The organism is Nitrosospira multiformis (genome assembly GCF_900110185.1).
Lineage (GTDB): Bacteria > Pseudomonadota > Gammaproteobacteria > Burkholderiales > Nitrosomonadaceae > Nitrosospira > Nitrosospira multiformis_A.
In genome coordinates, this window is record NZ_FOCT01000004.1 from 1 (window position 1) to 115343 (window position 115343).

The 115343-nt window shown below is 54.1% G+C and carries 97 protein-coding genes and 3 pseudogenes; 30 read left to right on the forward strand and 70 right to left on the reverse strand.

Translation table 11 applies throughout. The features are described 5' to 3' along the window. Positions 1 to 337: 337 nt before the first annotated feature. Positions 338 to 1087: a Nif3-like dinuclear metal center hexameric protein gene (locus tag BMY01_RS05635; RefSeq protein WP_074745167.1), complete on the reverse strand. Its 750-nt coding sequence runs from the start codon at positions 1085 to 1087 to the stop codon at positions 338 to 340. 79 nt (positions 1088 to 1166) lie between these two features. On the opposite strand from BMY01_RS05635, the gene BMY01_RS05640 reads away from it, so the two are divergent. Beyond that, positions 1167 to 2363 carry a S1C family serine protease gene (locus tag BMY01_RS05640; protein WP_074745169.1) on the forward strand — a complete coding sequence of 399 codons (1197 nt, stop codon included), beginning with the start codon at positions 1167 to 1169 and terminating at the stop codon, positions 2361 to 2363. Positions 2364 to 2450: 87 nt separating this feature from the next. Here the strand turns inward: BMY01_RS05640 and tatC are convergent, their stop codons facing one another. The 13 genes from tatC to hisG all read right to left on the reverse strand — a co-directional run bounded on the left by tatC (position 2451) and on the right by hisG (position 11899). After that, positions 2451 to 3251: a twin-arginine translocase subunit TatC gene (gene tatC / locus BMY01_RS05645; RefSeq protein WP_074745171.1), complete on the reverse strand. Its 801-nt coding sequence runs from the start codon at positions 3249 to 3251 to the stop codon at positions 2451 to 2453. Between the two features lie 153 nt (positions 3252 to 3404). Continuing rightward, positions 3405 to 3827 carry a Sec-independent protein translocase protein TatB gene (gene tatB / locus BMY01_RS05650; protein WP_074745173.1) on the reverse strand — a complete coding sequence of 141 codons (423 nt, stop codon included), beginning with the start codon at positions 3825 to 3827 and terminating at the stop codon, positions 3405 to 3407. Between the two features lie 103 nt (positions 3828 to 3930). Continuing rightward, positions 3931 to 4155, reverse strand: a complete 225-nt coding sequence (tatA, locus tag BMY01_RS05655; protein WP_011380165.1) for a Sec-independent protein translocase subunit TatA — start codon at positions 4153 to 4155, stop codon at positions 3931 to 3933. A gap of 38 nt (positions 4156 to 4193) precedes the next feature. Then, positions 4194 to 4547, reverse strand: a complete 354-nt coding sequence (locus BMY01_RS05660) for a histidine triad nucleotide-binding protein (RefSeq protein WP_074745175.1) — start codon at positions 4545 to 4547, stop codon at positions 4194 to 4196. Next, complete coding sequence (locus BMY01_RS05665) at positions 4548 to 4913, reverse strand: phosphoribosyl-ATP diphosphatase (RefSeq protein WP_074745177.1); 366 nt, start codon at positions 4911 to 4913, stop codon at positions 4548 to 4550. After that, entirely contained in the window at positions 4910 to 5302 is a 393-nt protein-coding gene (gene hisI, locus BMY01_RS05670; RefSeq protein WP_074745179.1) for a phosphoribosyl-AMP cyclohydrolase, read from the reverse strand. Before hisI ends, BMY01_RS05665 begins: the two co-directional genes overlap by 4 nt. A gap of 30 nt (positions 5303 to 5332) precedes the next feature. Continuing rightward, positions 5333 to 6091: an imidazole glycerol phosphate synthase subunit HisF gene (gene hisF, locus BMY01_RS05675; protein WP_074745181.1), complete on the reverse strand. Its 759-nt coding sequence runs from the start codon at positions 6089 to 6091 to the stop codon at positions 5333 to 5335. A gap of 233 nt (positions 6092 to 6324) precedes the next feature. After that, a complete protein-coding gene (gene hisA, locus BMY01_RS05680) occupies positions 6325 to 7098 on the reverse strand; it encodes a 1-(5-phosphoribosyl)-5-[(5-phosphoribosylamino)methylideneamino]imidazole-4-carboxamide isomerase (RefSeq protein ID WP_074745183.1) in 774 nt (257 codons plus the stop codon). A 66-nt stretch (positions 7099 to 7164) separates the two neighbouring features. Next, on the reverse strand, positions 7165 to 7803 hold the full coding sequence (gene hisH / locus BMY01_RS05685; RefSeq protein WP_074745185.1) for an imidazole glycerol phosphate synthase subunit HisH: 639 nt from the start codon (positions 7801 to 7803) through the stop codon (positions 7165 to 7167). 23 nt (positions 7804 to 7826) lie between these two features. Continuing rightward, positions 7827 to 8414, reverse strand: coding sequence for an imidazoleglycerol-phosphate dehydratase HisB (hisB, locus tag BMY01_RS05690; RefSeq protein ID WP_074745187.1), 588 nt, complete (start codon positions 8412 to 8414; stop codon positions 7827 to 7829). A gap of 59 nt (positions 8415 to 8473) precedes the next feature. Beyond that, the gene (hisC, locus tag BMY01_RS05695) at positions 8474 to 9580 is read right to left on the reverse strand and encodes a histidinol-phosphate transaminase (protein WP_081353760.1); all 1107 of its coding nucleotides are present in this window, start codon (positions 9578 to 9580) and stop codon (positions 8474 to 8476) included. A gap of 270 nt (positions 9581 to 9850) precedes the next feature. After that, positions 9851 to 11155 (reverse strand): histidinol dehydrogenase, encoded by a 1305-nt coding sequence (gene hisD, locus BMY01_RS05700; protein WP_175463222.1) that lies wholly within the window; start codon positions 11153 to 11155, stop codon positions 9851 to 9853. Between the two features lie 60 nt (positions 11156 to 11215). Beyond that, the gene (gene hisG, locus BMY01_RS05705) at positions 11216 to 11899 is read right to left on the reverse strand and encodes an ATP phosphoribosyltransferase (RefSeq protein WP_074745191.1); all 684 of its coding nucleotides are present in this window, start codon (positions 11897 to 11899) and stop codon (positions 11216 to 11218) included. A gap of 504 nt (positions 11900 to 12403) precedes the next feature. Here hisG and BMY01_RS05715 point away from each other — a divergent pair. Beyond that, positions 12404 to 13429: a DUF6733 family protein gene (locus tag BMY01_RS05715; RefSeq protein ID WP_254772623.1), complete on the forward strand. Its 1026-nt coding sequence runs from the start codon at positions 12404 to 12406 to the stop codon at positions 13427 to 13429. Positions 13430 to 13472: 43 nt separating this feature from the next. Then, positions 13473 to 14126 carry a hypothetical protein gene (locus BMY01_RS05720; RefSeq protein WP_074745197.1) on the forward strand — a complete coding sequence of 218 codons (654 nt, stop codon included), beginning with the start codon at positions 13473 to 13475 and terminating at the stop codon, positions 14124 to 14126. Between the two features lie 262 nt (positions 14127 to 14388). On the opposite strand, the gene lpdA is transcribed toward BMY01_RS05720, so the two are convergent. The 9 genes from lpdA to sdhC all read right to left on the reverse strand — a co-directional run bounded on the left by lpdA (position 14389) and on the right by sdhC (position 25017). Beyond that, positions 14389 to 15840 (reverse strand): dihydrolipoyl dehydrogenase, encoded by a 1452-nt coding sequence (gene lpdA, locus BMY01_RS05725; protein WP_074745200.1) that lies wholly within the window; start codon positions 15838 to 15840, stop codon positions 14389 to 14391. Positions 15841 to 15924: 84 nt separating this feature from the next. Then, positions 15925 to 17310 (reverse strand): 2-oxoglutarate dehydrogenase complex dihydrolipoyllysine-residue succinyltransferase, encoded by a 1386-nt coding sequence (gene odhB, locus BMY01_RS05730; RefSeq protein WP_074745202.1) that lies wholly within the window; start codon positions 17308 to 17310, stop codon positions 15925 to 15927. Between the two features lie 23 nt (positions 17311 to 17333). Beyond that, positions 17334 to 20141, reverse strand: coding sequence for a 2-oxoglutarate dehydrogenase E1 component (locus BMY01_RS05735; RefSeq protein WP_074745204.1), 2808 nt, complete (start codon positions 20139 to 20141; stop codon positions 17334 to 17336). Between the two features lie 30 nt (positions 20142 to 20171). Beyond that, positions 20172 to 21473, reverse strand: a complete 1302-nt coding sequence (gene gltA / locus BMY01_RS05740) for a citrate synthase (RefSeq protein ID WP_074745206.1) — start codon at positions 21471 to 21473, stop codon at positions 20172 to 20174. A 50-nt stretch (positions 21474 to 21523) separates the two neighbouring features. Next, positions 21524 to 21760: a succinate dehydrogenase assembly factor 2 gene (locus BMY01_RS05745; protein WP_074745208.1), complete on the reverse strand. Its 237-nt coding sequence runs from the start codon at positions 21758 to 21760 to the stop codon at positions 21524 to 21526. An 8-nt stretch (positions 21761 to 21768) separates the two neighbouring features. After that, positions 21769 to 22464, reverse strand: a complete 696-nt coding sequence (locus BMY01_RS05750; protein WP_074745210.1) for a succinate dehydrogenase iron-sulfur subunit — start codon at positions 22462 to 22464, stop codon at positions 21769 to 21771. A 54-nt stretch (positions 22465 to 22518) separates the two neighbouring features. Next, positions 22519 to 24282: a succinate dehydrogenase flavoprotein subunit gene (gene sdhA / locus BMY01_RS05755; RefSeq protein WP_074745212.1), complete on the reverse strand. Its 1764-nt coding sequence runs from the start codon at positions 24280 to 24282 to the stop codon at positions 22519 to 22521. A gap of 1 nt (position 24283) precedes the next feature. After that, positions 24284 to 24646, reverse strand: coding sequence for a succinate dehydrogenase, hydrophobic membrane anchor protein (gene sdhD, locus BMY01_RS05760; protein ID WP_074745214.1), 363 nt, complete (start codon positions 24644 to 24646; stop codon positions 24284 to 24286). Continuing rightward, positions 24640 to 25017 (reverse strand): succinate dehydrogenase, cytochrome b556 subunit, encoded by a 378-nt coding sequence (sdhC, locus tag BMY01_RS05765; RefSeq protein ID WP_074745216.1) that lies wholly within the window; start codon positions 25015 to 25017, stop codon positions 24640 to 24642. The genes sdhD and sdhC overlap by 7 nt, the downstream gene beginning before the upstream one ends. A 417-nt stretch (positions 25018 to 25434) precedes the next feature. On the opposite strand from sdhC, the gene BMY01_RS05770 reads away from it, so the two are divergent. From BMY01_RS05770 to BMY01_RS05785, 4 genes are all read left to right on the forward strand, one after another. Continuing rightward, positions 25435 to 26418: a malate dehydrogenase gene (locus BMY01_RS05770; RefSeq protein ID WP_074745218.1), complete on the forward strand. Its 984-nt coding sequence runs from the start codon at positions 25435 to 25437 to the stop codon at positions 26416 to 26418. 29 nt (positions 26419 to 26447) lie between these two features. Then, entirely contained in the window at positions 26448 to 27347 is a 900-nt protein-coding gene (prpB, locus tag BMY01_RS05775) for a methylisocitrate lyase (protein WP_074745220.1), read from the forward strand. 40 nt (positions 27348 to 27387) lie between these two features. Beyond that, the gene (gene prpC / locus BMY01_RS05780; RefSeq protein ID WP_074745222.1) at positions 27388 to 28554 is read left to right on the forward strand and encodes a bifunctional 2-methylcitrate synthase/citrate synthase; all 1167 of its coding nucleotides are present in this window, start codon (positions 27388 to 27390) and stop codon (positions 28552 to 28554) included. 474 nt (positions 28555 to 29028) lie between these two features. Continuing rightward, entirely contained in the window at positions 29029 to 30384 is a 1356-nt protein-coding gene (locus BMY01_RS05785) for an SIR2 family NAD-dependent protein deacylase (RefSeq protein ID WP_074745224.1), read from the forward strand. Between the two features lie 107 nt (positions 30385 to 30491). On the opposite strand, the gene BMY01_RS05790 is transcribed toward BMY01_RS05785, so the two are convergent. Together BMY01_RS05790 and BMY01_RS05795 are read right to left on the reverse strand one after the other, a co-directional pair. After that, positions 30492 to 31157 (reverse strand): glycine zipper family protein, encoded by a 666-nt coding sequence (locus tag BMY01_RS05790; protein ID WP_074745567.1) that lies wholly within the window; start codon positions 31155 to 31157, stop codon positions 30492 to 30494. Positions 31158 to 31168: 11 nt separating this feature from the next. Beyond that, complete coding sequence (locus BMY01_RS05795) at positions 31169 to 31684, reverse strand: hypothetical protein (protein WP_074745226.1); 516 nt, start codon at positions 31682 to 31684, stop codon at positions 31169 to 31171. Positions 31685 to 32166: 482 nt separating this feature from the next. Between BMY01_RS05795 and BMY01_RS05800 the strand changes: the two genes are divergently transcribed. Then, a complete protein-coding gene (locus BMY01_RS05800) occupies positions 32167 to 33618 on the forward strand; it encodes a bifunctional 2-methylcitrate dehydratase/aconitate hydratase (RefSeq protein ID WP_074745228.1) in 1452 nt (483 codons plus the stop codon). Here BMY01_RS05800 and BMY01_RS05805 read toward each other — a convergent pair. Together BMY01_RS05805 and BMY01_RS05810 are read right to left on the reverse strand one after the other, a co-directional pair. Beyond that, the gene (locus BMY01_RS05805; protein ID WP_074745230.1) at positions 33615 to 35123 is read right to left on the reverse strand and encodes a hypothetical protein; all 1509 of its coding nucleotides are present in this window, start codon (positions 35121 to 35123) and stop codon (positions 33615 to 33617) included. The genes BMY01_RS05800 and BMY01_RS05805 overlap by 4 nt on opposite strands. Before the next feature lie 10 nt (positions 35124 to 35133). Continuing rightward, on the reverse strand, positions 35134 to 35862 hold the full coding sequence (locus BMY01_RS05810) for an esterase/lipase family protein (protein WP_074745232.1): 729 nt from the start codon (positions 35860 to 35862) through the stop codon (positions 35134 to 35136). A gap of 446 nt (positions 35863 to 36308) precedes the next feature. Here BMY01_RS05810 and BMY01_RS05815 point away from each other — a divergent pair, with 446 nt between their 5' ends. Continuing rightward, positions 36309 to 37073 carry an SDR family oxidoreductase gene (locus BMY01_RS05815; RefSeq protein WP_175463214.1) on the forward strand — a complete coding sequence of 255 codons (765 nt, stop codon included), beginning with the start codon at positions 36309 to 36311 and terminating at the stop codon, positions 37071 to 37073. A 98-nt stretch (positions 37074 to 37171) separates the two neighbouring features. After that, positions 37172 to 40012 carry an aconitate hydratase gene (locus BMY01_RS05820; RefSeq protein WP_074745234.1) on the forward strand — a complete coding sequence of 947 codons (2841 nt, stop codon included), beginning with the start codon at positions 37172 to 37174 and terminating at the stop codon, positions 40010 to 40012. 92 nt (positions 40013 to 40104) lie between these two features. Here the strand turns inward: BMY01_RS05820 and BMY01_RS05825 are convergent, their stop codons facing one another. Continuing rightward, a complete protein-coding gene (locus BMY01_RS05825) occupies positions 40105 to 40881 on the reverse strand; it encodes a Crp/Fnr family transcriptional regulator (protein WP_074745236.1) in 777 nt (258 codons plus the stop codon). Positions 40882 to 41390: 509 nt separating this feature from the next. On the opposite strand from BMY01_RS05825, the gene BMY01_RS05830 reads away from it, so the two are divergent. Beyond that, a complete protein-coding gene (locus BMY01_RS05830; RefSeq protein ID WP_074745238.1) occupies positions 41391 to 42002 on the forward strand; it encodes a hypothetical protein in 612 nt (203 codons plus the stop codon). 107 nt (positions 42003 to 42109) lie between these two features. Here BMY01_RS05830 and panC read toward each other — a convergent pair whose 3' ends face one another. The 8 genes from panC to BMY01_RS05870 all read right to left on the reverse strand — a co-directional run bounded on the left by panC (position 42110) and on the right by BMY01_RS05870 (position 49912). Beyond that, the gene (gene panC / locus BMY01_RS05835; protein ID WP_074745240.1) at positions 42110 to 42949 is read right to left on the reverse strand and encodes a pantoate--beta-alanine ligase; all 840 of its coding nucleotides are present in this window, start codon (positions 42947 to 42949) and stop codon (positions 42110 to 42112) included. A 13-nt stretch (positions 42950 to 42962) separates the two neighbouring features. After that, positions 42963 to 43754 (reverse strand): 3-methyl-2-oxobutanoate hydroxymethyltransferase, encoded by a 792-nt coding sequence (panB, locus tag BMY01_RS05840; protein WP_074745242.1) that lies wholly within the window; start codon positions 43752 to 43754, stop codon positions 42963 to 42965. A 71-nt stretch (positions 43755 to 43825) separates the two neighbouring features. Further along, positions 43826 to 44467, reverse strand: coding sequence for a deoxynucleoside kinase (locus tag BMY01_RS05845; RefSeq protein WP_074745244.1), 642 nt, complete (start codon positions 44465 to 44467; stop codon positions 43826 to 43828). Further along, positions 44457 to 44975, reverse strand: a complete 519-nt coding sequence (gene folK, locus BMY01_RS05850; protein ID WP_074745246.1) for a 2-amino-4-hydroxy-6-hydroxymethyldihydropteridine diphosphokinase — start codon at positions 44973 to 44975, stop codon at positions 44457 to 44459. Before folK ends, BMY01_RS05845 begins: the two co-directional genes overlap by 11 nt. Further along, a complete protein-coding gene (pcnB, locus tag BMY01_RS05855; protein WP_074745248.1) occupies positions 44972 to 46387 on the reverse strand; it encodes a polynucleotide adenylyltransferase PcnB in 1416 nt (471 codons plus the stop codon). Before pcnB ends, folK begins: the two co-directional genes overlap by 4 nt. 164 nt (positions 46388 to 46551) lie before the next feature. Beyond that, positions 46552 to 47337, reverse strand: a complete 786-nt coding sequence (locus BMY01_RS05860) for an ABC transporter ATP-binding protein (protein ID WP_074745250.1) — start codon at positions 47335 to 47337, stop codon at positions 46552 to 46554. Positions 47338 to 47384: 47 nt separating this feature from the next. Continuing rightward, positions 47385 to 49463, reverse strand: a complete 2079-nt coding sequence (recG, locus tag BMY01_RS05865; protein ID WP_074745252.1) for an ATP-dependent DNA helicase RecG — start codon at positions 49461 to 49463, stop codon at positions 47385 to 47387. 59 nt (positions 49464 to 49522) lie between these two features. Next, positions 49523 to 49912: a RidA family protein gene (locus BMY01_RS05870; RefSeq protein ID WP_074707524.1), complete on the reverse strand. Its 390-nt coding sequence runs from the start codon at positions 49910 to 49912 to the stop codon at positions 49523 to 49525. A gap of 104 nt (positions 49913 to 50016) precedes the next feature. Between BMY01_RS05870 and murA the strand changes: the two genes are divergently transcribed. Next, entirely contained in the window at positions 50017 to 51267 is a 1251-nt protein-coding gene (murA, locus tag BMY01_RS05875) for a UDP-N-acetylglucosamine 1-carboxyvinyltransferase (RefSeq protein ID WP_074745254.1), read from the forward strand. A 143-nt stretch (positions 51268 to 51410) separates the two neighbouring features. On the opposite strand, the gene BMY01_RS05880 is transcribed toward murA, so the two are convergent. Beyond that, on the reverse strand, positions 51411 to 52124 hold the full coding sequence (locus BMY01_RS05880) for a formylglycine-generating enzyme family protein (protein WP_074745256.1): 714 nt from the start codon (positions 52122 to 52124) through the stop codon (positions 51411 to 51413). Between the two features lie 200 nt (positions 52125 to 52324). Between BMY01_RS05880 and BMY01_RS05885 the strand changes: the two genes are divergently transcribed. Next, positions 52325 to 52642, forward strand: a complete 318-nt coding sequence (locus BMY01_RS05885) for a hypothetical protein (protein WP_074745258.1) — start codon at positions 52325 to 52327, stop codon at positions 52640 to 52642. A 221-nt stretch (positions 52643 to 52863) separates the two neighbouring features. Here BMY01_RS05885 and ettA read toward each other — a convergent pair whose 3' ends face one another. Continuing rightward, the gene (gene ettA, locus BMY01_RS05890) at positions 52864 to 54528 is read right to left on the reverse strand and encodes an energy-dependent translational throttle protein EttA (RefSeq protein WP_074745260.1); all 1665 of its coding nucleotides are present in this window, start codon (positions 54526 to 54528) and stop codon (positions 52864 to 52866) included. A gap of 265 nt (positions 54529 to 54793) precedes the next feature. Here ettA and BMY01_RS05895 point away from each other — a divergent pair, with 265 nt between their 5' ends. Then, positions 54794 to 55123 carry a hypothetical protein gene (locus BMY01_RS05895; protein ID WP_074745262.1) on the forward strand — a complete coding sequence of 110 codons (330 nt, stop codon included), beginning with the start codon at positions 54794 to 54796 and terminating at the stop codon, positions 55121 to 55123. Between the two features lie 84 nt (positions 55124 to 55207). On the opposite strand, the gene BMY01_RS05900 is transcribed toward BMY01_RS05895, so the two are convergent. Then, positions 55208 to 55939 (reverse strand): glutathione S-transferase family protein, encoded by a 732-nt coding sequence (locus BMY01_RS05900; RefSeq protein WP_074745264.1) that lies wholly within the window; start codon positions 55937 to 55939, stop codon positions 55208 to 55210. Positions 55940 to 56231: 292 nt separating this feature from the next. Between BMY01_RS05900 and djlA the strand changes: the two genes are divergently transcribed. After that, positions 56232 to 57005, forward strand: coding sequence for a co-chaperone DjlA (djlA, locus tag BMY01_RS05905; RefSeq protein WP_074745266.1), 774 nt, complete (start codon positions 56232 to 56234; stop codon positions 57003 to 57005). 48 nt (positions 57006 to 57053) lie between these two features. Here djlA and BMY01_RS05910 read toward each other — a convergent pair whose 3' ends face one another. From BMY01_RS05910 to BMY01_RS05935, 6 genes are all read right to left on the reverse strand, one after another. Continuing rightward, entirely contained in the window at positions 57054 to 58214 is a 1161-nt protein-coding gene (locus BMY01_RS05910; protein WP_074745268.1) for a lipocalin-like domain-containing protein, read from the reverse strand. Beyond that, entirely contained in the window at positions 58214 to 60781 is a 2568-nt protein-coding gene (locus BMY01_RS05915) for an FtsX-like permease family protein (RefSeq protein ID WP_074745270.1), read from the reverse strand. Before BMY01_RS05915 ends, BMY01_RS05910 begins: the two co-directional genes overlap by 1 nt. Further along, on the reverse strand, positions 60778 to 61473 hold the full coding sequence (locus tag BMY01_RS05920) for an ABC transporter ATP-binding protein (RefSeq protein ID WP_074745571.1): 696 nt from the start codon (positions 61471 to 61473) through the stop codon (positions 60778 to 60780). Before BMY01_RS05920 ends, BMY01_RS05915 begins: the two co-directional genes overlap by 4 nt. 385 nt (positions 61474 to 61858) lie before the next feature. Further along, positions 61859 to 62359: a hypothetical protein gene (locus tag BMY01_RS05925; protein WP_074745272.1), complete on the reverse strand. Its 501-nt coding sequence runs from the start codon at positions 62357 to 62359 to the stop codon at positions 61859 to 61861. 375 nt (positions 62360 to 62734) lie between these two features. Next, positions 62735 to 63730 carry a PstS family phosphate ABC transporter substrate-binding protein gene (locus BMY01_RS05930; RefSeq protein WP_074745274.1) on the reverse strand — a complete coding sequence of 332 codons (996 nt, stop codon included), beginning with the start codon at positions 63728 to 63730 and terminating at the stop codon, positions 62735 to 62737. A 223-nt stretch (positions 63731 to 63953) separates the two neighbouring features. Continuing rightward, complete coding sequence (locus BMY01_RS05935) at positions 63954 to 65435, reverse strand: OprO/OprP family phosphate-selective porin (RefSeq protein ID WP_254772640.1); 1482 nt, start codon at positions 65433 to 65435, stop codon at positions 63954 to 63956. 716 nt (positions 65436 to 66151) lie between these two features. On the opposite strand from BMY01_RS05935, the gene BMY01_RS05940 reads away from it, so the two are divergent. Then, entirely contained in the window at positions 66152 to 67393 is a 1242-nt protein-coding gene (locus BMY01_RS05940) for an MFS transporter (protein WP_254772624.1), read from the forward strand. Positions 67394 to 67647: 254 nt separating this feature from the next. Here BMY01_RS05940 and BMY01_RS05945 read toward each other — a convergent pair whose 3' ends face one another. Together BMY01_RS05945 and polX are read right to left on the reverse strand one after the other, a co-directional pair. Further along, positions 67648 to 68274: a phosphoribosyltransferase gene (locus tag BMY01_RS05945; RefSeq protein ID WP_074745280.1), complete on the reverse strand. Its 627-nt coding sequence runs from the start codon at positions 68272 to 68274 to the stop codon at positions 67648 to 67650. Positions 68275 to 68318: 44 nt separating this feature from the next. Further along, positions 68319 to 70115: a DNA polymerase/3'-5' exonuclease PolX gene (gene polX / locus BMY01_RS05950; protein WP_074745573.1), complete on the reverse strand. Its 1797-nt coding sequence runs from the start codon at positions 70113 to 70115 to the stop codon at positions 68319 to 68321. A gap of 327 nt (positions 70116 to 70442) precedes the next feature. On the opposite strand from polX, the gene BMY01_RS05955 reads away from it, so the two are divergent. From BMY01_RS05955 to BMY01_RS05980, 6 genes are all read left to right on the forward strand, one after another. Further along, on the forward strand, positions 70443 to 70865 hold the full coding sequence (locus BMY01_RS05955; RefSeq protein WP_254772625.1) for an archease: 423 nt from the start codon (positions 70443 to 70445) through the stop codon (positions 70863 to 70865). Between the two features lie 56 nt (positions 70866 to 70921). After that, positions 70922 to 72349: an RtcB family protein gene (locus BMY01_RS05960; RefSeq protein ID WP_074745284.1), complete on the forward strand. Its 1428-nt coding sequence runs from the start codon at positions 70922 to 70924 to the stop codon at positions 72347 to 72349. An 84-nt stretch (positions 72350 to 72433) separates the two neighbouring features. After that, positions 72434 to 72907 (forward strand): universal stress protein, encoded by a 474-nt coding sequence (locus BMY01_RS05965; protein WP_074745286.1) that lies wholly within the window; start codon positions 72434 to 72436, stop codon positions 72905 to 72907. A 97-nt stretch (positions 72908 to 73004) separates the two neighbouring features. Then, on the forward strand, positions 73005 to 73592 hold the full coding sequence (gene hpf, locus BMY01_RS05970; RefSeq protein ID WP_074745288.1) for a ribosome hibernation-promoting factor, HPF/YfiA family: 588 nt from the start codon (positions 73005 to 73007) through the stop codon (positions 73590 to 73592). 73 nt (positions 73593 to 73665) lie between these two features. Beyond that, a complete protein-coding gene (locus tag BMY01_RS05975) occupies positions 73666 to 74247 on the forward strand; it encodes a nicotinamidase (protein WP_074745290.1) in 582 nt (193 codons plus the stop codon). Next, positions 74244 to 75617, forward strand: coding sequence for a nicotinate phosphoribosyltransferase (locus tag BMY01_RS05980; RefSeq protein WP_074745292.1), 1374 nt, complete (start codon positions 74244 to 74246; stop codon positions 75615 to 75617). The genes BMY01_RS05975 and BMY01_RS05980 overlap by 4 nt, the downstream gene beginning before the upstream one ends. Before the next feature lie 68 nt (positions 75618 to 75685). On the opposite strand, the gene BMY01_RS05985 is transcribed toward BMY01_RS05980, so the two are convergent. The 5 genes from BMY01_RS05985 to BMY01_RS06005 all read right to left on the reverse strand — a co-directional run bounded on the left by BMY01_RS05985 (position 75686) and on the right by BMY01_RS06005 (position 81399). Then, positions 75686 to 76384 (reverse strand): N-formylglutamate amidohydrolase, encoded by a 699-nt coding sequence (locus BMY01_RS05985; protein ID WP_254772626.1) that lies wholly within the window; start codon positions 76382 to 76384, stop codon positions 75686 to 75688. Positions 76385 to 76420: 36 nt separating this feature from the next. After that, the gene (locus BMY01_RS05990; protein ID WP_074745296.1) at positions 76421 to 77659 is read right to left on the reverse strand and encodes a carboxylate-amine ligase; all 1239 of its coding nucleotides are present in this window, start codon (positions 77657 to 77659) and stop codon (positions 76421 to 76423) included. Next, positions 77656 to 78372, reverse strand: a complete 717-nt coding sequence (locus BMY01_RS05995) for a C39 family peptidase (protein WP_074745298.1) — start codon at positions 78370 to 78372, stop codon at positions 77656 to 77658. The genes BMY01_RS05990 and BMY01_RS05995 overlap by 4 nt, the downstream gene beginning before the upstream one ends. 383 nt (positions 78373 to 78755) lie before the next feature. After that, on the reverse strand, positions 78756 to 80384 hold the full coding sequence (locus BMY01_RS06000; protein WP_074745300.1) for a bifunctional aminoglycoside phosphotransferase/ATP-binding protein: 1629 nt from the start codon (positions 80382 to 80384) through the stop codon (positions 78756 to 78758). A 61-nt stretch (positions 80385 to 80445) separates the two neighbouring features. Then, a complete protein-coding gene (locus BMY01_RS06005; RefSeq protein ID WP_074745302.1) occupies positions 80446 to 81399 on the reverse strand; it encodes an acetyltransferase in 954 nt (317 codons plus the stop codon). A gap of 171 nt (positions 81400 to 81570) precedes the next feature. Here BMY01_RS06005 and BMY01_RS06010 point away from each other — a divergent pair, with 171 nt between their 5' ends. Beyond that, entirely contained in the window at positions 81571 to 82362 is a 792-nt protein-coding gene (locus BMY01_RS06010) for a dienelactone hydrolase family protein (protein ID WP_074745304.1), read from the forward strand. Between the two features lie 296 nt (positions 82363 to 82658). On the opposite strand, the gene BMY01_RS06015 is transcribed toward BMY01_RS06010, so the two are convergent. After that, complete coding sequence (locus tag BMY01_RS06015; RefSeq protein ID WP_074707588.1) at positions 82659 to 82961, reverse strand: putative quinol monooxygenase; 303 nt, start codon at positions 82959 to 82961, stop codon at positions 82659 to 82661. A 101-nt stretch (positions 82962 to 83062) separates the two neighbouring features. Here BMY01_RS06015 and BMY01_RS06020 point away from each other — a divergent pair, with 101 nt between their 5' ends. The 3 genes from BMY01_RS06020 (at position 83063) to BMY01_RS06030 (ending at position 85202) form a co-directional block, all read left to right on the forward strand. Further along, the gene (locus tag BMY01_RS06020; protein ID WP_074745306.1) at positions 83063 to 84070 is read left to right on the forward strand and encodes a GlxA family transcriptional regulator; all 1008 of its coding nucleotides are present in this window, start codon (positions 83063 to 83065) and stop codon (positions 84068 to 84070) included. A 197-nt stretch (positions 84071 to 84267) separates the two neighbouring features. Continuing rightward, positions 84268 to 84726: a type II RES/Xre toxin-antitoxin system antitoxin gene (gene parS / locus BMY01_RS06025; protein ID WP_074745575.1), complete on the forward strand. Its 459-nt coding sequence runs from the start codon at positions 84268 to 84270 to the stop codon at positions 84724 to 84726. After that, entirely contained in the window at positions 84723 to 85202 is a 480-nt protein-coding gene (locus BMY01_RS06030) for an RES family NAD+ phosphorylase (protein WP_254772627.1), read from the forward strand. The genes parS and BMY01_RS06030 overlap by 4 nt, the downstream gene beginning before the upstream one ends. Before the next feature lie 45 nt (positions 85203 to 85247). On the opposite strand, the gene BMY01_RS06035 is transcribed toward BMY01_RS06030, so the two are convergent. From BMY01_RS06035 to BMY01_RS06045, 4 genes and pseudogenes are all read right to left on the reverse strand, one after another. After that, the gene (locus BMY01_RS06035; protein ID WP_074745309.1) at positions 85248 to 85691 is read right to left on the reverse strand and encodes a hypothetical protein; all 444 of its coding nucleotides are present in this window, start codon (positions 85689 to 85691) and stop codon (positions 85248 to 85250) included. After that, positions 85688 to 86689: a tyrosinase family protein gene (locus tag BMY01_RS06040; protein ID WP_254772641.1), complete on the reverse strand. Its 1002-nt coding sequence runs from the start codon at positions 86687 to 86689 to the stop codon at positions 85688 to 85690. Before BMY01_RS06040 ends, BMY01_RS06035 begins: the two co-directional genes overlap by 4 nt. Before the next feature lie 206 nt (positions 86690 to 86895). Beyond that, positions 86896 to 86970 (reverse strand): annotated as a pseudogene (locus tag BMY01_RS18745) (twin-arginine translocation signal domain-containing protein); the annotation flags it as partial. A gap of 644 nt (positions 86971 to 87614) precedes the next feature. Then, on the reverse strand, positions 87615 to 88886 hold the full coding sequence (locus BMY01_RS06045) for a DUF5677 domain-containing protein (protein ID WP_074745310.1): 1272 nt from the start codon (positions 88884 to 88886) through the stop codon (positions 87615 to 87617). A 464-nt stretch (positions 88887 to 89350) separates the two neighbouring features. Here BMY01_RS06045 and BMY01_RS06050 point away from each other — a divergent pair, with 464 nt between their 5' ends. Then, positions 89351 to 90544 carry a tyrosine-type recombinase/integrase gene (locus tag BMY01_RS06050; RefSeq protein ID WP_074745579.1) on the forward strand — a complete coding sequence of 398 codons (1194 nt, stop codon included), beginning with the start codon at positions 89351 to 89353 and terminating at the stop codon, positions 90542 to 90544. Between the two features lie 254 nt (positions 90545 to 90798). Here the strand turns inward: BMY01_RS06050 and BMY01_RS06055 are convergent. Beyond that, a pseudogene (locus BMY01_RS06055) lies at positions 90799 to 91250 on the reverse strand (integrase core domain-containing protein); the annotation flags it as partial. Here BMY01_RS06055 and BMY01_RS06060 point away from each other — a divergent pair. Next, a pseudogene (locus BMY01_RS06060) lies at positions 91251 to 91615 on the forward strand (integrase core domain-containing protein); the annotation flags it as partial. It lies immediately after the preceding pseudogene. Positions 91616 to 91675: 60 nt separating this feature from the next. On the opposite strand, the gene BMY01_RS06065 reads toward BMY01_RS06060, so the two are convergent. The 8 genes from BMY01_RS06065 to BMY01_RS06100 form a co-directional block, all read right to left on the reverse strand. After that, a complete protein-coding gene (locus tag BMY01_RS06065; RefSeq protein ID WP_074745581.1) occupies positions 91676 to 92854 on the reverse strand; it encodes a patatin-like phospholipase family protein in 1179 nt (392 codons plus the stop codon). A gap of 59 nt (positions 92855 to 92913) precedes the next feature. Beyond that, positions 92914 to 98007, reverse strand: coding sequence for a KGGVGR-motif variant AAA ATPase (locus tag BMY01_RS06070; RefSeq protein WP_074745311.1), 5094 nt, complete (start codon positions 98005 to 98007; stop codon positions 92914 to 92916). A gap of 21 nt (positions 98008 to 98028) precedes the next feature. Beyond that, a complete protein-coding gene (locus BMY01_RS06075; RefSeq protein ID WP_074745314.1) occupies positions 98029 to 99753 on the reverse strand; it encodes a DUF4062 domain-containing protein in 1725 nt (574 codons plus the stop codon). Positions 99754 to 99985: 232 nt separating this feature from the next. Further along, positions 99986 to 101521, reverse strand: a complete 1536-nt coding sequence (locus BMY01_RS06080; RefSeq protein WP_074745316.1) for a S1 family peptidase — start codon at positions 101519 to 101521, stop codon at positions 99986 to 99988. 76 nt (positions 101522 to 101597) lie between these two features. Next, positions 101598 to 102371 carry a hypothetical protein gene (locus BMY01_RS06085; protein WP_074745318.1) on the reverse strand — a complete coding sequence of 258 codons (774 nt, stop codon included), beginning with the start codon at positions 102369 to 102371 and terminating at the stop codon, positions 101598 to 101600. Positions 102372 to 102476: 105 nt separating this feature from the next. After that, complete coding sequence (locus BMY01_RS06090; RefSeq protein ID WP_081353770.1) at positions 102477 to 103286, reverse strand: WD40 repeat domain-containing protein; 810 nt, start codon at positions 103284 to 103286, stop codon at positions 102477 to 102479. After that, positions 103273 to 103533, reverse strand: coding sequence for a toll/interleukin-1 receptor domain-containing protein (locus tag BMY01_RS06095; protein ID WP_074745322.1), 261 nt, complete (start codon positions 103531 to 103533; stop codon positions 103273 to 103275). Before BMY01_RS06095 ends, BMY01_RS06090 begins: the two co-directional genes overlap by 14 nt. A 4-nt stretch (positions 103534 to 103537) precedes the next feature. Next, positions 103538 to 105520 carry a tetratricopeptide repeat-containing protein gene (locus BMY01_RS06100; protein WP_074745324.1) on the reverse strand — a complete coding sequence of 661 codons (1983 nt, stop codon included), beginning with the start codon at positions 105518 to 105520 and terminating at the stop codon, positions 103538 to 103540. A gap of 343 nt (positions 105521 to 105863) precedes the next feature. On the opposite strand from BMY01_RS06100, the gene BMY01_RS06105 reads away from it, so the two are divergent. Both BMY01_RS06105 and BMY01_RS06110 read left to right on the forward strand, forming a co-directional pair. Continuing rightward, positions 105864 to 106889, forward strand: a complete 1026-nt coding sequence (locus BMY01_RS06105; protein WP_074745326.1) for a toll/interleukin-1 receptor domain-containing protein — start codon at positions 105864 to 105866, stop codon at positions 106887 to 106889. Continuing rightward, the gene (locus BMY01_RS06110) at positions 106886 to 109228 is read left to right on the forward strand and encodes a hypothetical protein (protein WP_074745328.1); all 2343 of its coding nucleotides are present in this window, start codon (positions 106886 to 106888) and stop codon (positions 109226 to 109228) included. Before BMY01_RS06105 ends, BMY01_RS06110 begins: the two co-directional genes overlap by 4 nt. A gap of 313 nt (positions 109229 to 109541) precedes the next feature. Here BMY01_RS06110 and BMY01_RS18590 read toward each other — a convergent pair whose 3' ends face one another. The 4 genes from BMY01_RS18590 to BMY01_RS06130 form a co-directional block, all read right to left on the reverse strand. Further along, positions 109542 to 109676 (reverse strand): hypothetical protein, encoded by a 135-nt coding sequence (locus BMY01_RS18590; RefSeq protein WP_302848420.1) that lies wholly within the window; start codon positions 109674 to 109676, stop codon positions 109542 to 109544. Positions 109677 to 110728: 1052 nt separating this feature from the next. After that, a complete protein-coding gene (locus tag BMY01_RS06115) occupies positions 110729 to 113107 on the reverse strand; it encodes a toprim domain-containing protein (protein WP_074745330.1) in 2379 nt (792 codons plus the stop codon). Between the two features lie 434 nt (positions 113108 to 113541). After that, entirely contained in the window at positions 113542 to 113904 is a 363-nt protein-coding gene (locus BMY01_RS18750; protein ID WP_368086230.1) for a helix-turn-helix transcriptional regulator, read from the reverse strand. A 523-nt stretch (positions 113905 to 114427) separates the two neighbouring features. Further along, positions 114428 to 115237: a hypothetical protein gene (locus BMY01_RS06130; RefSeq protein ID WP_074745334.1), complete on the reverse strand. Its 810-nt coding sequence runs from the start codon at positions 115235 to 115237 to the stop codon at positions 114428 to 114430. Positions 115238 to 115343 lie beyond the last annotated feature (106 nt).

The following is a 115343-nucleotide window of genomic DNA, read 5'->3' on the forward strand; positions in this document are numbered from 1 at the left end:
CCCGCAAACAGCACCCCACACGCAAGCGTAACCAGCCTCAGCCAAGGCTTCATTAACATCTGCTTCTCTCCTTTACTCCGTAATGATGTTGTTGTGTCTGGACCTGCAATTCCTGCCTGCTGCTGTTCGGAAATACGTCAAACCCATTGAAACAGACGAATTTCCGGCTGGAATACCCCTAGCGATTTTAAAATTATTGTGGCGATACTGTATCGCTGGTTTATATAAACCGGTAGCACCAGTACGGGGACTCTTTCTGGTGCCACTGAGAACTCTTTTGAGGGGAATATTCAGTCACAAAGCCTCGACACCTTCGCCGATTTGTTTTTCACACACTTCATACAGGATTGTCGATGTCGATATACTGGTGGCTGACGCCGAATTTTTCAGAAATGTGCTCTCCCAGGGCTTGCACGCCATATCGCTCGGTGGCGTGATGCCCGGCTGAAATAAAAGCAACGCCGGACTCCCGCGCAAGATGTACGGTTCGTTCGGAAATTTCCCCGGTGATAAACACGTCTGCGCCGAGATCGATGGCGTCACCGAAATAATCCTGGGCGCCGCCGGTACACCACGCCACCCGATTTACCGGCCGTGCGTCGTCGCCGATCACCAGCGGTGTACGGGAGAGCGCTTGTTCTACACTTACCCGTAATTCTTTCAGGTTCGATACGTTCGATGGCAGGGTTCCAAACATGCCGATACCTTGATCCCCGAAACGACCGGTTTCCCGAAGCCCCAGTTTATGGGACAACCGCTTGTTGTTGCCCAGTTCGGGATGAGCATCCAACGGTAGATGATAGGAGAGCAGGCTGATGTCGTGCGCCAGCAGCAGCGCAATGCGCCGCCGCTTCATTCCGGTCAGGCAGGGATTCATACCGCGCCAGAAATATCCGTGATGCACCAGGACCGCATCGGCCCCAGCCGCGATAGCAGCTTCGATAAAATCGAACGACGCTGTTACGCCGCTTACCAGTTGCCGCACTTCGCGTCGCCCTTCCACTTGCAGCCCGTTTGGGCAATAATCATGAAATTTTGCAGTATCGAGTAATCGGTTCAAATAGGCTTCGAGGTCATTCACTTGCATCGCTGCTCACCCAGTCGCATTCGTCTATGATTTAAAATCAATGCTGCTATTTTATCCCTGATTCCACATCTCTCAATCTATGCACAAGCTCTGGCTAGTTTTCGCGCAAGCTACCACGATAGTTCTGGCAGCCCTGTTTGTCGTTTCGACTTTACGCCCAGGTCTATTACCCTGGCAATCCGGCGACGGCGCTGTCGTAACCATAAAGGAAGCTCCGGCTGACAAGTCACGCAAGGCAGAGGTCGAGCCTGCCCCTGGGAGCTTCAGTAGCGCGGCGAAAAAGGCTATGCCCTCGGTGGTGAATGTATTCACCACCAAGGAAATCAAGTCTGCACCCCATCCCTTCATGGAGGATCCTTTCTTCCGACGTTTCTTCGGAGATCGTTTCGAGTCCCCCCAAAGCCGGCGCGCTGCCAGCCTGGGGTCCGGAGTAATCGTGAGTTCGCAGGGATATATCCTTACGAACCATCATGTCATTGAAGCGGCGGATGAAATCGAGATTGCGCTGGCGGACGGCAGAAAAACGAAAGCGCGGGTCATCGGCTCCGATCCCGAAACCGATCTTGCAGTGGTAAGAGTAGATATGGAAGGACTTCCGGCCATAACTTTCGGATACTCCGACAATGCGCTGGTCGGCGATATTGTCCTTGCGATCGGTAATCCTTTCGGTGTGGGCCAGACGGTAACGATGGGTATTATCAGCGCACTCGGACGAACTCACCTGGGTATCAACACCTTTGAAAATTTCATTCAGACCGATGCCGCCATCAATCCGGGGAATTCTGGCGGTGCACTGGTGGATGCATCGGGTAACCTGATCGGCATCAACACTGCGATAGTCTCCCGAACGGGAGGATCACTTGGGATAGGCTTTGCCATTACAGCAGGTGTGGCCAAGCAGATCATGGAGCAGATCATCCGGACAGGGGGCGTGACCCGTGGCTGGATCGGCGTGGAAGTACAGGATATGACGCCGGAACTTGCGGAGTCGTTCAAGCGGCCGACTACCAGCGGAGCGTTGATTGCCGGCGTGCTCAAGGGAGGACCCGCAGACCGTGCCGGAGTGAAGCCGGGGGACATTATTGTAGGAGTGGGAGGAAAAGAGGTCACTGATTCATCAGGCATGCTCAATCTGGTAGCGGCATTACCTCCCGGAAACATGGCGACCATTACAGTCATGCGTAACCAGAACAAGAAGGCAATCGAGATCAAGGTTGGAAAACGTCCCAAGCCTCAGCCTCAGGAGCAGTTTCAGGAGCCCGAGGAGTTGGAATAAAAGCGGTTGTAGAGGATGCCGCAGTGACTATGGCGTGAAATTGGAAATTATCTGAGCGAAAACGTGCTGTTTCCCCTGAGCAATAACTCAGCTCCTTTTTCTTTCCTCTGTTTCGGTCTGGTCGGAAGGGGAATTCGTATCAGGACCGCCCGCGCCCTGATAAACGGCCAAAGTTTCCGAACGCCCGATGATTCCTGCGGCTAATATCCCAACTTCATACAGCAGGTAGAGCGGCACCGCCAGCATGAATTGGGAAACAACATCCGGCGGCGTAAATATCGCGCCAACGACAAAAGCGCCGACAAGAACATAGCGGCGCATCGCCTTCAGCTTTTCAATGGTAACAAGGCCTATTCGAACCAGTATCACAACGAATATGGGTACCTCGAATGTGATGCCGAACGCGATGAACATGGTCAGCACAAAATCCAGGTATTTGCTGATGTCTGTCATCACTGCCACGCCTTCCGGCGCGAAATGGGTAATGAATTCGAACACCAGGGGAAGGACGGCAAAATAGGCAAAAGCCATGCCGCACCCGAACAGAATGCTGCTCACCAGCACCAGTGGCAGTACCAGGCGCCTTTCGTGGGAATACAATCCGGGGGCGACGAATGCCCATATCTGGTAGAGGGTATGGGGCAGGGTAATGATAAAAGCAGCCATCATGGCCACTTTCATGGGTACAAAGAATGGCGTAACCACTTCCGTCGCGATCATCTGCCCCCCTTGGGGAAGTTTCTCGAGCAAAGGCTGCGCTAATAACGAATAAAGCTCACGGGCATAGTAGGCGCAGGGCAAAAAGCCGAGCAGAATACCTCCACATGCCCGCAGCAGTCTGGCCCGCAGTTCGACCAGGTGCGAGATGAATGTTTCGTCGGCACTCATGTGATGGAAAGTGGGCGGGAAAGATTAGACCGATCACTTATACCGACTGTCGACGGTGAAGTACAGCGCGGATGAGGTACAAGCATGCGTTCAATCGATTCCTGAGCAAGTCTTCCGGGAGGCGGGATTATTCAGCAGTTCTGCGCTCGCGATTTACACCTGGTCCGGTGCGTTGGAATTCTTCGTAGATTGCACCGGCGGCGGAGCAGGTTCGGCCGAAGTCGGAGAGGAATTTTGTGGGGGTGTGGAAGATTCTGCCGCAGAAGGGGCCGTAGTAGGGGGAGGCATAGCGGAAGCTTCAGCACCTGCCTCTACCGTTTCTCGAAACTTATCCAGCCCGGTATGTACCGAATTTTCGATTGAACGACCCGTTTCCTCCACTGAAGCTTTCCATTTTTTCAGCTCGTCCAGTTCAATTTCACGCTGAATATCGCTTTTGACATCGTTGACATAGCGCTGTGCCCGCCCGAACAGATGTCCTAGCGTACGCGCCACTTTGGGGAGTCGTTCCGGACCGATCACGATCAGTGCGACTGCCGCGATGACCAGAATTTCCGAGAAACTGATATCGAACATTTTGGCAAGAATAACGGCTGGATCAAGCGATCAATAGCGACAGCCTCACTTCTTGCTCGCCGAGCCGCCGGGCTGTCACCGTCTTGTCGGCGCTATCCGTCACTCAGGATTTCGACTGAGCCTTATCTTTGATATCGGCATCGATAATCCGGGCCTCGGTGTGATTATGCGCAGATATCTCCTCTTCATCCGCGCTTTTTACACCTTCGCGGAAGCCCTTCACCGCGCCGCCAAGATCGCTTCCCAGATTACGGAGTTTTTTGGTACCGAATACCAGAACAACGATCAGCAGAACGATCAGCCAATGCCAGATGCTGAATGATCCCATTATTCCTCCTTTATCCCTTATCCTTTGCTCATTACCCTTTACTTCCCGCGAGCAATCATTCCCGGCAGGCGTTCCATGCCACCAATGATGTGGATGTGCAGGTGATGTACTTCCTGGCCGCCTACTCGGCCAGTATTGATTATCGTACGAAAACCATCCGTACAACCTTGTTCCCTTGCCAGCCTGGGCACCAGTACCATCATCTCCCCGAGCAAAGCGCTATGAGCATCTTCCACATCGGCAAGCGAGTTGATGTGCAGTTTGGGTATCAGCATGAAATGTACCGGTGCCGCCGGGTGGATATCATGGAATGCATAAACGCGGGCATCCTCATACACTTTCTCGCTCGGAATTTCTCCCCGCACGATCTTGCAAAAAATACAACTGTCCATTTACTTATCCTGATTCATCCTGCCTGTTCCGTTATCTGCCTGTCCTGCTTTGCGGGCAGCTTTTTCATCAATTCCTGAAACCCCTTCCCGCCGGCGTAACTCATCCAGCACATCCCCCAGCTTCAGATTATGATGAGCCAGTAACACCAGACAATGAAACCAAAGATCCGCCGTCTCGCGCACCACGTGCCCGCTGTCCCCATCTTTCGATGCCAGCAGAATCTCCGCTGATTCTTCCGCAATCTTTTTCAGAATCTTGTCCCGCCCGTCATGCAGCAGCTTCGCCACATAAGAAGCATGGGGATCAGACTGTTTACGTGCCTCTATGGTCTCGGTGAGGCGAAAAAGAATATTGGGATCGGTCATCGCTGCCCGTAGATCTCTTCGGGATTCTTGATGACGGGTTCGGTCACCAGCCACTGACCCTGTTCCAGTTTTTTGAAAAAGCAATGATATCTGCCAGTATGACAAGCAACCCCTCCGACTTGTTCCACTACCAGCAGCAGGACGTCCTCATCACAATCCAGCCGGATTTCTTTTACTTTCTGCACATGCCCGGATTCTTCACCCTTATGCCAGAGTTTTTTGCGCGAACGTGACCAGTAATGGGCCTCTCCCGTTTGCACGGTAAGTCTCAATGCCTCGGGGTTCATCCAAGCCACCATCAATACTTTATTGCTGGTTACATCCTGTGTCACGACCGGCACTAATCCGTCCGCACACCAGTTCACCTTGTTGAGCCATGTATCAGACATGAATATGCCGGAGTTTGATCGATCCTGTTACTATAGTCGTACTTCAATACCATGTTGTGACATATATTCCTTGGCCTGGCGAACAGTATATTCGCCATAGTGGAAAACGCTTGCAGCCAGCACGGCATCGGCATGACCTTCCACGATTCCATCAACCAGATGCTGCAGATTGCCTACACCGCCGCTTGCAATCACCGGTACATCGACCGCGTCTGACACCGCGCGGGTCAGCGCCAGATCGAACCCATCCCGGGTCCCGTCTCTGTCCATACTGGTCAACAATATTTCTCCAGCTCCCAGAGATTGCATTTTCTTAGCCCATTCAATTGCATCGAGTCCGGTAGGCTTGCGCCCCCCGTGCGTGAACACTTCCCATCCTTGTCCCGCACGCTTGGCGTCTATCGCCACGACAATACATTGAGAGCCATAACGCCCCGCCGCATCAGCCACCAGTTGGGGGTTTTGTATGGCCGAAGTGTTGATGCTTACCTTATCAGCTCCCGCATTCAGGAGACGGCGTACATCTTCCACCTTGCGAACGCCGCCGCCCACTGTCAATGGGATGAATACCTGGGCTGCCACTTCTTCGATGATATGAAGAATCAGATCACGGTCATCGGAACTCGCGGTAATATCGAGAAAGGTCAGCTCATCCGCTCCCTGATCATCATAGCGGCGTGCTATTTCGATGGGATCTCCCGCATCTCGAAGTGAGACAAATTTGACTCCCTTGACAACACGTCCGTTTGTAACATCAAGACAGGGAATGATACGCTTGGCAAGACCCATAGACACCTCTGGATACCGCTAAAAACCGCAAAGTTTGTAGGCTTCCGCTATGCGGATTATCTGGTTTTGTCCCTCCTTGCGCTCCGGGGTCGCAAGGAGGTCGAAGAGGTCGAATTTGTAGAGGTATCCGCAAGAGCCGCGCTTTCCGTAAGGGAGTTGTGGTTGTAGAAAAAAGAATGATCCGAAACAGGAATTGCTCCAGTCTGTATGACTGGATGAGATAGGGTGTTTCATCAAAAGAGAATTGTTGTATCCCTGGGGCTTGATTTGGTGCTTAGCTCGTCCGCTAGCTCTTGGGCCACCTTGAAGTCGAGTGCCCCTTCGTAAATGGCGCGTCCCGTTATTGCACCTGCAATACCCTCCGGTTCGATCTCGCACAGCGCCTTGACGTCATCAAGACTGCTCACGCCCCCACTGGCAATGACGGGAATCGTCAACGCCCTGGCCAGCTCCATGGTCGCCTTCACATTGACACCACTCAGCATGCCATCGCGCCCGATATCGGTATAGATGATTGCCTCTACACCGTAGTCTTCGAATTTTTTCGCAAGATCCACCACGTCATGCCCCGTCACCTTGGACCAGCCATTGACCGCCACCTTGCCATCCTTTGCATCCAGCCCGACCATGATATGGCCGGGGAAAGCATTGCAGGCGTCGTGGAGAAACCCCGGTGTCTTCACTGCCGCCGTGCCGATGATGATGTAGGTAATACCGTCATCGAGGTAACGTTCGATGGTTTCCAGGTCGCGTATGCCGCCGCCGAGTTGAGTCGGAATCTCGTCCCCAATGGCGTCTACAATGTCACGGATTGCCGGCTCGTTCTTCGGTTTGCCCGCAAACGCGCCATTCAGGTCTACCAGATGCAGTCTTCGAGCGCCCTGATCCAGCCAATGCCTGGCCATGGCAGCAGGATCTTCAGAAAATACAGTAGCGTTTTCCATCACACCCTGTTTCAGTCGTACACAGTGACCGTCTTTCAAATCTATAGCGGGAATGATAAGCATGTTGAATCAGGATAAAAAATGAATTGAGTTTCAAAATTCGTAGCGGCGCGAACCTTCTAACGTTTCTCAAGCGGGCTTCCATCGGACAAAGTTATTGAGGAGCGTCAGGCCGGCCGTATGGCTTTTTTCGGGGTGGAACTGAACGGCAAAAATGTTATCTTTCGCCACCGCACAAGTAAAATGAAAGGGATAGGCACTGTGGCCCGCCGAATTGGCGTCAGCGGTTTCGACATAGTAGCTGTGTACGAAATAAAAGCGCGAATCATTGGCAATGTTTTTCCAGAGGGAATGCTCGACTGTCTGATGGACCTGGTTCCAACCCATGTGCGGCACCTTGAGCTTCTGCCCTTTTTCATCTTTCATTGCGCTTGCGGGAAAACGCTTCACTCTTCCCGGCACGATGCCTAGGCCGGATACATTGCCCTCCTCGCTGCTCTCGAACAGCATTTGCAGGCCGATGCAGATACCCAGGAATGGTTTGTTGGCGGCCGCATCCCGCACGGCTTCGCGCAACCCGACTCGATCCAGTTCACGCAGGCAGTCCGGCATGGCGCCCTGTCCGGGAACGACCACGCGCTCTGCTTTCCGCACTACTTCAGGGTTATTGGTGACGGCGATGACAGCCTCGGGAGCAACATGTTCCAGTGCTTTGGCTACGGAACGCAGATTTCCCATGCCGTAGTCAACAATTGCAATATCAGTCATACCGCATCTATGAATGTGGGAAATTACAGAGTGCCTTTGGTGGAGGGTATCGCACCCGCTGCCCGGGGATCGGCTTCCACCGCCATGCGCAGCGCGCGTCCGAACGCCTTGAATATGGTTTCCGCCTGGTGATGCGCATTTGCGCCGGATAAGTTATCGATATGCAGGGTAACCATGGCGTGGTTGACAAAACCCCGGAAAAATTCGCTGATGAGATCGACATCAAACTCGCCGATACGCGCGCGCACAAACTCGACATTGAACTCCATTCCGGGGCGGCCGGAGAGATCGATCACCACCCGGGAGAGGGCTTCGTCCAGCGGCACGTAGGAATGACCATAGCGGCGCAAGCCGCTCTTGGTCCCAACGGCTTGGGTGAATGCCTGCCCAAAAGTGATGCCGATATCTTCCACCGTGTGGTGAGCGTCGATATGCAAATCTCCCTCGGCTGAAACCTCGAGATCGATCATTCCGTGACGCGCCACCTGGTCCAGCATATGATCGAGAAACGGCACCCCTGTAGCCAGCACCGCCTTTCCGCTTCCATCCAGATTGACTTTGAGGTTGATGCGGGTTTCCAGCGTATTACGGTTGACCTGAGCGTGACGCATGCGAGGAATCAGGTGAAATAAATCGAATAAAACTGCAATAAGAAAATCGGGATAGGGCGTCAGGCTTTCGCTTCAACCTTCACAAGCAAAGTTTGCAGGACCGCCAGAAACTGCGCGTTTTCATCGGGCATGCCCACGGTCACCCGCAAGCAGTTTTTGAGCAATGGGTGAGCGCCGTCCAGATTCTTGACCAATATGCCACGTTGTTTGAGCTCCTGAAATACCTGGCCTGCTTTATGATCCTGGTTCAGGCGAAACAGGATGAAATTCGCATCCGTCGGAAAAACCTCGATACCTTCCAATTCCGCCAGCCGCCTGCTCATCGATGAACGTTCAACCTTGATGGCCGCCGCCTGTTGCAGCAGGACATCACGGTGCTGCAGTAATTTCTCTGCAATTCGTTGAGTAACGATTCCTACATTATACGGCAACCGCAATTTTTCCAGCTGCCTTAGCCATTCGGGTTTTCCCGCCAGCAAACCCAGCCTCAAGCCAGCCAGTCCCAGCTTCGAAAGTGTGCGCATCAGCAACAGATTGGGATGATGCGCGAGCTTGTCCATGAAACTCGCATCGGCGAAGGCATGGTAAGCCTCATCGATGACCACCACGCCGGGAGCAGCGTCAATAATACGTGAGATTTCAATGGCGTCAAACAGGTTACCAGTAGGGTTATTGGGATAGGCGATAAAGATGACCGCGGGCTGGTAGCGGGCAATTGCGGCGAGCATTGCCTCCGCGTCGAGTGAAAAATCGGGATGTAATGGGACCCCCACATAATTCATCGAAGCAAAAGTGGCAATCATGCGAAACATGACGAATGCAGGCTCCACACTCAACAATACCGCGCTTGGCTTCCCGCATGCTAAAGCAATAATCTGGATGATCTCATCCGAACCATTGCCGAGCATGATATCCATCCCGTCCGGGATGCTCAATGCCTCGCGTAACGCCGCTTTGAGCGCTGCTGCATCGGGGTCGGGGTAGCGGTTGACCGGCGTCTCACCTGCAAGCTTCGCAATTTCATCGCGCAATTCCGCGGGAAGCGGGTAAGGGTTTTCCATCGCATCCAGCTTTATCATTCCGCGTGCGGGGGGCACGTGGTAAGCGGAAAGCGCGAGAATTTCGGGGCGAATGATCTGATCGGGGGAAAAAGGCATAACAGCCAATTCTACCTCATGGTCGAGTTAATTACCGCAGGTTTATTCGTCACCCCTGCGAGCCCGATGTCGATAGTTCCTTGAGTCTGAACCGATGAGACCATAGGGCGTTCACTACCTGATATCTCCTGCATCCGCTGAACGCAGCGTGGCTCGAGCAGTGCGGTAAATTCCTGAGTGTATTTGCTGGAGGGTGGATTGAACGCTCTGGCCGGCTTCCGGGTTTCCCGGCGGGGAAGAGAAATGAATCCAGAAGAGATTCTCAATTTTTCTCAAGGGCTATTTTTTTGTGTAACGATATTCTGCTGACATTGCGTGTGCCTGCAGTCCTTCGCCATGGGCTAGGATGGAGGCAATTGCGCCCAATTTCGCTGATCCCTGCTCCGATACCTGAATAATGCTGCTGCGTTTCTGAAAATCGTATACTCCGAGGGGCGATGAAAAGCGTGCGGTGCGGGAAGTAGGCAGGACGTGATTGGGGCCTGCGCAGTAATCTCCCAGCGCTTCCGATGTATGGCCACCCAGAAAAACCGCGCCCGCATGTCTTATTTTTTCCACCCACTTTTCCGGCTGTTCTACTGATAGCTCCAAGTGTTCGGGCGCGATACGGTTGGCGATTTCACAGGCTTCTTCCAGATCACGCACCTGAATCAAGGCGCCCCGGTTTTCGAGCGAAGTCCGGATTATCTCCTTGCGCGGCATCGCTTCCAGTTGCCGGACGATACTCGCCGCGACTGTTTCGATAAAATGAAGATCGGGTGACAGCAGGATCGCCTGGGCCAACTCGTCATGCTCTGCCTGGGAAAACATGTCCATGGCAATCCAGTCCGGATTTGTTTTACCATCGCAGATGACCAGAATTTCGGAAGGTCCCGCGAGCATATCGATCCCTACCACACCGAAAACATGCCGCTTGGCTGTTGCCACATAAGCGTTTCCCGGGCCGACGATCTTGTCCACGCGAGGTACGGTATGGGTGCCATATGCCAGTGCGGCCACGGCTTGAGCGCCCCCTATGGTGAAAACCCGATCAACCTCGCAAATGGCCGCAGCAGCGAGCACCAGCTCATTTGCTTCGCCCTGTGGAGTGGGTGTCACCATGACAAGTTCGCCCACTCCTGCTACCTTGGCGGGAATTGCGTTCATCAGTACTGATGAAGGATAGGATGCCTTGCCGCCGGGAACATATAGACCGGCACGATCGAGAGGGGTGATTTTCTGCCCAAGTTGCGTTCCGTCAGGCTCCACGTAGCTCCAGGATTGCGTCAACTGTTTCTCATGATAGAGGCGGACCCGTTCCGCGGCCTGCTCCAGCGCGTTACGTTGCTCCGTAGGCAGGTTATGAAGAGCTTGCTGCAGGCGCTTTCGTGGCAATTCCAGATCCGCCGACGATTTTGCATCTAGATGATCGAAACGGAGCGTGTATTCCAGCAAGGCTTTATCTCCCTGCGTCCTGATCTTCGCGAGAATATCTGCGACAGCAGCCTCCAGTTTTGCATCCTGGGCGTTTTCAAACGCCAGCAGTTCCGACAGCGCCTTATCGAACTCGGTATCGGCAGAAGACAGTCTCTTTATCGAAATCATGAGTGGTAAAGAAAGGGATAAGGGATAAACGAGTGGTTGCAGTTGCAGTTCCGGCACCGCTCAGGTCGCTGCTCCAAGGGGATAAGGAGATAGAGGTGTAAGGGGGGTAATTGCAGCCGAGAAGGCTTCCAGCATCGGTTGTATTGCCCGGCGTTTCAATTTCAACGCTGCCTGATTGATGATCAGTCGCGATGAGATCGGCATTATTTCTTCGACGGGCTTGAGATTGTTCGCTTTAAGCGTATTACCGCTTGAAACCAGATCCACGATTGCGTCCGCCAATCCTACCAGGGGAGCAAGCTCCATTGATCCATAAAGCTTGATGAGATCGACATGCATCCCTTTTTCCGCAAAGTGTTCACGCGCCGTCTGTAGATACTTGGTAGCCACTCGCACTCGCGCGCCGCGCCGGACTGCGGATTCATAGTCAAAATCGCTGCGTACAGCCACCATCATGCGGCACCGGGCGATATTCAAATCGAGAGGCTGATAGAGCCCCGCGCCGCCATGCTCCAGCAGTACATCCTTTCCCGCAATGCCTATGTCCGCCGCGCCATATTGCACGTAGGTCGGTACATCCGAAGCACGCACGATGATTAGCCGCACATCGTCGCGATTGGTGGCGAGGATCAGCTTGCGTGATGTTTCGGGGTCATCCAGCGGAATAATTCCCGCGGCTTTCAGCAGGGGTGCGGTATCGTCAAAAATCCGCCCCTTGGAAAGGGCGATGGTGATGCTCGTCATGAAGAATGCGCAAAGGCTGTATTTTACCGCAAAAGTCGTTGAGCCGGTTTGCCCGACAATTCAAGGACGAATGACAATCCCGGGATTCCAGCAGCAGGCTCCTGAAAATGACTTCGGGAAGCAGAAAAATGACGTCAGCAAGTCAGGATTTCCGGAATTGCCGGAAGATGAGATTCGGATGAGATGGGGATGAAGTACAGCACAGTTGCCAAGACTCGGCTCACGATAACTCGTTCACAATTTCTTCACAAAACCACAACATTTGGTTCACATATTCATAACGTATACTTCACATCAAACTAACAAGTGCATCACATATTGTTCACAATATGTTCACGCCCTCGTGGGGTCCGTTACAAACAAGTACAAAATTCAACGTCAATACAACGAGAAAGCGAACTGTAAATGTCAGTACTACCGGAAGCAAGTAGCAGAGTCAACACAATTATATCAAGGGGAATAAAGAAGTATCTGCGCCTTTGTTTGTTTCTCGGCGCCGCCTTTATGTCATCCAACGCACTGGCACTGGCGCAAACAGAAGATGAGCTCAGGAGGAAACTGGAACTGCTGGAGGCGAGAATCGCTGAGCTGGAAGGACGACTGGAGAATCAGGAGGCTCAGGACGTGCGTGGCAAAGGGCATCATGGGGGCGTGAATCTGAAGAGGTCTCCGTCCTCTGGCGTTGCGCATCCAGCCTTTGCGCAAACCGAGGGCGAGCCCAGGAAACCCGAAGCCAAGGAGATCAAAGAAGCCAACGTGGCGCATATGAAGGGGCATGCAGAAGGCGGATGGCAGGCTGCTCATGACAAAGATCATGGCTTCGACAAGGAGAAATTTCACGGTGGCGTGACCTTGAAGCAGGATGCGTTCTTTGGTTTCCAGACCATACTCGATGCTGGTTATGAAGTTGCCGACAACATCGACTTCACCTTCTACAGCTGGCTTTGGACAAGTCCCAACTTCGGCCGCAGCCGGGTAATCGCCGGACCTAACGGCATGCAGGTGGACGCAGGTGGTAACGGGTTATGGACCGAAGTCGGAATGGGTTTGAATTTTCGCCTTTTCAATGACACATTGAGCATCAATCCGCAGTTCGGTATTCTCAACGGCGCGTTGCTTTCCAGCCGGATTGTCGGCAGAGGCATTCGCGCTGGCGAAGGCATAGTGCCGAGCATCACCTTCAACTATGACAACGGATTTTTTACCGGGCAGGCGTATCTTGCTTACTACGCCGCTATTCGTGACGAGCGCGCCAGGGACTTCATCCATAACTGGATCAACGTCGGTGTCAAGCCGGCGCTGTTCAATTTCAAAAATGTCCCGATCAATTCTATCGGGATTCACTGGGAGCACCTGCGGTTTCACGTAGACCGGATTGAAGGCAATCCCGGTACGCTCTACAACTGGATCGGCCCGTACGTCGAGTTTGCACTACCCATGCATCTCGCCTTGCGCTTCGCCGCTGGCGCCGATCTCAAGGGTGAAGTATCCAACGAGTTCTATCAGGCCAGCATCAAGATGCATTTTTAAGGTCGAAGGCGCTATTGGTCCAATGGTAACTTCAGGAAAAAAAATGAAGCAGAAGCTGGAGCATCTCACAAGCTCGGAATTGAGAGCCTTGATAGCGGAACTGCGGCCGTTAGAGGTGTGCGATCTGGTGGAGCGTGAACATCAGGTACTGGCTGCGCGGCAGATGCTCGAATCCTTGTCGGAACAACTGCGGCACGCCAAAACGGAAGCAAAGGCGGCTCACCGGCAGTTATGCAACTGGCGCCTGTCTCACCCGTTTCGCACACGACTGCATTATCTGGGATGGATGCCTTCCCGATTTCTTGCAGAGCGCGAGTCGAGCAAATCTGCATCGGAGACGGAAGTGCTGCAATTGACCGAACGTGTTTATCTTGCTGCCGAGCATGTCAAAAAAATGGAGTGTGAGGCGGAGGCGCGGATTCAGTCGGAACAGGCGCCGGTAAGGGGGCGCATTGCCGAGTTGGAATACCTGTGGCAGAAGAGGGTTGCCCAGGAACAGGCGGAGCGGAAGCAGACGCAGGAGCCAGCCAGCAACCTGGCGCCATTCAGGGTGCACAAGCTCAAGCGGGAGATGAAGGCACAGGACCTTCATCCTGCGGAGGCTGGCCGCCCTTCCGCCAACTCATCCCACAACACCGGTACAGTGGCTAAACCGAGAGAGTTCCGGAAGGTGGTCAGCAGGGTAGGCAAAGGATAGACCTGTCATTCGCTTGAGCTTATTGAAAGACTTCGAAGCAGCCGTTGTCCCAATCCTGACTCCTGACTCCTGACTCCTGACTCCTGACTCCTGACTCCTGACTCCTGATTTGAGCTTGTAGAAGAGTACAAGAGCCAAAAGGTTAAAGGACTCAAAATCTGCCCCCGGTGGAATGGGGTACTTGAAGGCACGGGCCACGGTTGAACACCTTCCGTGACCTTGAAGTACTTCCCGATCTTTCTTTGGGACCTCGCTCCACTCCTTAAATATGTATCGCCCGCTTATCCACCGCCAATGCGGCCTCATGCACGACTTCTGATAGAGAAGGATGGGCGTGGACGATGCGCGCGATATCTTCACTGCTTGCTGCGAATTCCATTGCCACCACAGCCTCGGCAATCAATTCGGAGACGTAGGGGCCAATCATGTGAATACCCAGAATACGATCAGTACCTGCGTCCGCAAGCACTTTGACGAATCCAGCGGTTTCTCCCAGTGCACGTGCGCGTCCGTTTGCCATGAAGGGGAATTGTCCGGCTTTATATTCCACACCGACCGCTTTCAACTCCTGTTCGGTCTTGCCCACCCAGGCGATTTCGGGTGAGGTATAGATAACCCAGGGGATTGCGTCAAGATTTACATGACCAGCTTGTCCCGCAATCATTTCTGCAACCGCCACACCTTCTTCGGAAGCTTTATGCGCCAGCATGGGACCGCGCACCACGTCTCCCACTGCATATATATTAGGCAGATTGGTGCGGCACTGGGCATCCACCTCGATACGTTCGCGCTCGTCCAACTTTAATCCCACATTTTCTGCACCCAGTCCGGTAGTATTAGGCACACGCCCGACGGCAACAATCAGTTTATCCACCTCGAGTTTTTGCGAGTTTCCGTCCACATCGGAATACTCCACGGTGATGTTATCCTGTCCCGCGGTAATGCCGTTTATTTTGACGCCGGTATTTATAACCAGGCCCAGTTCCCGGGTGAAGATTTTTCGCGCTTCCTTCGACACCTGTTCGTCCGCGCTCATGAGAAACTCGGGCAGGGCTTCTAGAATAGTCACCTCCGCACCCAGCCTGCGCCATACACTCCCCATTTCCAGACCGATGACGCCCCCGCCGATCACTCCCAGCCGTTTCGGCGTTTCGGCCAGCGCCAGCGCCCCTGCGTTGTCCAGTATCCGTTCATTGTCCACGGGCGCGGCGTCTAATTGACGAGGCACTGAACCCGTGGCGATGATGACGTGCTCGGCCCCGACAGTCTCCACCTTGTCCCCATTCCTGATTTCAATCTGCCAGAGTTCACGAGCGGCTTCGTTATCCCTGTCGCGCTTGCGCAGCGTCGCCCGCCCGTGCAGGGGTGCGACTTTGTTCTTCTTCAGCAGCATGGCAACGCCGCCGGTGAAGTTTGCAACGATCTTGTCCTTGCGACCTATCATCGCCGGAATGTCTATGGACAGACCCTCCACTTTGATACCATGGGCAGAGAACTTACGGGCGGCACGCTCGTAATTTTCCGAGGATTCCAGCAATGCCTTCGAGGGGATGCAGCCGACATTCAGACAGGTTCCGCCGAGGCTGGGTTTGTCCTGCTGGTTTTTCCATTCATCGATACAAACGGTTTTAAGGCCCAGTTGCGCACAACGAATTGCCGCCACATAACCGCCTGGACCGGCACCGATTACAGCCACGTCAAAAGATTGAGACATATTTTCTCTTTATTGTTTACCAAGGAATACAAAAGGAATGCAAGACGCAAAGACACGACTGCGGAGACATGTGCCCGCACAGTATTAACTCTCAAGCAGGGGGCTCATGGGATATTCGAGGGCTTCCTTCATCGCTACCAGGGAAAGCACGGCTTCTCGCCCGTCTATGATGCGGTGGTCATAGGATAGCGCCAAATAGCACATCGGACGAATCACGATTTGGCCGTTTTCGACCACCGGGCGCTCCTTGGTTGCGTGAATGCCAAGAATGGCGCTCTGCGGGGGATTGATGATGGGGGTGGAAAGCATCGAACCAAAGACGCCGCCGTTGGTGATCGAAAAAGTGCCGCCGGTCAATTCCTCGATGGTCAGTTTGCCATCCTGTGCGCGGCGGCCAAAATCAGCGACCTGCCTTTCAATTTCCGCCTGCGACAAGGAATCCGCATTGCGAATGATGGGCACGACTAGCCCGCGCGCACTGCTCACCGCCATACCGATATCATAGTATTCGTGATAGACGATATCGTTGCCATCCACTGAAGCATTGACGATGGGAAATTTTTTGAGCGCCGCCACCGCCGCTTTGACAAAGAATGACATGAGACCTAGTTTGACGCCGTGCTCTTTTTCGAATTTGTCCTTGTAGCGGGCGCGCAAATCCATGATCGCCTGCATGTTGACTTCGTTGAAGGTGGTAAGAATGGCAGCGGTGGATTGCGACTGCACCAGACGCTCTGCAATGCGGGCGCGCAGGCGCGACATGGCCACTCTTTTTTCGCTGCGTTTCCCCTCAGCCTTGCCTTCGGCCATCCGAGGGGCGGGCTCAGGGGCGCGTGAAACGGGTGGGGCAGGCGGAGTGGGTGAAGTTGCCGGAGCTTGCGGAACCGCAGGAGAAGGCGAGGGGGCGATATTGGCTTCTGAGCGTTTTTGTTCTACATAAGCCGCCACGTCTTCCTTGGTGACGCGACCATCACGCCCGCTGCCTTTAATGGCGTTAATTTCTTCCAGCGTCAGATTTTCCTGTGCAGCCAGTTTTTGCGCGGCAGGCATCATTCCCGGAGTTTCCGCAGCAGTTGTGGAAGCCGGGGCAGTTGCGGAAGGCGGAGCAGCTTCTGCCCCTTTTTTGGCCGGCCTGGCTTCGGCGGCAGAAGGCGCTGCTCCGGATTCGGTTGCTTTGGACCTGGTTGGGGCTGCGGCTGAAGCTGCCTGCGTGTTACCCTCTACCGCACCTGCTTCGGTATCTATCATGGCGATGACTTCGCCGCCAGTCACCGTTGCTCCGTCTCCCTTGATGATTTTCGCCAGTGTTCCCGTAGCGGGAGCTGGCAACTCCATCACGACTTTATCGGTCTCGACGTCGATCAGATTTTCGTCACGCTCAACGTGCTCACCTTCCTTTTTATGCCAGGAAAGGAGCGTTGCCTCGGCCACTGATTCGGATAACGCGGGAACTTTGATATCGACGCGCATATTCTTCCTCTGCCTCCAGGTATTCAGATTCTTTCGCGAAACGCAGATACGATCAACTCGTTCTGCTGTTCGTTGTGTTTCATCAGATAACCCGCCGCCGGAGAGGCCGACGAGGGGCGCAGTGCATCCCCGAGGACCTGATCCGGGCGCTTGTGACGCAGCAGGTAGTGCTGGATACGGTGCCACGCACCCTGATTGCGGGGTTCTTCCTGGCACCAGAGTATATCCCTGGCCCGCGGATAGCGCTCGACCTCGGCCTGGAAATCATCATGGGGAAACGGATACAGTTGTTCGATGCGGATAATGGCGACATCCTCGACCTTGTTCTTGCGCCGATATGCCGCGAGATCAAAGTAAACCTTTCCATTGCAGGCGATCAGCCGCCGTACCTTCTTCGGATCGAGTTTCTCCACATCGGAAATGATGTTCCGGAAGCCGCCATCAACCAGATCTTCCAGGCTGGATACAGACTCCTTATGGCGTAAAAGGCTTTTCGGACTCATGATGACGAGAGGCTTTCGTAGCGGCCGCACCATCTGGCGGCGCAACAGGTGAAACATTTGAGCAGGCGTGGTTGGAACACATACCTGGATGTTGTATTGCGCACACAGTTGCAGATATCGTTCCAGCCGGGCGGAGGAATGTTCAGGTCCCTGGCCTTCATAGCCATGCGGGAGCATCATCACCAGACCGCACAAGCGACCCCATTTGGCTTGGCCCGATGCGATGAACTGGTCGATCACAACCTGGGCGCCATTCGCGAAATCGCCAAACTGCGCTTCCCACATCACCAACTCATCGGGCGTAGCGGTGGCATAGCCGTATTCGAAAGCCAGAACCGCTTCTTCGGATAATACAGAGTCGATTATCACGAAATCCGGCTGATCCGGTTTGATGTGGCGCAATGGAATATACGTCCCCTCACTCCACCTTTCACGGTTCTGGTCGTGCAGAACCGCATGACGATGAAAGAACGTTCCGCGCCCCGAGTCCTGTCCGGAAATGCGGATTGGATATCCATCATTTAACAGAGCGGCATAAGCAAGGGTTTCAGCCATGCCCCAATCCAGCGGCAGTTTTCCTTCCCCCATCAGCCGGCGATCGGAGACGATTTTTTCCACGCGTGGATGCAACTTGAATTTCGACGGGATATCGGTGAGTCGCTCTGCCAGCTTGCGAAGTTCAGCCAGGGGCAATCCGGTAGGTACTTTTGCATCCCAGGCGGTCTCTTTCAGAAACGGCGTCCAGTCCACCGCGTTGGGGGATTTATAACCGTAGACGATGGTCTTGTTGGGATTGCGCCCCGCATCCATGTCATCCCGATACGCCTTTATCAGCCGATCGGCCGTGCCGCTATCGATCACGCCTTCGGCCTCCAGCTTGTCTGCATAAAGCTTGCGCGTACCGGGATGCTGGCCGATGATCTTGTACATAAGCGGCTGGGTCACCATCGGCTCATCCTGCTCGTTGTGGCCCAGCGTGCGGTAGCAGACCATATCCACGACCACATCCTTGTGAAACTGCATGCGGAAATCGAGCGCGATTTCGGTCACCATGACGACCGCTTCCGGATCATCCCCGTTCACGTGGAAAATCGGGGCTTCGATCATCTTCGATACATCGGTGCAATAAAGCGTCGAGCGGGCATCACGGGGATCGGAGGTCGTGAAACCGATCTGATTGTTGATAATGATGTGCATCGTGCCGCCAGTGCCATAGCCCCGCGTCTGCGACAGGTTCAATGTTTCCATTACCACACCTTGGGCGGAATAGGCGGCATCGCCGTGCAACAACACAGGTAGCACCAGATCGCCATCCCTATCCTGCAAGCGGTGTTGGCGCGCACGCACCGAACCCTGGACGACCGGATCCACGATTTCGAGGTGAGAGGGGTTGAAGGCCAGGGAGAGGCCCATGATGCCGCCGGGCGTGGAAACCGCGGAGGAAAAGCCCTGGTGGTATTTGACGTCGCCTTCGGTCAGATCCTGCGCATGCTTGCCTTCAAATTCCTGGAACAGGTCGGCCGGCAGCTTGCCGAGTGTGTTGACCAATACATTGAGGCGGCCGCGGTGCGCCATGCCGATCACCAGTTGCTGCACGCCCATTTGACCTGCGCGCTGGAGCAGATTGTCCAGCAGCGGAATCATGCTCTCGCCTCCTTCGCCGGAAAATCGCTTCTGCCCCACATACCGTGTATGCAGGTACTTTTCCAGACCTTCCGCCGCGGTGAGCCGTTCCAGAATATGGCGTTTATATTCTGGTTCGAAATCGGGTTGCGCGCGCGGACCCTCGATGCGGTTCTGTATCCAGCGTTTTTGCTCGGTATCGGTGATATACATATACTCGACACCGATTTTGCCGCAGTAAGTTTGCCGCAGCGTCTGCAAAATTTCCCTGAGCGAAGCGCGAGGCGGACCAAACAACGAACCCGTGCCGAATACCATATTCATGTCAGCTTCGGCCAAGCCGTAATAGCCCGGATCGAGTTCGGGAACGTGCGGTTTATCGTAGTGCTGGAGAGGGTCGAGATCGGCATGGCGCACACCGAGGAAGCGATACGCATTTATCATTTGCAGCACGGCTATCTGCTTGCGCTCGGTGGTCAGCAGGCGTTCTTCCCGCATCGTTTCGACGCCCTGGGCAACGGTAGCAGGTCGAGCAGCGCGTTTACCCGACTCGGCCGGGACTTCCCCCCTTTGAAGCGCGTCAAAGTATTCACGCCATTCTGCTGAAACCGATAAGGGTTCCTGCAGATACGCTGCATAAAGCCCCTCCACGAAGGATGCATTGGATCCGAACAGTGGGGAATTGTCGTGTAACTGTTTCAGCATGGCCTGAAACCTCGTCGTTTGACGGTCCGCTTACAACCGGGATGCGATGGGAATGACATCGCGTGTGGCTGCACCGGTATAAAGCTGGCGTGGACGACCGATCTTGTATTCCGGATCTGCGATCATTTCGCTCCACTGGGCGACCCAGCCGACAGTGCGAGCCATAGTGAATATCGCGGTGAACATAGAAACGGGAATACCCAGCGCCCTCTGCACGATGCCGGAGTAAAAATCGACGTTGGGATAAAGTTTTTTGGAAATGAAATATTCATCTTCGAGCGCGATTTTCTCCAGCTTGAGCGCAAGCTTGAATAAACGGTCGTCGCGCAAACCCAGTTCATTCAGGACTTCGTGGCAGGTTTCACGCATCAGCGTCGCGCGCGGATCGAAGTTCCGGTATACCCGATGGCCGAATCCCATCAACCTGAAAGGATCATCCGGGTCTTTGGCGCGGGCAATGTATTCGCCAATGCGCGACTCATCGCCGATCTCTTCCAGCATGTTCAGGCAGGCTTCGTTCGCCCCGCCATGCGCCGGTCCCCACAGGCAGGCAATTCCGGCAGAAATACACGCAAACGGGTTGGCGCCGGTCGAACCGGCGAGGCGTACCGTGGAGGTGGAGGCATTCTGCTCATGGTCGGCATGCAGGATCAGGATACGGTCGAGCGCGCGTGCAAGTACCGGATTTGATCGATACTCCTCCGTGGGAGTGGCAAACATCATGTGCAGGAAGTTTTCCGCATAATTGAGGTTGTTGCGTGGATACATGAACGGCTGGCCAATATTGTACTTGTAGGCCATGGCAGTAATGGTTGGCAGCTTCGCGACCAAGCGGACGGCCGAGAGTTCACGATGAGCCGCGTCGGAAATGTCCATTGCGTCGTGATAAAAGGCGGACAATGCGCCCACCACCCCTACCATGACCGCCATGGGATGCGCGTCCCGCCTGAAACCGGTATAAAAGCGCGCCAGTTGTTCGTGCACCATCGTGTGGTCTTTGATGGTTTTGTCGAACAACGCCTTCTGGGCGATATTCGGCAGCTCTCCATTCATCAGCAGGTAGCATACTTCCATGAAATCGCACTGCTTCGCCAACTGCTCGATGGGGTAGCCGCGATAGAGCAGAATTCCCTTGTCGCCATCGATAAAAGTTATGCTGGAGCTGCTGCTGGCCGTGGACATGAAGCCTGGATCGTAGGTGAATACGCCGCCCCTCTTATAAAGGGTGCGAATGTCAACAACCTCAGGCCCCATGGTGCCTGCCAGGATCGGAAATTCAAGTGGCGGCTCACCATTACCCAGATCAAGGATTGCGTTACGTTTATGTTCCATGTCGTTTCCCACTGTTTTCCGTTATCTTGATTTACCCAGGAGATTCCTTGCTAAACTGATTGCAGCAGGCGCAATACCGGCTGCATATCTGCCTTTCCCTCGTCTTCGTCCTTCTGTACTATCATATGCCACAAGTCGGCATCCGGGAAATCCAGCAGCATTTCGAACTGCCGGATGCCTGCTTCGTCGAGCGCGGCATAGTGCTTGTCCATAAAGCGTTGCAGCACGATATCCAGTTCCAGCAATCCGCGCCGGCACCGCCAGCGTGCGCGCTCGCGTTCCTTCATTCCTTCGTTCAGATGGTTCTTTTGGTCATCATGGTCTTGATCTGGCTGATCGCTTCCATCGGATTCAAGCCTTTCGGACATACATCCGTGCAATTCATGATGGAGTGGCAGCGGAAAAGGCGGTACGGGTCTTCGAGATAATCCAGCCGCTCGGCGGTTGCCTGGTCACGGCTGTCTGCCAGAAAGCGGTACGCTTGCAGCAGGCCTGCCGGTCCCACGTATTTATCGGGATTCCACCAGAAAGAGGGGCACGCGGTAGAACAGCACGCACACAGAATGCATTCGTACAGTCCATCCAGTTCCGCCCTTTCCTCGGGAGACTGGAGCCTTTCGGTTTCCGGCGGCGGGTCGTCATTGATGAGGTAGGGTTTGATCGAGTGATACTGTTTGAAGAACTGGGTCATATCGACGATCAGGTCGCGTATCACCGGCAATCCCGGCAATGGGCGCAATTCCACCGGTTCTCTCAGGCCTTTCACTGGTGTGATGCACGCCAGCCCGTTCCGTCCGTTGATGTTCATCGCATCCGAACCGCATACGCCTTCCCGGCAGGAACGTCGCAGACTTAGACTGTCGTCCACGGTTTTTATCCGTATCAACGCATCCAGCAGCATCCTGTCCGCCGGTTCCAGCGTGATTTCGTAGTCCTGCATATAAGGCTTTTCGTCCTTGTCTGGATCGAAGCGGTAGATCGAGAATTTCATGATTTCATTCCGGTTTAGCCTGGAGCAATATGTGCTTCCAACAGGTTCGTGTTTCTAATAAGTTCGTGCCTTCGGTGGAAAGGATTCGACTGTCAAGGGCTTCAGTCGTACTGGCTTGTAATCGAGTCGCCGGTCTTCGCTGAAATACAATGTGTGTTTGAGCCACTTGTCGTCGTCACGATGGGGAAAGTCATCCCGCGCATGGGCGCCCCGGCTTTCCTTACGGGCTTGAGCCGAAACCATCGTTGCCACGGCGACTTCGGCCAGATTATCGAGTTCCAGCGCTTCTACCCGCGCGGTATTGAACACCCGGCTTTTATCCCTGATCTCGGTATTTTTGACACGCTCCGCCACTTCCGAGATTTTATCGACCCCTTGCTTGAGCAAATCTGCAAAACGGAATACGCCGCAATGCGCCTGCATGGTCTTGCGCAGCATATCCCCTACCTGCGCCACGTTCTCGCCGTCCTTCTGGGAATCCAGCCGCGCCAGTCGTGCGAGCGCCTTGTCCGCCGCATCTCCGGGTAAATGTTTATGATGGGTATTCCTTTTCAAGTCTTCGATGATCTGGTTGCCTGCAGCGCGACCGAATACCAGTATATCGAGCAGCGAATTGGTTCCCAGGCGATTGGCGCCATGCACGGATACGCACGCGCACTCACCCACGGCATAGAATCCCTGCACGACTTCCTCAGGCCCTGTTTTATAGGGCGCCACTACCTGACCATGAAAATTCGTCGGAATTCCTCCCATCATGTAATGTGCGGTGGGGACTACCGGGATGGGCTCGCGAACCGGGTCTGCGTGAGCAAACTTTATGGCAATTTCGCGTATGCCGGGCAGCCGTGCCTTGATGACGTCCTCTCCCAGATGATCCAGCTTTAGCAGCAGATGATCAGCGTCCCTGCCGCATGCGCGCCCTTCCTTGATTTCCGTCGTCATCGCGCGCGAGACGACATCGCGACTGGCAAGGTCTTTCGCATGCGGGGCATAGCGCTCCATGAAACGCTCCCCGTCCTTATTGAGCAGGTAGCCGCCTTCCCCGCGCACCGCCTCGCTGATAAGGATTCCTACACCATATACTCCCGTCGGGTGAAACTGCCAGAATTCCATGTCCTGTAACGGCACGCCCGCGCGCGCCGCCATCGCCAGACCGTCGCCAGTGTTGATGAAAGCATTGGTGCTGGCACTGAATATCCGTGCTCCCCCGCCGGTTGCAAACAATGTCGCTCTTGCCTGCAGGATCATGACCTCGCCGGTTTCGATGTCGAGCGCTGAGACGCCCAACACATCACCATGCTCATCACGAATAAGATCGAGCCCCATCCATTCGACAAAAAACTGGGTATTTGCCCGCACATTGCGCTGATAAAGCGTGTGCAGCATGGCATGACCAGTGCGGTCAGCAACGGCACATGAACGCGTTGCCTGTGCGCCGCCGAAATTCTGCGATTGCCCCCCGAAAGGACGTTGGTAAATTTTTCCGTTTTCCAGTCGGTCGAAGGGCATGCCGTAATGTTCGAGTTCATATACCACTTCGCTTGCCTGGCGGCACATGAATTCGATCGCATCCTGGTCGCCGAGATAATCGGAACCTTTTACCGTGTCGTACATGTGCCAGTGCCAGTTGTCTTCGGTAACGTTTCCGAGCGCCGCGGCAATGCCGCCCTGGGCGGCAACCGTATGGGAGCGGGTGGGGAAAACCTTGGACAGTACGGCCACCTTGAGGCCCGCTTCCGACAATTGCAGCGCTGCGCGCATCCCGCCGCCGCCCGCGCCAACGATGACCGCATCGAATTTTCGCCGTGCTACTGTCACGCTATCCTTCACCTATCCAGAGAATTTCCACGGACCAGATGGCATAAGACAGCAGTGACAGTATGACCAGTATTTCCAGAATAAGGCGAATACCAGCAGCATGAATGTAATCCATCAGTATGTTGCGCATTCCGATCCATGCATGCCAGAACAGGCTCAGAAGAAACAGGAAGGATGCTACCCGCATCCACTGGTTATCGAACAGCGTCTTGAAGGATGCGTAGTCCTGCGGAGGGGAAACCAGTAGCACTCCTGCCAGCATCAGGGTATAGATGGCCATTACCGCGGCGGTGACGCGTTGCGCCAGCCAGTCGCGAAGACCATAATGTGCGCCGGTTACCGCCCGTACTGGACGCTTTACCATATCACAGCGCCGGTCAACAGGGTGAGAACGATTCCCGCTCCCACAACCACTTTGCTGCTTAGCCGCGCCTGCTCAAGTTTTACGCCGTAATGCAGATCCAGCGCAAGATAACGGATTCCTGCGCAGAAATGATGTACGAAGACCCACAGCGCCAGTATCAGTCCGAACTTTGCCACTGGATTGTTCAGGAAGGATTGAAACTGGGCGTAGCCTTCCGGGGAACCCAGCGCCATATCGAGACCGCAAAGGACGAGAGGAATACCGGGAAAGAACAGCAGCGCCCCGCTGATGCGGTGCAGGATCGATATCACTGCGGGCAGGGGCTGCCGGATTTTCAGCAGATCAAGATATTTGGGACGCTTTTTTGGCAATTTCGATCCCGCTGTTGTCGCCGTTGTTATTGTTACAAGGTGATCAAGTTGAGGCTGCGATTAAGTTTAGACCGTTATTGCAGGGGATACAACCACGCGACCATCAAGGAGCATACTGCGCTTTCCGCTTTCCGGCGCGGGGGAAGATACTTCGAATGCTGAACCGAAATTGACAAACTGAAATTGACAACCTATGGAGAATGTTTTTATAGTCCCGGTTTCTTTGCTCCTGTTCAATGTGCTCAATGCACCTGGAGCAGATTGTAGGGGCAGTTCCCGAAGTATTGTCCGCCAAACTTATCCATCTGGGAGGTGCGATCATTTTTCCGCTCCTCTGTCTGGTCCGGCTCGTTACAGCCTGAAGGACGCAATGGAAAATTACTACTCGGTAGTATATCTACAGGAGCATAAGAAAAAATGAAGACTCCCATTCGTGTCGCCATAACCGGCGCTGCCGGCCAGATAGCTTACAGTCTCTTGTTTCGTATCGCGGCGGGCGACATGCTTGGCGAGGATCAGCCTGTCATTCTGCAATTGCTGGATATTCCTCAATCGTTGTCTTCCTTGAAAGGTGTTGTCATGGAACTGGACGACTGTGCCTTTCCATTACTGACGGGCATCACAGTTACCGACGACCCCAAAACAGCTTTTCGCGACACAAATATCGCCATGCTGGTTGGTGCCCGCCCGCGCACCAAGGGTATGGAACGCAAGGATCTGCTGGAAGCAAACGGTACGATATTCCGTGCGCAGGGGAAGGCGCTCGACGAGGTTGCCGGGCGCGATGTGAAAGTCCTGGTGGTGGGGAATCCTGCCAATACCAATGCCTATATCACGATGAAAAATGCGCCGAGCTTGAAGCCGAGCAACTTCTCGTCGATGATGCGGCTGGACCACAACCGCGCCGTGTTCCAGCTTGCCGCCAAGGTTGGCCACCCGGTTTCCAGTGTGAGAAAGATGATCGTATGGGGCAATCACTCCTCAGCCCAATATCCCGATTTGAGTCATGCCGAGGTGAACGGCCATAATGCCGCCGACCTCGTCAATGACACGGCATGGATAGAAACCGGTTTCATTCCTGTAATACAGAAGCGCGGCATGGAGGTGATCGAGGCGCGTGGTTCTTCGAGTGCGGCCAGCGCAGCAAACGCCGCAATATGCCACATGCGTGACTGGATTTCCGGCACTCCCGAAGGTGACTGGGTATCCATGGGTATTCCTTCGGATGGAAGCTACGGCATCCCGAAAGGGGTTATCTATGGTTATCCCGTGACCTGCCAGAGCGGCGAATACAAGATCGTGCCCGACCTGGAAATAAGCGAGTTCAGCAGGATGAAGATGCAGGCGAGCTACCGGGAATTAATGGGAGAGCGGGAGTCGATAAAGCATCTGCTTGGATAAGCCGCACTCCCGTCTTCGTTTCTCCTTTCATGCCTGCCTCTGCCGGTTCCCGTTTTCGCGCAGCGCTTGACGCGGAAATGCCCCTGCAGATCGCGGGTTGCATCAATGCATATGCCGCTCGCATGGCGGAGCATGTCGGCTTCAGGGCACTGTATCTCTCGGGTGGGGGGGTGGCTGCGGCATCTCTCGGAGTACCCGATCTTGCCATTTCCACCCTTGATGATGTGCTGGTCGACGTACGGCGCATTACCGATATCACGGACCTGCCGTTGTTGGTGGACGCGGATACCGGTTTTGGCGGTGTTCTCAATATCGGCCGTACTGTGAAGTCATTGATAAAAGCCGGGGCCGGCGCACTCCATATCGAAGATCAGGTGCAGATCAAGCGTTGCGGTCACCTTCCAGGTAAGGCCGTGGTCAGTGAAATGGAAATGGTGGAACGGATTGGCGCTGCGGTGGATGCAAGAATCGATCCCGCTTTCGTCATCATGGCGCGTACGGATGCACTCTCGGTGGAGGGACTGCAAGCCGCCATTGATCGGGCCTGTGCTTATGTGGAGGCGGGTGCGGACATGATCTTCCCCGAAGCCGTGGCTGACCTGCAAACCTACCGGCTGTTTGCGGCAGCGGTCAAGGTGCCCATTCTGGCCAACATCACGGAATTCGGCGCAACTCCCCTCTACACAGTCGAGGAGTTGGCCCAGGCAGATGTTTCCCTGGTGCTTTATCCGCTTTCCGCATTTCGCGCCATGAGTGCCGCTGCGTTGAATGTATATCGAATAATACGCGCGGAAGGCTCGCAAAAAAGCGCGCTCCCGAGCATGCAGACCCGTGCCGAGTTGTACGAATTTCTCGACTACCCTGCTTATGACGAGAAACTGAATCTTCTGTTCAAGCCCGAAAAACCGGAAGAACCTGAAAATGAATAAACCTGAAAATGAATAAACCTGAAAATGAATAAACCTGAAAATGAATAAACCTGATGGAAGCACTGTGAGAATTGCGCCGAAGGCGAAGAAGTCTGTCGTATTGTCCGGGGTACTGGCTGGCAATACGGCCATTTGCAGTGTCGGCCGAACAGGGAACGACCTGCATTATCGCGGCTATGACATTCTGGATATCGCGGAAAGCAGTGAATTTGAAGAAATTGCCTACCTGCTGGTGTACGAAAAGCTGCCGACGGTGGCCGAGCTCGCCGCCTACAAGGAGAAACTGGAAAAGCTGCGCGATCTGCCGGCCAGGGTGAAAACCCTGCTGGAGACGATACCCCGAAGCGCTCATCCCATGGATGTGTTGCGCACAGGGGTTTCCGCGCTGGGTACGGTGCTGCCGGAAGCAGAGATACACACAGTGGAGGGTGCGCGGGATATCGCGGACCGGCTGCTGGCCTCCATGGGCTCCATGCTGCTGTACTGGTACCACTATTCGCATCACGACCGCCGCATCGGACTGGAGTCAGATGACGATTCCATTGGCGGCCATTTTTTGCACCTCCTACACGGCAAGCCACCCCCCCCATCCTGGGTAAAGGCAATGCACGCCTCCCTGATCCTGTATGCCGAGCATGAGTTCAATGCATCCACCTTTACCGCTCGGGTGATTGCAGGGACGGAATCGGATTTCTACTCCGCCATAACCGGTGCTATCGGTGCGTTGCGTGGCCGCAAACACGGAGGTGCCAATGAGGTTGCATTTGACATCCAGACACGCTATGGCAGCCCGGATGAGGCCGAGGCAGACGTCCGCCGCCGAGTGGCGAACAAGGAGATCATCACTGGTTTCGGCCATCCGGTATATACCACCGGCGATCCGCGCAACCGGGTAATCCGTGAAGTGGCAAGGAAACTGTCTGCCGAGGCAGGAGATATGCAGATGTTCAACGTGGCCGAAAGACTGGAAACGGTGATGTGGAGTATCAAGAAAATGTTCCCCAACCTGGACTGGTACTCCGCCGTGGGTTATCACATGATGGGCATTCCCACTGCCATGTTTACCCCGCTGTTTGCAATTGCCCGCACCAGCGGCTGGGCAGCGCACATCATCGAGCAGCGGATAGACGGAAAGATTATTCGGCCTTCGGCGAATTACATCGGGCCGGAGGAGCGGAAGTTTGTGCCGATTGATGTGCGCAAATAGCTGCTAGGTAAAGCAGATCAGTGAAGATTTAACTTTATAGATATGGACGACTTCGAAATCCAAAATATTCTTAGCGTAAGTTGCGGTACTATCCAGAGTCGCCTTCAGCAACAGCGCTGTGTCAGGTACACCGGATAATCGGGATTATAGTGAATTCGCATCTCCAATACTCCTTAACCTACGGGTTTACAGTCACCAAAATTTCCCAGCTCAGCACGACGTAATCTGGCATCGATTCGTACTTTTGCCTGAATATCGTAAGCGGGCAAACCAGTCAACATAGATTTCCGTTTCAATAAGCTGGTTCACTCCCGTCGTCATGACAAGATAAATGGGGGGCATCAAAGCTCGATCAGGAAATGAACTATATTGATATTGGTAATGCTTTGCGTGTGGAAGATAGCGGTGTGACGTCTTCTTCTGCCATGGCTAAAAGCACCACTGTATGCTCACTGGTCCCCTCAGGAAGCAGAGATGCAACTGAACCCATCATTGATCCCTCATTCGTCAGAGCAGCACGCTGCCTGGGAGAAAGCGCTGCATGGTGCCGATGACGCGCTGCTGGCGCAGCTTGTAGCCGATGATGATCCTGCCGCTGCTCTCCTGGAACTTGAAAGCTACATCAATGGGATCTACGGCGGCAGCCAGTCCCTCTTATCCAGGCCGCTGCCGGATATCCGCTTCGAGGTGCGTCGGACGTTACCCTATGTGGATGAAATTCGGGATCGCCTAGGATGGCAGGTGCGGGATTTCGATCTTGGGCTGCTGCGCTTGATTCGTGGCTCGAGCGCGTTATCGCCCGTGCTGGGGGCAGGGGTCTCGATGGACGCAGGGGCGCCCTCCTGGCCCGAACTGGTGCGTTTGATGCTGGAGGAAACGCTCGACAAGGGTCTGGAGTTCTACGAGTCCGTTCCCGCCGCTGACAATCCGGCTCAGCCACCTATCGAGTTTCTTCCCGACGGCACGGTGCGCACGGGTGGAACCGGAACTTGGCGTTTCGAGCAACGCGTCAGCGAAGTGAAGCGCTATACGGCTGAGCAGGAACAAACCGCGAGGAACGTCCTTGCCGAGGTCAAGGCCAAAGGTTCTTCGACCGATGTCGAGACGCTCATGCACGGGGCGCAGGTCTGCTACGATCTTTGCGGCCAGCATCTTTTTCGTCTGCTCACGAAAATCATCTATACACGTGCGAAAGAGCCAAGCGAAGTCCATCGGGTTATTGCCGAACTGGCGCAGGCGCAAGAGGTACCCGTGCGCGGCCCTGGTTTGTTTCCCGGATGGGATTCAATTATCACCTACAATATCGATGCACTGATGTCGGAAGCGCTCGCGGAGCAGAAAATACCGCACGCCGCCTGGGCGATGAAGGGTGACAAGCTGCGGGGCAATCCGGATGAACTCGCTCAGAAGAGTTCATGGCATGAGCCTATCTTTCATCTTCACGGTTTTACGCCGCGGCGGCTGTTCATGATCACGAATGTGTGCTTTGTATTTTCCACTTCCCAGTACCTCACGACGTACAAAGGGCCGCGATCAAGGATATTGGAAGCGGTCTACGACGGATTTCTGGCGAATCCTGTGCACATTGCGCTTTATATAGGATGTTCTTTTGCCGATGAAGCGATGAACGGCCTCCTGCGTGAGGCCTTCGCGGAATACCCGGGGCGCTATCACTATGCATTGCTGAAATGGCCGCGAGACCGGAAAGGAAGAGAGCCGGACAGGAGCGAGATCGCAGCCGAGTCCGCAAAATATCTCGAGTTTGGGGTGCGGCCGGTTTGGTTCGATGATTTCGCCGAATTACCCGGGTTGATTCGGCAGCTGCAATGAGGTGCGCCGCGATTTGCGATAACTATGCTGGAATCATTGGTGTCCTTTCTATTAATAGGCGCCTCTGAATATCGACCAGTCCTCGGATTTTCCGGCTTTCTGAGAAATTAACGCCCGGAAGGTTGAACGCCTCTCAGTATCTTGCCTGGCGGTGGTGGGGGAGGAACGCCGGGCGGCGGCGGAGGTATGCTCACTGTTCCCTGCGGCGCGGGCGGCGGAGGTGGATAGGAAGAGGAAGAAGGCGGATAAGAAGGGGAGGTGTAACGACCTCCTGGATAGCTGTTCGTGACCTGGCCGTATACCGGTACCTGGTGTCCCTTGGCGTACATGCACTGCACGTAGGCGGCGTCATAACGCTCCTGGGAAATCGAACTCGAGGCTCCCGCGGTACCGATGCCAGCCAGGCTTCCTGCCAACGCGCCGGTACCGGCTCCAATAGCTGCGCCGTGTCCGCCGCCCAGGGCAGCGCCAGCCGCAGCCCCTACTCCAGCACCTACGGCGGCGCTTCCCACCCCGCTGGATATCGAAGCGCGGCTCGGCGTATTCCCTCCCACCTGATCATGGGCAAACTGCCGGCAGAGGTAGTCGTCGTAGCGGAACTCGTCGAAGCTTCTTCCTGTGCCCGGCAGTGCCATCATGCTGGGACCTGTTGGCATACTGACGCATGCAGTGAGCGAAGTCAGCGCGAGCAACGGGAGGAACAACTTCCGGGATAACTTCGCCCAGCGGACTTTATCTGAAACCAGGAATTTCTTGAATATGAATTGGATCATGACGGTTCCGTTCATTGACCAGGTTGGGGCGCTACCTGCAGCCAGCCTTCAGGACAATTTTTGACATAGGGATAATAGCCTTCGGGATTACGGCAATAATGCCAGTAACTGGTCGCCGGGGGCTGGGGTTGGGGTTGGATCACCGGTGGCTGCTGGATGTAAATAGGGGGCTGTGCCGGCGTTACAACCACTGGCGCTACAGGGGGATACGCATAACCGGGGGTGTAGCCATACCAGGGCGAAAACCCAGAAGCCGGATAGCCATAGGGCGCGTAACCGTACGCCGGCCCGTAGCGGTAGTAAGGAGGATAATAGGGTGATCTACCATAGTAACCCAGGCCATAGCCACCCAATACTCCCAATCCGAAAGCCAATCCGGGGCCGTGCCAATGGCCCCCGTGATGGTGACCTCCGTGGTGACCTCCGTGGTGACCTCCGTGGTGACCTCCCCCGCCTGCCCATGCCGCCGGTGCCGAAGATGATCCGAGTAAAATGAGGAAAGCGTACAAGAGTCCCATTTTTTTCATGCCCATCTCCACTTTGCGATTCCAGCCATTGAAATTACTCCTCCCTTTCCATGTATGATTTGGACCGTTCCGTGAGCAAAAAAAATTCTGGCTGGCTCGATGTTAATACGGATATAACGCATCACCGGCGCTTTGGTTGTCATACTTGAATAATCCCTGACAAGCTTGGGCCTCCTTCTTTCGAAGCAAGAACAGTAGAGCTTCGGGCCCATGGTGCGGGTAGTAACGGCGTGCTTCGCCGTTCAATCGAAATAGAGAGGGTTTCCCGCTTTCGCGGGCATGACGGCATCTCGATAGACCGATGCCGAGGAGCCCTTGGTTTTGGTCTTGACTGCTAATTTATTCCGGACAGTGCTAATTTATTCCGGACAGAAGGGCGGAAGGGCGTTTTTGCAGGTAAGACGATGTCAAGAAGGAAGAACAGCTTCTTCTTTCGCCGCACAGACTCTCCTTGTTGGAGTGCAGGCTCTATAATATGCCCCATGTCATCCGCATCCTCCAACGTCCGTCCCCAACCTGACCAGGTTCTGGTCGATATTGCAGATTACGTGGGGGGGCGGGATATTCAAAGCGATCTGGCTTACGTTACCGCGCGTCACTGCCTGATGGACTCTCTGGGATGCGCCATGGAAGCGCTTACATATCCGGCCTGCACCAAGCTGCTTGGGCCGCTCGTGTCCGGTGCTGCCGCATTTGAAGGCGGCGCGAGGATTCCGGGTACGCGGTTTCAGCTCGGTCCGGTGGAGGCGGCCTTCAATATCGGCACCATGATTCGCTGGCTCGATTTCAACGATACATGGCTGGCGGCGGAATGGGGTCATCCATCCGATAATCTTGGGGCGATACTGGCTGTGGCCGACTGGCTTGCGCGGAGTGCCCCGAGCGGGAGACGACGACCGCTCATGCGGGACGTATTGACCGCGATGATAAAAGCATACGAGATTCAGGGTTGCCTGGCTTTGGAAAACAGCTTCAATAAGGTGGGGCTGGATCATGTGGTGCTGGTTAAAGTCGCATCCACAGCCGTCATCACGCATCTGTTGGGGGGCAGCCGCGACCAGATCATCGATGCGCTTTCCCAGGCGTGGGTGGATGGGCAGGCGCTGCGCACGTATCGTCATGCCCCCAACACCGGCTCGCGCAAATCCTGGGCCGCGGGGGATGCTACCAGCCGAGCAGTATGGCTCGCGCTGATCACCCTCAAGGGGGAGACAGGCTACCCTTCAGCACTTACCGCGAAAACCTGGGGATTCTACGACGTGCTGTTCAAGGGAGAACCTTTCAAATTCCAGAGGCCTCCCGAGCGATGGCATTCCTATGTGATGGAAAATGTGCTGCTCAAGATTTCGTTCCCTGCCGAATTCCACTCCCAGACGGCGGCGGAGTGTGCGATGCAACTATACCCGCGGGTGAAGGATCGGATTGCAGATATCCGGAAAATAACGATCCGTACCCACGAAGCCGCGATTCGTATCATCGACAAGAAGGGTCCGCTCAACAGCCCGGCCGACCGAGACCATTGCATGCAGTATATCGTTGCAGTGCCGCTTATTTTCGGCAGGCTTACCTCTGCCGATTATGAGGATGTCGTGGCCGCTGATCCGCGCATCGATGAGTTGCGGAACAAGATAATCTGCGTCGAGGACCCGCAGTTCACAAAGGATTATTACGATCCTGAAAAACGCTCCATCGCAAACGGTCTTACCCTGGAATTCAAGGATGGCAGTAAACTGGAGGAAGTGGTGGTGGAGTATCCCATCGGCCACAGGCTGCGCCGAAGCGAAGGCATTCCGCTACTGGAAGAAAAGTTCAGAATCAATCTTGCGCGTCGCTTCCCGGTCCACCAGTGCGCGGCAATTATGAATGCCTGTCATGATCAAAGCAGGCTGGAAGCGATGCCGGTTCACGAGTTCATCGATCTGTTCGTGGTCTAGGCATTCCCGGTTTTGACGTCCGGAACATGCGCCGGGATAGGCTCGCTTTCGGCAGGATCATGACAGCTTTCCTGCTGGGAAGAGTTTGTATTCAGCAGTATCCGGAGAGTATTGAGCCTCAATTTCCACGAAGCGACGGTTGCCGCGTCTGCTGACAAGGCAGCCAGCAATTGTTCCACCCCGTCGCTATGTGAGGCGGCGCAGGTGGAGAAGAAACAGTGAAGCTCCTCACTGTTCGTGATGCCTGTCCGCTGCGCAAAACCGGGATAATCTTCACGCAGATGAGAAGCCAGCCAGGCCTGATCGATCCATTGCTTCAACTGGCCATAGCTGAAGCAGGTGCGTATCGCGAGATCCACAGGGTCAGCATTGCTGAGGTTTTCGATATTATCGAATCCTTCCCGCTCCAGTCTCAATTCGTGCGAGTAGCTCATTCCTGCCAGCATGGAAAGCGGCAGCGCACGGTAGCTCATGGCGGGAATCATTCCTCTGGTCAGTTTAATGACGATCCGCTCAATTCCGAGTGCGGTCCGTTTCGGATAGAAACCGAGAAAGAAAGCAACAAGAGGCAAGAGGCTCAATCTGGCAGGCAACGGGACTTCCTGCTTCGAAAGTGGTTTTTCGTCATTGCCTGATCTTTCAGGAGATGCGGTTTCTCTGGGTTCCTCGCCGGTAGAAGGCGTTGGGGGTGTGGAGGGCGCGGGTGTCGTGGCATTCACGTCGGAGGGTGCAGCGGTTGGGGGCGCAGCAGTTGAGGATGCATTCACCTCGAGTTCGTGTGGCAGGAGCAGATCGAACGCAAAGGAGAGCACCAACGCCAGCAGGCTTGCGACGATCATGCGGATAGCGCCATCGACGAACGTATTGGAAGTCAGATCCATCGTGAAGTAGGCACGGACGACAGAACCGATGAAATAGACGTAAGCGCCAAGGAATCCGAACTGGAAAGCCGTCAGGTTGCGGACGAGGTGGGAATAATAGGAACTGTTACCCGTTTCATACAGTTCCATGAAGGGACCCATCATCAACATGTTCGCCCCGAGACTGAAATCCACGCCAAGTTCCGCGGACGAGGAAACGGGTTTGAACAGCAACAGAATGGAACTACCGAGCAGCACGACGACCGTCGTCAGCCAGACGCTTCCCCTGTAAGTGCCAAAGGAAGCCCGTCTTCCCATTCGCTGACGGATTTCACTGCGCCGCTCAGGTGGAACGTCGCGATACAAACGGCGTTCCTTGCGATTGGCCATCTTCATCGTGTAGCTCAAGGCGAGCGATGGCACAACCAGAACTGCCACCAGGGTCATGATAAGGTTGTACTGGAAGAAGATCGGGTCAAACCAGTGCGCGACTGCACGGAAATCCCGATATGCAGCTGTACCGGGCCCCGGCGTTGTCCCAAATGCGGATTCCAGTCCCAGGCTCGCGATGAAGATCGTTGGTACCGCAAATACCAGCCAATCGTACCAGTGCATGTCCCGTTTTTTGCTCTCGTTCGGATCCATACACGTCTTTTCAACTTTCCTTGCCTTCTGCCGCAGCGATTGCTTGCCGCGCAGCCTCGATCCAGAATTGACGATGATTGAAAGGCCGTGCGGATTGCCTGTCCGGCAAAGCCAGACTCCAGCCCAGAAGCTCAATATGGTCAGCTCGCAGTGTTCCCCGAAATTTTCCCCATCCGGCAGAGACCACGGGAACCATGCCGTCGTTGTCTTCCCGCATTACTTTGCCATAGGGCCGAAGCCAGAAGGGGAGTTCCTCTAAAGGGCGGCAGCTTGCATAGGAGGAATAGGCTACATCCGGTCTATCCGGGATCTGCATCGCTTCGCACGAGACGGGAGTCAGTTCGGCGAGCGCCGGAGTGCCAATATGTCGAATCCAGGCAGGAACAGGTCCTTTGGCTTCGAGGAACCATTGTGCCAGGGGCGAACCGCGATGCGGAGTGGAAACAGTAAGCAGGCTTTTTACGCGCCGGTCCGGATCGAGGTGGCTGATGAGATACCGGGCATCGAGTCCACCCATACTATGGGCGACCAGGGCAAAAACCGGCGCGCGTCCGCGGAAAAGTTTATTTGCGAGTGTTTCCGCACGTTCCGCTATGGTTCCAGCGCCAGGGACTTCCGGTATAAGGGGCTTGATATCTTTGCGGGCTAATGCCTTTTCCACGCCGCGAAATTGTTCTATGGGCCCCCACCGCGAGAAGCCGAGAAAGCCGTGCAACAGCACCACCGTTGGGGTTGACATGTAACCTTGCTCGCAATAAATGAACTCATCCAATGATGCTCACAGTCGCGTTGCTGCCCGCGTCTGTCAACTTATCGCGCCACGATATTTGACAACGATATCCTGCTACCTGATTTCCTATTATAGGATATTCCGCATTCTGCGTCGGGCTGTATTTATGCAATCAACATGACGTGATCTCGCCGATCTCATCGACCCTGGATATTTTGTTGACATGCCTGCCCAGTTTGATCCGGAGACACGGTTTTACCGGTGCAAGTAAATCCACAATGACATGTTCAGTCACTTCCTAAGGGGAATATAATTTGATGAGGGAATTAAACTCCAATCGGAAGCCGGATCAGGACGAGGACTGTCCTGGATTGTACCTTGGAGTTCTGAACGTGATTTCGACCGCCGTGCTGTTTACCTGCTTTGAGCGGCCGTATTGAGCGAGGAGCCGTAAGATGAAAATGGCATACGATATCAGCGGAAAGACTGCTCTTGTGACAGGAGCAAATCGTGGAATAGGCAAGGCGATTGTCGAGGCACTGCTGCATCATGGTGCGATGAAAGTCTATGCAGCGGTGCGCAACCCCGATTCCGCCAATCCACTGGTAGAGCGCTTTGGCGATAGAGTGATTCCAGTTCATCTGGATTTGACCATGCCGGAAAGCATTGCAGCATTGGCTGACAGAGCCCCGGATGTTCAGGTGGTGGTCAACAATGCGGCGGTTTTCAAGACCTCCACCCCGCTGGATGCCGGTGCAATAGACGCGCTTGAGACGGCAATGAAGATCAATGTGTACGGACTCATTCGCATGGCTCAAACCTTCGCCCCCATTCTCGCAAAAAACGGAGGAGGCGCATTCATCCAGCTCAATTCAGTTGCATCCTTGAAGTGCGCTCCAAATTTTGCGACGCATTCGGCATCCAAGGCCGCTGCCTACTCCATTACCCAGGCATTGCGTGAGCTGCTGGCACGGCAGGGTACGGCGGTACTGAGTGTACATCCCGGCCTGATCGCAACAGACATGAGCAGCACTGCCGGATTGGCAGGTACCGCCGCGCCTCCCTCTGCCGTTGCAGAAGGTATAATCGCTGCGCTGCGATCAGGGGATTTTCACCTTTTTCCCGACCCTATGGCTCAACGTATCGGAAATGCGTACCGGAGTTTTTCTGAAAATGTCATTGAAGCGGACATTGAAGAATACAGGGCGGAAAAGCAATAAGTGCCGGCGGACGCAATCCGGGCAGGATCCGTCTGGCAAGATCGATATCCATGAGGGCGGCATCATGAAGATGCAGAAATTTTTCAAGGAGTGCATTTATGGCCCATAACCTGTTCAATACCCTGAAAGAGCTTTCGCTGCCTAGGGGCAAAAAGGCAAAGTATTATTCGCTGCCCGCTCTGGAGGCGGCGGGCCTCGGTCGAATCTCCCGGCTGCCTATCTCCATTCGCATCGTGCTGGAGGCCGTCCTGCGCAATTGTGACAACAGGAAGGTGACGGAGGCGCACGTAAAGAGATTGGCCGATTGGCAGCCGACCGCACCTAGACTGGATGAGATTCCATTTGTTGTATCCCGTATCGTGCTGCAGGACTTTACCGGGGTGCCCCTATTGGTCGATCTGGCTGCAATGCGCAGCACTGCAAAGAAAATGGGCAAGGATCCCGAGATGGTCGAACCCCTGGTGCCGGTTGATCTGGTGGTCGATCATTCCGTGCAAGTCGATTACTACGGCACCGATGACGCGCTCAAGCTCAACATGGAAATGGAGTTTCACCGTAATCGGGAGCGTTACCAGTTCATAAAATGGGGCATGCAGGCCTTCGATACTTTCAAGGTTGTTCCGCCGGGTATCGGCATCGTGCATCAGGTCAATCTCGAGTACCTCGCGCGGGGAGTGCATGAAAAAGAGGGCATTCTTTATCCCGACACCCTGGTAGGCACGGATTCACATACCACCATGATCAACGGAATAGGCGTGGTTGGTTGGGGTGTTGGCGGGATCGAGGCTGAGGCCGGCATGCTGGGGCAGCCGGTCTATTTTCTGACTCCTGATGTTGTCGGCGTGAACCTTACAGGAAAGCTTTCCACAGGCGTCACGGCAACGGATCTGGTGTTGACGGTTACTGAACTCCTGCGTAAATCCGGGGTGGTGGGCAAATTCGTGGAATTTTTCGGCGAGGGAACCGCGTCGCTTACGGTTCCCGATCGAGCCACCATCGGAAATATGGCACCTGAATATGGCGCCACTATGGGTTTTTTCCCGGTCGATGACGCTACTGTGGAATATTTCCGCGGAACCGGGCGAAGCGAAGAAGAAGTCGCGGCCTTCCAGTCTTATTTCAAGGCACAGGAGTTGTACGGGGTTCCTCGCAAGGGCGAGATCGACTACACGCGCGAGCTGGAGCTTGACCTTTCTACTGTCAAGCCTTCTCTCGCCGGACCGAGACGCCCTCAGGATCGTATCGAGCTTGACAATGTCAAGGCCCGTTTCACAGAACTCTTTTCACGGCCTGTCATGCAGGGAGGTTACGGCAGGGATGCTGCCGCACTGAAACTTCGCTACAAGGTACATAGCATCGAAGAGTCTGACACCGGCGCAGAGGTGGCCGACAGCGCCAGCGCAGAGCGGAACACGGCAGCCGTGAGACCGGGGACTGAAAGAAACATCACGGAAATGGTCAATAACAGGCCTATCCTGGCTCCGGCTGAAGCCCCTGTGTATGGCGCAAACGGCCTCTTCGACCTGGCGCACGCGGATATCCTGATTGCGGCCATTACATCCTGCACCAACACCTCCAACCCCAGCGTACTGCTTGCCGCTGGCCTGCTGGCAAAGAAAGCGGTGGAAAAAGGGTTGTCGGTAAAGTGTCACATCAAGACATCGCTTGCACCCGGGTCACGTGTCGTGACGGAATATCTCCGGGAAACAGGCCTCTTGCCCTATCTCGATAAGCTTGGCTTCAATCTTGCCGGTTATGGCTGTACCACATGCATTGGCAACTCGGGCCCGTTGTCCGTGCCGATTGAAGAAACGGTGGTATCCAATGATCTGGTTTGCGCCGCGGTCCTCTCCGGCAATCGCAATTTCGAGGCTAGAATTCACCCGAACATTCGTGCGAACTTCCTTGCTTCGCCACCTCTGGTGGTTGCTTATGCTCTCGCGGGGAACATGCTCAAGGATCTGACAGCCGAGCCGCTCGGATATGGCGAGAATGGTCAGCCGGTATGGCTGGCTGATATCTGGCCACGTGATGATGAAATCCAGAGCCTGATGAAGTTTGCAGCAAACGGGGAAACATTCCGCAGGCTCTACAGCAATCTTACACAGGATCATCCGTTATGGAACGATATATCGTCTGTTTCAGGGGAAGTCTATGACTGGCCGAAATCGACCTATATAGCAGAACCTCCATTTTTCCAGGATTTCTCGCTGCAGCCCCGCCCGCATAATGAGATCCGGAGTGCGCGGGCCCTCGCCATCTTCGGGGATTCGGTGACCACCGATCACATCAGTCCTGCCGGCAGTATCAAGGATACCTCTCCTGCGGGAAAATACCTGCTTTCAAGTGGTGTATCCAAGCCTGATTTCAATAGCTACGGCGCGCGTCGCGGCAATCACGAGGTCATGATGCGCGGGACATTCGCCAACGTGCGCATCAAAAACCTGATGATTCCCGGCAGCGAAGGAGGTATAACGCTGCATCAGCCGGACGGCGAGCAGATGAGCATCTACGATGCCGCCATGCGCTACGTCGCAGACGACATCCCCACTGTGGTATTCGGGGGAGAAGAATATGGCAGTGGATCGAGCCGCGACTGGGCGGCAAAGGGAACACAGCTACTGGGGGTCAAGGCAGTAATTGCGAAAAGCTTCGAACGCATCCATCGCAGCAACCTGATCGGCATGGGCGTGCTGCCGCTACAGTTCAAAGGCGACGACAGCGTGGAATCGCTCGGTATTCAGGGAAATGAAGCGTTCGACATCGAGGGACTGAGCAGCATCCGCCCCCAGCAGGATGTAACGCTTGTTATACGTGACAATACCGGCTCACGCCGGGAAATCGACCTGCTGTGCAGGATAGATACCGGTATAGAGATCGATTACTACCAGCATGGGGGTATATTGCCTTATGTTCTTCGCGAGCTCATGAAGGCGTGAATGCAAGAAATGCGGCGGCAAGGCCGGGTGACTCGGCTCGAACTCGGGTCGGGGAGGAAAACCTGTTCTTGCCGAGCAACCCGGGGCTCTCCTCAGCTTACTGGCCACAACTCCTCGCTTGTATCCTTCTTTGTGGAAGTTTGAGCGGGCTCGGCCATGGAGGGGTTCCATAGCAGCCGGTCATACTCGTCATTTACCACGGAATAGCATTCACATACGGAATCTTCCAGCTCTTCACGATCCATTACGGCTATATGCCCGCGGCTATACTGTATTGCACCGATCGTTTGCAGCTTGAGCGCGGCCTGCGTCACGCTCTCCCGCCGCACTCCCAGCATGACGGCAATCTGCTCGTGTGTCATTTGCAGTTCATGGCCTGGCAACCGGTCGAGGTTCATCAAAAGGAAGCGGCACAACTGATGCTCTATGTTATGGTGCCGGTTGCAAACCGCATTCTGCGCCGTCTGAGTCATCAATGCCTGGGTGAAGCGCAGTATCAGATGTTGTAATTTTCCCTGCCGCTCGAATTCTTTTTTCAGCACGTTGGTTTTCATGCGATAGCCACTGCCCGCACTTTGTACCACGACGCCGGCAGGCGTACTGGCGCCTCCCAGCAATGACGAGATACCTGTCAGGCCCTCGTTGCCAATGATTGAAAGACGTACGGAGGCGCCGCTTTCCACGCTGTAAAGGGGTGCGACGATGCTCGTGGTGGGAAAATATGAATGAGTAATAATCGCTCCCGGTTCATGAATTGTTTGTCCCACTGGCATGGGCATGAATTCAAGATAAGGGAGCAGTCTCGCGTAGTCCCCGGGTGGCAGGGCGGCAAGAAGTCGGTTTTGCTTCGGGCTGTGTGGTGAAAGCATAACAATATTCCTCCTCGTGTCAGGCTGTATCGCCAGAATATGGCTCACTCATGTCTCTGTTGAGACAGTGTCCGGCGCGGGCGAACCGTTATCGGTATTCTTTGTGGATTTCTCTTTTCGAGCTGGATCGGTAATAGCCCCTGCCTCATTTTCAGCAGGCGCAAACCGATGTACGGTATCACCGTGAATACAAGCAGTTATCGTGCCAGTATAAGAAGAAGCGTTGAAACAAAGACTTATGTTGAAAGCTGAAGAATAAAACCCTGATTGCATTGTTGCTTGTCGGCAACAGGCCTCTATTGCATGAGAGTAACTCCCTGATTCTTCGGAATTACTTGATGTCTCCAAACAGAGACGTGAAAAAGATGTTTTGAATCAATTACTTTCTCACATCCCCCTCTCGGATAAATCAACGGCGCGCGAGAGTGTGAAGGAGTATAGTAAGAGTATGATATGGATGCTTACCTCCGATATTGACGAAGATCAGCAATGAAGTTTATGGAAGAAAAATGCGTACCCATCTGGTCAAGCGCGCAATAGTCCTGATCAGTCTGGTCGGTTTAGCTGGCTGCGCGGTTTTCTCTCCCCGCTATCAGATCACCCATCGGTATGAACCGCCAACCGATCCGGCAGGCATCGTTTGTCTTGAAAAATGCACGCAAAAGCTGGAGATGTGCCAGCAAAACTGTCAGTCGACATATCAGGCCTGCCTGAGACGCATCGAACCCCTGGCGGAAGAGAGATATAGAAAAGCGGTCGAGCGTTATGACGATGAGCTTGATACATATCGCCGGCGGATGCAGTTCGGATATCCTGGCTGGGAACGCACCACGCTGGGCTGGGGGTGGGGAGGATACCCATGGGGTTGGGGTGGCTATCCCGGGGGGTGGGGTTCTCCGTGGGGCTGGGGAGGAGGGCCTTATTATGGCTTGGGCTACTCGTCTCCTTTTTTCTACCAACCGCCCCCCCTCAGGCCGAATCGTATGCGGGAATTTGATCGGCTGCGCTACCAGCAGTGTGAAGTGGAATGCGGGTGTCAGTCGGTACAGGATGCCTGCTTTCTAGGCTGTGGGGGCAGGAAAATCATAGAAGAGAGATGTATAGCAAACTGTCCAAAGTGAAAAAGCTGCCCCGGTGGGGCAGAGCTTTCAAGGATTGGCAAAGCAGGGGTATAGCGGGAAGAATTGGAGGCTGCAGCGCCCAACCGCTGAGCCGGCTTTCATCGCCTCTATTCCTTTTTTGAGATGATTTCGAGGCTATCGATCAGCCGGATTTCACCCAGGCGGGCTGCTCCCAGCACCACCATATTCCCCTCCTTGGGTTGGGCTACTGCGAAGGTATCTCTCTCGCGTATCGAGACGTAATCGACGTTCCAGCCGTGGGAGGCAAGAATTTTCATCGCGTTTTCCTCCAGTTCGGCAAAATTGCGATTGCCGCCTTCTATCTCCCGCTTCACTTGCGATAGCACCTGATACAGCCGGATTGCCTCGGCGCGCTCCTCATCACGAAGGTAGCGGTTACGCGAGCTCAATGCCAGGTTGTCCGAGGCGCGAACTGTTTCCCCGGCAACGATCTCTATGGGTAAATTAAACTGCCGCACCAGTTCGCGTACGATATGCAATTGCTGATAATCCTTTTTTCCGAACACCGCGGTCTGCGGCTGCACGATATTGAAGAGCTTTAGCACGACAGTTGCCACGCCCCGAAAAAAGCCGGGACGGTACTTCCCTTCCAGCATGTTTGCGATAGGGGAGGGTTCCACCGTGAACTCTTGCGGCGTGGGATAAAGCGTTTTTTCTTCCGGCGCGAACACGACGTGAACGCCCTGCTCTTCGAGAAGCGCGCAGTCCTGCTCCAGGGTGCGGGGATATCGGTCAAAATCCTCGGTTGGGGCAAACTGCAGGCGATTTACAAAAATACTTGCGACTATACATTCCCGATGTCGCCAAGCGGCGCGAATCAGGGACAAGTGTCCCTCGTGCAATCCACCCATCGTCGGCACGAAGGCGATGGAGGATTCGCGCCCAAGGCGGGTTCGTAGCGGTGAAATATCCGTGATGATGTCCAACTCGGATCGGTAGTCAGAATGTATGCTCGGGGCCAGGAAACTCCCCGGTTTTGACCGCTCTGGTATAGTTTTGCACGGCCTCCTCGATGCTGCCCGCCCCCGTGAGGAAATTCTTCATGAACCTGGCCTTTTTGCCTGAATAAATGCCCAGCATGTCGTACAGCACCAATACCTGCGCCGAACAATCCTTCCCGGCGCCGATGCCGATGGTAGGAATGGAGAGCGTTCGGGTAACCTGGGCTGCAAGGGCGGCAGGCACGACTTCCATCAAAAGCATTCCTGCTCCGGCCTGTTCGAGCGCTACCGCGTCCTCCAGCAACTGCTCGGCTTCATAGTCGGTCTTTCCCTGCACCTTATAGCCCCCTAACTGGTTTACCGACTGGGGCGTGAGGCCGATGTGCGCGCAGACGGGGATGCCGCGCTGCGTCAGGAACTCCACGGTTTCGGCCATGACGGAACCGCCTTCGATCTTGACCATGTTGGCGCCTGCCGCCATGAGTTCGGCCGCATTGCGGAAGGTTTCTTCCGGACTCACCTGCGAGGTGCCGAAAGGCATATCCGTCATGATGAAAGCCGTGCTTGAGCCGCGTTTCACGCAAAGTGTATGGTAGATCATGTCATCCAGAGTAACCGGTAGGGTAGTCTCTTCACCCTGGATCACATTTCCCAGTGAATCACCCACCAGCAGGATATCGACGCCTGCTCTTTCCAGCAATGCCGCAAAACTTGCGTCATAGCAGGTGACGATGGCAATTTTCTCTCCATCATCCCGCATTTTTTGAAAGACATCTTGTGTGATACGCATGGTTCAGCTCCTGGTTGCGTGTATCAGATAGGTCATCCAACCCATTTTCGGCTTCTTGTTTTCCGGTTTGCTCATCTTCCGAAATTGAAATATTCCCTCGGGCCGCGCATTTGTTCGACCTGCCTCAGCAGTAATGCAAAATCTTCTTCGCTATCAACGAAATTGAGATGCTCGCTGTTGATGATCAGAAGTGGCGCGTCCTCATAGTGATGGAAGAAGCGCGCATAGCTGTCGGCCAATCGCCACAAATACGTTTCGGAAATGTTTTGTTCATAGGAACTGCCCCGGCGCTTCACCCGCTCCACCAGCGTGGCGGGCGACGCTTGCAGATAGATCACGAGGTCAGGAGTGAAAGCTTCGGGTTGCAGATGGCGATAGATTTTTCGGTACAGATCGTATTCTGCATTGTTGAGCGTCAGTCCCGCAAACAGCGGGTCCTTATCCAGCAGAAAGTCGCTTATGGTCGTTTTCGTAAACAGATCGATCTGCGTCAGATCCTGCAACTGGTTGGCGCGCTGAAACAGAAAAAACAGTTGGGTAGGGAGCGCATATCGGCGGATATCCTCGTAGAACTTGCCGAGAAACGGATTTTCCTCGGGTCTTTCCAGAAGGAGCTGTCCACCCGCATACTCCGCCATTCGTCGCGCCAGGCTGGTTTTTCCCACACCGATCGGGCCTTCCACCGCGATGTGGCGATATTCCTCAAGTTTCACGTGTCAGCTCGCGTTCCAGCCGCTGTTCCTTACAGGCAGCAAGCAATTCCCTTATGTTGTCGTGTCCCGGTATGCTGCTGATCGACGCAATTTCGAGCAGGGGCTGCAATACGAATGCCCGTTCGTGCATCCTCGGATGAGGCAGAATCAGGCTATCCTCATCCAGTTGCAGGTCATCATATAGCAGCAAGTCGAGATCAAGTGTACGCGGCGCATTGAGATACTCGCGCATCCGCCCATGCTTTTGCTCGATCCCGAGCAGGGCTCGCAGCAGATCCTGGGGTGGCAGGGTGGTTTCGATATGCGCGACTGCGTTGATGAAATCAGGCTGATCCAGGCGTCCAATCGGTGCACTGCGGTAGAGCGAAGAATGCGCCAGCAAGCGCGTAAAAGGAAGCTCCCCCAGTTCTTCAAACGCTTTTTGCACATGCGCTACAGGTTCATCCAGATTGCTGCCCAATCCGATATACGCATGCGAGGCGATGCGACCGTCGTTAGCCCCGTTCATGGGGCAAAACCATCCTGCTTCCCGGATACTACGTGGCCGTTCTCTCCCGCAGGGGGAGTGCCCGATTTTTTACGGCTACGGTTTCTCCTGCGTCTCTTCTGGCTCTCATCGCTGATCAGCATGGCTTCACGTTCGCGGGAACTTGCATGCTGGAATGCTTCCCACCATTTGCCCAGTTCCTCATCCACTTCGCCGCTTTCGCAACGCAATAGCATAAAGTCGTAGGCAGCGCGAAAGCGGGGATTTTCAAGGAGCCGGAACGGCCTGCTCCCTGAGCGGTGGGCAAAGCGCGGTTGCATCATCCAGATTTCCTTCATGATGGCATCGTACCTGCGCGGAATTGCCAGGTTCTTATCTTGTACCGCCAGCACGTCGTTCATTGCCAAGTGCAAGGCGGGAACTGGTCTTTCCCCTGTCGCCTGGTAAGCATTCCAGGATGCGAGCACTTCGTGCCATAATAGGGCGGCAAACAGGAATCCCGGCGATACAGGCTTTTCCTGCCGCACGCGCTCATCGGTATTTTTGAGCGCGAGCGTGATAAAGCGCTCGCCCAGCGGTTGTTCCCGTATCACATCCAGCATGGGAAGCAGGCCATGGTGCAATCCGCGTTTCTGCAAATCGGTCACGCAGGCCAGCGCATGACCGGATAGCAGTAATTTCAGCATTTCATCGAACAGCCGCGAGGGCGGCACATGTAGCAACAGGGGAGCCAGTTCGTTGATAGGCGCGGCTGTGGCGGCATCGATTTCCATGCCGAGCTTGGCGCTCAACCGTACCACTCGCAGCATTCGCACGGGATCTTCGCGGTATCTCCGCACCGGATCTCCAATGATGCGCAGGCGTCGTGCCTTCAGGTCCTCATAGCCGTTCAGATAGTCCCAGATTTCCTCGTGGACGGGATCGAAGAACAGCGCATTCACGGTGAAATCCCGCCGTCTCGCATCCTCCTCCTGACTGCCGAATACGTTATCGCGCAAGAGACGTCCATGTTCGTCCGCATGCTCGTCAGCACTCAGCCCGCCTGTCTCTCCGGATGGGCCGCCCCGGAAAGTCGAAACCTCCACGGTTTCCGCTCCCCACATGACATGCACCAGCCGGAAACGGCGGCCAATGATACGCGAGCGGCGGAAAACAGCGCGTACTTCCTCCGGTGTGGCATTCGTGGCAACGTCAAAATCCTTTGGCTCCAATCCCAGCACCAGGTCGCGCGCGGCCCCCCCTACAATGAAAGCGGAATATCCCGCTTCCTGCAGACCTGATGTAACTTTGAGCGCACCGGAGCTGATGTGATCGCGCCTGATGCCGTGCTGGTCGCGCGTAATGATATGCGGCTTCGTGGAGGAAGTGCGGGCGGAAGGGATGGAAGCGGATGTATTGCGGTTGAAGACGCGATCGATAAGTTTACGAATCATGGTGAATACAGATGAACAAGCTCCGGGATTCCGTCATCCCGCGCGGCGAACTCATCCAAAAGGGGAAGATCAAGTGAGGGCAAACAGCCACTGCGGTCCACGGCCCTTGCTGGAAAAAGCGCTGAAGAATTGCTGCTGAGAAAAAGTATGCCTGAAATTCCAGATTATACACTCGGCACCGTTTGCGGGAAGAAATGGTGCTGCCGGCCTGCGATGAACTCCCCCAGATTACAGTGATAAAGCGCTTCAAGATTATCACGCTTGAGCACCTCGTCTATACTGCCACTCATGGCAGGGCCGTCGTCGAACAGCAGCAATGCGTGGTCGCAGAATCTGACTGCCCAGCCGATATCGTGCAGCACCATTGCGACGGAACTGCCCCGCTTCACCAATTCGCTGAACAGGATCATGGTCTCGAGTTGATGGCGCAGATCGAGGTGTTGCAAAGGCTCATCCAGCAGATAGCATTTGGGCGACTGGGCAAGCAGCAAGGCGATACGCGCGCGCTGGCGCTCGCCGCCGGAAAGCGTAGCGAGTAGACGGTCGGCAAGGCCGGCCAGTTCCATTTGCTCGATAACACGAGATGTCATCTCGAGGTCGATCGCCTGCCAGCCGAGCATTCTGGTTGCATGAGGATGCCGTCCGAGCAGCACGTATTCATGCACCGTACCCCAGAACTCGCCGGGTTCATCCTGCAACAGAATGCCGAGATTGCGGGCAAGTTCCCGCCGGGACCACTGCCCAAGCGCCCTCCCCGCGATGGTTACGGATGAATCCTGTCCCGCCTTCACTTGGTTCAGTCCACCCAGGGCATGTATCAATGTCGTCTTGCCGCAGCCGTTCCGGCCGAGAATCGCCCAGCATTCCCCCGGGTTGATGGTGAGGTTCAGATTGCGGCACAGCAATTTGCCGGGATGCTGCAAGGTCAGGTTTCTGGTTTGTAGAATCATTCACGAGTTCGAAAAATCCGCGATGAAGAACCGCGAGATCGTTCTTTTTATGCCCTCAGGTATTCGCTTTTCCTTCCCAGCCAGCGGTGGAGATGGCGTTTTGCCGCTTCCGGATAATCACGCAGCAATTCCCCGGCAATCGTCCGTGCCGTATCGAGCAGGGCTTCATCCCGTTCCAGATCAGCGAAGCGCAGCATAGGGAGTCCGCTCTGGCGCGCACCCAGGAATTCGCCGGGCCCCCGCAGCCGCAGATCCTGACGCGCTATTTCAAAGCCATCCGTGTTTTCAAAAATAATCTTGAGTCGCTCACGCGCGTTTGTGGAGAGGGGTTGCTGATACATCAATATGCATACGCCACCGGTTGCACCTCGTCCGATCCGTCCGCGTAGTTGGTGCAATTGCGCAAGGCCCATGCGTTCTGCATGCTCGATCACCATCAGCGACGCATTGGGCACATCCACGCCTACTTCGATCACTGTTGTCGCTACGAGGAGATGGATTTCACCTCGCGCAAATGCTTCCATCACATCGGATTTCTCCTGAAATGAAAGCCTGCCATGCACCAAGCCGATTCTCAATTCCGGAAAAGTTTCGGTCAGCCCCTGGTGGGTTTCCAGCGCGGTCTTGAGCTGCAATGCCTCAGACTCCTGGATCAGCGGACATACCCAGTAGGCCTGCTTTCCCTCACGGCAGGCTTCCCGTACGCGCGCCGTTACCTCGTCGCGACGGGTGTCGGCGACAAGCTTGGTTACCACCGGTACGCGTCCGGGCGGCATTTCGTCTATTACGGACACATCCAGATCAGCGTAATAGCTCATCGAAAGGGTACGTGGAATGGGCGTTGCACTCATCATCAACTGGTGGGGCATGGCGTACGCTCCAGCCCCTTTTTCTCGCAATGCCAACCGCTGGTGAACACCAAAGCGATGTTGTTCGTCAATAACCACAAGTCCCAACCTGTCAAACTCCACCTGGTTCTGGAACAATGCATGTGTCCCGATGGCAAGCAGGGCGTTGCCGGCAGCAATATCGGCAAGCGTGGTTTCCCGTTCCTTCTTTTTCTGATTGCCGCCGAGCCACGCGATCCGCAGCCCGCCCGGCTCCAGCAGGGGGGCAAGCCATGTGGAGAGTTTCCGATAATGCTGCTCCGCAAGAATCTCGGTTGGCGCCATCAGTGCTGCCTGAAAATTATTTTCGATCGATTGCAGCACAGCCAGTGCGGCAACGATCGTTTTGCCGCTTCCCACGTCACCCTGCAACAAGCGTTGCATGGGATGGGGCTCCGTCAGATCGCGGCTGATTTCGGCGAAAGCCTTCTTCTGGGCTTGAGTGAGATCGAAAGGCAGCAACTTCAGCAGTGCTCTGGTCAAATCGTTTTTTGCTATCAGAACAGGGGCGCTGCCATTGCGCCGCTGCTGATAATGCACCCGCATCGACAATTGCTGCGCCAGCAATTCATCGAATTTGATCCGCTGCCAGGCGGGATGAGTGCGCTCCCGCAATAGAGCGGGCGGTGCATCCGGTGGGGGTTGGTGCAGGAATAGCACACTGTCCTTGAAACCCTGAAGCTGACAGCGTTCACGTACGGCATCGGGCAGCGTTTCGGAGAGAGTTCCCTCAGGGTTTCCGCCATCTCCTGTTTGCAGCACCCGGGAAATCAGTTTGCGCAGTGCTTCGGAAGGAAGTCCGGCTGTAGAGGGGTAAATCGGAGTGAGCGCGTCCGGCAGGGGCACATTCCCGCGTAAAATCCGGCACTTGGGGTGAACCATTTCAACACCGAAAAAGCCGGGGCGCGCCTCTCCCAGCAAGCGCACCCGCGTGCCCACCGAATATGCTTTTACCTGACTGCCGTAAAAATTCAGGAAGCGCACGAACAAAACACCTGTTCCATCCTCCACCTGGCATACCAGTTGCCGCCGTGGCCGGTACATAACTTCGCTTCGGGTGATCATGCCTTCGACCTGCACTGTTCGATCGGCAGGTACATCATTGATTGGGTAGAGGTGCGTCTCGTCCTCGTAGCGAAACGGTAAATGCAGTATCAGGCTTGAAGCATCGGTAATGCCGAGTTTGACGAGCTTGTCCCTGATTGTCCCGCTGATGGGAGAGATGGCGAGCGACTGCATTCGTCGTGGAGACGCATCCTTTAAGCTAGCGCGCGGTTTCCTGTATCACACCTCAGTCCTTATGCTGGCACCACCAATACCGCATCAATCTCCACCAGCGCGTTCCGCGGGAGCGCCGATACGCCGATGGCGGCGCGCGCAGGGTAGGGCGTGCTGAAATATTGCACCATGATTTCATTCACCTTCTGGAAATTGGAAAGGTCCGTGAGATAGACGTTCAATTTGACGATATCCCGGAGGCTGCCTCCACCAGCCGCTGCAACTGCCGTCAGGTTCTGGAATACCCGATGGATTTGATTCTCGATGCCTTCCACCATCTGCATGGTAGAGGGTTCGAGACCGATCTGACCGGAAATGTAGATGGTATCGCCTCCGCTGACGCGTATTCCCTGGGAATAAGTGCCGATAGCCTGCGGCGCATCCGTTGTATGTATCGTCTTTTTTTCCATCTTATCTCCTTTGGTTGATATTACTTTGGCATAATAAGCCGAAATTTGAAACTACGGGTACCGTGTTTGCGATATGATGACGGGAACCTCAGCACATTTCAACCATGCAAAAACTGATCATTCAGGGAGGCGTGCGGCTTTCCGGCGATGTAACCATTTCCGGAGCCAAGAACGCGGCGCTGCCTATCCTGTGCGCCTCCCTGCTTACCGGGAAAACCCTCGTCGTCGAAAACGTTCCGCATCTGAATGATATAACTACCATGCTGGACCTGCTCCAGCAGATGGGGGTTCGAATCAATGTCGACAGCAACCGTACGACTGAACTGACTGCGGCATATCTTTCCAATCTCGTTGCGCCGTACGAAATGGTGAAAACCATGCGGGCTGCAATTCTGGTGCTGGGCCCGATGCTTGCGCGGGCGGGTGCCGCAAAAGTGTCGCTGCCGGGTGGGTGCGCCATTGGTCTGCGTCCCGTTGATCAGCATATAAAAGGATTGCAGGCAATGGGTGCGGAGATCGAGATCGAGCACGGTTATATTCATGCAAAGGCGAAACGCCTTAACGGCGCGCATATCGTGATGGATATCGTCACTGTTACCGGCACTGAAAACCTGATGATGGCGGCCACGCTGGCGGAGGGGACGACTGTGCTGGAAAATGCGGCACGGGAACCGGAAGTGATGGATCTCGCGAACTGCCTTATCGCCATGGGGGCTAAAATTCAGGGAGTCGGAACGGACATCATCACCATTGAAGGCGTAGAAAGCCTGCATGGTACCAACTATCGCGTCATGCCCGATCGTATCGAAAGCGGCACATTCCTGGTAGCAGCCGCAGCCAGCGGTGGCGAAATATATCTCAGGCAGACGCGCACCGACACAATGGATGCGGTGCTCGACAAGCTGATGGAAGCGGGGGCTGCCATCGAGTCGGGTGAAGACTGGATACACCTGAAAATGAATAATCCCCCGAAATCGGTAAACCTGCGGACGGCACCTTATCCCGCATTTCCTACCGATATGCAGGCGCAATTTATGGTATTGAATACCATCGCTACCGGAACCGCAATCATTACCGAAACCATATTCGAGAATCGCTTCATGCACGTGCAGGAATTGGAGCGCATGAATGCCGATATCAAAGTCGAAGGCAATACCGCGGTGGTATGCGGTGTGGGCGGGCTCGATGGAGCGAATGTCATGGCGACCGATCTGCGTGCTTCGGCCTGTCTGGTCCTGGCCGGGCTGATTGCCCGGGGTGAAACGATCGTTGACCGTATTTATCATCTTGACCGTGGTTATGAACGGATCGAAGAGAAGCTGTCGGCATTGGGTGCACGAATCAGGCGCAGTTGAGGTATTGCAACCAAACGAATTATTTGAGCTATCCATCATGCTTAGCTCAGTCTGGCCGATGTCCTCACTCTCCTCTCCCACTTGTGGGAGAGGAGTCGGGAGAGAGGGAAAAAATTGCGAGGGGAAAAAAGAGCGAGTGGGCTTCAGGGTAACGTCATTGCAGGTCGAAAACCCAGATAGCGCATACGTTTGTTGGTATCGAACCAGTTGCACATACCTGCCCGCATATCCTGCGGCCGGTGATTCCAGGAGCCTCCGCACAGGAGGCGCTTTGCACAATTCCCTTTCCGGCAGGTATCCGTCCACTGCCAGACATTACCCATCATATCGTGCAGGCCAAAGGCATTGGGTTTGAAACTGCCGACGGGAGCGGTTCTCCTGTTATCCCACTCGCTCCCGCATCCATCGCAATTGGCGTTATTGCGCCCGACGTCGTTGCCCCAATAGTATTGGGTAGTCGCGCCCGCCAAGGCGGCGACTTCCCATTCCTCTTCCGTGGGCAGCCGATAAGTCTTGCCCGACTTATCCGACAGCCATCGCAGATAAGCCTGGGCGTCATCCCAGCTTACGTTTACAACCGGTCTTTTACCGCGCCCCCAGCCATTATCGGGGGGAACATATCCGCCGCAGCCGCCTCCTTCAACACACGCCTCCCAGTCGTCGAACGTCACGGCGTATTTACCCATGGCAAATTTCTTGCCTGCAATGGATACCATTTCAGGGCAGACAGGACACGCTTTTGCGGAGTTCAAGGTATTGTTTTCGCTCGCCGTCACCGGATTGCAAAAGAACGCGCCAATGCTTATGAATAGCGCGAAAACCGGGATGTACAGGCAGCGAAGATATACCAATTTCATGAGTTGTATCTGAACAAGTGAAAAGACTGATCAGCAAATTTGATAATTGTATAGAAAAGCCATTGATATCCAAAACTTCACGAAGTATCAGATTAATGCAGGCAATATGTATGTTAACGTACGGAATGACATTGGAATCAGGCGTACTGTGCGATTTCAGTCACCTTCAATCAATCGTTGAGCTGATAAGGAGAGTAATCATGAAACGTTCTTCTTTGATATCCGGGCCCGCACTGCTTCCAATTGTCGCGGCATTTGTTCTCGGTGTCAGTGCATCGGGTGGAGTCTATGCTGGTGAGTACGATATGCCGGACGAGATCGGGCCGGCTGATTCTCCAGCTGTTCGCGATACGAATGGTAAAGGCGATAAGAGCATCAAGCAAAGATTGCACATGAAGGAAGGCACTTCAATGAGAAAAGGTCAGGATAATTCCAGATACCAGACCGACGGCACTGAAAGGTATGAGGAGAAGAAGGATTCCAGCGGCACGGGGCCGAAGCGCGAAGGTCGCTATTGATAGACCAGGCCGCGGTCATTCTCCTCTGACGATCGCTTTCTCTTGGCATAGCCATAGCGGACTAGACGTTCACGTTTGGTCCTGAGACCTTGCGTTTTGCTGATTCCTTCCTCCACTGTAGGCTCCCTCTCCCCAGCGGGGAGAGGGTTGGGGAGAGGAGGGTTCCCGAGTTTATCGGGGATCGAACGGGATCGGGACAGGAAAGCCAGCCTGCTCAGCACTTACCGATTGATCGGCTTATACCTGATTCGCTTGGGTTTTGCGGCTTCCTCCCCGAGGCGTTTCCGCTTGTCGGCTTCATATTCCTGGTAATTGCCATCGAAGAATGCCACCTGCGAATTGCCTTCGAACGACAGGATATGGGTAGCGATACGGTCAAGGAACCAGCGGTCATGCGAGATGACCATCACGCATCCCGCAAACTCTAGCAACGCATCTTCCAGCGCTCGCAACGTTTCGACATCGAGGTCGTTGGAAGGCTCATCCAGCAATAGTACGTTGCCCCCGGCGATAAGCGTTTTAGCCAGGTGAAGTCTTCCACGTTCACCGCCGGACAAGTTGCCCACTATCTTCTGCTGGTCCGAGCCCTTGAAATTGAAGCGACCGAGATAGGCGCGTGCTGGCGTTTCATATCTGCCGACCGTCAGGATGTCATGCCCATCCGAGATCGCATCAAATACGGTTTTACCGTCTTCCAAAGCGGCCCGTGATTGATCCACGTGGGCAATTTTGACGGTTGCGCCGATTTCTATATTGCCCGAATCCGGCTGCTCCTTTCCTGTAATCATCCGGAAAAGAGTGGATTTTCCGGCTCCATTCGGACCGATGATGCCGACAATGGCACCGGGAGGCACCTTGAAACTCAGGTTATCGATCAGCAGGCGATCGCCATATGCTTTCGATACGTTCCTGAACTCGATGACTTCGTTACCCAGTCTTTCGGCTACGGGAATGAAGATCTCCTGCGTCTCGTTACGTTTCTGGTACTCCTGCGAATTGAGTTCATCAAAGCGCGCAATACGCGCCTTGGATTTCGCCTGGCGTCCCTTGGGGTTCTGTCGTACCCATTCCAGCTCTTTTTTCAGCGCTTTCTGGCGTGCCGACTCGGCTGATTCTTCCTGTTTCAGGCGGGTTTCTTTCTGCTCCAGCCAGGAACTGTAATTGCCCTTCCACGGGATGCCGTGCCCGCGGTCGAGCTCCAGGATCCATTCCGCCGCGTTATCGAGAAAATAGCGATCGTGCGTCACTGCCACCACGGTGCCCGGAAACCGCGTAAGGAATTGCTCCAGCCATTCCACTGACTCCGCATCCAAGTGGTTGGTAGGTTCGTCCAGCAATAGCATGTCCGGTTTGGACAGCAGCAATTTGCATAACGCGACGCGCCGTTTCTCGCCACCTGAGAGATTCTTCACGGTGGCATCCCATTCCGGCAAACGCAGCGCATCGGCTGCGATTTCCATCTGCTGACCGAGGTTTCCGCCGCTGGCGGCGATGATTGCTTCAAGCCGGCTTTGCTCCGACGCTAGGGCATCGAAGTCTGCATCCGGCTCGGCGTAGGCAGCGTAAACTTCCTCCAGTTTCTGCTGTGCGTTGAATACCTCGCCGAGTCCTTCCTGCACCGCTTCGCGTACCGTGTGCTCAGCATTGAGCTGCGGTTCCTGCGGAAGGTAGCCGATATTGAGGTTGGGCATGGCAGTGACTTCGCCCTCGATATCCTTGTCCACGCCCGCCATGATTTTCAGAACGGTGGATTTGCCCGAACCGTTGAGTCCCAGCAAACCTATCTTTGCGCCGGGAAAAAAACTGATGGAAATATCCTTGAGTATCGTGCGCCGGGGCGGGACCACTTTGCCCACCCGGTTCATGGTAAGTACGTATTGGGCCATAACTGAATGAAAAATTGAAAAAATTCGAGTTTAACGCATGAGAGCGCCAGCATGAAGCACTATTCGAACAGAATATTCTTCTGCTGTTTCATGTATCGAAAATCACGCAATAAATGCTGAGTTAGAGTTATTTCTTTATAATTCCTCCTGCCCTTGGCAGTAGAAAGATTTCTTTACCTGAACCATGGACTACTGATTTTTTGCGCGTGGCCGGATCCGCCCCGGCTTCGGTTATGCACGGTTGGCGGTTGATTGGAGGAAATAAATGCTGTTCTCTTTGAGAAGCGCGGCGCTTGTCACCATTGCCGCGGGTAGTTTATTGGTCGGTTGCGCGACCTCGGAAAAAGTACAAGTGGTGCAGCCCGGTGACCCGAACCTGTCCTGCAATGCAATCAAGGGGGAACTTGCGAGGCTTGACAAAGCACAAGCTGACATAGATTCAAAGAAAGGAGTTACTGGAACCAATGTTGCAGCGGCTCTTTTGTGGCTTCCGGGCTTGGCCTATACCTATTACGATGCCGGGGAGGCAACCCGGTTGGTCAGTGACAGGAGGAGTGCGCTTACGACTATCTATAACAACAAAAATTGCCAGTAGCCGTCGCCTGGTCTGTTTGAACTGCTTGCCCTGAAAGGGGCAAGCATCAGGGCCGCAAATTGTGCAGCCCCAGAAAAAATTTTCTCATGCCTTGTTCTTGCGCGATGTCGCCCGGGCAAGGCGCTCGGCATTATCCCTGGTGTCGTACATATTAATAACAGACTTGTTCTTTGCCGCCTTTTCCATTCGGGCCCGAATTTCGGCTGCCATTTCATTATTGCGCTGCACTGCGGGACGAGCCTCCATTGCAGTAAACCAGCGTATGAAGTTCGGGAAGGTCTCTCCATCGACGCCGCGCTCCGCATGCCCTTTACACCAGGGGTAGGTGGCGATATCGGCGATTGAATATTCATCGCACCCGAGCCACGCGGATTCACCCAGCCGGTTTTCCAGCACTCGATAGAGGCGCAGCGACTCATCGTTGTACCTGTCCCGCGCGTACTGGTTATCTCTGGCCTGCCGATTGAAATGGTTCGCCTGCCCGAACATGGGGCCGATATGCGCAACTTGGAAGAACAGCCATTGCAGCGTGTCATAGCGCTTACGGGCATCGACAGGCAGGAATCTGCCTGTTTTCTCCGCGAGATAAAGGAGGATCGCACATGATTCCATCATTGTGTATGAACCACCCCCTGGCCCCTCCGTATCCACGATCGCGGGAATCTTGTTATTGGGATTGAGTTTCAGATGTTCAGGCTGGAATTGCTCCCCTACATTGATATCGACGTCGATGTGTTTCCATTCGATTCCGATTTCCTCCAGCATGATCATCACTTTCTGGCCGTTCGGGGTTGGACTGGAATGCAGTTCGATCATGATTCCTCCTATGTCACTTTCAGGGCAGGTACTTTCCGTCATTCACTGGCGGATGGCAAAGCGCAGCCTAGCATCGTCTGGTTTGTCTTGCTGCCCCGTTGTTGTGCTCATTGTCGTCATTGTTTTGCCAAGGGGCGGCTGTAACGGAGTGGTACTGTTCGACAGGGAAAAAGGTTCAGCATGGCGCAGAGGCATTTACTGATATTATTTCATTCATCATTGCTCTTTCCTCAGAATAACGGCGCACCGAATCATTTTTTTGCCGTTTTCATGTCTGTCAAAGGAAGCTCGCTTGTTCAAAATAATTTTAACCCTGTTAGGGTTTTACTTCTTCGGCATTTTCGGCGCATTTCTCGGATACATTGCCGGCAGCTTCATCGATCGTTACCGTGCTTACGGCGCAGGTGCAATCAATCCGTTTACGAGTGCCCAGCGGCAGACGGTTTTTCTCGAAACCGTTTTCATACTCATGGGAAAACTTGCCAAGGCAGACGGGCATATTTCCCAGGAGGAGATTAACCATGTTGAAGACTTCATGCAGAAGCTGGGAATGTCGGCGGAGCATCGGCAGAGAGCCATCTCGCTTTTTAAACAGGGCACAGCGCCTGGTTTTGATCACGTGCCCAAGCTGAATGAGTTCATGATTGTTTGCGGGCACACCCATAACCTTGCGCAGATGCTTCTGGTTTATCTTATCGTCATGGCAGTGGCGGACGGACACATGGACGCGGCCGAGGAGAACCTGTTAAGAGATGTGGCGCGCTATCTTGGCTATGATTCATCTGCATTCCGCCAACTAGTGGACATGGTGCTGAGTCAGTCGCATTTTGCCGGGGGTCAGCCTCCCTCGGCTACCACTCTTGACGATGCCTATAAAGCGCTGGGGGTGACCCGGGAAAGCAGCGACCAGGAAATCAAGCGTGCCTATCGCAAGCTGATGAGTCAGTATCATCCCGATAAACTGATGGGGCAGGGCATGCCGGAAGATATGATTGCAATGGCCACCGCAAAATCTCAGGAAGTGCAGGCTGCCTATGATTTGATCAGGAAGAGCCGGAATATGTAGGTAGTGCCTTGAACCGCATTGGCTTCCTGGCCAGCCTGTTTTGAATGCTTAGAGACTCAACGGTTCCATATAACCGGTCAGTTCGAGATAGCCGCGCCCCGCGGGTTCACCGTCGCGGGTAACGGTCACCGCGCCCTCCCAATAAACTGCACCGGTGGATTGCCGCGAGTCAAGTTCCTGGTCGTCCATCAGGGGTGTGAGAACCCAGACGGTAGTGCCGGTCTGGATTCGTATTTTGACTGGATAGGTGGTGTTTGTGCGTGTTGAATGCCAGGTGCGTTGCGGCTCAAAGCTTACCTGATCCGGTTCAAAGCGCGTGAAGTGCCCTGACGGCTCCCGGATCCCGGCATACGCCCAGACCTTGCTGCCGTCCTTGCCGCGGATCTGAAACGCCATCAGGGCTGATCCGTCGTCTAGATTGGCGCCGACCCAATCCCATCCCACCGCTTTCGGATCGAGGTAGGCGGTAGACCACTCGTGGTCGAGCCACGCGATGCCCTTCACGGCGATTTCCTCGCCATCGCGCGTTACTTTCCCACTTACCTGCAGGTGAGGCTCACTGTAGTAATAGCTGGCCTGCTCAGGGTGCGGCCCCTTTCTGGAAAAACCGTTGAGATCTTGCAGCATGGGGGATTGCGCGGGCGTCAGCGAAAAATCGAGCCGGAAATGGTCTGCTTTTATGCGAGTCTGATAACGCCCGTTTTCCTCCCGCACCATAAACCAATCGCCCAGTTTGACGTTCGTGTTGTCCTCTGTGGTATATGCCAGGCCAAAACCATCCCGTGCACTTTTCTGGTCATGCAGAAGTTTACCCACTGCCGGATCAGACAAGGCGGCGTGGGCAATGATGAGGTCTCTGGGGGCAAAGCGGCTGGGGTTGGCGCGATCGTGTTCGGTCGCCACACGGAAAAAGGTGATCTGGAAGCCAAGCGGTTCTTTTTCGGGTGTTTCCAGCCAGCCGGTTACATACCACCACTCATTTCTGAAACCAGGATGCGCCCCGAAATCCCGTGGGAACACAAGGGGCACGTTTCGAACTACCGGTGATAGTTGTGGCCGTTCCGCCAGAACGCGACCGGTGGTAAAGAAAGCAAGGAACAAAGCTGCAACAAGGAAAGCGGTTCCAGTCAGCCGTTTGAATCCGGCATCGTGCCACCTTTGTTTGCGGGAACGGGTGAAATATCCGGGATTACGCTTTACGGCTCGCATTACCAGTCCTCCCTTACGGCGCGTACTGCATTGCCCGAAACTGCATGGCGCCCCGATGCCACTGCCGTGAATGCAGCCAGAAACATCAGTGTCAGCGCCACGCTCAAGAGACTCTCCCAGGGGAGACTCAATTGCATGGTCCAGTGGAACGATTGGGGGTTCACGATAAAAACCAGGATCAGGCTGATACATCCTCCAAGCACAAAGCCGAGCAGAACGCCGAGCGCTGTCAGCAGACCTCCTTCTATTGCCAGCATGCCGAGTATCTGGCGCCGTGTCATGCCGATGTGGCGCAGCATTCCAAATTCTTTGATGCGCCCCAAGGCCTGCGCCGAGAAGCTGGCCGCAACACCGAGCAGGCCAATGATTATTGCCACACCTTCAAGCAGATAGGTTACGGCAAAGCTGCGGTCAAAAATATCCAGGCTCAGCGCGCGTATCTGACCCGGATCGGAAAACTTCAGCGCATTGCCAAACGGGAGCTGCCTCATCGACTCGATTACCTGTTCCGGCGCCACCCCTTGCTCCAGCCAAAGTGCGGCATCATTCACGAGTCGGTCGTCCGTCAGCGCCTGGTAATCAGCCAAGCGCATCTGTATCGCGCCGAATTGCCGCCCATAGTCGCGCCATACTCCTGCCACGATAAACGTGCGTGCGGGAATAGCGATGGGTAGCGTGACGTCCTTGCCGAGCGTATAACCGTATAAATCCACCATGGGTTCGGAAACCCAGATCGGAATTGCACCTTTCGGAAGCTGGGCAACCGGAATCGATTCGCCTGTCAGCGGCAACGTATTGCCGGGCTCGGATATATCGATGGGACGCGCGATCAGCGTGATATTGGGGCGGCTTGGATCGAGCATCAGTTTGGAGGAGCGGAAAAAGTCCACTCGCATGAGACCCGGCGTTTCCGCCAGTGCTTTCATCTCATCCGGGGTTAGGCCCCGCGTATCTCCGCTCGCTGCGGTTTCGACATACAGATCGGCAGGCAGGATATGCCTCAACCAGTCATCGACCGATACGCGAAAACTTGCAACCATGATCGCCATGGCGACCATCAGGGTAAAGCTTGCCAGTATGCCGCCAAGGGCGATCGCGGCCTGATTGGGGGCATTGGCGAGCCGCGCCAATGCCGTGGTTAGCACCGGCCGGGCGCGGCTCGCGTGCTGCGCCATACGGAATACGACAGTGAAAATGAGTGCAGAAAGGGGCGGCATGAGAATAATGCCGCCCGTCAGCAGTTGCGCTACGGCAAGATAACCGAAAATCGGCAAATCGAAAATTGGCGGCAATCGGGTAAACAGGATGCCCGAAGCAAGGAAAAGCAATCCCGGCCACGGATTCCCCAGTCTGGCGAGCGCCGTATCTTCGCTTCCGGATTTCAATGCGGGCGCTGGAAGAGCCGTGGCTGCTTCCCAGGCAGGAGCGGCACTGCCAAGCAAGGTAATGCCCACCCCCAGAATGAAAAAGACCATTGCGGCCATAGGGTCGAAATGCATGACAGGTTTTATTCCAGGGAAAAAACCCCCTCCGAGGTCTCCGCTAAAATAATGCAGCGCGCTGGTGGCTGTGGCATAACCGAGAGCAAGGCCGAGCAGCGACCCGACGAAGCCAAGAATGGCTCCCTCCCATAAGACCTGTCCCAGCATTTGTTTGCGCGTGAAGCCGAGCACCCGCAACAGGGCGAACTGATGTCTTCGCCGGACAATGGATAGCGCCTGCGTGGAGAATACCAGAAAGGTGCCGGTAAACAGCGCTACCATCGCAAGCACGTTCAGGTTCACCCGATAGGCACGCGACATGTTTGCCACCCGGGTTTCCCGGGTGGTGGGTTCGGCAACGAGGTACTGGTTTTGGGGCTCCAGTTCCTGCTCGAGTTGCGCCTTGAATGCAGCTTTATCAGTGCCGGGAAGCAGTTTCAACTCGACGCGCGATAGCTGGCCGAGACGATGAAACCGCCATTGCGCCGTGGCAATATCCATTACCCCAATGCACTGTCCCGCCCGCGCCCTGCGCAAGCCCCCGGCAACCCGCAGTGCAACTGTCTGGGTGCCTACACTCAGGTTCAGGATGTCGCCTTGCTTTACCCCTAGCCATTCCATTGCGGCGGGAGAGAGGAAAATGGCGTCATCCGCAAGGACATCGAACAGCTTGTCTTCTGCCGGAATCCCGATCAGGTCGGGCGCCATGACCGAGGCACGAAAAATATCCAGCCCGAGAATTTTCAGGGTGGCGTCTTTGCGTTCCTTCGAATGGTTGGGGAGGGCGACGTCGAGTTCCAGTACGGGATTTGCCAGCTCGACATCCTCTTGCTCTGCCAGCAGTGGATAAATCGATTCGTCGATTGTGGCCTGCGGCCCACGCACTTCAAGATCCGACTCGCCGGAAAGGCTGCGGGCGGCAGCGGAAAATTCGTTGAAGGCGGCGGTATTGATGAGGTGGATGGCAAACCCGAGCGCCACCCCGAGCGCGATTGCGATCACGGCGACGCCTGACTGAAGCCTGTGAGCCTGCCATTCCCCCGATAGCAGCCAACGAGCGAGTATGCTCCTGTTGCGCCACCTCATTTTATTTGCTTCGGCAAGTCCGCAGCCTTTTCCGCCACAAAGGGATGCAGCCCATCCTTTGTCAGCACGAGAACGCGATCTGCCGTTGCTGCGGCGGCATGCGAATGGGTGACAATAATGCCGGAAGCGCCATTCGCCTTGATCTCCCGGCGCATGAGCATGAGGATATCGTGCGCCGTATCCGGGTCCAGGTTGCCTGTGGGTTCATCAGCGAGAATCAATTTCGGCCGATGTATCAGGGCGCGGGCGATCGCGACGCGCTGTAATTCTCCCCCCGACAGGTGACGGGGAAAATGATGGCCCCGGCCAGGCAGGCCGACCGCATCCAGCATGTGTTCCGTACCTCCGGCAGGAATGCCATTCAGAAGCAGGGGCAGGGCTATGTTCTGGCTCAGGGTCAGGTGGGGCAGGACGTGAAATGCCTGGAAAACGAAGCCGAATTCCCTGCGCCGCAAGCGAGTGGCAGCGTCATCGTCCAGTGATGACAGAGTAATGCCGTCAATCAGTATCTCGCCTGTATCGGGCACATCCAGGCCAGCGATCAGATTCAGCAGCGTCGATTTTCCGACACCGGACTCACCCATGATCGCCACATATTCCCCCGCCCTCAAGGTATAGGACAGATCCGTCAGCACTTGTCGTCCATCCCCGGCGCTGGAGTAGGCTTTGCCGATATGACGTAACTCCAGTATTGCCGGCTTCAGGTCAAGCGCGACCTGTTGTCCTGTCGAAGATTTTCCCAAGGGCTGGTTCCTCCACGCCGCGGCGGACGGCGCGTCCATGCTATTCAAAAACGTTATTGTAACCTTTTGTTTGACCGAAGGAACCTCACGGCAGAATCCGCCAGTTGGGATCATACATGTTCTATTTATATATGACCCATTTTCCTCTTCGCAGATTCAAAATCAAAAATCAGGGCAGACTATTTTCAAGAATAACCTGGAGTAGTCATTTGGAATAGAAGGAAGATTATCGCAATTTCTTAGAAATTGCGGACAATTTAACCGATGAAAATGGGGACAGATGGTTTCTGTCCCCATTTTCATGCGGTGTAGGCGGGACAGGAGAAGCGAACGTCTATTCGTAACGGATAAATTCTTCCGCCAGCGCATCAACGCCATGACGCCTGATCAGCGCATCGATCTCCGCAAGCAAGGTGTCGTCTTCATCATCCTCCAGAACACCGTCGCCAACCAGTTTTGCAGTCAGGCCACCGGTGATGGCGTCTCGCACTGTGCCGAGCGTAGGGGGATTTTCACGATTTTCGTCATCGACTACGGCTTCTATTGCCCGTGTAAGTGCCTCGCTCGCATCGCTTCTCACAAAATCAATGGCCAACGCATCTCCTCCATATTCCTCGATCAATACATCGAGTTCGTCAAGGAGTGAGGCGTCCATGTCGAAATGGTGCAGTCGCTCAGCTTCATCCAATGCAGAAGGCAGCAGACCGGCGATGAAAGTCCGAACCGTGACAAGCGTAACAGGCTGTTCTGCATCCGGATCGTTGACACGGCTGTCGATAAGCAGCGAGAGATTGGGGCTGACCCGGGTGTCAACATCTACTGGATAACGTATCATGGTCTTGTACTCTGAAAGTTTTGCTGGGGTTACGAATAGCTATAACTCGGTCTTTCCTTTCATTTACCTTTCATCTGCTGCCGCAAGCTGCAGGCAGGTGTATACGACAGCGATTTGATTATTGATGGTTGTTTTTCAGTTTAGGTTTCAGTATGAAAAAGTCAATTCGACCTTATTCTGGATTGCCTGTCGCCGTAATGAGGTGCTGCTGATCTTGGGCGGATGAAGCACGTGGCTGGTGGATTTATTGAGAAGGACGCTCTCGCCGGCTAGTTCGCTCGGGCTACTGCTGGTTTGACGGGCTATCCCTTTGCTCGCGTTAGGACAGCCCTTTTCTTCTAGAATGGAAAATATTGTCAAGAAAGAATCAGCAGGTCAAAGACTGGCCTCACGCTTGAGCAATTCTTCGATCTGAACCCCCACCTCCGGCTGGCCGTTAAAAACTGTGCCAAGCTTCTTCTTGTTCAGGTGTTCCAGGTTAGTGGTGTAAGCTTGAGCCGGCAGCGGAAAGTATTTGACTTCCTTTACCAGAGGCGATGCATTTTTCATATAGAACTCAAGAAATTCCCTGACCTCGGGTTTTTCCGTCGCCTTGATGCTGATGTAAATGAAAATCGGGCGAGACAATGGTTGGTAGCTTCCATCTTCCACCGTTTCAACCGATGGAATAATACCGCCTTTGCCTCCATCAACAGCGAGCGCCCTAAGCTTTTTCTGATTTTCGTTGTAGTAAGCGAAGCCAAAATACCCGAGTGCGTTTTTATCGCTCGCTACCCCCTGTACCAGCACGTTGTCGTCTTCGGAAGCGGTGAAATCCCCCCGACTCGACTTGGCCTTTCCAACAATGGCTTCCGTAAAGTAATCAAAGGTGCCGGAATCTGCTCCCGGGCCGTAAAGTTTTATCGGTTCATCCGGCCATGCCGAGTTTACCTGCTTCCAACTGGTTATTTTCCCTTGGGCATCGGGTTCCCAAATCTTCTTCAAATCTGCAACGGTAATGACTTTAACCCAATCATTTCTAGGATTTGCCACGACCGTCAATGCATCGTACGCCACTGGCATTTCAACGTATTGCACCCCGGCAGCTTTACATGCGTCCATTTCTTTTTTCAGGATAGGACGCGAAGCGTTGGCGATGTCTATCTCACCGCGGCAAAATTTCTTGAAGCCGCCTCCCGTGCCTGAAATACCAACTGTGACTTTAGCGGCACCCTTCTTGGCTATTTGAAAATCTTCCGCCACCGCCTCGGTAATGGGAAAAACAGTGCTGGAACCGTCAATTTTTATGACTGGCTCAGCATGCACGACGCTGACAGCTCCAAGCAGTGCGCCCAATACTACTACTATCTCAATACGCAGCAATTTCAGCATTTTGTTCTCCTAAAGAGGGTTTTATTATTTCCTTTTGCAGGCTAGTTATGACACGGGATGACTTGAGCATAAAACAGGAGACGGAGCAAGGTTAAGAAGCTCCGGCGCCCTGAGTGTCCCCTGAGTGTCCCCTGAGTGTCCCCTGAGTGTCATTCGGCCATTCTTTGCATTCTTTGTTAGGGCCGCTGTCTGTATTTCACCCACTTCCTCAAGCGAACCGGAATCAGAAGGCTATTTGACTGCGGAACATGAAAGTGTTCAGGTCATCCGGCTTGCCCCCGCTTGCGGTCACGAGCGGTGAATCCTTGATTTCCAATATCCTGTCGTAATTGAACATGAAGCGAAGATTGTTGTTCACGTACCAGTTCAGGGCAGCAGTAAAGTTTTTCATCTCGCCTGCCCTGAAGGCGCCGTCGTTCAGGTCTACCCCGGCGATACGTGCTGCCAGTTCCCATGCGCCCCATCCGCCCTTGGAAAAGCTGAAGTTCCGGGTCGGTTCTACTCTGTGAAACTTTCCTTCTTTGTACTGGCGCGATTCTCCCGTGAGCGTCCACGCAGCTTCTCCGTACCATCCATGGAAGTTCAGTGAATCCAGGCCGTTTCTACGGCCAATCCAGCTATGGGTATACTCACCTCCCGCGCTGAATGGTCCATAGACGCCGCTGGCCTCCAGCCCCAGCATCTTGACGTCCTCGACATTTCCCAAGGCACCCGAATCAATCGGAAAGAGGTTGGTTATATGCGAGGTTTCGTGCCTGAATCTCACGCCATTTGAGGGGCCAAATAGCTGGCCGCTGCCACTCGGTCTGCGATAATTTCCTGCCACACCCAAATGGACAATCCTTGTCTTTTCGTCAAGGGGTGCAAAAGTGATGCGCGAATTGGTTCCCCAACTTTCATCCAGACTGTCGTTATTAGCGTCGATTGACTCCCCAAAAAGACCGACCTGTCCGGTCCAGTTCTTACCTCTACTTGACAGGTTTACACCGATAGCGCGGTCTACGAGCGGTGCGTTGAGCACATTCATTAACGATCTTTCCATAAACATGAGATCGTTGGAGCTTTCCTGTAACTCGCGGCTGAAAGCCTGTTTCTGATGGCCGACGTTGACCTTTGCGAAATCCAGCCCTCTATATGAGATAAACATGTCCTTGACGCCGACTTGGTTATCAGCGAAGTCGACCTGGCTCTTGAAATCCCAATCTTTAAAGAAAGTGCCTGCAAACTCCAGTCGCCCCCGGCGCAGCTCTGCGCCATCATTGGCTTGAACCGGAACCCCGCCTCTAAAAAAATGATCATTACTACTGTGCGTGTAATCCGTATGAATCCGGCCACCGATCTTGAACTTGAAGTTCTTGTCTGCTGTTTCAAATTGCAAGCCGTTTTTATCCAGCTTGAGTTGCTTTTCGCTTTCCTTGAAACGTTCCTCAAGGGACTCAACCTTGCCAACGAGCTGCGCACGTTCCGCTTTTTCTTTTATTCTCGCATTTCTGTCGCCGGGCGCTGGCTGATCAGCTCTCTCTACCTCCGGTGCGGGCAATGCATTTATTGATGGAGTACCTTGGACTCTTTCATAGGTACCAAGGGGTTCTCGGTCAGGTCCGGGCTCTGCAAATATATGCTTGGTTTTGGTATCAACATAAAGATCAATCGCAAAAGCCCCGGATGATGTGCCGGCTCCCATGACAGTGACCGCTGCTAACATAAGTTTCAAATATTTCAAAGCTGTGCTCCAGTTTTAGTCCTTATTGCTCATGCTTACGAAAAACCGGGGCAAGAATACGGGAGAGAAATGACGGACTTATTACCCTTTTGTAACCGTTTTATGACAAAAGGTAGGTTTGAGCGATGATGACCGGTGTGAATGCCTGAATGTTTTCATCATGATCGTGACGTAGGACGAGCGGCAAACTGGCTTTTACTTTGGCTGCGCGACGGGGTGCTACTTATACTTAGGGAGTTTCAAGAAAAGAACCAGAGGAGCAGCTTACTCCAGGGCCCTCCACCTTACTGGAGGCTGTCCGCTCTTTCTTAAAGCGAGAATGAGGGTTAATGGGTGCTATGCCTAGGGTAGGCCCTATACTGTTTTTCCAGAGCACTACGGATTCAGGGAAACCGACAAGCTCTTCTTCGTGCACTAAGGGGATAAAGAGCCTTTTTTCGCGGATCGTAAGGCAAGTTCGAAATGATGTTATTCATGCACTCGATATAGCCTCCTTGGTCCTGATATACACTGCGTATTCACACATGGTTGACTCCCCACTAATGAGATTCGGTTCGCACACCATACTACCGGCCTGTTACAGCATTTTTAAGGGCTCCGACAAAAAACTCGTGGAAAATTAGATGTACACGCTGGCGCCCGGATATAACCAAACCGGCATCACCTTGTAGATGGATCACAGATGGAGGAACAAGTCAGTGAAAGCGGGCCCGGGGCGCAGGATACTTGCCCGTTTACTTATCCCTGCGGAGGCAGCTGAAACAGCTTTCCCGTTACTGGCAGGTCGCGCATTGCGCGCTTTTGGCGATGGCTATGTTGCTGTGCTTTTGCCCGCTTATCTACTGGCGTTGGGATTTGATCAACTGGACGTAGGCTTTTTAACTACAGCAACGTTAGCCGGGTCAGCTTTGGCGATTCTGGGGATTGGTACAGTTGGCTACAGATGGACAGCTCGTCGACTGCTGCTATCCGCCGCCTTGTTAATGGCAGTTACCGGCCTTGGCCTTGCGAGCATCTCGTCGTTTTGGCCACTGTTTGTTGTCGCATTCGTAGGAACACTTAATCCTGGTTCGGGCGATGTAAGCGTGTTTTTGCCACTGGAGCATGCCCACCTGGCACAAGCAGCTCGCGGCAATGCACGGACCGCGCTGTTCGCCCGTTATTCGCTTATTGGCTCCCTGAGCGCCGCTGTTGGTGCTTTAGCTGCTGGCATCCCCTCCTGGCTTGTGCCATGGTCCGGTCTTTCATTAATTGATGGCCTGCGCATAATGTTCTTGCTGTATGGCCTGCTCGGCGGGGTAGTCTGGCTGCTGTATCGAACTCTGCCGGCGGTCGAGGTCGAGGCGGCTCCCCTGCCGCAGCCGTTGGGTCCCTCACGCGGCATTGTGTTTAAGCTTGCCATGTTATTCAGCATTGATGCGTTTGCCGGAGGGCTGCTGGGGAATTCACTGTTGACGCTCTGGCTCTTTGAGCGGTTTGGACTGTCGCTCGGACAGGCCGGAACATTCTTCTTCTGCACCGGACTCTTATCGGCCGGATCCCAGCTTGCTGCACCGGCCATCGCACGCAAAATCGGGCTGCTAAACACCATGGTCTTCACTCACATCCCTGCTAGCGTGTGTCTCATTTTTGCTGCAATCGCCCCAGATCTCGAGGCCGCGCTCGCTCTGCTGTTTGTACGCAGCGCATTATCGCAGATGGATGTGCCGACACGTACTGCCTATGTAATGGCTGTGGTCACCCCGGCAGAGCGCGTTGCTGCGGCAAGCTTCACCGCCGTATCCCGAAGCCTTGCTTCGATCGCAAGCCCAACCTTGACCGGTGCCTTGCTGGCCAGCGGGCTGCTGAGCGCGCCGCTAATTGCTTGTGGAGCTTTGAAGATGGCCTATGATCTGGCTTTGCTAATATCCTTCAGGCGCCTGAATGTTCCGCTGGATTGAGAATTGAAATAAACGAAAAGTCTGCATTAATTCTTGAAAGTATGAGGTACAAACGCACCATCCTTCGATGGGTGGCAGCATTCGAAGCCGTCAAGGGTATATTGGTCGAATTTGCCCACATGACGGCCTCCAAGAGATAGAGATAGTCGATGGGCTTGTCAGCCATTTTCATCTCAATCCCACTACTCGCTACCCGCTACCCGCTACCCGCTACCCGCATATTTTCCTGGAAACTGCCAGTACCGGGAGAAGGATCAGGCAGCTGCAAGGATGGCGATAACCTCTTCATCCGTTATCTGCGGAAAATCCATGTAAAACTGCGCTACAGCGTAGAAGTTGATGGGACTGGAAAGACATACTACGCGGTCAGCATTGTTGCGCACTTTTTCCACCGTATCGGGCGGTGCCACGGGTACCGCGCAGATCAATTCCCCCGGTTTCTTCGCTCGAAGGGCATGCAATGCGGCTATCATGGTCGAGCCGGTAGCCAGCCCATCATCGACTACGATCACTATTCGTCCGGCGGGATCGATCGGCGGCCGTACCGGGGTATATTGAGCGCGGCGCTGCCGTATCGTTTCCAGTTGTGTGGAAACTTCGTCTTTGATGTATTTCTCATCCGCGCCCACATCGCTGGCGTAACTCGTAAGATAAACCCATCCGGTTTCGTCGACGGAACCAATCGCGAATTCGGGATTGCCTGGTGCCCGTACTTTACGCACCAGCACCACGTCCAGTTCACCTTCCAGTTCATCGGCAATAATTTTGGCCATTGGCACTGCGCCTCTGGGAATAGCCAGAACCAGCGGATTTTTACCGCGGTATTCTGAAAGCGCTTCCGCAAGCTTCCTGGCTGCTGCCGCGCGATTTTCAAAATACATGGCTGCTCCCGATCACGTGTTTATTTTCAGTATAGGTGAATTTTTTACCTGACATTTTTACCTGATCGGATTTGGCGCTTGATTTGCCGTTTATACGGGCCGTAGGTGTTGGAGCTTCGCATCGTATGGGCAATGCGTATCCGCAATTCCTCGAGAGGGCGAGTGTTGAGCACATTCTGTTTTTCCAGCCAGCCGCGCCTTGCCTGACCGATACCAAAGCGCAGGTTCGCGAAATCAAAAGTGCTGTGAGCGTCGGAATTGATGCTGACCAGCACCCCTTCCTCCTTGGCCATCTGGCAGTAGATATCAAGCAAATCCAACCGCTCGGGCTGGGCATTGAGTTCGAGGAAGCATCCACGGCGTCCTGCTTCACGGATAATGCGGGGCATATCGATATCATAAGGCGGGCGTTGCGGGATAAGGCGATTGTTGGGATGCGCAAGAATGGTGAAATGAGGATGTTCCATTGCGCGCAGTATCCGCTCGGTCTGCCTCGCCCGCGGGAGCTCGAACTTGCTGTGGACTGCCCCTACAACCAGATCGAGTTGCGCCAGCACGTGATCCGGCAGGTCCAGAGTGCCATCCTCCAGGATGTCCACCTCGATTCCCTTGAGCAGGGTAATTCCTTCCAGTTCTTCATTCAGCGCGTCGATCTCATCGCACTGGCGCTTCAGCCGTAGAGGATCGAGGCCGCGTGCGACTCTCAGGTCGCGTGAATGATCCGTGACGGCAATATATTCCAGGCCATGCGATTTGCCGGCCAGCGCCATTTCGCGCAATGTGTTATGGCCATCCGTGGCTTTTGTGTGAGTATGCAGATCTCCCCGCAAGTCGCATAGCTCGACCAGGCGCGGCAATTTCCTGGTTCGCGCCACGTCTATTTCACCCCGGTTCTCGCGCAACTCGGGTGGAATAAAGGATAGCCCGGCGGCACGATAGACCGATTCCTCGGTCTCGCCCGCGATACGGTTTTTACCCCGGAACACGCCGTATTCGTTGACTTTCAACCCTTTTTTCTGGGCGATATACCGTACCGCAACATTATGGGCTTTTGATCCGGTAAAATAGTGCAGGGCAGCGCCGTAGCTTTCGTCTGCGACCACGCGCAGGTCCACCTGCAAGCCGCATTTCAGGACCACGCTGGCGCGAGTGCTTCCGACCGCAAGTATTTCGGCGACCTCTTCGTACCCCATGAAGTGCTCCATGACAGTATTGCCGGGTGCGGCCGTGACAACGATATCGAGGTCACCCACTGTTTCGCGCATGCGCCTATAGCTGCCGGCGACAGTCGCTTCCTTGACTCCGGGAACGTCTGCTAGAAACGCGCGCAGCGGCTCCGCGTATTGTGCCGCCACCGCCAGCTTGAAACGTCCTTTCTGATCGGCATGCGCCTCGATCGCCTGGAGGATGTTGAGCTCGGTTTTCTCGCCAAAACCGGGTAGGCCACGAATGCGTCCCTCGCGCGCCGCGCTATAAAGCTGCTCGACAGTCTGGACATCCAGGTCGTGATAAAGATGTCGGACCCGCTTCGGCCCAAGGCCGGGCACTTTCAGAAGCTCTGTCACTGCGGGGGGAAGCTCGGTTTGCAGCCGGTCCAGCAAGGCGCAGTGGCCGGTGGCAACAATTTCTTCAATCTTGCCTGCAAGATCGCGCCCTATGCCGGGAAGCTCTGTCAGGTCTTCCTTGTTTTCGAGCAGCACGTACGCCTCGGTGGAAAGGGCGCCTATTGCCTGGGCTGCGTTGCGGTAGGCGCGTATCCGAAAAGGGTTTGCGCCTTCGATCTCAAGCAGATTGGCAATCTCTTCGAAGACGGCGGCGATATCGGCATTATGGCTGGGCATGAGCATTCCCGTTTGCTTCCGTCGACAAGCACTTTGCTGATTTTGTGGGGAAAGTTGCTGATCGAGGATTCACATGGTCAGTTTAGTATATTCAGGGGAGCATGCGGGCTCAGCCGGGGCAGCAAGGGTTCCAGGATGCAACTGTTACGCTTGACACGACAAAGGGGTTCTCCTATAGCTTGTAGTGTGTACTCCGATTTTAGCGCCGTTTTAGCGCGATAAAAAGCAAGCGGGAGAGTGCAGATAGGAGGGTCAATGGAAGAGCAAAGGGGAAATTTTAGAGAAGTTGCTTGGGTAGACCGAGTGATGGATCAAGGATATTTATGTATGCCAACCCAGACTCAGACTTCATCCTACTTCGAGCATGATGCAGACATCGGCATTATCGGACGCGGCGATACGCTGGAGCAGGCATTCGAGACAGCTGCTCAAGCAGTGTTCGGCATAGTCACGCCTCTGGATAAGGTGCAGCCGCAGACTTCGGTCAAGATAGAGTTCGAAGAATCAGATCACGAACTGGCGCTGGTGACATGGCTGAATCTGTTGCTGGGGAAGGCGCGTGAACTCGGCATGGTTTTCAGCCGCTTCCATGTGCAGCGCCGGGAAAATCTGTGGTCCACCGAAGCTCTTGGTGAAAAATGGCGCGAAGTAATGGAGCGTGGAGTAGAAGTCAAAGGTGCGACGCTGACCATGCTTTCCGTCAAACAGACCGGAGCAATGTGGGAAGTGCGCTGTATAGTGGATGTGTGAGATCGGCTCCCAGATGAAACGATATAAATTGAACGGCACTAACGCCAGGAGATGATATGAATCTGGAACAACTGCGCCAACTGCAACCTTATCTCTGGACATTGCCGCGCACACCAGGCGAAGAGCGTGCGGAGGTCCTCCTGTACGGCGGCGCACCCTTGCTCGTCAGCATGGACGACAAGGTACTCGAGCAGATCGCCAACGTTGCTTCCCTGCCGGGTCTGGTCGGGGCTGCAATGACCATGCCGGATGCACATTGGGGATACGGTTTTCCCATAGGGGGTGTTGCGGCTTTCGATGCTGAACAGGGGGGGGTGATTTCCGCAGGCGGTGTCGGCTTCGATATTTCGTGCGGCATACGCTGTCTGCGCAGCAATCTCAATCTGGAGGATGCAGTAGAGCATTTTCCCGAACTTGGGAACGCCTTGTTCCACGCCATCCCCGCCGGTGTGGGCGAAGAGGGCGAGATCAAGCTGAACCCGGAGCAGCTCGACCAGGTGATGCACGGCGGTGCACACTGGGCGGTACAGGAAGGTTATGGTACCCCCGCAGATCTGGATTATATTGAAGAACGGGGGCGAGTTGCAGGGGCTGTTCCGGATAACGTATCCGAACTTGCCAAAAAGCGCCAGCGCGGGGAGATGGGCACGCTCGGCTCGGGCAATCATTACCTGGAAGTACAGGTGGTGGACCGCATCTTCGATCCTGCTGCCGCGCTGGCGTTTGGCCTGCATGAAGGGCAGATCCTGATTTCGATACATTGCGGTTCGCGTGGATTGGGGCACCAGATCGGCACCGATTATCTGGTGCTATTGGCAAAAGCAGCCAGTCGCATAGGCATTCATTTACCCGACCGTGAACTCGCCTGTGCACCCATTAAGTCGCCCGAGGGTCAGCAATATATGGGCGCCATGAATGCTGCAATCAATTGCGCCCTTGCCAACCGGCAAATCCTGACACACCTTACGCGTTCCGTATTTACAGAAATTTATCCCCAGGCCGCGCTTGAAACCTTGTTTGATGTTTCGCACAATACCTGCAAGGCCGAAACCCACCAGGTCGATGGTGAATCACGGCTGCTCTACGTGCACCGCAAGGGCGCCACACGCGCATTCGGGCCGGGGCACCCCATGCTACCGGAACGCTACCGCCAGGTAGGACAACCCGTCGTTATCGGTGGAAGCATGGGGACAGGTTCCTACATTCTCGTTGGTGACAGCGAAAATCCCGCCTTTGCCTCTTCAAGCCACGGTGCAGGTCGGGCCATGAGCCGGCATCGGGCGCTCGCGCGGTGGAAAGGACGCGCGCTGTTGGACGAGCTGGCGCAACAAGGTATTCTGATTCATACCCGCTCCATGCGCGGTGTGGCGGAAGAAGCCCCGGGCGCCTATAAGGATGTCGATCTGGTGGCGGAGGCCACGGAAGAAGCCGGGCTCGCCCGGCGCGTCGCATTTCTCCGGCCCAAAGTCTGCGTTAAGGGTTAAGGAACACTGAACAAATTCCTCGCAGGCGCGATGGACTTGTCCGATGGTTCCTCGGCAATATAAAAACTTTTTTCAAGGAGTGATATGTATCAACGTATCCTGGTTCCAATAGACGGCAGCGCGACCTCCGCTCTTGCACTCCAGGAAGTCTCGAAACTTGCAAAGCAGCACAGCACCCAGGTGGAACTGGTATATGTCATGGCTGATATTCATTTGATGGATGCCAACAGCTACATCAATTACGATGAAATGAAGGAATCCCTGGAGAGAACCGGCAGGAAGATATTGGCGGAGGCGCAAACATTGATGCAACAGGCAGGGGTTGCAGCCGAAGTGAAATTACTGGAAGCGGGTGGCGAGCGCATTGCCGGCGTAATACTCGAAGAAGCAAGGCGCTGGTCGGCCGAGTTGATCGTAATTGGCACACATGGCCGTTCCGGTTTCAGTCGCGTCCTGTTCGGGAGTGTCGCGGAAGGGATGGTCCGTATGGCACATATTCCCGTGCTGCTCATCCGCGGCGACAAAAGCCAGTTGCGTGAAAAGGAGCGCGCGACATAGTCCTGGCAGCCTGGCGGAGGCTCCGGTCTTTCAGGCCTGTCTTATACGTTACGTTACGCCTGGTGCAATAGATTCTATCATCGAGAGGACATAAGTCATGAAATTGCAACTTCAGATCACTACACGCGATATTCCCCATTCTGAGGCACTGGAAAACCATATTCGGCAAAAAACGGAAAAGCTCGAGACTTTTTATCCCCAGATCATGGGATGCAGGATAGTCGTCGAGGTTCCTCACAAACACAAACACCAGGGCAACCTGTTCAATGTGCGGCTGGACATTACAGTGCCGGGAAAGGAGCTTGTGGTGACCCGCGAACCGAACGAGGATGTGTACGTTGCGCTGCGCGATGCGTTCGACGCCGCAAAGCGCCAGCTCGAAGACTACGGGCGGCGTCAGCGCGGGGAAGTCAAGGCGCATGCGCCCGTCCTGCATGGAAAGGTGGTGCGGCTGATGCCCGAGGAAGGCTATGGTTTCGTCGAAACTTCGGGTGGGCAGGAGTTGTACTTTCATCGCGAAAATCTTGCCAACAATAACTTTGAGCAATTGGAAGAAGGAAGCGAGGTGCAATTCCTCGAAGATATCGGCAGTGAAGGTTTTCAGGCAAAACGCGTCAGTACCGGCAAGCATCACGTAGAAGAACCCGAAGAAGCAGAGCCGCGCTTAACGGGTTCGGGGGATTAGACTAAGTCCGGCGCACTCGACCGAAGAATGTAAAGTGCAGGGAGCAAAGCGGCAAAGGGGATAGGAGACTGCCATGAAAATGGACATAGGCACTGGTGATGCCCTTATGATAGTGGATGTGCAAAACGACTTTCTGCCTGGCGGAAGCCTTCCTGTACCGGCGGGAGATGAAGTCATCCCAAACCTTAACCGGTATATCGCAGCTTTTCTTTTTCGCGAATTACCTATTTTCGCTACCCGCGACTGGCATCCGCCTGATCACTGCTCCTTTCACCAGCAAGGAGGGCCCTGGCCTGCGCACTGTATTGCCGGCACGCAGGGCGCGGCATTTCCGGCGAATCTTGAAATTCCCTGTGACACGCATATCGCATCCAAGGCCACCTCCAGGGAGAAAGATGCTTATTCCGGTTTTTCGGAGACAGAACTGGATGCCATGCTGAAATCTGCAGGAATTTCCCGCGTTTTCATCGGTGGCCTGGCTACGGATCATTGCGTCCTCAGTACCGTACGGGATGCCTTGAACCAAGGGTATGACATCTTTGTTCTCCAGGATGCAGTGCGGGGGATGGATGCCGACGCGAGCCGCGCCGCACTGGAGGAAATGGCCCATCTGGGCGCAAAACTCATCGATTTCGAAACCATCGTCCCTGAGTGAACCCACTCTCCAGCCCGTTGCTGACCGACCATTACCAGTTGACCATGCTGGAGAGCTACCTTCAGCAAGGAATGCAGGAAACCGCGGTATTCGAGCTGTTTTTCCGCAAGCTTCCCCCGACCCGGAATTTCCTGGTGGCGGCGGGCCTGGAACAGGCGCTGGAATTCCTTGAGAACCTGCATTTTTCAGCCGGAGAGTTGGCATGGCTCAAGCCCCGGTTTGGACGCGCCCTTGTAAATTACCTTGAACACTTCCGCTTTACCGGCGATGTACATGCAATGCCGGAAGGGACTCTTTTTTTTCCGGATGAGCCCATTCTCCGAATCACGGCGCCACTGCCGCAAGCCCAGTTCGTTGAATCGCGTCTCATCAACCTGCTGCATTTCGAAACCCTGATCGCCTCAAAGGCAGCACGCTCAGTGCTGGTTGCGCCCGGCAAACTCCTGGTGGATTTCGGCATGCGCCGGGCACATGGAGCGGAAGCCGCGTTGCTTGCCGCCCGCGCAAGTTATCTTGCCGGTTTTTCCGGCACATCAACAGTACTTGCGGCGGCAATATATGGCATGCCTTCGTTCGGCACCGTTGCTCATTCCTACATTCAGGCCCATACAGACGAGACTGCCGCTTTCGAACATCTTGTGCGTTGCCATCCGAAAAACTCGACGCTGCTGATCGATACCTACGACACCGAGGCGGCTGCCATAAAGGTCGTCAGCTTGGCCCGCAAACTTGCACAGGATGGCATCGAGGTGAGTGGCGTTCGGCTGGACAGCGGCGACCTGGGAATGCATGCACGTCGCGTGCGCCGGATACTCGACGAGGGGAGGCTTGAAAAAACCCGCATCTTTGCCAGCGGTAATCTGAATGAAAATCGGGTGCATGAACTGATTTCATCCGGCGCTCCCATCGACGGCTTTGGCGTGGGTACTGCATTAGACGTGTCGAGCGACGCGCCGGCGCTGGATTGCGCTTATAAGCTGCAGGAGTACGCCGGCAAGGCCCGCCGCAAACGCTCCGAGGGAAAAGCGACATGGCCGGGTCGCAAGCAGGTGTATCGCAAATATGATCCGGATGGTCGCGCAGTGCGCGATGTTGTTGCATTGGAAAAGGACGATCCGCATGAGGGCGAGCCTCTAATCGTCCCTATGATGCGGAATGGGCGGCGCATTGACGGGATTAACGGGAATAGGAAGCTGGAGGCCATCCGCGGGCAAACAGTGGCGAACTATGCCCGCCTGCCGGAACCCCTCAGATCGCTTGAAACGGTCTCCGCTTACCCGGTCGAAATCTCCGCCTCGCTGCAGGCTCTGGCAAAAAAGGTGGATGACGAGTGCCGCCCCATTACCTCTATCCAGAACCTTCGCATCTGAGCTGGTGTTGGCCTGACCTTTGTATCCTGCCGGTGCTCGAGGATACCTTCAGAGGAGTATGGGTCGGCTCATGCAACTGCCTCGTTGAGTGTGCCAGCCAGCAGGCTGCGTAACGCATGCCATCGCCAGCCGCCCTTGAGAATATGTTTCTGATTGACTTCCAGTTCGATTCCGACGTAAGCATTGGCAGGAAATCGGCGACGCAGGTAGGTGGGGAAACCATTTACCGATCCGGTGTAGGGATAGTTGCGGCGTACCCTTAAATCGGGCACATGCGCGGCAAGGCACGCCCGCCAGCGGGTGCACAGCTCTTGCTCAAGATGGCGTGAGGGATCATAAAGCAGTCCGATATCGGTATTGCGAACCTCCCCATTCAATTCGGGAGTGAAGCTGTGTGAGGAGATGTGGATTACCCTCAGGCCGGAGCGAATGGCATCTGCGATGTTCGCTTCCACCCAAGTGCGATAGGGCAAGTAGTGGTTCTTCAGAATCTCCTGGCGGACAGCGCCAGGGGTGTTGCGCGTCGCTTCCGAATAAAGCTGGGGGTGACCGATCGAGCGGTTGAGGTCGATCAGCAGACGGCTTGTTGTGGCGGCGAACAATGGCGAGTGCAGCGCCATGGCAAGTTTTTTAGCCAAGCCCAAAGCACCGCTGTCATAGCCCCGGTGGCTGTGCAACAAATGCTCGTAGCCTTCGAACAGCGGACGGTAGCGCGGTGGAATGCGGTTACCCCCATGTTCACAACTGATTAAAAAATGAATATTCATCGGCATTTTGTTGAAGTCATGCGCAACTCATTCAACTCATTTCAGAAACATGCGGTCTTCGTCCAGGCAATCGCACAGCTCGCGGTAGACCGTCTCCAGCCGCCTCCTGCTGAAGTCGGAACCAATCGCATTCAGGATGCGGCGCGCAAGCGGGCCCTCTCTTAAAATGGTTTGCAGCGCTTCCCGACAGCTTTTTCCTTGCCTGGGTTCGATCGGCATCCCAGGCTCGATGAGATGCCGCCACAGAATGCCAGCCGTGCAGTCCATACCCGGAAAACCCATCAGGCGAAGGTATTCCACATTATCGATTACGGCTTGCTCTGCGTCACGGATGCAGTCATGCATGATCCTGACCAATGCTTCCGTGGCGATAGATTGCTGCTCGGTCAGCGGCGCGTAAGCTTCGCTGTAGAGCGCATGTACGATATTGATCGCAGCAGCGGCGATGGCAAAGTCAGCACTCGAGCATTCCTGGGTATCGATTACGCGGATCTCGATAGCGTTACGGTCAAATCGGGGAATTTCCCCGCGCGCATTGAGCCATTCATGCTGTAGCATTTCTTTCGGATCGAGTGCTGCAATTTCGCGGTACATCGGCGCCAGAATTTTTTCTTCATAGGCGGCGGCATTGGAGATTGTTTCCGGGATTACCCGGCCGATGGTCGAGGGTACCTTCAGCTGGTGCTCGCAGTAATTTACCATCCGGAAATCCAGGAAACCAGAGTACCCGCCTTCAGCGATTGGCGAGCTTGCCGCTATCGCTGGAAGAATGGGCAGCAACAGCCGCACCGCGGCGTGAAGTCGCGCAAATTCATTGTCATTTGCGAAAGGCATGTTGAGGTGCATGCTTTGCAGGTTGGCCCAGCCGTGTCTTCTGCAGTCGAAGATATGGTCGTAGGCCAGATAGATTTCCGCCTGCTCGTGCGGCCAGAGGCGGGTCTCCGTGCGGGGATTCATCCAGGGGTGCATGCCGGTCGGCATGAGCCGTGTGTTCATCGATTCGAGCACCTTGCTGATCCGCCGGATTTCGCCCTGAAACGCGACAGACAGAGAGGAAATGTCTGGCTGCGGGTCGATATTTTTCAGTTCGAGCAGATGCAGCACCAGTTCGTTCGACCATCCCAACTGGCCATTCCTGGCCTCGGATGTAAACGCACCAGTAAGCTTTCGCAGCAACTCGTCGGCCATGGGAACAACCGCAAGCGTCTTCCGGTCGACAATCATGTACTCCAGTTCGATGCCATAACCTGCAAAGGCCGGCAACACCGCAGTCATGTTGTTTCACCCGGCCCGCCTCGTGTTCGGATGACGAGCAGATTGGCATCATGTGTCACGATGCCCAGCAGCACGGAGCACAATACCCGGTCGATGTTGCTCCAGTACTCCTGGGCCGGGCCATATGGATCGGCGACAAGAACGGTACGCTTCTCGCGGTCATAACCGGTGAGTACGACAAAATGCCCGGCCGGAAAACCACGCACGTCGTCCGGTATGTCATTTGGCCCGTATTCTCGCGGAGCGCGGTAGAGGAAGGTGGAGCTCAGGCCAGTCAGGATAGGCAGGCCGCGCCGTAAAAGGCCGTGGATGAGGGATTGGGAGAGGTCTGTGAGACGTAATCGCCCGCCTAAACGCAGAAACTCCAGATAACCCTCCGTGGCCCGTCGCAATCTCAAGTCCGACTTGATCTCGCGTTGCCGTTGCAGGCGTTCTGTGATATCCACGTCCGATGTGAACCAGGTTGGATCGAAAACTTTCAGGTTATATGTGTAAATGGTGGCATGGAAACCGTTGCGGAGGGCATCGCAACCTAGAAAAACGGCAAAAGTTCCTCCACCGTTTTCAAGTTTGTGGGTGCGGTGAATGATGGTGTCCAGCAGCTCCGTCTTGCCTAGATAGCTGTAGATGGCATGCAGGCACGTCGGACCACATGTCGTTTCATCGGGTTGCGGCAGTGTTTTGACGGGTAAGCGCAGTGTTGTTCTGAGCATGGCAAATGGGCGACAAAGGCGCATGTCAAGACAAGCATCGCTGTAGCGTAAAGAACATAGGGATCAGCCATGAGGCTGTCCCTCGGTCAGGCTTGTTCGAAGTCCCTCTATAAAGATTAGGTGATGCGCTGGAAGAAATCCAGTTCGTGGAGCACGATTCGTCAGGCTCCCTCTCCCCTGGGGGAGAGGGATGGGGAGAGAGTGGCAGTCGAAGAGAATCGAGCAATTCTCAACCCTGAAGTAGGCCGAGTTCTGCTCGGTCAATACTCCTGTCGGACAGAGCTGCCCTGCAATCTACGTTCGCCCTGATTCTGAGTCTGCCGAAGGATCGGGGCGAGCAAGATCAACGAGAGCTGCCTGATTTGTTGAAACAGCAGTTGGAGTCATCTTCCATCCAGCAACCGCTCCAGTTTCTTCCAGGCGCTATCCTCGCTGCCAAAACCTTCTTTCTCGTTGACGAACTCTACTGTGTAAGCCTGTTCCTGCGGCATCAGCGCTTCCTCTTTTTCCTGTAACAGTTTCAATACTGCCAGATCAGCCTCGGAGGCATCGCTTGATTCGTTTTGCCGTTTTACGATGCGGCTTTCCATTGTTTCGGAGGACGCTTTCAGCGATGCAATCACAAACGGCACCGACAGTTTATTCGCCAGCATTCGGAAATGCTCACGCTCTTCCCGTTTCAGAAAGGCGGCATCCACAATTACCGGAGAGCCTGCGGCCAGCAGTTCTCGCGCCAAATCATGCAGTCGCGCATAAGTTCGCACTGTAGCCTTCGCATGATAAATGCCGTCCGCCTGCGAGTGACTGTCTGCCAACGCCGCTAATCCGAATAAACGCTTGCGCTCCACGTCCGATCTTATGCGTATGGCTTGTAGTTTTTCCAGTGCTGCCTGTGCGAAAGTCGTTTTGCCCGATCCCGGCAAACCGTGGGTAATCATCAGGGCAGGCCGCTGTTGGGCAAGGCATGTCGCGGCGAGATCAAGAAAACTGCTGCAGGATGCCAGCGCTGCTATCTTGTCCCGTTTGGGGAGGTTGGCCTGACCAGCGCGAATGGCGCTAACCATCGCACGCACTGTGGCGCGATAGACGAGATAGAAACGCAGCAAGGGCAGACCCCCATAATCACCCGTAGTTTCCAGATAGGCATTGAGGAAGCGATAGGCAAGTTCAGACTCCTGGCGATGCAGCAGGTCCATGACGGTAAAGGCGACTTCGTTCATTACATCGATCCAGCGTAAGGAGGGGCTGAACTCGATACAATCGAAAGGAACAGGTCGTCCACGAATCAGCGCAATATTGCCCAGATGCAGGTCGCCATGACATTCGCGCACAAAACCCTCGGCAAGCCGCCGTTCCAGATGCTCCTTGCGTACGCCATACTCAGTCTCCATGGCCTCCCGCAATCCGGCCACACGGGCTTCATTTTCAGTGCCAGCCCACGCTGCTTGTAATTGCTCGAAAGTCTGCAATACCGCCGCATGTGTTGCAGCGGCTGATCCAAGCCCGGCCGCAGGTTCAGCCGAGGGCAGACCCTCATGGAAATGCGCGATCGTTGCCGCCAGGCTATCCATATGCTCTGGGAGAATCCTGCCGTGCTCGGCCAGCCTGTCCAGTTGTTGGGAAGCAGCGAAGCGGCGCATTTTCACTGCATATTCGATAGCCGGTTCAGCACTGATTTCCGGTATTTCAGCTGTGCCGCCGAGGGGAATGACATCCAGATAGAGTTGGGGTGCAAGGCGCCGGTTGAGCCGCAACTCTTCCTCACAATAATGGCGGCGTGATGACAAATCGGTAAAGTCGAGGAAACCCAGATCGACCGATTTCTTTATTTTGTAGGCATAGCGTCCCGCCAGCAGTACCCAGGAAATATGCGTTTCCATTACTCGCACCCGTTTTACCGGGTGGGGATAGCGGCGAGGATCCAGCAAGGCAGTGATTAATCTGCCTTGAACGTCTCCCTCAGCCTGCGGGATATCGGGCGGCCTCTTCGCTTGGGTGATTGAATCTTTCATGACGATGATCGATAACCTGGCCGGCAGGTTTGAGGGTAATGCCCAATATTAACCCGGCGTATTAGCCAAACTGCTCTGCGAAGCGGGCAAGGAAGGTATCGAGCGCGCTTTCGGGCAAATTGTTGATACCGGCCGCTGCCTTGCGTCCTCCCCCTGTTTCAAACTTCATGCAGAGCATGTCGGCGCCCTGGGGGTTCGCCAATGGCGCCCGCACACTGATTTTATAGCCACCCGCCCGGTCGATCGTAATGACTGCATGTGCGCATGCCGGATTGTCGTTCGCAAGCTTGTTGGCAAAAACACCGCTTACCCGTCTTGCCCATGCCGCATCCGGAAGGAGATAGGCAGCGTGATGCGCATGCCGCAGCAGGGGACGCAACGATGCCGTCATCCGGGTATCCTCCAGAAATCCTGCTGCAAGCTCCTTGAAGGCAGCCGATTCGGCGATAAAATCGAATGGATCGGGGTAGGGCGCCATTGCCTCATACAATGTAAGAGGATGAAAATGCAGGTCTTCCAGAGTCTCGCCGTAGCTGTTGTAATTAAGGCATTCACCCAGGTGTGCGAGCTTCTCTATCTGCGGTTGGACCAGTCCATTCTGTAGTGCGAGTCTACTGGCGCTTTCGCTGATGTTATCTCCAAAAGCTGCGGCAATCGCCCAGAAACGGTATTTTCCTTCCAGATGGCGGTCGACCAGCAGGCTTGTGCATACTCCCGCGGATGTATCGATGTGCGTGGTCAAATTGGGATGGACGGGTATCTCTCCGGCATAATGATGGTCGAAATACTCTATGGCCACCCCCGCTTCCAGCAGTTGCACGAGGGCAGCACGATTGCTGTTCAGGGAGATGTCGAGCACTGTCACCCGCTCGTCTGCCTGGGCCTTGACCCGCTCGAGCAGATGGATATCGCGCTTTAATCCTGTCACCAATTCTGTGCGAACAGGATTGTTCAGCAGAAGCTGATGGACGGCACAAAGACCGTCTGCATCTCCATTAAAAACATGATGATTCATATTGAATTTTCAGATACCCCCGCCTTATGCTGCATCAATGAACAGGCCTTCGCGCCCGTATCTGTGTGAGATTCCATCGTTCGTTATTTTTCGATTTGGGTGGCCCGCCGGCCTCGACTATACTCACATCATCAATAAATTTAATCAACCCACCCGCACAATGAGCTCATCATGAAAAAAATCATCTCAGCCGCTGCATTGTTTTTCTTGAGTTCCCTGGGACAGGCTGCCATACAGGGGAAGGAAGTCACCTACACCGCCAATGGCACGACACTCAAAGGTTACCTTGCATATGATGATGCAATAACACATAACCACCCTGCGGTGCTGGTGGTGCATGAATGGTGGGGCCTCGACGATTACGCGCGGAAACGCGCAAAGATGCTGGCGGAATTGGGCTACACCGCGTTGGCAGTCGATATGTACGGCGAGGGCAAGCAGGCTCATCATCCGGATGAGGCCTCCAGATATTCGGGAGAACTGAAGAAGAATCTACCTTTGGCGAAAAAACGCTTTGAAGCTGCCTTGAGTTTCCTGCAGAAGCAGGAGAATGTCGATCCGAGGAACATCGCGGCGCTGGGTTATTGTTTTGGCGGCAGTGTCGCCCTGGAAATGGCTCGTCAGGGTGAAAATTTGAAAGGTGTAGCCAGCTTTCATGGCGGTTTGGCGACCGAGCACCCCGCTCAAAAGGGCAAGGTGAAGGCGCAAATTATCTCTTTTACCGGCATGGCTGATCCCATGATACCGGCCGAGCAGGTAGCGGCATTCAAGCGGGAAATGGAAAACGCCGGGGTAAATTACAAGGCGGTCACCTTCCCCGGCGCCAAGCATAGTTTTACCAACCCCGAGGCCGATGACTACGGGCGCGAATTCAATTTGCCGCTCGCTTACGACGCGCAAGCTGACAAGGCTTCGTGGAAGGAGACGGAACGTTTCCTGGCGGAGGTATTCAAGGCAAGATGATGCGCCCCGGAGTATGCTGGTTTTTGTAGTCTCGAATGAGAGAGGGCTGGAAACACTCTGCACGACGTGCGGGAATTATGTGGCAATCCAGGATATTTGCGTACTTCAGGCACAGGCAGGGTGGCGCGCTGACGCAGCCATTTATAAGTCCAGTCTTAACGCTGCTTGAAGGCACAGGCGCTGATGAAGGAGTACAAAGACTTTGACTGCAGAACCTGCCTGGCCTCCTTCCCAGCGTCCCAGCGGTGAACGCGGGCGCGTTCACCTCTTTCTTTTTATTTTTTCACTTTCCCAGTTCAGCTCGGGAGTTTGACGCCAAGGATATCCACATGCTCGATTTGCGGTGGCTCAGCCAGCAAATCGGCTGCATTTGCCATCAGTGCAGCAGCGATCGGGCCGGACAAATGTGCTGATCTTCCAGCCTCGTCCACAAATGCATCAAAAATACCAAAAGTCGATGGGCCGAGCCGCAGGGCAAACCAGATCGGTGTGGTGGTTTCCTGATTTGCCATTGAAAGCCCCTGCTTGAGAAAGCTTTCTACGTCCGCTTCCTTTCCCGGTTTGGCTTGTAACCGCACAAACAGCGCAACTGTTACCATCTTGATTTCCTTTCGCATGTTGAACAATAAGGCTCAGACTTTAAATATCGGGAGGATTTCTGCCAAGTGGCGATATTGACAATTTTGATATAATTTACGCCATGCGTATTCATATTCTTGCGCTCGACCAGGTTTTTGACACTGGATTATCAACGCTCCTGGACACCCTGAGTATCGCGAACGATCTCGCGGTTTCTGCCAACGCATTGACGCGATTTGACCTGACTATCGTGGGTGTGCGCCGGAGTATTCGTACCAGTCAGGGATTTTCTGTACCGGTAGTGTCAGCGCCGCGATGCGGCCCTCCGGATGTGGTATTGATTCCCGCGCTTGGGGCAAAAATGCCGGAAACGCTGCGGTTGGCCCTTGAGCGGCCGGATGTGTGCGAGGCGGGCGACCTTTTGCGGCAGTGGTCCAGAGAGGAGGTTCTTATCGGCGCCGCCTGCACTGGAACCTTCGTTCTCGCCGATACTTTGCTTCTCAATGACCGAAGCGCCACCACATCATGGTGGCTTACCCCCTTGTTTCGTGAACGTTATCCCCGCGTGCGCCTGGAGGAATCGCGCATGGTGGTAAGCTCGCCGGGATTGGTTACTGCGGGTGCTGCACTGGCACATATCGATCTGGCGCTTTGGCTTATACGCCAAAGCAGTCCCACGCTCGCAGAAATGACAGCGCGTTATCTGTTGATAGAACCACGAGCGTCACAGGCGGTTTTTGCAATTCCTGATCACCTTGCACATGCCGATCCACTGGTTCAGCGATTCGAATGCTGGGCGCGCCACAGGCTGGGTGAACGTTTCTCGCTGAGCGAAGCAGCCAGTGCGACAGGTACAAGCGAGAGAACGCTTTCGCGCCGCCTAAAGGCCGTCCTGGGAAAATCCCCGCTTTCTTATTTTCAGGATCTTCGTATTGAGCGCGCTGTATATCTCCTGAGAACGAGCAACGATAATGTAGACGCGATTGCTGCCCAGGTGGGTTATGCGGATGGTACAACCTTGCGCACCCTTCTTCGCCGCAGGGTCGGTCGAACGGTGAGCGAGCTTCGAACCAGGACCCGGGAGATTTCCAGTTCGTTCAACGACTCTCAAGCGCAGGATATCGAGTGACAAAAAGTATCGCGAAAATAAGCTGTGCCACGTTCGCACACTGACTACCTGCGCCCGTCATTTGTAGTTCATTCGGGCGTATTGAAAATTCCTGCTTCGATCATCTTTGGACTATAAAAGATTTAAATCGCCAAGTTTGCATATATTAGACGCCAGATGGCTTGCTTTCTTCTCGATATCGCTTTATCATCATTTTCATGACTTCTTTTATCTCACCCGTGGCCCGCAAACCGTTTTCCGCCTCGAACATTCTAGGCGGCAAGCAGATACTCCACGCTGATCCACGTTCGGCGGTTGAGTGGATAGAGCTTGTGCGCAGGGGCATCCCCGCCCCGGCGATCGACGCAGTTCTGGGGCTTGTGGACCTGCGGCAAGGCGAACTCTCCCGCGCCCTGGATATCCCGGAGCGCACGCTGGTGCGGCGAAAGAAGGAAGGAGTGCTCAACTGTGAGGAATCCGGCAAATTGCTGCGCCTGGCGCGGGTTGTTGAACGTGCCGGCGAGGTGTTTGAGGACGGATCCCTGGCGCTGGACTGGATCAAGTCGCCCAACGCCAGCTTGGGCGGAGCCACCCCCCTGTCCATGCTGGATACTGATCTTGGCGCCGATTCAGTGATGACTATTCTTGGCCGGATCGAGCACGGTATTTTCACTTGAAGTTGACGGTGTGGCGTATCGTCACACGCCGCTTCGCCGCTTCCGCATTTTCCGGCGAGGGTGCGCGGTTGTTCGGCGGCCGCTGGAATCGCAAGGGCGAGCCGGTAGTGTACACGGCGCAGAGCAGGTCACTCGCCTTTCTCGAAATGCTCGTTCAGGACGAGCCGCTGCGCGCTAATTATCTCCTGATTCCCGCGGAAATTCCTGGTGATATCCCCAGACTGGAAATCGATGCCGAACAGCTCCCTGAGAACTGGCGAACTCTCGAGAGCCGTAGAAACCTCGAGGAAATCGGCAGCCGGTGGCTGCGTGATGCCAGATACTGCGTGATGGACGTTCCCAGTGTTGTAATTCCCGCTGAGCGAAACCTGCTGCTCAACCCGGCACACCCTGATTTCCGCAGAATCCGGATAGGTCAACCGGAAAACCTCAAGAGCGATCTGCGGCTACTGCGAAATCTATCCGCAGCAAAGTGAATAAGGGATATTGCTCGTTGCCTAGTCGATGCAGGAATAGCCGGTTCAGTCGCTGACCGGCACATAAACCAGATTGAGGCTTTCCACCTCAACCGGCCATGGAGCGCGTGGCGGCTTGTCCGGTTCATCCACTTCCAGGCACAACTCTACGTGGCCATCCGAGATCGCGCTCGGGGGAAGAGGAATGGTGTAGGTTGCAGTTGCTGCTTCATGGTGTAGTGTTCCTGGTGCTCCGTACGGCGATATCGTGCCGAACAGGGTTCCATCCGGCGCAGTGACGCGGATTTCCGCCTGTTTGGGAAGCGCGCGCGTACGGACTTCAACCCAGACCTTTTCATTGCCGGAAACCGGGCGCGGAAGCGTGAGTTCGATCACGCCCTGTTGCGTCTCGCCCTGCGCAAAAGCGCCATTTCCCAGTATGGACGAGAATATCAGAACGGCAATTACCGTGGCGAAGCGTAGCTGCCCTCTACATTTCGCAGCAATCAATGCGCCTCCACAACGACGGAAAGTACCTCCGCTTTCGGTTCCGTGCCAGGGGCATGTCCCGCCATCTGTACTCCCAGTTTTACCATTCGCTCCGAAACAATCCGGATATTCAACGCCCCGCTGTCTGCAAGCTGCGCGTTCTGCCGCATTGCCTCGATCGTGCCCGATAAAGGCACGGTAAAGGTAACGGGGGCCTGTATGGTGTGATGACCGAACATCGAGAGGGTGCCGACGTAGTGAGGACTGGATGGGTCCGTTCGACTGTTCCCATCATCCACCATTACGGCAAAATCATGATGGTGCGCCAGCGGCGGCAGCGCCAAGGTGATCTTTGCATACAATTGCGGCGCTTCCGCCTGTGCACGCAGGCCAAGCAGCGGAGACGGAAGTGTCACGATAGCGCTTGCCGCCTGCTCTCCACTCACCACGGAACGGCTGATCTGAGCCCGGGTGCTCTCGGAGGGTACGGCTGTGCGCATCAGTGAGGCGAACATGGGAGGCGCAACCACTTCCTCACCGGAGCCGGGCTCGTAATCGTAATTGAAATCCCCGATAGCCGCGTAGTCCCCGGCAGTTCTTTTCTTCACCGGCTTTCCCTTTGCATCGACAAAGAACAGAAACGGTTCTCTCGACCAGGCGTCTAAATCCGCGCCTTCGGGCAAGGCAGGATATCCCCTCGCCAACTGCTTGCGGGTCCATACGTCCCAAAGCCGATCGATATTCGCATGGTGCAGGAAAAAAAGCGGGTCGACAGGCGATAGATTGGCCTGCATGAAGCCGCCGTTGTTGGTGGTGTTGCCTTTGGGATCGGTAAAGATGCCGCCGACGCAATTGTGCACCCTGTTGTGCGGCTGTCCTTCCAGCACGCCAAATCCGGTGAGGGCACTGTGACCGAGGGTCTTGGGGCTGGCAAACGTGAGGAAATCGCGAGGGGCCAGCGCATCCAGCAATGTTTGCAGGGAGACGGCCTTCGTTGTTTTTCCATCGAGCTCCGGCACCAGTTCCCGTGCGGGCAATCCATCGTGTGAGTGAGCGCGATGCGATACCAGTTGCGCGGGTCCTCCGGCGGGAGCTTGAGCATCCTGGCGATAGCCCTCTTGTAGCTTTCGATGGCGCGCTTTGCCCCAGGGTTCAGAACATTCAAACGCCGATACTTCGCTTTCCCTTGCGCCTGGGCTCCGAAAGGCAGGACAGAAGCGCCGATAGCGGCGGTGCTCGCCGCCGCAGCTTTCAGGAATGTGCGCCGGGACATGGTGGATGAGAACAATTTTGGCTGCATGGATTAAACCCTGTTTATGGTTATCGATTCTGGATAAAGCTGAACGGATAAAGTCGGATGGATAAAGCTTGACGGGATGGCGAGCACAGGCACGCAATTTCCCGGAAATGAGAAGCGACGGGAGGTTAAAAGAAACTTTCCGAAAGAACCTTTCTTTCAGCCATGCGTTTCAGCCTCCTGTCTCGTCCCGCTCAGGCATTTGGCATGGCCGCGAAGAATCAGGATTAGATAACCAAATGGAAGCGAGGAGTAGCTGTAAAATCTTACAGGTAGCGGTTCAGGTGGGTGAGGTGTAGTTGGTGTAATTGCGGGGACAGTCTCCTCAGGAAACTCTCTAGAAGCGGGAACGGCGGCGGGGTGCGGAATTGGAAGGCAACCAATAAAAGCTGATTCTCCTGCCACAATCTTGATCAGTGCAGAAAACTCAAGCCCAGACACGAGCTTAGCGAGTTATCAACAGAGCTATCCACGAGCTATCCACGCCAATCGGGGAAAACTTCATTTGGCATCAAGTTTCAAAGAAAGCTGCTTTTGCTCACACACTACCACTCGGGAGCGAGGTCTATCAAGCACTCGGTCCTCAGCACCTGTCGGATTTCCACCCACGGTTAACCTAAAGCCTCTAATCGGGACTTAAGCGCAATCTATGAACGCTTGGCTCGACGTTTGGTTTGTTCACGCTGCCGCGTTGTTTCGTCCCTTCTGAGCTTTCGGTCGGCCTTGTGGAAGGCAGTGGGAATGGCGTCACGCATGGCAACGAGGCAGCTCATTTCAACCATCCGATCCAAGTCTTTTGGCCGCCCGATAAGTGCGCCTGTAATCCTGACCATCGGGTAAGCGGTGTTCTGCCCTGGCTCTACAAGTCCGGCGTTACTCCTCCCGGCGATAGGAATATTGGAGCCCATATCGGTAAGCCTGAAGAACATTGCTCGCGCCCCTGCATGTATGTTGAAGTTGGCGAGTTTGTAGTATGTGTTCATACCGGACTGATCGGCAGCCGCTTGGAGCTTTTTAAAATCTGGCCTCTTGTCTTTGAGGTGTTCGGCGGCCCAGCCATATTCGTGGCGGAAGCTCGGACTGTAGCGCTGAATAGCTTCGGCGTAGGCCTCTTCGATGCGCTTGCGCTCTCTCGGCGCTATTGGCTCATAGCCAAGAGGAACCTGCTTTTCATCGTAATCGTCCGCCTGTTTCTTCACCTCAACAATATCGTGATCGATATAGCGACGAGCTAACTCTTCGTCCCCATCCTCAATGATAGTGGCAATGACGCCTATTTCGTGGAGTGTCCGCCAGCGAGCTATCGCGCCGTCGGCAAAACCGTTCTCCATTAGCGTTATGATCTCGTCCGCGACTTGACATGCGCGGACATGAAGCCTGCCAAGGACAAAACGCCTGTGCACGTACTTCTTCGATTTCGACTTGCGATGCCGCCGATGAACGTCTGCGCCTATCTCGCGTATCGATTGCAGCAGCATTCTGAGAAGCGACAGCCCCTCGCCCCATCTCTCTTCCAGTCGAGCCTGAAACTCCTCGCACTCGTAGCGCTGGATAGCTTCATAAACCTCCCAACTCGCTCTCAGTGCGGAAAAGAGCTGTGCACCACCCTTGGCGATCGTCTCCTGGATAACTTCCGGCATTGCCTCGGATATGCGAACGATGAACTTCTGAATCTCTTTCCCATCGTTTTCATCAAAGACAAGCTTCAGATTTCGGTAATCGTTCGGTGTCTCCGTATTCCCGTCGTTCCAATGGAAATCCTCACCATTGGCGTTCAGAATATGATCGACCAAAGCGTCGAAGCCGTCCTGCGGAAGCTCGATCTCTTGCTCTTTGAGTTTTCGCTCCAAGATGGGCTTTAGGGCCACTCTTGGTAGCTTGGCTATCTGCTCGCGCAGCACATTTTGAATCGTTCTCATGCGGGATTCTAGTTCCAATTGTGTTCCGCAGGAACAGCACATCGGTAAGCTGTGGATAGCAAGGCATGGCTATCAGCGGATACTTTAACAGGCTGTCCCCGCCTACATTGAGAGGCAAAGCTGCGGGTCGAGCGCGAAGATGCTGCTTGATCCCGTGCAGTCGGACGGCAAGTTGATTACATGTCCGCTGCAACGCCACGGCGCGCTAATGGCTAGGCGCTGGATGATCATTGAGGAGGCGTTCAACTGGGACACTTAGAACCGCCGAAACCCTTACCCTTTAAGGGAGGTTTGAAGCAAGCAATTTGGCGGAGAGAGAGACCGCCAACCTACCGTTTCATGGTGTCTCAGCAAGTCCTATAAGTACCGGTTCTATTTATGGTTTTTGCAAATCCTTGCCTTGACGTGTTCCAGGTTGTCCCATAGTATCCCAGTCTCAAATGTAGGTAGAAATGGGGGTAGAAATGAGACGCCAAACGTGCAAATTATCAGCAAAAGAAGTATCTAACAAGAAAAAGCCGGGTTACTACTGTGATGGCGCTGGACTCTATCTTCAGGTAAGCGACTCCGGCAGCAAATCCTGGATATTCCGTTATACCTTGAACGGCAAGAACCGGCACATGGGGTTAGGCCCAGTTCATACTGTCTCCCTGGCTGATGCACGCACTGCCGCCGTTCAATGTCGGCAATTACTGCTTCGTAAAATGGATCCGATCTCAGCACGTGATGCTGAGCGTACACAGCAGTCACTTGAAGCAGCAAGATCAATGACTTTTTCCGAGTGTGCTGCTCTCTATATTAAAGCCCATCGCTCCAGCTGGAAGAACACAAAACATGCCGATCAGTGGACAAATACCATCAAGACTTATTGCGGACCTGTCATAGGCCCGTTATCCGTCCAGGATGTCGATACGAAGCTGATTATGAAGGTGCTAGACCCGATCTGGGAGCAGAAACCGGAGACAGCTAGCCGATTACGCGGGCGTATAGAAGCTGTACTTGATTGGGCTACAGTCAGAGGTTATCGAGAAGGAGATAATCCCGCCCGATGGCGAGGATATCTTAGTCATGCGCTACCTTTGCTTAAAAAGAAACTCAGAGTAAAACATCATCCAGCTTTACAGTTCGGGCAGATGGCAGAATTTATGGGGTTGCTTCGAGCAGAGGAAGGCATTGCTGCAAGAGCACTGGAATTCCTCATTCTCACAGCCGCACGAACCAGTGAGGTTATCGGTGCAAAATGGGAAGAGTTGGATCTAAAGGCTGCAATCTGGACTATTCCAGGTACGCGCATGAAAGCGGATGACCTGCATCGAGTACCACTTTCGGGAAGAGCCCTGGAAATTATCTTGAACCTGGAGAAGATCAAGCAAAGCGATTATGTATTTCCAGGCCAGAAGATCGAAAAGCCTCTAAGCAATAACGCCATGCTTAAGGTACTCGAACGTATGGGAAGAACTGATATAACCGTGCATGGTTTTCGCTCATCTTTTCGGGACTGGGCTTCGGAATACACAAATTTCCCAAGAGATGTATGTGAGATGGCGCTTGCTCATACAATAAGCAATAAAGCAGAAGCAGCCTATCGTCGAGGAGATTTGTTCGAGAAGCGGAGGGTATTGATGGAAGAATGGGCAGGGTATTGCGGCTATAAGTAATTGGTCAATTCCGTTATTCACTATTCTATAGCTTCTATTTTTAAGCTATAGAATAAGACAACAACTTAAGTTTCGGCATATTCAAGGGAGTAATTAGCATGAAAGCTTATTCTTACTTATACATCATAAATACAAGATTTTTGAAATTGCTTCTTGGAACGCTGCTATTTCTTCAGATCGGATTTATCAACGGCTACGCCCAAGAGTGGGAGCTTGGAACTTTAAAGCTCATGACGAGTGACCCGCCCCCGAAATCAGTACCGGTCTAAAGTGGAAAATTCCGGCTTCGCAGGCCTGTCGGGCAAGGCGTTTCCCTTGCCCGGTGGGCGAATTCAGCGGGTGTTGCCCACTGCAATGCAGAATGGGGACACATCTCGTTATAGTACTGCCGCCACTCGTCAATCTTGCGCCTGGCGTCCTCCAAAAACAAGAACCAGTGTGCGTTGAGGCACTCCTGCCGGAACCGTCCATTGAAGCTTTCCACCTGGGCGTTGTCGGTGGGCTTGCCTGGACGGCTGAAGTCGAGTTCGATGCTGCGCTCATAGGCCCATTTGTCCATAACCCTGCAGATGAATTCGCTGCCATTGTCGACTTTGATAATGCTGGGCAAGCCACGCCTGGTTGCAATGTGGTTGAGCGTATTCACGACATCCTCTCCTTTCAGGCTCTGGCCCACCTCCATGGCTAAGCTCTCCCGCGTATAGTACTGGAGCAAGCTGCACAGTTTCGTAGGTTGCCTCTGGCAATTCGCACTGACCAGGGGCCGGAATTCAGCAGCAAGGCGCTGGCTCAATGGGCTTATCAGAATGGCGTTCAGCTCAAGTTGATCGAGGCAGGAAAGCCGACACAGAATGCCTATATCGAGAGCTTCAATGGCCGTTTTCGGGATGAGTGCTTGAACGATCCTGGTTTATCAGCCTGGCTGAGGCACGGATTCGGATATCAGCCTGGCGGCGCGACTACAACGAGCATCGACCTCACAGTGCACTAAATTACCTAACCCCGTCAGAATTTGCAGCCAACTGCCGTATGCAAAACGAAATCAACGGCTGCGAAAGAGAAAGTAGCTAATTTTAAAAGAACTTTACTAGAACGCCCTTGGTGCTACTACCGGAGGCACATCAATTGAGCTTAAACAAACCCGGCAAAGTGCTCGGTTTTAATCTTTTTTGCCACTGCCTGTCCAATGGACTGAAGTTCATCGATGTGCTCTACTGAATCCAGTTTCTGAACATTTTCTGGCTTGATGTCTGACAGCCCCAGGTCTTTCAATCCCTCGGAAGTTAAATTCGCGTTATAGCGCAGATAAGTAAACAATTTACTCGATCCGGCTGGCGCGGCAACACCGATCATATCCCCTACCTCCCGGTCCAAGCTATCACCCACCAGGCATTTCCCAAATACCCGGCAGAGGAAATCCTGCTCATTCAGCGCAGCAGCCATCAAGGCAGAAGGAAGCGATGTGGCGTTATAAAGTAGGTTCATTTTGTCGGGATCCAAATCGGTATTGGCATCAGCGCTTGTACCGGTTCCAATCGATACAATGAGCATCTGATCCTCCCCGGTGGCCCAGTTCATTTGGTAGGGCTTGACTGTGGCCATCAGGAATGCCTGGAAAGCAGGATTATTGTATGTGGTGATCCCTCCATCGACGAATATAAAATCCTTTTTTCCCAGTTTCACGACTTCCGGTGGAAAATATACAGGTGCGGCCGTACTTGCTCGTACCAGTTGCCACAACGGCAGATACAGGTTGCAGTTTTCCCGAACCCTTCCGTCAGGACGCGTCGTCTGGTTGTACATCGCAAAGGGATTATTGGAAATAGGCCAGGGAGAGTCAGTGGTGGCATTACGCATTACCATCATCAGAACAGTTTTGAGTTGGTTGCTACCCAGCAGAAGGTCTTTCTCTGTCTGCTGATGTTTGAAGATTTGGCGTAATTTGTTGGCGAGATTTTCGTCCTCATACTTGTAACGCATTCGTTTGAGTAAAGATGCCTTGTCAAACATATCGCTGCCACTTTTGACATAAAAATCCCTGATATCGGAGACCTTCATGCCAACGGAAATGCACGCGGCAATGATCGCGCCTGTGCTGGTACCGGCAACGAAATCAAAATAATGCGAAAGGCTGAAATCGTCCTCGTTCTTTTTGCCAAGTTTCTGACGCAATATACTCTCGATCCCAGCCAAGATTTCGACCGTGATCATTCCACGAATACCGCCCCCATCAAGCGCGAGAATTTTTTTCGGTCCCGATAACTTTATACGATTTCTCACCTGCTCGTTTTGAATAGCAGCATCTTGCATATTGTCTCCTTGCGATTGTTTCTTCTTAACATTCGAGTTATCTGAATCAATAGTATTGTTTATACTTCCGCCGCGGGAATCATCAACTCCAAGCATTGCTGCTCATAGGGAATATTTGGCGAGATCCATTTTCGCCATTCCTCACGGCTCATGTTACGGATGAGTTTTTTACATAGCTCATTAGGCCAGACCTTTGGGCCCGGCCACAAGCGCAGAATTTTGTCTCCACTGCCCGAGACGATGCGACTGCCATCCGGACTGGAGGCCACGCTTTCTACCCCAGCCTCATGGCCGCGCAGAGGCTCGCCGATGGGCTGGCCGGTCTGCGCGTCCCACAGGCGCACAGTCCTGTCCTCGCTGCCCGAGACGATGTGGCTGCCATCCGGGCTGAAGGCCACGCTCGTTACGCTATCCATATGGCCGCGCAAGGGCTCGCTGATGGGTTGGCCGGTCTGCGCGTCCCACAGGCGCAGGGTGCTGTCCCAACTGCCGGAGACGATGTGGCTGCCATCCGGGCTGAAGGCCACGCTTGTTACTATACCCTCATGGCCGCGCAGAGGCCCGCCGATGGGCTGGCCGGTCTGCGCGTCCCACAGGCGCAGAGTCCTGTCCTCGCTGCCCGAGACGATGCGACTGCCATCCGGGCTGAAGGCCACGCTCGTTACGCTATGCATATGGCCGCGCAAGGGCTCGCTGATGGGTTGGCCGGTCTGCGCGTCCCACAGGCGCAGGGTGCTGTCCCAACTGCCGGAGACGATGTGGCTGCCGTCCGGGCTGAAGGCCACGCTTGTTACTATACCCTCATGGCCGCGCAGGGGCCCGCCGATGGACTGGCCGGTCTTGGCGTCCCACAGGCGCAGCGTCCTGTCCTCACTGCCGGAGACGATGCGGCTGCCATCCGGGCTGAGGGCCACGCTTGTTACTATATCCCCATGTCCGCGCAGGGGCCCGCCGATGGGCTGGCCAGTCTTCGCATCCCACAGGCGCAGGGTCTTGTCCTCATTGCCGGAGACAATGTAGCTGCCATCCGGGCTGAAGGCCACGCTTTCTACCCCAGCCTCATGTCCCCGCAGGGGCTCACCGATGGGCTGGCCGGTCTTCGCCTCCCACAGGCGCAGGGTCTTGTCCTCATTGCCGGAGACAATGTAGCTGCCGTCCGGGCTGAAGGCAACGCTTGTTACTATACCCCCATGTGCGCGCAGGGGCCCGCCGATGGGCTGGCCGGTCTTCGCATCCCACAGGCGCACAGTCCTGTCCCTACTGCCCGAGACGATGCGGCTGCCATCGGGGCTGAAGGCCACGCTTTCTACCCAAGCCTCATGTCCGCGCAGGGGCCCGCCGATGGACTGGCCGGTCTTCGCGTCCCACAGGCGCAGAGCCCTGTCCCTACTGCCCGAGACTATGCGGCTGCCATCGGGGCTGAAGGCCACGCTTTCTACCTCAGCCTCATGTCCGCGCAGGGGCTCGCCGATGGGCTGGCCGGTCTTCGCATCCCACAGGCGCAAAGTCCCGTCCAAACTACCGGAGACGATGCGGCTCCCATCCGGGCTGAAGGCCACACTGAATACTGGGCCCCCATGGCCGCGCAGAGGCTCGCCGATGGGCTGGCCGGTCTTGGCGTCCCACAGGCGCAGCGTCCTGTCCTCACTGCCGGAGACGATGCGGCTGCCATCCGGGCTGAAGGCCACGCTTTCTACCTCAGCCTCATGTCCGCGCAGGGGCTCGCCGATGGGCTGGCCGGTCTGCGCGTCCCACAGGCGCACAGTCCTGTCCACACTGCCGGAGACGATGCGGCTGCCGTCCGGACTGAAGGCAACGCTTTCTACCCAAGCCTCATGGCCGCGGAGGAGTCCGCCGATGGGCTGGCCGGTCTTGGCGTCCCACAGGCGCAGGGTACTGTGCACACTGCCGGAGACGATGCGGCTGCCGTCCGGGCTGAAGGCAACGGCTATGATTGGCGCATCTGCAGCCATGATCTTTTTCGTGTCCCGTTTGCTTATCAACATGGTTAGCAGTCCGGATTCTACTTCTTTGATTGGCGTCATGCGCCATGCGGCAACTAATTGCAGGATTGCCCGCTCGTCACCACCTGCCTGCAAACCGTTTGCTATCGCCTGGCTTTCTACAGCAAGCCTAAGACCATTTGTTTGCATTTGTGCCATCTCCGCCTTTATTTGTTGCTCCTTTGCATCAAAAAAGGCATAAATAGCATATATGAGAGCAACCAACACAACGCCAATCGCCGACTGCAGTTGGCGTTTGCGCCTTAACAATCGTTCTGTAGCTCGTGTTTGCTCTGCTGCCAGCGCCTTTGCTGCCTCTTCCCTTTGCTTTGCAGCTATCAGCTCAGTTTCAGCCACCTGCTGCTTAGCCTGTGCAAGTTTTTCTAAAACACGTTGCTTTTCTTCGATTTTTTGGCGCTCCAAGTATGCAATAGAATTAGCATGCAAGCGCGACCGCTCGATAAATTTTCTCTCGATTTCGGTAATCTCACTTTTTCGGATATCAAACCAATGTTCCGCTTCGGTTAGAAGATTTCCCGTAAGTAAGATGTCTCTGTCTTCTTGATTGGTTCTCCACTTAACCACATAGGTGGCAAGTTGGCTGCGCCACATGAAGAAATATGCATCAGGAATTGAATCCCCATTCCCGAAATAATGCATAGGATTGGGGCTGGCGAGGGCGATCCAAATGCCACTGCTTGTAGGCGCTGATTCGCCTTGGGGACGTTTCCGCCAGATATCGATTAGACCCCTCATCGCTAATAAATCGCGGAGTCTCTCAGCATCAGTTGCCACAATTGCCGGTATTGTTTCCGCTTCCGACCACACCTGCGATTGAGCGACTAATTCCAGGCGCTCGTCCAATTTGGTCAGGTTTTTGAAGAGTACCTTTACAGCTGCTCTATCTATTTCGTTAAACGAGGCCAACACATTATCGATGTGCCTTTGGAAAACACCTCGAAGATGACCAAGGGCATCCAAACTTTTGTTTGTCAGCCAACCACGGCGGCGTTCATTCCACAACAAAACAAGGGTGATTTGGATTTGAAAGACCGCATTTTTGGCATCCCCTGCGCTTTCAATTAATCTTTCAGTCAGGCCGTTTTCTAGAAGATGTCCAGCCTCGCGGGCCGGCTGTTCAATCGCCCGACGCAAGGATTCGCCTTCCAGTTTTTCAAGTATGACCCTGTGACAACCTTGCCTTTGCCATGATTGAAGAACCGAATCATATTCTTCGTCATGCAGCACACCCCGCCATACTAGGAGCACCCGCAAGGAGGATGTGGTAAGAGTTAACAGGGATTGAATTTTTTTTAAACGAAGGGCGAAGGATGAAATAGGCGTTTCAGTAAAACTATCGATATTATCGATAATGACTAAAGTTCTCGATTTAGCCGGGTCTTTCCCTGAAATAGCCGTGTCGAAACTCAAAGCTGGCGATGCGAGAAATTCCTCGGTATCGGCATCGAGCTGAATAGATTTTTGACTGGAAGATCCCAACCTTAACCGTGGTAATACTCCGCCATAAATTAGAGATGTTTTTCCTGTCTTTGCAGCGCCTTCTAACAGTACGACTGGGTGCATCTCAAGCGCCGCGATTAAAACCCCGATCTCCTCATCGCGGCCATAAAAAAAGCGAGTGTCATCTTCCAAATAGGCATGTTCGCCGGGATAGGGGCACTGAATGTTTATGTCCATCCCGTTGCCAAGCTTGTTGGCCGCTACTGTACGCTTTGCGAGCAATATAATTTCACGAAGACCATCTTCATGTATTTCTTCCCGAAAATTTATCCCTACGTAATTATCTAGGCCGTACGATTGAAGGGCTGACAACTGGGCGCCCGGCAGAAATATGGGAATAATCTGTTTTTTATCGCTACGTCTAACGAAATTCAGCAGCTTGGCTCGCCAAGGGGAGTCCGATGAATGACCAAAACAAACGAGAACGTGGGCACTGTAATCCAGTGCTCGTTCGATTTCCTCCGACCAAAGAGCTCCCATGTTCAGAGAGGCATCGATAAACACTTTCATTCCCCGCGTTTCAAGCTCCCGAGACAAGAACAACGCCACATCCCTATCGCTCTGTCCATAATCAATAAAGAAATCGAATCCGGAGGTTGCGCGAGAAACGTCTGCATGGAGCAGAGTTATTTCAGGACTTACTTGGCCGCGTAACCGGGCAAGGGCTTCATTGCGAAGCCTGTAGAGCGGGTCGCCAGCATTTGCAAGAAGAACCAAGGCATCGGCCAGTCGTTCAAAAGCTCCACTAACTGCTGACGTCCGGTCCGCATTCACAAAATCATCGCCAACCAGCTGCTCTTCAACGGCAAACTCGGGTAGATATGGCAGGATCAGATTCCGGTAACCGATACCAATTTCGGCCAGTGCAAGGGGTAAGCCTTCTGATCCAAGCTCACGCTCGAATGCTGCCAAGAACTTGTCTCGCATTGGATGATTGTCAGCCACGCGGGCAGGAATAGCTAAAATATCAAGCTTCCGTCCGTATCTGAGGCCCAGTACACTGTCCGACAAAAAATCCCGGGCGACATCCCGGGTCCCTTCCAGATTTTGATAGTTGGGGGCGCACATGAGGACTGCGACATCGGCTAACTGATAAGCACACACCCCCCCCATCTCGGTTACGCCAGTACGACTGTCAACCAGAACAACATCGTAGCCTTGCTCCGATTCTGTCCACTGTCCCCGCAGCCATTGAAAAAAAATATCTCCCTTCCAGTTGTAGAAAAAATCCTGCCAATCAAAGCTACGCACCGCAAGCGCGTAGTCCCGTATCTTTCCTACTGGTTCCCGTTGCCCTGCTGTCAGTAGATCAACACGTCCCCCACGAGAGCTTGCTGCAACAATAGCTGGCGAAATGAAACGGTCAAGCCTTTTGAAAGCCGGATTTTCAAATTCTGCCTCATCCGAAAGGGCACGCCGGTAGTCTTGTAACAGATCCATCAGCCCCAACTCGCCGCGTTTCAAACGGCTGCGTTCATTATCGAAAAAATAGCGTTCGAGTCCTGGCGCTTCCAGATCAAAATCGACGGCTAAAACTCTCATGCCCCGGCGGGCAAGCAAGTGGGCAACGGCAGCCAGCGCCATTGACCGCCCTACACCGCCTTTATAGCTATAAAACGTAATTATCATCGCAGGGGGTATCGTTTACTATTACCCCAATAACTCATCAATTTTGTTTACCAAGTTCGGCTGACTGGAGAATCCGTCCGCTTCGATGATCAGCCGCGGAATCGCTACACGTAGCCAACGGCAAACGCGTTCCTCGTTGTTGAGTGCCAGCTCGCACTGAGGGTCCTGTTCCGCTTTAAATCGGCTTACGATCGATCCAATGTGAAGAAATGAAAATTCGCCGAGTAATCTATGAGTGGACAGATGTGCGGGGTCGCAGGGACTGATTGAAACAATCGCACTTCGGGACGTCGCCAGTAAAATTCTGCTGGCCTCCCGTAGGCGCGGGTGCAGTAAAGCGAGTTCGTCAACCATAAAGAGGCATCCTTTGTCTCGTAAACTCAGGATCACGCGTTTCGAACCCTCCATGTCGTCCAAATACTCATCCAAGCTGTAATGCCGTACGATTATTTCCGCATCATGCAGGAGTTGTCGTTCACGTGAGCCACGCGATGCCTTATTAATGTCATTGACTACATCTTGAATTAACTGCTGAACTGTTCGAAACGAGGAGCCGAAGCACCGCCAGTGAACGCGTGCATTTCCATACATTCCACGCGGCCAGTCGTTGTGAAGAGCACTGGCTGCACTGGCAAGCTGCTTAAATTGCCTCAACCGCTGATCCCTTTCCTCCTCGTCGAAACGCATGATCAGATCAGGCTCAGCTTTGACTAAGCTCTCGGCCTCGTCTAAGGTCGGAGCAATTACGATACATGGAAGTGCAAGTCGCGGTTCATTAGTTACTGTCGCCAGGCTGCGGAACTCATCGCAAATTTGCTTTACCGCTGCTAATGGAAATTGACTCAACTGTCCGGAGTTCATAGAGATGGAGTTTAGAGGTTGCCATTCAGGTGGCAAATGTTGAGGATCAATGTCTAGACAGAGTAAAACCGCGAGGCCTTGCCGCTGGCGCAAAATGTTTATTACCCGGCCAAATCGAGGCGAGCCTTCTAAAGTTGTCATACGCGGCAGTGACGTTGGTGTTACGAGCAAGCAACAAAGCTGTCCTGCCTGCAATCCCTGGTCAAGTTGCCATGCGATATCATTGCCTGGAGAACTTAACTCGGCTATAGAAAAAAAAGTTGGAGCATGTTTAATGATCTGATCACGTATATCATCATCTGAGCCTCGTAGACTTAATATCGTTACGGGCCGCAAGGCGCAATTCCAGTGCTTGCGTGGATCGAATATCGGTTGTCCGGGCGCTTGATCTCGATGAAATCGTGTTCGGGCACTTATAACCTCTTCAGTCAATCGAAGCTGGAGTTCGTTGCTGTTACTGAATTCATAAGATTGCTGTTCTCGCTTACACCGGTCTCTAAAACTCTCTATGCGCTCTGCTGTTTTCTGATGTTTGATAGCATCTATGTGCTCCTCAGAAAATCCACCCTTTTTTAAATAAATCAGACGAGGAATATTTCTGCCTTCTGTTCTACACGCCTCGTATTCGAGCTCAGTTATGGATTTGGCATTTTTATCATGTTCCCCATCCGGAACCCATCCGTAACGCCTACCTATTATGCCGATATATAGATTGCATTGATGAACATCGCTGATGCAGGTCGCTACCGTCTTTTTTTCGCTTGCCCTATAGCTATCCATCACTAAACCATGGCGCCGAAGAACATTGATTGCAACGTCTCTTTCCTCCTTGAGATCTTCTATTGTTGAAGAAAGATAAATCCGAAACTCAGGCAAATTGGTCATAAGTTGCCTTTATAATTAGATGAGTCAAGATGTGTTTTTATAATACAAGCTAAAATTATTTGCTCTGACTCAAATAGCATTTCTTCCTGTGCAACATTTAGCTTTCAGGCCCCCCAATCGAAGTCCAGGAACACGTCCCATCCCTTGCCCAGGAACCATTCCTTGATGGTAACCGCCTGAAGTTCATCTACTCTGGAATGACTCAGGAACAGGTTGGACATGGCGTTTCCAGCTAGACTGCGGAAACCGGCTGGCTCAGGATCGCAATCCGGATCTCGTTCAGCACAATGCCTTCGTTGAGCTTCTTTTCCTCGATGGCGCGGTGGTGCAGCGCGATGGAGTCGAGCTGGCGCGTGAAGACCGGCGATCCGGAATTGCCGCCGATCGTGGGACTGCGATAGCGGATGTAATGCTTTTCGTATTCCGCTAGGCTGTTGTCGTAGAGCGACACGGCTAATTCTTGCCCGCCTGGATGCCCGATGACATAGATGCGCTGCTCAGCAACCTTTGCGGGATCGATCTTGGGCAAATCTGCACAGGGAGCAAGCGTGTAGCAGGTGCCCGGCATGTCGATCGCGAGGATGCTGACATCGAGTGCAAAACGCGGCGAGCTGAAGAGCAGTTCACCCAGCTTGATCTTGGGCCGGCCGGGAAGCCGCGTGAATTCGGCCACAGCTTGCTGGGGCCGCAAGGGAGCCCGATCGGCAGGGTCCTGACTGATGACGTGCGAATTGGTGAGCAGCACGATCCTGCCAGCCCAAACAGGGTTGAGCAGGCCGCCTGCGACCAGGAAGCCAGTTCCTTCCGGTCTACCGGTTGTACCATTGCTGATGCGGGCAATGGCATTACAGCGCTCGTACAGACTGTCGAGCCATTGCAGGTAGACGATATTCTCATCCCCCCACACGGCTTCGAACCCTTCGGTTTTCAGTTCTCCCTTCGGCTGAAGAGGCTGTTCCACAGTGGCTCCCTCTTTCTGCAGTGCGGCAAACTCGAGTGGCGGAAGCAGCACTTGTCCCAGCGGCGTTTTTTCAAGCTGCCAGACTTCCTTCAGTTGTCGTAGCGTGCTGCCCAGCTCGAATGCATCTGCATCTGGATGGTGGAGGTACTTCGAGATACAAACGAGTGCAGCGTCTTTGTTTCCTCGCGCAACGCACGCTTCCATTGCAGTCGCATAATCCCATATGCCGCCCACTCCCTGATCGTCAATGTCGGCGAAGATTTCCCCGGCAATCTTAGCGGGGTCGAGGTCGTAGGCCAGTTGTATGTTATCGCGCTGGGCACGGGCGGCAAGTGCTGCAATATTGATTCCCTGCCAGCGGTAGTCGCCGGTGCGATTCTGCCAATCCAGTGAGTAAGCCGAGATGGCACTACGAAGATCTTCGGGATGGTGCTGATTGATGTACTGCTGCTTGTACGCCCGGCCAATTAGGCCCCGTATTTCCGGGCCCTCGACCGGATCGTTGCCGTGTTTTGCCGAGAGATCTTCGAGCGCCCGCAGGGCCTGCGTGATGCGATTCTGGTCGAGCAGCGCCTGCGCCCATTGTCGGCGGATGACTGGATGTGAATGCCCGGAGGCGATAAATATGCTAGCGACGCGCTCCATGTCGGCAAAACGCCGCTTTCGGCGCATCAAGGCGAGCGTCTTCTTGATCTGGGAAAGCGTAAAGCCTGAAGGGTCGATGCGATCGGTGAGGTCGCGAATGTCGAGGTAACGATATTCGCGCAGCGCCAGGGCGAGTTCAGTTAGAAATTCGGCGGCGTCCATGTTGAGGAGTTTTTTGTGCAGCGCTACATTATTTGTATTTTCTATGTTGTTTGCATTTTTCCTTTAAGAGCAGCGCTCAAAGATCCGGCAGCGCAGCTATGTATTCATTAGTATAGGCTTTGATCTTGTCCTTGATCTTGTCGCGGATGCTCTCCAGCACCGTATCGTTGACGGTGACCTTCCCGGAGCAGTTCTCCAGTTCCACACGGTCCTTCCGGATCTTGAAGAACAGAACCTGGGTCAGGATCGATTCCGCCTTCAAGGTAAAGGCCATCATCGTAATGAAGAAGTCGTCATTTTCCCCCGGCTGAGCCAGCGAGACCTGGAAGTGGGCAGTATTGAGAGTTTTGCTTTCACGGTCGAAGAGCGTGATCCAGGGTTTGTTCGGATCCATGGATTTCATCGCTTCCAGGGTGGACACCACCAAGGCAAGCGCCGTGGGGGCCGGCCCCAGGAGGACGGTAGCGACCTTAATGATCGCTTCATGCGCTTCCAGGCCGTCGGCGTGCTCTTTGTAGGAGGAGAAACCTTTGTCTTGGAGGACCCACCCAAGATTTTCCAGCACATCGAAATAGGCTTTGTACCAGTCGATGATGCGGGTCTTGTCAGGCACTTTCTTGTTGGCGGCAAGCTGGGCAAGCAGGCTACAGTTGGCGATGTCCTGCCGTCGCTCCGCTGAGACGCCCTTTACAAAGGAGACGATGTCGGAGGCAACCACCATCGCCTGGTTCTTCTGTGCATCGAAGTCGATGACAGGACCGCGGTCGATGGCTTCAAAACCAGACGAGGACTCGGGAAGCTCTACGTTGTTCAGGAAATGATGGGCAGATGCGGGGGTGATAGTATTCATGGCGCTCTCCTATGGTTTGTTGAAAGCTTATTCAAGTCATGCGATGAAACGACACAGCTTTAAAACTGCACGGCAGTCAGGGATATTATGCCGAAATTTATTCTTTCAAAGCGTAGCCCGCGCTTGAGGCTGCGATTCATCCGAAGGGATTGGCAGGCCCGGACATTGCTCTACGTAGGGAATGTCAGGGGATACCCATTTTCGCCATTCCTTACGGCTCATGTTGCGGGTGAGTTTTTTGCATAGCTCATCAGGCCAGACCTTTGGCCCCGGCCACAGGCGTAAGGTGCTGTCGTCACTGCCGGAGACGATGCGGCTGCTATCCGGGCTGAAGGCCACGCTCCATACCCGACCCTCATGGCCGCGCAGGGGCTCGCCGAGGGGCTGGCCGGTGTTCGCATACCACAGGCGCAGCGTGTTGTCCCCACTGCTGGAGACGATGCGACTGCCATCCGAGCTGAAGGCCACACTGGTTACAATATTCGCATGGCCGCGCAGGGGCTCTCCGATGGCTTGACCGGTGTTCGCGTTCCACAGGCGCAGGGTGTTGTCCCTACTGCCGGAGATGATGCGGCTGCCATCCGGGCTGAAGGTCACGCTCGTCACTGCACTCTCATGCCCGCACAGGGGCTCAGTTATGGGGTGGCCGGTCTTTGCGTCCCACAGGCGCAGGGTCCTGTCCATACTGCCGGAGACGATGCGGCTACCATCCGGGTTGAAGGCTACACTGAAAACTGATCCCGTATGGCCGCGCAGGGGCTCAGCTATGGGCTGGCCGGTTCTCGCGTCCCACAGGCGTAAGGTGCTGTCCCTACTGCCCGAGACGATGCGGCGGCCATCCGGACTGAAGGCCACGGCTTTTACCGGCGCATCCGCAGCCATGATCTTCAAAGTACCCCGCTTATCTATCAGCATGGCCAGCAAGCCTGATTCGATCTCGCTGGCTGGCGCTGTACGCCGGTGAAGTTAAAAAGAGAAAAGCCTCGCTTCGGCTGTGGGCTTTTGATAGCCTCTCTTTCCAGCGCTCCCCGATTTTGATTCCGGTTTCTGGATCGAAATCCAGAAATACTTCATCCTTCCACCCCTGGGATTCCAGCCATACTTTCATGGCGAGTGCCTCCCGATTATTCTGGCTGGAATGGCTCAGAAAAATTCTGGCCATGGCGCTATCCCAGATCTTTCGTTTTGATCCAGGTCACTTGCCCGGTTCTACGTTGAACCTCTTCATACATATGAGCTGTACCACCCCGCCCGTCCCCTTTGTTGCCGTCCCAGAGGCAAATGAATTGGACCTTCTTGATGCCGTAAGAGAGGGCAGTGTAGAGCAACCAAAGATTGCAGCGCTCATAAGTATCCACACCCTTGGGTGCCGGTCCGAGCTCATCCGGGAGGATCCGTGGTGGGAATTTTAGGGTAGAGATGAGCGCATAGTAGCGCTGCCGCCATTGCTCGCCTTTGTCGGAGGGAAGAATGGATTTTTGAATGAATGTGGGTTCCGGAAAAGGCAACAGGAGCTGCAGGCGCACCCCGCGCTTCTTGCATGCTTCCAAAAATAGGATATCCCCGCCGCTTGCTCCTTGGGCAAGGGCGAGGTCATCCGCACCTGCCCCTAATTCATCCAGCGCTTCACCGATCTTTTGTGCTGCTGTTTCGGCTTTGCTCTCTGGAAACCGGGAGTTAGCGCGGTCAGGCTCGTCAATCCTATGACCGCTGAAAAGCAGCACCTGGCGCGGCTCCCATTTCTTTTCAGGTTCGTCGAGTTCATTCAACGCGCGTTCAAAGACGGCCATTCCCGCAGCAACCGTATCCGGACGAAAGCCGAGGTCGTTCAGCAGGCGCAATTGCGCATAAGGCGAGTCGACGTAGAACCAGTTGTTGCCGCTACGGGTGAGCGCCTCCTTGTAAGCTGCTTTGACATTAGCGGGAGTACCATCCAGTACTTCAAGATCACCTAAGGTTGCCTTGGCCCAATATATATTGCTTGCGTCAGTCTCGCATTCAGCGGCAAAGCGTACTGCGCCTGCCATGATGCGTGCCATATTCTCGTAGCGCGCATCGCTGGTAAGATGCTGGTAAAGATGCATCAGGGTGAGGGCATTGATCCCGGAAAAATAGTGGCGAGGATCGTGTCTGAAGCCGCTGGCATAACTTTCGATGGCAGCACGGAGCAGGGCATCCTCATATGCGGCATCTTCAGACATCTGTTCTGGTGTACTTCCCCGTCGGTGCCATTTTGCGATCCAGGCATCCTTGTCTACCCGGCCAAGCAGTGCCCAGGTTTCAGCGTCACGAGGATGGTTCTTTAATACCCCTTGGTAATGCAACCGTGCCCGATCCAGCGAATGGCCGGGTTCTTTGGCCAGGGCTAGCCGTTGCAGGCACATGCCTTTTTCCCGAAGACCATTGAGGTTGTCCGGCTCAACCGAAAGACCGCGTTCCAGTTGCTCGAGAGCAAAACAAAAACGTCCCCCCTTGCGCAGAGCTTCTCCGGCCTTGATCCTGGCCTCAGCGCGAAAGGCCGCCACTGGCGCTTCATCTGCCAGCAACAGCAGATCGCCGATATGACGGGTCGAGCAAGCCAGGGAAACGCGGTTCTCCCAAGCATCGTGCTGCTGCCAGAATTCCCGTACGTCTCCTACACGCAACGACTTCCAGTCCGGCTCCTGCAGGTTGGGCAATAAATGATAAACCGGGCTTTCCTTGCGCTCGTGCCATGAAGCCATGGTTGCCTTGACCATATCGGTCAGACGCTGGCGATCGCTTTCCAGTGTCGCGAGGTCGGGTTTGCCGTTTGAAAGGCTATAGCGCAGCTTGCGCTGGGTGTAGAGATCAAAAGCTGGGCAGAGACCCCCGCAAACCAATACGAGGCCACGTGCGCGCAGGGCATGCCGTATCCCTAGTTCATACCAGACGTTGGGATTGTCAATCGTGAGGTCTGCAATAACCAGGTCGGCAATCAGCAGTTCCTGGAACATATCGCTGATGATATCACCAGCGCGCTGCTCCTCATCAGCACGGAAGGTTTCCAGTCCCGCAGCTTCTAAAGCAGGATAGATATAGTCCGAATATACGGCATTGAAGTCGATCAGTTGACCGTCAGGACCGGGCTTGGAACCGAAGGGCATGGCAACGAAGGCGTGCGGTTTCATATGGGCTCAAGGAACGGAGGAAATTCTTGTTTTAGTTTTAGATAAAGAAGCAGATAGGTTCAGTATAGGACGTGTTCTATTTCTATACGTAAAAAGTGTTGACACGAAGGCTTTAGTCTAGGTCGATTCTGTAGCCATCTCTCCCCATTGTTTCCAGTCAGATAGCAATTTACGCGTTGCATTATCGAAAGCCATCTACGGCTGCACAGAGTTCGTAGAGCTTTGTGGACGCGTTGTCATTTTCGTCTGTCCCAGTGGCGCAAGGTGGATTAGTACACTAATCTTAATATTCCATTATTTAATGTAATCCACAGGAATCGGGCGTAAAAGGATCAAAAGAACAATGGAAAGTGAGATTAGTCGCGTTTTCGTTAGTCATGCCTCGAAAGACAAGCGCTCCAGAGTACGTCCGTTAGTAGAGGCTTTGGCGTTGGAAGGCGTTAGCCTCTGGCTCGATCGTCCTGGTGCTGGCGCGGACGATTTTGGTTTCGACGAAAAATTCATTCGCAAGTACGATATCAAGGGTTTGGTGGCTGGACTAGACTGGGACACTCAGATTCTTGAGGCGCATCGTTCCTGTGGCGTGGTGCTCGCCTGCGTTTCCCGCGCCCTATGCAAGGAGCGTCAAGTTCTGGTCCACGAATTGGTGCTGGCACGGTATGCTGGCAAACTGGTCTCCTGTGTTATTGATGACCTGCCGTTTGAAGAAATACCGTCAGATTTGGGGCTACTAGACATCTCAAAGCTTCAGTCTCCAAGAGTAGATGTGGCAGTCCTGATGCAGGCTGTAAACGAGCTAAAGGCAAACTGTAACCTTTCGCCAGCTAACTTCGATCCTCCGCTCGCTTCGCAATGGCAAATCCTGCGGCAGCTTGTTTCAGACATCAACCAGGTCTTCGCCCGGCGAGGTCTAACAAGAGTGTCAGAAGCCGACATGGACGTGGTCCGTGCAACCTTGCGAGCAATACCTGTGGATCCTATGGTTCGCGCATTCGAAATCCCATTTTTCGTGATCGAATTATTCGCTGCGCGGTTGCAGGAGCCAGACGCAGCTCGCCGGCATTTCAAGCTTTCGATGGACCTAGCTCTTCAGTGCGCCGATGCTGAACACACTCCTCTACAGAGCGTCGTATCGTTAGGTGATGTCATTAACCCTGATAAGAATCCACCCATCGCGTTTTGGGGGGACGTCCTGACCGCTGCGGGGTATAAATCACGCCGTACGCTCGCCGCACTGCTGCTTGCGCCTGGCCCTCTCGCCCCCGGAAATCTTCCTGACAACACTGCACGAGAACTTAGCAATTTTGTCGCGTGGCTTACCAACCCTAACATGACTCGACCCACTTCTGACTGGAGTTCCGCGATATGAAAACTAAAACCCCCGTTACACCCGCAGGAAACACCATGCTCATGAAATTAGCAATGATTCTTCTCATGGGAATAGTGCTTTTGTCTCTGCCGCTCCCCGTACGAGCCGACACTCCAATTATCGAAGTGGGTGCACAAGAAACTATTCAGCTGCTGAGCAATCAACTCGCCGAAAGCCGGAAACAGACGTACTCAGAGCTCTCCAGGCTTGGATTCGGAGCTGAAGTTGCTGCTCTGCAGAAACAGGGAGTTGGCCTCATAAACAATTTTTCGGCAAGCTCGGTTATCGAAAGTCTATATAGGCGCGCCGAAACTAGAAAGCGGGGCGAAGGGGCCCGCTTCTTGGCCATCCTCTACAAGGACGCAGCAAGTAACTCGGCTGCCATTAGTAGAGACCCGTACTTCGTGAAGCTGAAGAATCGGTTTTCTGGAGATGAGCTTGATATCCGGAAACAACCTATCCAGTTTGCCCCCGTCTCTGAAATACCAAAGCTTTTGAATGGGCCTCCCTTGCCCAAACAGGTGGAAAAGGCAATTGGCTTCCTCTCGGAGGCTTATTCGGGGCGAGGCCTCGCTCAGATGCGTGTATTGGCGCTGCGCACATTCCGTGCCCGAGACTTCAACGCGCGAGCATTTGAGCGTACTCTGCTTGAATCCACTACACCTGAAGAGGCCCTACGCAAACTGGTCAAGATCGGCACGCCCCAGCCGAAGGCGGAAGTCGCGTTGCGCACACTTATGTTGGACGCCATGGCGCGAAGCGCGTCGCTAAGTATAGATCCAGCTGCCATAGAAGTTATGAAAGAACTTTCGCGCGACTTACCACTTGAGCAGCAGCGTTATGCAGCCGCCGAGGACATTCTTCCGAGCCGCATGACCCAGATGACCGAGGCGCAGGATGCAAAGCAACCGGGCAAGATTGAGAAATCGGAACGGAAGGACGTGATAGCGTCATTGGACGGCAACGGCGGGGATGGGCTTAAGGAGAAATCGAAGCTTACATCACATCCCGATGCAGTGAATTTCCGTAATTCCTATGAGAAATACATCGATGAGACGTTCGAGAAGAGAAATAATGACACAAGCTCGAAAACGAACCCATCACGCTTTTCGAACTCAACAACGCCCCCGCGTACTTCACGTTTATTTTCCGTAGCGAGTGTATCCCCCGCAGCCGGCCGCGGTGTATCAGTTGGTGCAAAGGTAACAAGCGATATCAAAGCGAAGCCAGCTAGCGCGATTTGGTTGGCAAACGACATGGACAATCGATTTGGGCGGCTGTTTGTCCTCTTCCCTCCAAAATCGGGTTCCGCACCCGTCGTCGCAGCATCACGTGTCCTCTTTACCGACAGCTTCCGAGCCGCACAAGCGGTGTTGTCTTCAAGCCATAACCCGACCTCAGTGTTTCAGGAGGGTGAGATCCTCGTGCTAATGAGCATGGATCCAAGTAGTGCCGTGACGAGGGAGGCTTCAAAGAAACAGCAGGAAAAGATCAACGCCGTAAGGATGGCAGGAATTGAAAAGCTCACTGAAACCGAGAAACGTCGTCTTATCCAGCTCTCACAAGCCCTCAAAGGTATCGGAGACAATCCACATCTCGACGCTAATGCTGAGGCGGATGCGAGAAAAAAATTGACGGAGCTGATTTCGCTGTCCTCGAAGGGCGTAGACCGGCTAGATAAAAAATATATTAACAACGCTATGGAGGAGATAGCAGAACTCTCAGCGGAACGAGGAGTAGTTACCCACCCGGCATTGTTTGGGCGTGAACTAGCATGGTCCACCATTCGGATCGATTTCTGGTACAACCAACTCAACGCGCTAGCAAAGGAAGCTCAAACTATGAACGGAGGCAGGAAGATACCGCAAAATCTCAAGAGGATCGCACCACGGGACATGGACACTTGGCAATACTATGAGCGCGGCTCTCGTATTTCTCTCCGGTCGGAGGGTGGAAAAGCGCTCAAATTGGTGGTGACATCTCTTGCGAATGACACAAACCCCGCTGTTTCCAGTGCCGGCGAGCGTAGCCATTTTTCTGTTGCGATGTTCAGTCAGCTTCCTGGTACAGGTTCGACTCCTGCTGAAGACGGTTTGTTTCGCCGCCCTGATGTCGAGAAAGAATATCAACCTCTCCTAGACTGGTTAGCCACTAATCACCACGATTTTATGCGGCTCAACGATTTCTCAGAATCATTCTCCCTATTGCGCTGGTTGGGTTCAATTGGAACAAGCGTGACCGTGGAGAATATTGCACAAGACCGCACGGCCCTAGCGACACCTGATCGCGTCGATGTTCGCAAGGGACCGTACATTGGATCGGAATTTGGGCGCGAGTGAGCTCGGGAAATGTTCTGGGATTGCTTGGGCTAACTCCCAAAGAACTTCCGCAAGAACGATCAAATGTTAACATTTACTCACCTCGAGACGGAGCAAGGCGCCTTTATTGGGAGTTCAGCGAGGATGGCGATCTGACCACTCGGGAATCGATCGAATCTATATTAGATACCGAGCCAGATCGCCGACAAGAGCTTGGGCGTTGCATGACGCTTTCATCCCCAGTCTTGTCATAATCGATATGAGACGAATCAACCCATTCGTAAAGCCGCCGAGCTAGGCGGTTTCCCCGGGACAGGCGGATTCACTAGTTTCCTCACTCTTTCGCCGAAGCGAGGATGTCCCGCAGCTTTGAGTGCAGCATGTTCACCGTCAGTCCGTCAGCGTTGGCGAAGTAAATTTTTGGATAACGCTCCGCGCTTCGCAAGCGCTCCAGATTTGCTCGCGGCACGGGACCCTAGTCCTCGTCCCGTTCATAGTGCGTGTCATGCGGAGTGCCCTCCTCGGACCGGCAATGATCACCCCCTTGCGTCATACCGCGCCATCTAAGCTTCCCACTAGTGTAGGAGAGAGCAGGGGTGCAAGGTTCCAAAACGGGAGTCAATAGGGGTAGGCGCTCCTAATATCCGGATAAAGCTCGAAGATATCCAGCTGCCCTCGTGTTAACCACAGCTCTAGTCAGGTGGCCTCCTACAAGGTGTATAAGCGCTCGGTTGGATATATTTGTCGAGCTTTTTCAAAGTCTCATTGCCAGTTGCGATGAGATTTTCCTGCACGTTTACCCTGAGGTTCAGGCAATCTAGCCTTGGGCGGTAGCTACGGAATCTGCTGACAGTGGATAAGAAAGTTTGTATGGTCTCACGTTCTACCCCTTGCGTTGTTCGCTCTTCAGACCTCGCACCCGTCGGCATATATGATTATGTGCCAGTAAGTGGCTGAAGAGCCCTTGGCGTGATGAGCTGTACATGAGTAAAGGATGTCGAGAGGTTAGATCCGGCAGTAGGAATAAGGGCTACATATCCTTGAATGACTGTTGCCGAGATTACATTTCTCTAATGTCACAAAATGAATGGCCCCTTTGAGATTTCGCGGATATCCCAGGTAACTTCTCAGACACTTCTATCAGCTCAAATCGAAACTGCTAAACCCGTCCATAATGACCCCCCCTTTCTCAATTTCGCGCACATCATTTTTTGCCTAAGCGCTCGGGTTCCAGGCAAAAAGCCCTTGAGTTTTGACCCCCCTATCCCCTTGTGAGAGTTTGTTCTCATAGCTGCTTTTTCTCTTCCAAGTTTCTATGTATAGACGCGAATTAAGTGAAATAAGTGAAGAAAGGCATGGCTACTGGGTTTGCGATGTTTTATTAAAGGTAAGAAAAGGTAAATTAAGCACGAGGTGAAGAGTCGTTCGATCATCCACATGCTCTCTCAGCACCTTTTTTCGCCCTTTTCTTACCCTTAATTCTCCGCTCTGTACTCGGTGAATCGGCTTTTCTACCTTTTCTTACTTCTTTTCATAAGGAAAATATCTCAGCACCGGTCGTCCTCCTGTGGCCTCCTTGCGCTGTTCGATCAGTGGCGGCGCAAGATTGAGCAGCAACTCGAGCGCGTTCCTCACCTCCTTGATCCGCTTGTTTAGCCACATTCCCTGCAAGGCTGTAAGCGTGAGGCCAGGGTTTTTAATAATCTTCTCCAGCACCTCGGTTACAAAGGGAGCGAGAGCCCCTTCATCGTCCTTACAATTGAAGACGTAGGTTATGCTCGCATTCCAATATTCGATCCACGCAAACGCGGCGTGCAAGTCTGTGGGCTCGATGACAACACGCCCCTCCATGGCAGCAAAAATCATCGCGAGCATCCGGGCGTACATTTCCGAGCGGGCAAGCAGGCTTCCCCCTCTGCCCTCACGGTCACGGCTGATCCACTTGTATTGCTCAACCCACAGTTCGCGCGCTGCCTCACTCAGGATCACTTCACGCACATTATTTGCGTGCAGATCCCCATTTGTTACCACCACTATCATATTCGCCACCCGCTCCCCCAGTTCCTCGATAGTCCCCTTCGGCGTGGGCTGGGGTAATGCGACCAGCTTGGGTCGATATACATGAGCCATAAGGAAACGGTTCAAGAGCCCGTTCGCCACATCGTTCTCGGTAGCTCTGATACGCAGCTCATGACCAGTGATGTGTCCGGTAATACACACATGGGGCCGGCTTGCGCTGATAGGGTCTGTTTTTGTGAGTGTCTTGATATCGTGACCATCAAATACCGTACGGATCGTAGCGGACAAATTATTATTGTCACGGCGCACGTGCGAAAAGACATTATCAAATTCGGTCTCGATCACAAGCATCCGCTTATCAAGAACGCCAGCATCGCCCCCTTTGCCTTTTTCATCAGCTTCACGGGGGTCCCTGATGTGCATGGCAATGCCTTCACCCGTTGAGAGAGCCCCCTTATAGACATTGAGGTAATCATGGAGCCCGGTTCGTTCATTGATGATTACCTCCGCACGCTTGAAGATCTTGGTGACCGTCACTTCGGATGTTCCTTTCCGCGCCTTCCCACTCTTGCCCACGATAAGTACGAAAGGTCGGCAATGTATGACTGCGTCTCCGATAGGCTGGAAAATGCCTCGCCCCATCAGCGCACTGAAATAAGATATGGCGTTTGCGGCAACCGCAACCGGATGGGCTTCACTGCTATCACAGGCGGCAGTGACGATGTCTCGGATCAGGGGAACAAAACCCACCTCTGCCATTTGCGGCTGGTCCCGGAGAGGAATCTCGGCAAAATCTGTGCTGCTTATTACCTTCGGCCTTCCGGATGCTTCTATCTCATGCAAAGACACAACATTCGCCTCTGTCATCGCCGGAGCGGCAATCGGGAGTCCCGCTGTACTTTCAAGCTGTGAGTCCTCATTTAAATAATGCTCTAGAGCATCAGAGGTCGGCTCTGGAAGATGAGCAGGCTTTTGCGCCACGGCGAAAGCGTGCCGTACTGCTTCCTGCCCCACCAGCACGTGCAGGTCATTGAAGTCGGTAGGTCGACTCCCCATGTCACACTGGGAGAAGTTGGGCACAGCCAATAGGGCGTCGACGGCTATCGCAGCTTGGGTCGCCTTGGTCAGCCCCGGATTACCTTCAGTCCATTGATCATGATCAGCGCACAGAATAATGGTTGACTCCGGATGATGCCTTCTTATTGCCTTCGACACGGGCAGGAGATTACCGGCGTTGAACGCGACAGCCACCGAATGACCTGTTACTTCATGAATGCTGCAAGCAGTAGCAAAGCCTTCGGCGATACACACTGCCTCAGCTGGTTCACCCAGCAGACAATATCCGCCAAAGATTTCGCCATCCTTCAGAAACAGCTTGCTTCCATCCTCCTTGATGAATTGCAAACTGGTCAGCTTCCCGTCAATATAGATGGGAATGATCAGCCGTTTGCCAAGCTGCCGGAGGCTGTCATGAGGACGAATACTTTTCCTGACCAGATAGGTGTGATCAGGATTTGGATTCGTGCCGATGTTGTACAGTTTGGATGCTCGCTCTGCCGCCTCGGCATGCAAGCGATCGCGCTCGTTTTTTGCTTCCTGCCGTGCCTTTTCAATCTGCACCTGATAAGCCTTCCACTCAGGTGGTAATAGGCCCTCCAGATTTTTTGCATGCCAAGTGATCTGCTGTCCTGACTTGAAGTCTCCAAACACGGCGATATTGCCATCGGGAAAAAGCTTGACGTAACCGCTAGCATTGCCGTTGACCTTATTGCCGACCGGAAAGCGGAAAAATCCACCTCCGCTTGGCTTCAGCGGTTCTGGTCTGTACTGATGTCGATGCATGAATTCGACCAGAGCAGGGGGTAAAGATGCCCTGATCATGACACCTCCTTTGCCAGAAATTCCCGAACAGCAGCTAACACTGCCCTTTGTCTTCGTCCCCCGCGGCGATGTTTAGCCGTACAATTTTGGCATAGTTGGCAGAGATGCAGTATTGGTAAACGCAGGCCATCCGGTGCAACATGCAATTCTGCAGACGGCTGAAAAAGCGCTGTGAAAGGTTTGAGGCAGGATGCGCAGCACGTGTATTTGAGGATTGTGACTGGCAGCTGATGCTTTTCCTCCAGCAGCTGAAGGAGTCTTTTGCCCCGCGGCACTTCAACGAAGTCATCCATTAGGGGTCCTCCGAAATTGATTGGTAGCGTTTAATTGGCTGATAGCGGTAGGGCGTATAGAACTAGATAAGCCCGGAAGCAAGACATCGGGAGATGTGAGTTCTCCTACAAGCCTCAGGAAAGAGGACAAAAATAGTGTGTTCATTTCTCTCCCTTTCCTGACTTAGCACGCGGCCGACTCGCTATCCACGCGTGTATCTCCTCGCCCCGCCATCCAACTGCTGACCCCGAGAGCTTTACCCGCTTCGGAAACAAGCCAAGAGCTTCGAGCCGATATATTGATGATCTGGAAAGACCAGTTAGCGGCTTCACCCGCTTCATCCTATAAATTGCGTCCCGGTTGTTGACCTCAAAAGCTGGGACTATCTCACTTGTTTTGCAGGGCGAATCGCCTATGTCCAACTTGGTAGTTTGTGGCACAAGCAGGGCGGTCTGGGTTGAGGAGCTGGATTGCCGGCGGGGAGCATCAAGGGGTGGGAATACTGCTTTGAATTGGGTTTTCATAATGCCTCCTATGAGATACCAAGCACGCTAACGGTGTTGCTTTGGTATAGAAGCAGTGTCAGTCACCGTTTTTGAAATTTCAAAAATGGCGGAAAATGGCGGATTTTGGCGAGAATGTGGCGAAAATTTGCCTAAAATTTAGGCAGGCTTGGCGTAAAATGGCGAAAACGTGAGCTGACTGGATAGAATGACCTTTAGAGGGATAGCTCGGAAGACAAGGCCAATTTTAGGTATTGACAACAGCCGTGTAAGCAGCTGGTTAAACAGTTTCAGTAGATGCGAATTTCTCAACTTTTGGAAGAAATTTACTGCTAGCTGAGGAATGGGGAATTCAGGCGACAGTTAATTTGGCACAGTGGGCGCTATCGGATAGAGAGGTATTTAAAAAATCCCCTTGTTATCGAAGCGAATTCGTTCTGTAGTAAAAGGGCGCAATGTTAGCGATAAGGATGAATGATAGAGTCGAAAAAATCCTGGGTTTTTCCATTCATCGGAAGTGTTGTTTCCATTGCAGCAATAATTGTTAATTATAGAGGTGAGTGTCATTCTCTCCAGTAAAGAGCTCTTTCATGCTCCTGCTGCGTCGTGGAAGGTTATTTGCTAATTTCTGATCGATTTGGCGGCGCGTGCAATTCGTATTGTTTTTGATAAGCCATTCCCCAACGAGAAAAGGGTTATAACAGATCTCGGTTAGACCTTGTTGTCTGGCATTTATCAGCCCATTGCGCGCAGCCCTTTCGAAGTAATTCTTCCATGTTTCTTTGTCTATCATGTTAAACAACGCTGCTATTCCTGCCCTTGTTAATGGGTCAAACAACGCGGCAAGGTGTTCTTCATCTGAGTTTGCAGGGGGCGAGGAAATTAGAGGAATTTTTGGCGTGCTAACCGCAACAGAACCTGGCTCATAGCCGTCAAGGACAATAAGTGACGTAAGCGCGTGTCCTTTATTTTTGGGTAGATGCATTGAGTATAGGGTCAAATATTGTCGTAACTGATACTCAAAAAAAAGCACGTTGTTACCCGATTCCCTGAGTTCAGTTTCTTCATCTGTTTTTTTCTCTGAAGGGATCTGTTCTGAAGCTCTCCGTGCCTTTTTTTCAGCTAATGCATCGTTAGCCACTCGATATAAGCCCAGCAGCAGCAATATTTGGCATGCTAAAGCTTGACGTTCGGTCATTAACGATTTTTTCTTGGCAAGTATTCTTCCCAGCATCCAATCCGCCCGACCTTTTCCTATTCCTGGTCCAGCTACGGTTCGATAATTCTCGGGGACTAAATCCCCTAAGTCGTGCAATATTTGGGCGCGAATCAATACCAGATCACCCTCATCCATAATTTCCCTCTTTAATTCGTCTGAAGAAACAAATTGGTAGCCCTATGAGTCTTTGATCTCCTGCACAGCCTCTTCTGACGGACGTCTATCTTTAAAACACGTAGGC

What these genes read in the sequence shown, in the direction of transcription:
- BMY01_RS06045 (WP_074745310.1), bottom strand. Translation starts at nt 88,886, where the DNA reads ATGAGAACGATTCAAAATGTGCTGCGCGAGCAGATAGCCAAGCTACCA.
- BMY01_RS06015 (WP_074707588.1), bottom strand. Translation starts at nt 82,961, where the DNA reads ATGGTAACAGTTGCGCTGTTTGTGCGGTTACAAGCCAAACCGGGAAAG.
- BMY01_RS05660 (WP_074745175.1), bottom strand. Translation starts at nt 4,547, where the DNA reads ATGGACAGTTGTATTTTTTGCAAGATCGTGCGGGGAGAAATTCCGAGC.
- gltA (WP_074745206.1), bottom strand. Translation starts at nt 21,473, where the DNA reads ATGGAACATAAACGTAACGCAATCCTTGATCTGGGTAATGGTGAGCCG.
- BMY01_RS06070 (WP_074745311.1), bottom strand. Translation starts at nt 98,007, where the DNA reads ATGATAATTACGTTTTATAGCTATAAAGGCGGTGTAGGGCGGTCAATG.
- hisB (WP_074745187.1), bottom strand. Translation starts at nt 8,414, where the DNA reads ATGCGTCACGCTCAGGTCAACCGTAATACGCTGGAAACCCGCATCAAC.
- BMY01_RS06065 (WP_074745581.1), bottom strand. Translation starts at nt 92,854, where the DNA reads ATGCAAGATGCTGCTATTCAAAACGAGCAGGTGAGAAATCGTATAAAG.
- BMY01_RS05915 (WP_074745270.1), bottom strand. Translation starts at nt 60,781, where the DNA reads ATGAGGTGGCGCAACAGGAGCATACTCGCTCGTTGGCTGCTATCGGGG.
- BMY01_RS05925 (WP_074745272.1), bottom strand. Translation starts at nt 62,359, where the DNA reads ATGATACGTTATCCAGTAGATGTTGACACCCGGGTCAGCCCCAATCTC.
- BMY01_RS05635 (WP_074745167.1), bottom strand. Translation starts at nt 1,087, where the DNA reads ATGCAAGTGAATGACCTCGAAGCCTATTTGAACCGATTACTCGATACT.
- BMY01_RS06085 (WP_074745318.1), bottom strand. Translation starts at nt 102,371, where the DNA reads ATGAATACTATCACCCCCGCATCTGCCCATCATTTCCTGAACAACGTA.
- BMY01_RS05745 (WP_074745208.1), bottom strand. Translation starts at nt 21,760, where the DNA reads ATGAAGGAACGCGAGCGCGCACGCTGGCGGTGCCGGCGCGGATTGCTG.
- prpB (WP_074745220.1), top strand. Translation starts at nt 26,448, where the DNA reads ATGCCTGCCTCTGCCGGTTCCCGTTTTCGCGCAGCGCTTGACGCGGAA.
- ettA (WP_074745260.1), bottom strand. Translation starts at nt 54,528, where the DNA reads ATGGCCCAATACGTACTTACCATGAACCGGGTGGGCAAAGTGGTCCCG.
- hpf (WP_074745288.1), top strand. Translation starts at nt 73,005, where the DNA reads ATGAAATTGCAACTTCAGATCACTACACGCGATATTCCCCATTCTGAG.
- BMY01_RS06010 (WP_074745304.1), top strand. Translation starts at nt 81,571, where the DNA reads ATGAAAAAAATCATCTCAGCCGCTGCATTGTTTTTCTTGAGTTCCCTG.
- BMY01_RS05810 (WP_074745232.1), bottom strand. Translation starts at nt 35,862, where the DNA reads ATGTCAACCCCAACGGTGGTGCTGTTGCACGGCTTTCTCGGCTTCTCG.
- hisD (WP_175463222.1), bottom strand. Translation starts at nt 11,155, where the DNA reads ATGATTTCGATAAAGAGACTGTCTTCTGCCGATACCGAGTTCGATAAG.
- BMY01_RS05825 (WP_074745236.1), bottom strand. Translation starts at nt 40,881, where the DNA reads ATGCTTTCACCACACAGCCCGAAGCAAAACCGACTTCTTGCCGCCCTG.
- murA (WP_074745254.1), top strand. Translation starts at nt 50,017, where the DNA reads ATGCAAAAACTGATCATTCAGGGAGGCGTGCGGCTTTCCGGCGATGTA.
- BMY01_RS05770 (WP_074745218.1), top strand. Translation starts at nt 25,435, where the DNA reads ATGAAGACTCCCATTCGTGTCGCCATAACCGGCGCTGCCGGCCAGATA.
- BMY01_RS05975 (WP_074745290.1), top strand. Translation starts at nt 73,666, where the DNA reads ATGAAAATGGACATAGGCACTGGTGATGCCCTTATGATAGTGGATGTG.
- sdhD (WP_074745214.1), bottom strand. Translation starts at nt 24,646, where the DNA reads ATGGTAAAGCGTCCAGTACGGGCGGTAACCGGCGCACATTATGGTCTT.
- folK (WP_074745246.1), bottom strand. Translation starts at nt 44,975, where the DNA reads ATGAACGGGGCTAACGACGGTCGCATCGCCTCGCATGCGTATATCGGA.
- BMY01_RS05960 (WP_074745284.1), top strand. Translation starts at nt 70,922, where the DNA reads ATGAATCTGGAACAACTGCGCCAACTGCAACCTTATCTCTGGACATTG.
- BMY01_RS05885 (WP_074745258.1), top strand. Translation starts at nt 52,325, where the DNA reads ATGAAACGTTCTTCTTTGATATCCGGGCCCGCACTGCTTCCAATTGTC.
- BMY01_RS06095 (WP_074745322.1), bottom strand. Translation starts at nt 103,533, where the DNA reads ATGGCCAGAATTTTTCTGAGCCATTCCAGCCAGAATAATCGGGAGGCA.
- BMY01_RS05820 (WP_074745234.1), top strand. Translation starts at nt 37,172, where the DNA reads ATGGCCCATAACCTGTTCAATACCCTGAAAGAGCTTTCGCTGCCTAGG.
- BMY01_RS05870 (WP_074707524.1), bottom strand. Translation starts at nt 49,912, where the DNA reads ATGGAAAAAAAGACGATACATACAACGGATGCGCCGCAGGCTATCGGC.
- BMY01_RS06005 (WP_074745302.1), bottom strand. Translation starts at nt 81,399, where the DNA reads ATGAATCATCATGTTTTTAATGGAGATGCAGACGGTCTTTGTGCCGTC.
- BMY01_RS05860 (WP_074745250.1), bottom strand. Translation starts at nt 47,337, where the DNA reads ATGATTCTACAAACCAGAAACCTGACCTTGCAGCATCCCGGCAAATTG.
- BMY01_RS05945 (WP_074745280.1), bottom strand. Translation starts at nt 68,274, where the DNA reads ATGTATTTTGAAAATCGCGCGGCAGCAGCCAGGAAGCTTGCGGAAGCG.
- prpC (WP_074745222.1), top strand. Translation starts at nt 27,388, where the DNA reads ATGAATAAACCTGATGGAAGCACTGTGAGAATTGCGCCGAAGGCGAAG.
- tatC (WP_074745171.1), bottom strand. Translation starts at nt 3,251, where the DNA reads ATGAGTGCCGACGAAACATTCATCTCGCACCTGGTCGAACTGCGGGCC.
- BMY01_RS05790 (WP_074745567.1), bottom strand. Translation starts at nt 31,157, where the DNA reads ATGATCCAATTCATATTCAAGAAATTCCTGGTTTCAGATAAAGTCCGC.
- BMY01_RS05935 (WP_254772640.1), bottom strand. Translation starts at nt 65,435, where the DNA reads ATGTTAGCAGCGGTCACTGTCATGGGAGCCGGCACATCATCCGGGGCT.
- odhB (WP_074745202.1), bottom strand. Translation starts at nt 17,310, where the DNA reads ATGCGCGTCGATATCAAAGTTCCCGCGTTATCCGAATCAGTGGCCGAG.
- BMY01_RS05750 (WP_074745210.1), bottom strand. Translation starts at nt 22,464, where the DNA reads ATGAAATTCTCGATCTACCGCTTCGATCCAGACAAGGACGAAAAGCCT.
- BMY01_RS06075 (WP_074745314.1), bottom strand. Translation starts at nt 99,753, where the DNA reads ATGACCAATTTGCCTGAGTTTCGGATTTATCTTTCTTCAACAATAGAA.
- BMY01_RS05880 (WP_074745256.1), bottom strand. Translation starts at nt 52,124, where the DNA reads ATGAAATTGGTATATCTTCGCTGCCTGTACATCCCGGTTTTCGCGCTA.
- tatA (WP_011380165.1), bottom strand. Translation starts at nt 4,155, where the DNA reads ATGGGATCATTCAGCATCTGGCATTGGCTGATCGTTCTGCTGATCGTT.
- BMY01_RS06115 (WP_074745330.1), bottom strand. Translation starts at nt 113,107, where the DNA reads ATGATCAGGGCATCTTTACCCCCTGCTCTGGTCGAATTCATGCATCGA.
- hisG (WP_074745191.1), bottom strand. Translation starts at nt 11,899, where the DNA reads ATGACGAGCATCACCATCGCCCTTTCCAAGGGGCGGATTTTTGACGAT.
- BMY01_RS05930 (WP_074745274.1), bottom strand. Translation starts at nt 63,730, where the DNA reads ATGCTGAAATTGCTGCGTATTGAGATAGTAGTAGTATTGGGCGCACTG.
- BMY01_RS05715 (WP_254772623.1), top strand. Translation starts at nt 12,404, where the DNA reads ATGTCATCCAACGCACTGGCACTGGCGCAAACAGAAGATGAGCTCAGG.
- BMY01_RS05990 (WP_074745296.1), bottom strand. Translation starts at nt 77,659, where the DNA reads ATGACTGCGGTGTTGCCGGCCTTTGCAGGTTATGGCATCGAACTGGAG.
- hisF (WP_074745181.1), bottom strand. Translation starts at nt 6,091, where the DNA reads ATGGGTCTTGCCAAGCGTATCATTCCCTGTCTTGATGTTACAAACGGA.
- BMY01_RS18750 (WP_368086230.1), bottom strand. Translation starts at nt 113,904, where the DNA reads ATGAAAACCCAATTCAAAGCAGTATTCCCACCCCTTGATGCTCCCCGC.
- pcnB (WP_074745248.1), bottom strand. Translation starts at nt 46,387, where the DNA reads ATGATTCGTAAACTTATCGATCGCGTCTTCAACCGCAATACATCCGCT.
- BMY01_RS06090 (WP_081353770.1), bottom strand. Translation starts at nt 103,286, where the DNA reads ATGCTGATAGATAAGCGGGGTACTTTGAAGATCATGGCTGCGGATGCG.
- BMY01_RS05665 (WP_074745177.1), bottom strand. Translation starts at nt 4,913, where the DNA reads ATGACCGATCCCAATATTCTTTTTCGCCTCACCGAGACCATAGAGGCA.
- BMY01_RS05795 (WP_074745226.1), bottom strand. Translation starts at nt 31,684, where the DNA reads ATGAAAAAAATGGGACTCTTGTACGCTTTCCTCATTTTACTCGGATCA.
- BMY01_RS06110 (WP_074745328.1), top strand. Translation starts at nt 106,886, where the DNA reads ATGAAAACTAAAACCCCCGTTACACCCGCAGGAAACACCATGCTCATG.
- lpdA (WP_074745200.1), bottom strand. Translation starts at nt 15,840, where the DNA reads ATGTCTCAATCTTTTGACGTGGCTGTAATCGGTGCCGGTCCAGGCGGT.
- BMY01_RS06000 (WP_074745300.1), bottom strand. Translation starts at nt 80,384, where the DNA reads ATGAAAGATTCAATCACCCAAGCGAAGAGGCCGCCCGATATCCCGCAG.
- BMY01_RS06020 (WP_074745306.1), top strand. Translation starts at nt 83,063, where the DNA reads ATGCGTATTCATATTCTTGCGCTCGACCAGGTTTTTGACACTGGATTA.
- BMY01_RS05830 (WP_074745238.1), top strand. Translation starts at nt 41,391, where the DNA reads ATGCGTACCCATCTGGTCAAGCGCGCAATAGTCCTGATCAGTCTGGTC.
- polX (WP_074745573.1), bottom strand. Translation starts at nt 70,115, where the DNA reads ATGCCCAGCCATAATGCCGATATCGCCGCCGTCTTCGAAGAGATTGCC.
- BMY01_RS06130 (WP_074745334.1), bottom strand. Translation starts at nt 115,237, where the DNA reads ATGGATGAGGGTGATCTGGTATTGATTCGCGCCCAAATATTGCACGAC.
- BMY01_RS05995 (WP_074745298.1), bottom strand. Translation starts at nt 78,372, where the DNA reads ATGCTCAGAACAACACTGCGCTTACCCGTCAAAACACTGCCGCAACCC.
- BMY01_RS06050 (WP_074745579.1), top strand. Translation starts at nt 89,351, where the DNA reads ATGAGACGCCAAACGTGCAAATTATCAGCAAAAGAAGTATCTAACAAG.
- tatB (WP_074745173.1), bottom strand. Translation starts at nt 3,827, where the DNA reads ATGTTCGATATCAGTTTCTCGGAAATTCTGGTCATCGCGGCAGTCGCA.
- BMY01_RS06100 (WP_074745324.1), bottom strand. Translation starts at nt 105,520, where the DNA reads ATGAAACCGCACGCCTTCGTTGCCATGCCCTTCGGTTCCAAGCCCGGT.
- recG (WP_074745252.1), bottom strand. Translation starts at nt 49,463, where the DNA reads ATGCAGTCGCTCGCCATCTCTCCCATCAGCGGGACAATCAGGGACAAG.
- hisH (WP_074745185.1), bottom strand. Translation starts at nt 7,803, where the DNA reads ATGACTGATATTGCAATTGTTGACTACGGCATGGGAAATCTGCGTTCC.
- BMY01_RS05800 (WP_074745228.1), top strand. Translation starts at nt 32,167, where the DNA reads ATGTCATCCGCATCCTCCAACGTCCGTCCCCAACCTGACCAGGTTCTG.
- panB (WP_074745242.1), bottom strand. Translation starts at nt 43,754, where the DNA reads ATGCGTATCACACAAGATGTCTTTCAAAAAATGCGGGATGATGGAGAG.
- BMY01_RS05910 (WP_074745268.1), bottom strand. Translation starts at nt 58,214, where the DNA reads ATGCGAGCCGTAAAGCGTAATCCCGGATATTTCACCCGTTCCCGCAAA.
- BMY01_RS05785 (WP_074745224.1), top strand. Translation starts at nt 29,029, where the DNA reads ATGCAACTGAACCCATCATTGATCCCTCATTCGTCAGAGCAGCACGCT.
- BMY01_RS05895 (WP_074745262.1), top strand. Translation starts at nt 54,794, where the DNA reads ATGCTGTTCTCTTTGAGAAGCGCGGCGCTTGTCACCATTGCCGCGGGT.
- hisI (WP_074745179.1), bottom strand. Translation starts at nt 5,302, where the DNA reads ATGTCTGATACATGGCTCAACAAGGTGAACTGGTGTGCGGACGGATTA.
- BMY01_RS05805 (WP_074745230.1), bottom strand. Translation starts at nt 35,123, where the DNA reads ATGGATCCGAACGAGAGCAAAAAACGGGACATGCACTGGTACGATTGG.
- parS (WP_074745575.1), top strand. Translation starts at nt 84,268, where the DNA reads ATGACTTCTTTTATCTCACCCGTGGCCCGCAAACCGTTTTCCGCCTCG.
- BMY01_RS06105 (WP_074745326.1), top strand. Translation starts at nt 105,864, where the DNA reads ATGGAAAGTGAGATTAGTCGCGTTTTCGTTAGTCATGCCTCGAAAGAC.
- BMY01_RS05965 (WP_074745286.1), top strand. Translation starts at nt 72,434, where the DNA reads ATGTATCAACGTATCCTGGTTCCAATAGACGGCAGCGCGACCTCCGCT.
- BMY01_RS05720 (WP_074745197.1), top strand. Translation starts at nt 13,473, where the DNA reads ATGAAGCAGAAGCTGGAGCATCTCACAAGCTCGGAATTGAGAGCCTTG.
- BMY01_RS05900 (WP_074745264.1), bottom strand. Translation starts at nt 55,939, where the DNA reads ATGATCGAACTGCATTCCAGTCCAACCCCGAACGGCCAGAAAGTGATG.
- BMY01_RS05640 (WP_074745169.1), top strand. Translation starts at nt 1,167, where the DNA reads ATGCACAAGCTCTGGCTAGTTTTCGCGCAAGCTACCACGATAGTTCTG.
- BMY01_RS05955 (WP_254772625.1), top strand. Translation starts at nt 70,443, where the DNA reads ATGCCAACCCAGACTCAGACTTCATCCTACTTCGAGCATGATGCAGAC.
- BMY01_RS05815 (WP_175463214.1), top strand. Translation starts at nt 36,309, where the DNA reads ATGAAAATGGCATACGATATCAGCGGAAAGACTGCTCTTGTGACAGGA.
- BMY01_RS06080 (WP_074745316.1), bottom strand. Translation starts at nt 101,521, where the DNA reads ATGGACGCCGCCGAATTTCTAACTGAACTCGCCCTGGCGCTGCGCGAA.
- BMY01_RS05735 (WP_074745204.1), bottom strand. Translation starts at nt 20,141, where the DNA reads ATGCTGAAACAGTTACACGACAATTCCCCACTGTTCGGATCCAATGCA.
- BMY01_RS05985 (WP_254772626.1), bottom strand. Translation starts at nt 76,384, where the DNA reads ATGAATATTCATTTTTTAATCAGTTGTGAACATGGGGGTAACCGCATT.
- hisA (WP_074745183.1), bottom strand. Translation starts at nt 7,098, where the DNA reads ATGCTTATCATTCCCGCTATAGATTTGAAAGACGGTCACTGTGTACGA.